Annotated in this window: 103 protein-coding genes (2 of these 103 cut by a window edge); 61 read left to right on the top strand and 42 right to left on the bottom strand. The window is 61.4% G+C overall.

The genetic code is table 11. From position 1 onward, the window contains the following. On the bottom strand, positions 1-813 hold the 5' portion of the coding sequence (locus AB4N53_RS23210) for a LysR family transcriptional regulator (RefSeq protein ID WP_039764074.1). The gene continues 117 nt to the left of window position 1, outside the view; the window shows 813 of its 930 coding nt (coding positions 1-813); the start codon lies at positions 811-813; its stop codon lies off the left edge, out of view. Positions 814-932: 119 nt separating this feature from the next. Here AB4N53_RS23210 and AB4N53_RS23205 point away from each other — a divergent pair, with 119 nt between their 5' ends. The 3 genes from AB4N53_RS23205 (at position 933) to AB4N53_RS23195 (ending at position 2,597) form a co-directional block, all read left to right on the top strand. Continuing rightward, a complete protein-coding gene (locus AB4N53_RS23205; protein WP_460123715.1) occupies positions 933-1,226 on the top strand; it encodes a putative quinol monooxygenase in 294 nt (97 codons plus the stop codon). 32 nt (positions 1,227-1,258) lie between these two features. Next, entirely contained in the window at positions 1,259-2,272 is a 1,014-nt protein-coding gene (locus AB4N53_RS23200; RefSeq protein ID WP_460123712.1) for a zinc-binding alcohol dehydrogenase family protein, read from the top strand. Positions 2,273-2,423: 151 nt separating this feature from the next. After that, the gene (locus AB4N53_RS23195) at positions 2,424-2,597 is read left to right on the top strand and encodes a hypothetical protein (RefSeq protein WP_460123709.1); all 174 of its coding nucleotides are present in this window, start codon (positions 2,424-2,426) and stop codon (positions 2,595-2,597) included. 31 nt (positions 2,598-2,628) lie between these two features. On the opposite strand, the gene AB4N53_RS23190 is transcribed toward AB4N53_RS23195, so the two are convergent. Beyond that, positions 2,629-3,825 carry a multidrug effflux MFS transporter gene (locus tag AB4N53_RS23190; protein WP_460123706.1) on the bottom strand — a complete coding sequence of 399 codons (1,197 nt, stop codon included), beginning with the start codon at positions 3,823-3,825 and terminating at the stop codon, positions 2,629-2,631. Between the two features lie 87 nt (positions 3,826-3,912). Next, positions 3,913-4,110, bottom strand: coding sequence for a cation transporter (locus AB4N53_RS23185; RefSeq protein WP_460123703.1), 198 nt, complete (start codon positions 4,108-4,110; stop codon positions 3,913-3,915). Positions 4,111-4,258: 148 nt separating this feature from the next. Between AB4N53_RS23185 and AB4N53_RS23180 the strand changes: the two genes are divergently transcribed. The 3 genes from AB4N53_RS23180 to cueR all read left to right on the top strand — a co-directional run bounded on the left by AB4N53_RS23180 (position 4,259) and on the right by cueR (position 7,643). Then, on the top strand, positions 4,259-4,642 hold the full coding sequence (locus AB4N53_RS23180; RefSeq protein WP_024011458.1) for a hypothetical protein: 384 nt from the start codon (positions 4,259-4,261) through the stop codon (positions 4,640-4,642). Between the two features lie 197 nt (positions 4,643-4,839). Then, on the top strand, positions 4,840-7,233 hold the full coding sequence (gene cueA, locus AB4N53_RS23175; RefSeq protein ID WP_460123700.1) for a copper resistance metal-translocating P1-type ATPase CueA: 2,394 nt from the start codon (positions 4,840-4,842) through the stop codon (positions 7,231-7,233). Beyond that, complete coding sequence (cueR, locus tag AB4N53_RS23170; RefSeq protein WP_016771827.1) at positions 7,230-7,643, top strand: Cu(I)-responsive transcriptional regulator; 414 nt, start codon at positions 7,230-7,232, stop codon at positions 7,641-7,643. Before cueA ends, cueR begins: the two co-directional genes overlap by 4 nt. Here the strand turns inward: cueR and AB4N53_RS23165 are convergent. The 3 genes from AB4N53_RS23165 to AB4N53_RS23155 all read right to left on the bottom strand — a co-directional run bounded on the left by AB4N53_RS23165 (position 7,597) and on the right by AB4N53_RS23155 (position 11,488). Beyond that, entirely contained in the window at positions 7,597-8,805 is a 1,209-nt protein-coding gene (locus AB4N53_RS23165) for an MFS transporter (protein WP_460123697.1), read from the bottom strand. The genes cueR and AB4N53_RS23165 overlap by 47 nt on opposite strands. A gap of 180 nt (positions 8,806-8,985) precedes the next feature. Next, positions 8,986-9,882 carry a PA4780 family RIO1-like protein kinase gene (locus AB4N53_RS23160; protein WP_016771829.1) on the bottom strand — a complete coding sequence of 299 codons (897 nt, stop codon included), beginning with the start codon at positions 9,880-9,882 and terminating at the stop codon, positions 8,986-8,988. A 328-nt stretch (positions 9,883-10,210) separates the two neighbouring features. Further along, entirely contained in the window at positions 10,211-11,488 is a 1,278-nt protein-coding gene (locus AB4N53_RS23155; RefSeq protein ID WP_460123694.1) for an acetyl-CoA C-acetyltransferase, read from the bottom strand. A 257-nt stretch (positions 11,489-11,745) separates the two neighbouring features. Between AB4N53_RS23155 and AB4N53_RS23150 the strand changes: the two genes are divergently transcribed. The 5 genes from AB4N53_RS23150 (at position 11,746) to AB4N53_RS23130 (ending at position 18,502) form a co-directional block, all read left to right on the top strand. Beyond that, positions 11,746-13,098 (top strand): 3-oxoacyl-ACP reductase, encoded by a 1,353-nt coding sequence (locus AB4N53_RS23150; protein ID WP_460123692.1) that lies wholly within the window; start codon positions 11,746-11,748, stop codon positions 13,096-13,098. Between the two features lie 2 nt (positions 13,099-13,100). Then, positions 13,101-13,955 carry a MaoC family dehydratase gene (locus tag AB4N53_RS23145; protein ID WP_460123689.1) on the top strand — a complete coding sequence of 285 codons (855 nt, stop codon included), beginning with the start codon at positions 13,101-13,103 and terminating at the stop codon, positions 13,953-13,955. A 302-nt stretch (positions 13,956-14,257) separates the two neighbouring features. Next, positions 14,258-15,814: a collagen-like triple helix repeat-containing protein gene (locus tag AB4N53_RS23140; RefSeq protein WP_460123686.1), complete on the top strand. Its 1,557-nt coding sequence runs from the start codon at positions 14,258-14,260 to the stop codon at positions 15,812-15,814. Positions 15,815-15,948: 134 nt separating this feature from the next. After that, on the top strand, positions 15,949-17,619 hold the full coding sequence (locus tag AB4N53_RS23135) for a ShlB/FhaC/HecB family hemolysin secretion/activation protein (RefSeq protein WP_460123683.1): 1,671 nt from the start codon (positions 15,949-15,951) through the stop codon (positions 17,617-17,619). Positions 17,620-18,139: 520 nt separating this feature from the next. Further along, positions 18,140-18,502, top strand: a complete 363-nt coding sequence (locus AB4N53_RS23130; RefSeq protein ID WP_460123680.1) for a DUF6124 family protein — start codon at positions 18,140-18,142, stop codon at positions 18,500-18,502. Positions 18,503-19,059: 557 nt separating this feature from the next. Here AB4N53_RS23130 and AB4N53_RS23125 read toward each other — a convergent pair. Next, a complete protein-coding gene (locus AB4N53_RS23125; RefSeq protein WP_460123677.1) occupies positions 19,060-19,467 on the bottom strand; it encodes a response regulator in 408 nt (135 codons plus the stop codon). A gap of 82 nt (positions 19,468-19,549) precedes the next feature. Continuing rightward, the gene (locus AB4N53_RS23120) at positions 19,550-19,756 is read right to left on the bottom strand and encodes a Flp family type IVb pilin (RefSeq protein ID WP_425644159.1); all 207 of its coding nucleotides are present in this window, start codon (positions 19,754-19,756) and stop codon (positions 19,550-19,552) included. Between the two features lie 338 nt (positions 19,757-20,094). Here AB4N53_RS23120 and cpaB point away from each other — a divergent pair, with 338 nt between their 5' ends. Genes cpaB through AB4N53_RS23080 form a run of 8 tightly spaced genes read left to right on the top strand, consistent with a single transcriptional unit; the run spans position 20,095 to position 27,542 of the window. Then, complete coding sequence (cpaB, locus tag AB4N53_RS23115; RefSeq protein WP_460139001.1) at positions 20,095-21,036, top strand: Flp pilus assembly protein CpaB; 942 nt, start codon at positions 20,095-20,097, stop codon at positions 21,034-21,036. A 20-nt stretch (positions 21,037-21,056) separates the two neighbouring features. Beyond that, positions 21,057-22,274 carry a type II and III secretion system protein family protein gene (locus AB4N53_RS23110; protein WP_073471824.1) on the top strand — a complete coding sequence of 406 codons (1,218 nt, stop codon included), beginning with the start codon at positions 21,057-21,059 and terminating at the stop codon, positions 22,272-22,274. Next, positions 22,271-23,461: an AAA family ATPase gene (locus tag AB4N53_RS23105; RefSeq protein ID WP_460123673.1), complete on the top strand. Its 1,191-nt coding sequence runs from the start codon at positions 22,271-22,273 to the stop codon at positions 23,459-23,461. The genes AB4N53_RS23110 and AB4N53_RS23105 overlap by 4 nt, the downstream gene beginning before the upstream one ends. After that, positions 23,458-24,726, top strand: a complete 1,269-nt coding sequence (locus AB4N53_RS23100) for a CpaF family protein (RefSeq protein WP_186567262.1) — start codon at positions 23,458-23,460, stop codon at positions 24,724-24,726. Before AB4N53_RS23105 ends, AB4N53_RS23100 begins: the two co-directional genes overlap by 4 nt. Before the next feature lie 17 nt (positions 24,727-24,743). Beyond that, entirely contained in the window at positions 24,744-25,628 is an 885-nt protein-coding gene (locus AB4N53_RS23095; RefSeq protein WP_460123668.1) for a type II secretion system F family protein, read from the top strand. Between the two features lies 1 nt (position 25,629). Further along, positions 25,630-26,514: a type II secretion system F family protein gene (locus AB4N53_RS23090; protein ID WP_460123665.1), complete on the top strand. Its 885-nt coding sequence runs from the start codon at positions 25,630-25,632 to the stop codon at positions 26,512-26,514. A 23-nt stretch (positions 26,515-26,537) separates the two neighbouring features. Further along, on the top strand, positions 26,538-27,260 hold the full coding sequence (locus AB4N53_RS23085; protein ID WP_071174298.1) for a tetratricopeptide repeat protein: 723 nt from the start codon (positions 26,538-26,540) through the stop codon (positions 27,258-27,260). A gap of 9 nt (positions 27,261-27,269) precedes the next feature. Beyond that, on the top strand, positions 27,270-27,542 hold the full coding sequence (locus AB4N53_RS23080) for a DUF3613 domain-containing protein (RefSeq protein WP_130927037.1): 273 nt from the start codon (positions 27,270-27,272) through the stop codon (positions 27,540-27,542). A gap of 144 nt (positions 27,543-27,686) precedes the next feature. Here the strand turns inward: AB4N53_RS23080 and AB4N53_RS23075 are convergent, their stop codons facing one another. The 3 genes from AB4N53_RS23075 to AB4N53_RS23065 all read right to left on the bottom strand — a co-directional run bounded on the left by AB4N53_RS23075 (position 27,687) and on the right by AB4N53_RS23065 (position 30,331). After that, positions 27,687-28,049, bottom strand: a complete 363-nt coding sequence (locus AB4N53_RS23075; RefSeq protein ID WP_460123660.1) for a DUF6124 family protein — start codon at positions 28,047-28,049, stop codon at positions 27,687-27,689. Between the two features lie 924 nt (positions 28,050-28,973). Then, positions 28,974-29,753: a response regulator gene (locus tag AB4N53_RS23070; RefSeq protein ID WP_460123657.1), complete on the bottom strand. Its 780-nt coding sequence runs from the start codon at positions 29,751-29,753 to the stop codon at positions 28,974-28,976. 107 nt (positions 29,754-29,860) lie between these two features. Next, positions 29,861-30,331, bottom strand: coding sequence for a prepilin peptidase (locus AB4N53_RS23065; protein ID WP_460123654.1), 471 nt, complete (start codon positions 30,329-30,331; stop codon positions 29,861-29,863). A gap of 75 nt (positions 30,332-30,406) precedes the next feature. On the opposite strand from AB4N53_RS23065, the gene AB4N53_RS23060 reads away from it, so the two are divergent. Both AB4N53_RS23060 and AB4N53_RS23055 read left to right on the top strand, forming a co-directional pair. Further along, the gene (locus AB4N53_RS23060; RefSeq protein ID WP_282384933.1) at positions 30,407-30,853 is read left to right on the top strand and encodes a TadE/TadG family type IV pilus assembly protein; all 447 of its coding nucleotides are present in this window, start codon (positions 30,407-30,409) and stop codon (positions 30,851-30,853) included. Beyond that, entirely contained in the window at positions 30,850-33,612 is a 2,763-nt protein-coding gene (locus tag AB4N53_RS23055; RefSeq protein ID WP_460123649.1) for a PAS domain-containing sensor histidine kinase, read from the top strand. Before AB4N53_RS23060 ends, AB4N53_RS23055 begins: the two co-directional genes overlap by 4 nt. Here AB4N53_RS23055 and AB4N53_RS23050 read toward each other — a convergent pair. The 5 genes from AB4N53_RS23050 to AB4N53_RS23030 all read right to left on the bottom strand — a co-directional run bounded on the left by AB4N53_RS23050 (position 33,597) and on the right by AB4N53_RS23030 (position 38,216). Continuing rightward, positions 33,597-35,594, bottom strand: coding sequence for a pilus assembly protein TadG-related protein (locus AB4N53_RS23050; RefSeq protein ID WP_460123646.1), 1,998 nt, complete (start codon positions 35,592-35,594; stop codon positions 33,597-33,599). The genes AB4N53_RS23055 and AB4N53_RS23050 overlap by 16 nt on opposite strands. A 347-nt stretch (positions 35,595-35,941) precedes the next feature. Then, entirely contained in the window at positions 35,942-36,499 is a 558-nt protein-coding gene (locus tag AB4N53_RS23045; RefSeq protein ID WP_460123643.1) for a DUF4136 domain-containing protein, read from the bottom strand. 41 nt (positions 36,500-36,540) lie between these two features. Continuing rightward, positions 36,541-37,152: a DUF4136 domain-containing protein gene (locus AB4N53_RS23040; protein WP_460123640.1), complete on the bottom strand. Its 612-nt coding sequence runs from the start codon at positions 37,150-37,152 to the stop codon at positions 36,541-36,543. 12 nt (positions 37,153-37,164) lie between these two features. Then, positions 37,165-37,914 carry a methyltransferase domain-containing protein gene (locus AB4N53_RS23035; RefSeq protein WP_460123637.1) on the bottom strand — a complete coding sequence of 250 codons (750 nt, stop codon included), beginning with the start codon at positions 37,912-37,914 and terminating at the stop codon, positions 37,165-37,167. Beyond that, positions 37,914-38,216, bottom strand: a complete 303-nt coding sequence (locus tag AB4N53_RS23030; protein WP_016771852.1) for a MazG-like family protein — start codon at positions 38,214-38,216, stop codon at positions 37,914-37,916. Before AB4N53_RS23030 ends, AB4N53_RS23035 begins: the two co-directional genes overlap by 1 nt. 244 nt (positions 38,217-38,460) lie before the next feature. Between AB4N53_RS23030 and AB4N53_RS23025 the strand changes: the two genes are divergently transcribed. Together AB4N53_RS23025 and AB4N53_RS23020 are read left to right on the top strand one after the other, a co-directional pair. Continuing rightward, a complete protein-coding gene (locus tag AB4N53_RS23025; protein WP_073471796.1) occupies positions 38,461-38,754 on the top strand; it encodes a hypothetical protein in 294 nt (97 codons plus the stop codon). Positions 38,755-38,890: 136 nt separating this feature from the next. Further along, entirely contained in the window at positions 38,891-40,240 is a 1,350-nt protein-coding gene (locus AB4N53_RS23020) for an MATE family efflux transporter (protein ID WP_460123633.1), read from the top strand. Between the two features lie 9 nt (positions 40,241-40,249). Here AB4N53_RS23020 and AB4N53_RS23015 read toward each other — a convergent pair whose 3' ends face one another. The 10 genes from AB4N53_RS23015 to AB4N53_RS22970 all read right to left on the bottom strand — a co-directional run bounded on the left by AB4N53_RS23015 (position 40,250) and on the right by AB4N53_RS22970 (position 50,032). Further along, the gene (locus AB4N53_RS23015) at positions 40,250-41,041 is read right to left on the bottom strand and encodes a DUF4123 domain-containing protein (protein WP_460123630.1); all 792 of its coding nucleotides are present in this window, start codon (positions 41,039-41,041) and stop codon (positions 40,250-40,252) included. After that, positions 41,038-42,378 carry a type VI secretion system Vgr family protein gene (locus AB4N53_RS23010; protein WP_460123627.1) on the bottom strand — a complete coding sequence of 447 codons (1,341 nt, stop codon included), beginning with the start codon at positions 42,376-42,378 and terminating at the stop codon, positions 41,038-41,040. Before AB4N53_RS23010 ends, AB4N53_RS23015 begins: the two co-directional genes overlap by 4 nt. 233 nt (positions 42,379-42,611) lie before the next feature. After that, on the bottom strand, positions 42,612-44,525 hold the full coding sequence (speA, locus tag AB4N53_RS23005) for an arginine decarboxylase (RefSeq protein ID WP_016771856.1): 1,914 nt from the start codon (positions 44,523-44,525) through the stop codon (positions 42,612-42,614). Positions 44,526-44,745: 220 nt separating this feature from the next. Further along, positions 44,746-45,117, bottom strand: coding sequence for a translation initiation factor Sui1 (locus AB4N53_RS23000; RefSeq protein ID WP_007914613.1), 372 nt, complete (start codon positions 45,115-45,117; stop codon positions 44,746-44,748). A 319-nt stretch (positions 45,118-45,436) separates the two neighbouring features. Then, on the bottom strand, positions 45,437-45,994 hold the full coding sequence (locus AB4N53_RS22995) for an NUDIX hydrolase (RefSeq protein ID WP_460123624.1): 558 nt from the start codon (positions 45,992-45,994) through the stop codon (positions 45,437-45,439). 3 nt (positions 45,995-45,997) lie between these two features. Further along, positions 45,998-47,065, bottom strand: coding sequence for a DUF2333 family protein (locus AB4N53_RS22990; protein WP_460123620.1), 1,068 nt, complete (start codon positions 47,063-47,065; stop codon positions 45,998-46,000). Positions 47,066-47,203: 138 nt separating this feature from the next. Then, positions 47,204-47,662 (bottom strand): hypothetical protein, encoded by a 459-nt coding sequence (locus AB4N53_RS22985; RefSeq protein ID WP_460123617.1) that lies wholly within the window; start codon positions 47,660-47,662, stop codon positions 47,204-47,206. A gap of 14 nt (positions 47,663-47,676) precedes the next feature. Further along, positions 47,677-48,183, bottom strand: coding sequence for an Hcp family type VI secretion system effector (locus tag AB4N53_RS22980; RefSeq protein WP_460123614.1), 507 nt, complete (start codon positions 48,181-48,183; stop codon positions 47,677-47,679). Beyond that, complete coding sequence (locus AB4N53_RS22975; RefSeq protein ID WP_460123611.1) at positions 48,162-48,884, bottom strand: hypothetical protein; 723 nt, start codon at positions 48,882-48,884, stop codon at positions 48,162-48,164. Before AB4N53_RS22975 ends, AB4N53_RS22980 begins: the two co-directional genes overlap by 22 nt. Next, on the bottom strand, positions 48,884-50,032 hold the full coding sequence (locus AB4N53_RS22970) for a DUF2515 family protein (protein WP_460123608.1): 1,149 nt from the start codon (positions 50,030-50,032) through the stop codon (positions 48,884-48,886). Before AB4N53_RS22970 ends, AB4N53_RS22975 begins: the two co-directional genes overlap by 1 nt. 323 nt (positions 50,033-50,355) lie before the next feature. Between AB4N53_RS22970 and gcbA the strand changes: the two genes are divergently transcribed. The 5 genes from gcbA (at position 50,356) to accC (ending at position 56,577) form a co-directional block, all read left to right on the top strand. Further along, positions 50,356-52,026, top strand: coding sequence for a diguanylate cyclase GcbA (gene gcbA, locus AB4N53_RS22965; RefSeq protein WP_016771860.1), 1,671 nt, complete (start codon positions 50,356-50,358; stop codon positions 52,024-52,026). A 51-nt stretch (positions 52,027-52,077) separates the two neighbouring features. Then, on the top strand, positions 52,078-54,024 hold the full coding sequence (locus tag AB4N53_RS22960) for a methyl-accepting chemotaxis protein (protein WP_460123605.1): 1,947 nt from the start codon (positions 52,078-52,080) through the stop codon (positions 54,022-54,024). A 241-nt stretch (positions 54,025-54,265) separates the two neighbouring features. Then, on the top strand, positions 54,266-54,721 hold the full coding sequence (aroQ, locus tag AB4N53_RS22955) for a type II 3-dehydroquinate dehydratase (RefSeq protein ID WP_125917543.1): 456 nt from the start codon (positions 54,266-54,268) through the stop codon (positions 54,719-54,721). Between the two features lie 24 nt (positions 54,722-54,745). Beyond that, positions 54,746-55,204 carry an acetyl-CoA carboxylase biotin carboxyl carrier protein gene (gene accB / locus AB4N53_RS22950; protein ID WP_016771862.1) on the top strand — a complete coding sequence of 153 codons (459 nt, stop codon included), beginning with the start codon at positions 54,746-54,748 and terminating at the stop codon, positions 55,202-55,204. 17 nt (positions 55,205-55,221) lie between these two features. Further along, positions 55,222-56,577: an acetyl-CoA carboxylase biotin carboxylase subunit gene (gene accC, locus AB4N53_RS22945; protein ID WP_024011424.1), complete on the top strand. Its 1,356-nt coding sequence runs from the start codon at positions 55,222-55,224 to the stop codon at positions 56,575-56,577. 137 nt (positions 56,578-56,714) lie between these two features. Here accC and AB4N53_RS22940 read toward each other — a convergent pair whose 3' ends face one another. Next, entirely contained in the window at positions 56,715-57,869 is a 1,155-nt protein-coding gene (locus tag AB4N53_RS22940) for a hypothetical protein (protein WP_460123602.1), read from the bottom strand. A gap of 194 nt (positions 57,870-58,063) precedes the next feature. Between AB4N53_RS22940 and prmA the strand changes: the two genes are divergently transcribed. The 8 genes from prmA to AB4N53_RS22900 all read left to right on the top strand — a co-directional run bounded on the left by prmA (position 58,064) and on the right by AB4N53_RS22900 (position 68,453). Beyond that, on the top strand, positions 58,064-58,942 hold the full coding sequence (gene prmA, locus AB4N53_RS22935) for a 50S ribosomal protein L11 methyltransferase (protein ID WP_460123599.1): 879 nt from the start codon (positions 58,064-58,066) through the stop codon (positions 58,940-58,942). Between the two features lie 30 nt (positions 58,943-58,972). Then, the gene (locus tag AB4N53_RS22930; protein ID WP_460123596.1) at positions 58,973-60,244 is read left to right on the top strand and encodes a DUF3426 domain-containing protein; all 1,272 of its coding nucleotides are present in this window, start codon (positions 58,973-58,975) and stop codon (positions 60,242-60,244) included. Between the two features lie 185 nt (positions 60,245-60,429). Further along, on the top strand, positions 60,430-61,440 hold the full coding sequence (gene dusB / locus AB4N53_RS22925; protein WP_041480672.1) for a tRNA dihydrouridine synthase DusB: 1,011 nt from the start codon (positions 60,430-60,432) through the stop codon (positions 61,438-61,440). After that, positions 61,437-61,757 carry a DNA-binding transcriptional regulator Fis gene (gene fis, locus AB4N53_RS22920; RefSeq protein ID WP_002555375.1) on the top strand — a complete coding sequence of 107 codons (321 nt, stop codon included), beginning with the start codon at positions 61,437-61,439 and terminating at the stop codon, positions 61,755-61,757. The genes dusB and fis overlap by 4 nt, the downstream gene beginning before the upstream one ends. A gap of 83 nt (positions 61,758-61,840) precedes the next feature. Then, positions 61,841-63,448 carry a bifunctional phosphoribosylaminoimidazolecarboxamide formyltransferase/IMP cyclohydrolase gene (gene purH, locus AB4N53_RS22915; protein ID WP_460123593.1) on the top strand — a complete coding sequence of 536 codons (1,608 nt, stop codon included), beginning with the start codon at positions 61,841-61,843 and terminating at the stop codon, positions 63,446-63,448. 172 nt (positions 63,449-63,620) lie between these two features. Next, positions 63,621-64,916, top strand: coding sequence for a phosphoribosylamine--glycine ligase (gene purD / locus AB4N53_RS22910; protein WP_024011419.1), 1,296 nt, complete (start codon positions 63,621-63,623; stop codon positions 64,914-64,916). 99 nt (positions 64,917-65,015) lie between these two features. After that, the gene (locus AB4N53_RS22905) at positions 65,016-67,793 is read left to right on the top strand and encodes a hybrid sensor histidine kinase/response regulator (RefSeq protein WP_460123588.1); all 2,778 of its coding nucleotides are present in this window, start codon (positions 65,016-65,018) and stop codon (positions 67,791-67,793) included. Between the two features lie 63 nt (positions 67,794-67,856). After that, a complete protein-coding gene (locus tag AB4N53_RS22900; RefSeq protein WP_016771870.1) occupies positions 67,857-68,453 on the top strand; it encodes a MarC family protein in 597 nt (198 codons plus the stop codon). 76 nt (positions 68,454-68,529) lie between these two features. On the opposite strand, the gene AB4N53_RS22895 is transcribed toward AB4N53_RS22900, so the two are convergent. The 8 genes from AB4N53_RS22895 to AB4N53_RS22860 form a co-directional block, all read right to left on the bottom strand. Continuing rightward, positions 68,530-75,639 (bottom strand): TcdA/TcdB pore-forming domain-containing protein, encoded by a 7,110-nt coding sequence (locus AB4N53_RS22895; protein WP_460123585.1) that lies wholly within the window; start codon positions 75,637-75,639, stop codon positions 68,530-68,532. 350 nt (positions 75,640-75,989) lie between these two features. Further along, the gene (gene cobJ / locus AB4N53_RS22890; protein ID WP_460123582.1) at positions 75,990-77,690 is read right to left on the bottom strand and encodes a precorrin-3B C(17)-methyltransferase; all 1,701 of its coding nucleotides are present in this window, start codon (positions 77,688-77,690) and stop codon (positions 75,990-75,992) included. Beyond that, a complete protein-coding gene (locus AB4N53_RS22885; protein ID WP_460125237.1) occupies positions 77,690-78,421 on the bottom strand; it encodes a precorrin-2 C(20)-methyltransferase in 732 nt (243 codons plus the stop codon). Before AB4N53_RS22885 ends, cobJ begins: the two co-directional genes overlap by 1 nt. Next, complete coding sequence (locus AB4N53_RS22880; protein ID WP_460123579.1) at positions 78,421-79,047, bottom strand: precorrin-8X methylmutase; 627 nt, start codon at positions 79,045-79,047, stop codon at positions 78,421-78,423. The genes AB4N53_RS22885 and AB4N53_RS22880 overlap by 1 nt, the downstream gene beginning before the upstream one ends. Then, positions 79,040-80,338, bottom strand: coding sequence for a precorrin-3B synthase (gene cobG / locus AB4N53_RS22875; RefSeq protein WP_460123576.1), 1,299 nt, complete (start codon positions 80,336-80,338; stop codon positions 79,040-79,042). The genes AB4N53_RS22880 and cobG overlap by 8 nt, the downstream gene beginning before the upstream one ends. 159 nt (positions 80,339-80,497) lie before the next feature. Beyond that, entirely contained in the window at positions 80,498-81,154 is a 657-nt protein-coding gene (locus AB4N53_RS22870) for a hypothetical protein (protein ID WP_460123573.1), read from the bottom strand. Between the two features lie 56 nt (positions 81,155-81,210). After that, positions 81,211-82,023 carry a hypothetical protein gene (locus tag AB4N53_RS22865; protein WP_460123570.1) on the bottom strand — a complete coding sequence of 271 codons (813 nt, stop codon included), beginning with the start codon at positions 82,021-82,023 and terminating at the stop codon, positions 81,211-81,213. 129 nt (positions 82,024-82,152) lie between these two features. Next, positions 82,153-82,812 carry a hypothetical protein gene (locus AB4N53_RS22860; protein ID WP_460123567.1) on the bottom strand — a complete coding sequence of 220 codons (660 nt, stop codon included), beginning with the start codon at positions 82,810-82,812 and terminating at the stop codon, positions 82,153-82,155. Between the two features lie 225 nt (positions 82,813-83,037). Between AB4N53_RS22860 and cbiE the strand changes: the two genes are divergently transcribed. The 21 genes from cbiE to ureC all read left to right on the top strand — a co-directional run bounded on the left by cbiE (position 83,038) and on the right by ureC (position 102,694). After that, positions 83,038-84,249, top strand: coding sequence for a precorrin-6y C5,15-methyltransferase (decarboxylating) subunit CbiE (gene cbiE / locus AB4N53_RS22855; protein WP_460123564.1), 1,212 nt, complete (start codon positions 83,038-83,040; stop codon positions 84,247-84,249). Beyond that, positions 84,242-85,339: a cobalt-precorrin-5B (C(1))-methyltransferase gene (locus AB4N53_RS22850; RefSeq protein WP_460123561.1), complete on the top strand. Its 1,098-nt coding sequence runs from the start codon at positions 84,242-84,244 to the stop codon at positions 85,337-85,339. The genes cbiE and AB4N53_RS22850 overlap by 8 nt, the downstream gene beginning before the upstream one ends. Beyond that, positions 85,336-86,052: a cobalt-precorrin-6A reductase gene (locus AB4N53_RS22845; protein ID WP_460123558.1), complete on the top strand. Its 717-nt coding sequence runs from the start codon at positions 85,336-85,338 to the stop codon at positions 86,050-86,052. The genes AB4N53_RS22850 and AB4N53_RS22845 overlap by 4 nt, the downstream gene beginning before the upstream one ends. 246 nt (positions 86,053-86,298) lie before the next feature. Then, a complete protein-coding gene (locus AB4N53_RS22840) occupies positions 86,299-86,610 on the top strand; it encodes a hypothetical protein (RefSeq protein WP_460123555.1) in 312 nt (103 codons plus the stop codon). A 48-nt stretch (positions 86,611-86,658) separates the two neighbouring features. After that, positions 86,659-87,057, top strand: a complete 399-nt coding sequence (locus AB4N53_RS22835) for a DUF2946 domain-containing protein (protein WP_460123552.1) — start codon at positions 86,659-86,661, stop codon at positions 87,055-87,057. 48 nt (positions 87,058-87,105) lie between these two features. After that, on the top strand, positions 87,106-87,585 hold the full coding sequence (locus AB4N53_RS22830; RefSeq protein ID WP_460123549.1) for a copper chaperone PCu(A)C: 480 nt from the start codon (positions 87,106-87,108) through the stop codon (positions 87,583-87,585). Positions 87,586-87,606: 21 nt separating this feature from the next. After that, positions 87,607-88,053 carry a DUF2946 domain-containing protein gene (locus tag AB4N53_RS22825; RefSeq protein ID WP_460123546.1) on the top strand — a complete coding sequence of 149 codons (447 nt, stop codon included), beginning with the start codon at positions 87,607-87,609 and terminating at the stop codon, positions 88,051-88,053. 84 nt (positions 88,054-88,137) lie between these two features. Continuing rightward, on the top strand, positions 88,138-90,258 hold the full coding sequence (locus AB4N53_RS22820) for a TonB-dependent copper receptor (protein ID WP_460123543.1): 2,121 nt from the start codon (positions 88,138-88,140) through the stop codon (positions 90,256-90,258). 145 nt (positions 90,259-90,403) lie between these two features. Further along, on the top strand, positions 90,404-91,783 hold the full coding sequence (locus AB4N53_RS22815; protein ID WP_460123540.1) for a PepSY-associated TM helix domain-containing protein: 1,380 nt from the start codon (positions 90,404-90,406) through the stop codon (positions 91,781-91,783). Between the two features lie 107 nt (positions 91,784-91,890). Beyond that, complete coding sequence (locus AB4N53_RS22810) at positions 91,891-92,190, top strand: hypothetical protein (protein ID WP_460123537.1); 300 nt, start codon at positions 91,891-91,893, stop codon at positions 92,188-92,190. Positions 92,191-92,413: 223 nt separating this feature from the next. Beyond that, positions 92,414-93,679 (top strand): urea ABC transporter substrate-binding protein, encoded by a 1,266-nt coding sequence (gene urtA / locus AB4N53_RS22805; RefSeq protein ID WP_056787644.1) that lies wholly within the window; start codon positions 92,414-92,416, stop codon positions 93,677-93,679. A gap of 162 nt (positions 93,680-93,841) precedes the next feature. Beyond that, a complete protein-coding gene (gene urtB / locus AB4N53_RS22800) occupies positions 93,842-95,344 on the top strand; it encodes an urea ABC transporter permease subunit UrtB (protein ID WP_460123534.1) in 1,503 nt (500 codons plus the stop codon). Next, a complete protein-coding gene (urtC, locus tag AB4N53_RS22795) occupies positions 95,344-96,423 on the top strand; it encodes an urea ABC transporter permease subunit UrtC (RefSeq protein WP_460123530.1) in 1,080 nt (359 codons plus the stop codon). Before urtB ends, urtC begins: the two co-directional genes overlap by 1 nt. Further along, positions 96,420-97,289 (top strand): urea ABC transporter ATP-binding protein UrtD, encoded by an 870-nt coding sequence (urtD, locus tag AB4N53_RS22790; RefSeq protein ID WP_460123528.1) that lies wholly within the window; start codon positions 96,420-96,422, stop codon positions 97,287-97,289. The genes urtC and urtD overlap by 4 nt, the downstream gene beginning before the upstream one ends. 116 nt (positions 97,290-97,405) lie before the next feature. After that, positions 97,406-98,104, top strand: coding sequence for an urea ABC transporter ATP-binding subunit UrtE (gene urtE, locus AB4N53_RS22785; RefSeq protein WP_460123525.1), 699 nt, complete (start codon positions 97,406-97,408; stop codon positions 98,102-98,104). Between the two features lie 43 nt (positions 98,105-98,147). Beyond that, a complete protein-coding gene (locus AB4N53_RS22780) occupies positions 98,148-98,987 on the top strand; it encodes an urease accessory protein UreD (RefSeq protein WP_460123522.1) in 840 nt (279 codons plus the stop codon). A 154-nt stretch (positions 98,988-99,141) separates the two neighbouring features. Continuing rightward, positions 99,142-99,444, top strand: coding sequence for an urease subunit gamma (ureA, locus tag AB4N53_RS22775; protein ID WP_003221215.1), 303 nt, complete (start codon positions 99,142-99,144; stop codon positions 99,442-99,444). A gap of 9 nt (positions 99,445-99,453) precedes the next feature. Next, entirely contained in the window at positions 99,454-99,987 is a 534-nt protein-coding gene (locus tag AB4N53_RS22770; RefSeq protein ID WP_460123519.1) for an N-acetyltransferase family protein, read from the top strand. 5 nt (positions 99,988-99,992) lie between these two features. After that, positions 99,993-100,529, top strand: coding sequence for a GNAT family N-acetyltransferase (locus AB4N53_RS22765; protein ID WP_460123516.1), 537 nt, complete (start codon positions 99,993-99,995; stop codon positions 100,527-100,529). Next, a complete protein-coding gene (locus AB4N53_RS22760; protein WP_016771893.1) occupies positions 100,526-100,834 on the top strand; it encodes an urease subunit beta in 309 nt (102 codons plus the stop codon). The genes AB4N53_RS22765 and AB4N53_RS22760 overlap by 4 nt, the downstream gene beginning before the upstream one ends. 159 nt (positions 100,835-100,993) lie before the next feature. Continuing rightward, on the top strand, positions 100,994-102,694 hold the full coding sequence (ureC, locus tag AB4N53_RS22755) for an urease subunit alpha (protein WP_460123513.1): 1,701 nt from the start codon (positions 100,994-100,996) through the stop codon (positions 102,692-102,694). A gap of 205 nt (positions 102,695-102,899) precedes the next feature. Here ureC and AB4N53_RS22750 read toward each other — a convergent pair whose 3' ends face one another. Together AB4N53_RS22750 and AB4N53_RS22745 are read right to left on the bottom strand one after the other, a co-directional pair. Further along, a complete protein-coding gene (locus AB4N53_RS22750; RefSeq protein WP_016771896.1) occupies positions 102,900-103,205 on the bottom strand; it encodes a chaperone modulator CbpM in 306 nt (101 codons plus the stop codon). Positions 103,206-103,228: 23 nt separating this feature from the next. Continuing rightward, complete coding sequence (locus AB4N53_RS22745) at positions 103,229-104,167, bottom strand: DnaJ C-terminal domain-containing protein (protein ID WP_460123510.1); 939 nt, start codon at positions 104,165-104,167, stop codon at positions 103,229-103,231. A 292-nt stretch (positions 104,168-104,459) separates the two neighbouring features. Between AB4N53_RS22745 and AB4N53_RS22740 the strand changes: the two genes are divergently transcribed. Continuing rightward, positions 104,460-105,728, top strand: coding sequence for an Hsp70 family protein (locus tag AB4N53_RS22740; protein WP_122699771.1), 1,269 nt, complete (start codon positions 104,460-104,462; stop codon positions 105,726-105,728). Between the two features lie 123 nt (positions 105,729-105,851). Here AB4N53_RS22740 and AB4N53_RS22735 read toward each other — a convergent pair whose 3' ends face one another. The 3 genes from AB4N53_RS22735 to AB4N53_RS22725 form a co-directional block, all read right to left on the bottom strand. Further along, the gene (locus tag AB4N53_RS22735) at positions 105,852-106,865 is read right to left on the bottom strand and encodes an AI-2E family transporter (RefSeq protein ID WP_101158351.1); all 1,014 of its coding nucleotides are present in this window, start codon (positions 106,863-106,865) and stop codon (positions 105,852-105,854) included. A 263-nt stretch (positions 106,866-107,128) separates the two neighbouring features. Beyond that, positions 107,129-107,434, bottom strand: a complete 306-nt coding sequence (locus AB4N53_RS22730) for a PsiF family protein (protein WP_460123505.1) — start codon at positions 107,432-107,434, stop codon at positions 107,129-107,131. A 63-nt stretch (positions 107,435-107,497) separates the two neighbouring features. After that, a complete protein-coding gene (locus AB4N53_RS22725) occupies positions 107,498-108,292 on the bottom strand; it encodes an AraC family transcriptional regulator (RefSeq protein ID WP_460123502.1) in 795 nt (264 codons plus the stop codon). A gap of 96 nt (positions 108,293-108,388) precedes the next feature. On the opposite strand from AB4N53_RS22725, the gene AB4N53_RS22720 reads away from it, so the two are divergent. Beyond that, entirely contained in the window at positions 108,389-109,276 is an 888-nt protein-coding gene (locus tag AB4N53_RS22720; protein ID WP_460123498.1) for a DMT family transporter, read from the top strand. A 95-nt stretch (positions 109,277-109,371) separates the two neighbouring features. Here AB4N53_RS22720 and AB4N53_RS22715 read toward each other — a convergent pair whose 3' ends face one another. Beyond that, positions 109,372-110,250, bottom strand: coding sequence for an alpha/beta fold hydrolase (locus AB4N53_RS22715; RefSeq protein WP_460123495.1), 879 nt, complete (start codon positions 110,248-110,250; stop codon positions 109,372-109,374). Positions 110,251-110,531: 281 nt separating this feature from the next. On the opposite strand from AB4N53_RS22715, the gene AB4N53_RS22710 reads away from it, so the two are divergent. Beyond that, a complete protein-coding gene (locus AB4N53_RS22710) occupies positions 110,532-111,062 on the top strand; it encodes a ferritin-like domain-containing protein (RefSeq protein WP_460123491.1) in 531 nt (176 codons plus the stop codon). Positions 111,063-111,181: 119 nt separating this feature from the next. On the opposite strand, the gene AB4N53_RS22705 is transcribed toward AB4N53_RS22710, so the two are convergent. Continuing rightward, on the bottom strand, positions 111,182-113,257 hold the full coding sequence (locus tag AB4N53_RS22705; protein WP_460123488.1) for an AsmA family protein: 2,076 nt from the start codon (positions 113,255-113,257) through the stop codon (positions 111,182-111,184). Between the two features lie 383 nt (positions 113,258-113,640). Here AB4N53_RS22705 and AB4N53_RS22700 point away from each other — a divergent pair, with 383 nt between their 5' ends. Continuing rightward, positions 113,641-113,713, top strand: the 5' end (the start) of a protein-coding gene (locus tag AB4N53_RS22700; RefSeq protein ID WP_460123485.1) for a hypothetical protein. It continues 476 nt past the right edge of the window; 73 of the gene's 549 nt are visible here — the first part of the coding sequence; its start codon is at positions 113,641-113,643; its stop codon lies off the right edge, out of view.

The raw sequence follows: 113,713 nt of genomic DNA, 5'->3' as shown, positions 1-113,713 counted from the left end.
CAGATTCAGCGGTGCGCGCTCACACAACAGTTCCGGCATCAGCACTTTGAGGCGCCCGGCGAGCACATCGGTACCAACGTCGAGCCATGACTTATAGGCGATCCCGGCACCGGCCAGCGCCCATAGCCGCACCACGTCGGCGTCATCACTGAAGCGATCGCCGCTGACGGTCAGGCCGACTTCGCGCTTGCCATCGTGAAAACTCCAGTGGTCGTGAACGCGGCTGCCAAGCATGTATAAAAGACAGTTGTGCTGGGCCAATTGCTCGAGCTGACGCGGCTCGCCATGCCGGGCCAGATAATCAGGAGAGGCGCACAACACGCGGCGATTGTGTGGGGCAATGGGCAGGGCGATCAGGCTCGAATCTTCCGGCTCGCCATAGCGCAGGGCGATGTCCACCGGTTGCCGGAAGAGGTCGGCGATGCGGTCGCCGAGCAACAGCCGCACCGTCAGTTTCGGGTGTTCACGCTGGAACGCGTCAAGCCACGGCAGCAGCAGATTGCGCCCGAAATCCGAAGGCGCCGACAGCTGCAGAATTCCGCTGACCTGATCCTGGCCGCTGGCGAGCAAGCGACGCCCTTCATCGAGATTGCTCAGGGCGGCGCGGGCATATTCGAGGAAGCCTTCGCCCTCGGCGGTGAGGCGCAGGCTGCGAGTCGAACGCGCCAGCAGGCGCGCGCCGAGCTGCTGCTCGATGCGCTTGAGTGCCGCGCTGGCCACGGCGGCGGACATGTCCATCACCCGCGCCGCCGCCGACAGGCTGCCCAGATCGGCAGCGCGGACAAACAACTGCAAATCATCAAAACGCAGCATGCGCAGCCTCCATTATCAAAAAAAATTGAAAGAGCCTGCTCTTTTAGCCGGTTTTATCGCGCAGAGAAATAGCCAATGATGGCTTCCATCGAATTCATCCGATTCTCTGGAGTCCGCGCATGTCCCAGTCCTTTACCGCTATCGCCACACTAACCGCCAAATCCGGCCAGCAGGACGTTCTCGAACAGGCGCTGCGTGCCCTCGTCGAACCAAGCCGCGCCGAGCCGGGTTGTGGCCAGTACGACCTGCACCGCGACCTTGCCGATCCACAGGTTTTTTATGTGATCGAGCAGTGGGCCAGTGATGAGGTGCTTGAGGCGCACAACGCCAGCGCGCATTTTCAGAATTTCCAGGCCAGCGCCGGCCACAGCATCGAACACTTCAAGCTCAAGCGCCTCGGCGCGATTGCCTGATTCCCTCTTCTAACAACCGTACGGAGCCACTTATGAAAGCCATCGCCTATTACGCGTGCCTGCCGATCAACGACGCCAAATCCCTGCAGGACATTGAACTGCCAGAGCCGGTCGCCGGCCCGCGCGACCTGTTGGTGGAAGTCAAAGCCATCTCGGTCAACCCGGTCGATACCAAAGTGCGGCAGAACGCGGCGCCGGAAAACGGCGCGGCAAAAGTGCTGGGCTGGGACGTTGCCGGTGTGGTCAAGGCTGTCGGCAGTGACGTCACCCTGTTCAAGGCTGGCGACAAAGTGTTCTACGCCGGATCGATCGCCCGGGCCGGTGGCAACAGCGAGCTGCACGTGGTTGATGAGCGCATTGTCGGGCACATGCCCAAGTCCCTCGGTTTTGCCGAAGCCGCTGCGCTGCCGCTGACCGCGATCACTGCGTGGGAATTGCTCTTCGAGCGTCTGCAAATCAGCGAAGGCAGCGCCGACCAGGGCCAGAGCCTGCTGATAGTCGGAGCGGCGGGCGGTGTGGGCTCGATCCTTACCCAACTGGCCAAGCAATTGACCGGCCTGAAAGTCATCGGTACCGCCTCCCGTGCGCAAACTCGTGACTGGGTCAGCGAACTCGGTGCCGACCTGGTCATCGATCACAGCCAGCCGCTGAGCGAAGAGTTGAAGCGCGCCGGCATCGCCAGCGTGACCCACGTCGCCAGCCTGACCCAGACCGATCAGCATCTGCCGCAACTGGTCGAAGCCCTCGCGCCGCAAGGCAAACTGGCACTGATCGACGATCCGAAGTCCCTCGACATCAGCCTGCTCAAGCGCAAGAGCCTGTCGCTGCACTGGGAGTTCATGTACACCCGCTCGCTGTTCGAAACGCCGGACATGATCGAACAGCACAAGTTGCTCAACCGCGTCGCCGAGCTGATCGACGCCGGCACCTTGAAGACCACCTTGGGCGGGCACTTCGGCGTGATCAACGCGGCCAATCTGCGCCGCGCCCATGAGCTGCTGGAAAGCGGCAAGGCCAAGGGGAAAATTGTTTTAGAAGGTTTCTAAAGTCAAAAGATCGCAGCCTTCGGCAGCTCCTACACGGGCTGCCGAGGTTTTTGCCGTCAGTCAGTTGCTTGACCCTTGTCACAATTGCGCGGGTATTGGGGTCTACAATCGAAGCCTCTGCGATACATCTTTTACGCAAAGGAGGTCAGCAATGAAGATCCTGATAAAAGAAGTGGCAAAGTCCCAATGGCAGGTGCGTCTGGACCAGCATGTCGTGACCTTTCGCAGTGAAGCCGAGGCCTTGGCCTTTACTCGCACCCTAGAAGCGCGACTCTGCGCCCCCCACGGGATCCCCGAACCCAGCCAGCAGCGCGCCGCAGGCTGAGCTTTAAATCTCAGCAGTCAAACCAGAACTTTCACACCTGGGCTTGCGCCAGTGTCCGGGCATTCTGCAGACGCCGGGTGAGCAGCGCGACGCTCACCACCAGCAGACCGCACAGGCTGATGACCATGGCCATCGGCACGGCGCTGCCATCGTGCAACACCCCCACCAATGCGGCGGCACCGGCGGCGATGCTGAATTGCAGGCAACCGAGCATCGCCGACGCACTGCCGGCGCGGGCGCCCTGGCCGTTCATTGCGCAAGCCGAGGCGTTAGGAATGATGCAGCCGAGGCTGGCGATGCAAATGAACAGCGGAATCAGCAACGGCCACAATGCCTCTGGGCGCATTGCGCTGACCGCCAGCAATGTCAGGCCGGCGAGGAAATACACCCACACCGCGCGCACCAGCAAAAACGCCGGGCCACGCTTGGCGAGCAGGCGTGCATTGACCTGCGCCACCAGAATGAAGCCCGCCGCGTTGGTGCCGAACAGCCAACCGAAATGCTCGGCGGGTACGCCGTAGAGCTTGATGAACACAAACGGTGAACCGGCGATGTAGGCAAACATCCCGGCGATGGCGATGCCGCCGGTCAGGGCGTGGCCAAGGTAGACCGAATCCTTGACCAGTCGCCCGTACTGGCGCAATGCACCGGACAACGGCTGGCGCGGCACATGGGCCGGCATGCTTTCCGGCAATCCTAATGCCACCGCCAGACCTGCCGCCGCACTGAACCCGGTGAGCACCAGAAAGATCGACTGCCAACCCGTGGTGTTGACCAGCAGACCACCGAGCATCGGCGCCAGAATCGGCGCCAGGCCCATCACCAGCATCAATTGGGAAAACACCTTCGCCGAGCCGACCGCGTCGCACTTGTCGGCAACCACCGCGCGGGAAATCACCATCCCCGCGCAACCGCCCAATGCCTGGACGAAACGCGCGCCGATCAGCCATTCCAGACTCGGCGCATAGGCGCAGGCCAATGACGCCAGGGTGAACAGAGCAACGCCGCTGAGCAGCGGAAGCCGCCGGCCAAAACGATCGGAAATCGGCCCATAAGCCAGTTGGCCCAGGGACAGACCAAGGAAATACGCCGCCAGCGTCAGCTGGACATGCTGCTCATCGGTGCCGAACGCCAGCGCCATGGCCGGGAAGGCAGGTAAATAGAAGTCGATCGCCAAGGGACCGAAAGCGCTCAAGGCGCCGAGTATCAAAATCGTGCGGAAGTTCATCAGGCATCCAGGTGGGCAAGTCGCAGCCCGACAGTCTAGCCGCGCCCGGACGCCTTGAACATTCCGATAGCTCGCTAACGATCAGTTTCAGACGAGCTTCACGTCATAACCCTCTTCGCGAATCGCCGCGACGACCTGATCTTCAGTCAGCGTGCTTTCGACGCCGACTTCCCTGGCAGCCAGATCGACGCGCACGCTGGCGGCCGGATCCAGCGCCTGCACCGCTTGGGTAATGGCTTTGACGCAATGTCCGCAGGACATGCCTTGAACGTTGAACACTTGCATGGGAAGACTCCTTTGAGTGGGGTTGCCGGCAGTCTCGAGCTTGCCACGATGGCAAGGTCAAGTTCTGCGAAAAACTGCCGGGCTGGCAATCGGCGCTGCGCTCGGCCAAGCTGCGTGTATCAATGACTGAAATTCAGGAGATTCAGCCATGCGCTGGTCAGCTTTGGGCCTGTTTGGCTTGCTCAGCCTTTTCGCCGCCGTCCCGCAGGTGCAAGCCGCCGGTGAGGATTACGCGGTACTGATCATTTCCCGCGAACGCCTCGAAGTCGCGACTTCGTGCGAGATCGGCGTGTACATCCAGGACCAGCTCTCGGCGCGCCTGTTCCAGGAGCAGAGCACTTCGTTCAACCTGCCGCCGGGCAAGGTTTCGCTGCGCTTGAAACTGCTGCCGGGCCAGGCACCGGGTTGCAATCCCGGCATGCTGGCGCCGGGTTCGCAGGAAGTCGTGCTGCACGCCGGGGATGTGCTGAAGTTCCGCCTGGCGATGAATGCCGAAGGCGTGTACCTCAAGCCGGCTGGTCTGGGTTATTGAGCAACCGCCTCGACCTGTGGGAGCGAGCCTGCCCGCGAAAGCGCCGGATCAGTCAACATGATTGCTGAATGCAGCACCGCATTCGCGAGCAGGCTCGCTCCCACAGTTTGTTTTGCAGCGCGTTGAATAATGGTGCTTGACCTTGCCCGCGTGGCAAGGTTGATCCTTGTAGGCATCCACTACAGGGAGCGCGACCGATGTCCGAATCCACCACTTTCGATCTGCCGATTGCCGGCATGACCTGCGCCAGTTGCGCCGGGCGTGTCGAGCGGGCGCTGCGCAAGGTCAGCGGCGCCAGTGCCGTCAGCGTCAACCTCGCCACCGAACAGGCCCGGGTGCAGGCGCCCGGCGACAGCCTGCCGGCGCTGATGCAAGCCGTGGAGCGCGCCGGTTACAGCGTGCCCCGGCAAACCGTCGAATTGAGCATCGACGGCATGACCTGCGCGTCCTGCGTCGGCCGCGTCGAACGTGCCCTGAACAAAGTCCCAAGCGTGAGCAGCGTCAGCGTCAATCTGGCCAACGAACGTGCGCACATCGAATTGCTCGGCCAGGTCGATGCACAAACCCTGCTCGACGCCGTGAGCAAGGCCGGTTACTCGGCCAGCGTCTGGCAAGCCGAACGGCCACAGTCCGATGACCAGCAAAAACGCCTGCACCGCGAGCGCTGGGCATTGATCTGTGCGATCGCCCTCGCCCTGCCGCTGGTGTTGCCGATGTTGCTGCAACCGTTCGGCATTCACTGGATGCTCCCGGCCTGGGCGCAATTCGCCCTCGCCACCCCCGTGCAATTCATCTTCGGCGCACGCTTTTATGTCGCGGCATGGAAAGCCGTTCGCGCCGGCGCCGGCAACATGGACCTGCTCGTCGCCCTCGGCACCAGCGCCGGTTATGGGCTGAGCGTCTATGAATGGGCCAGCGCCGGCGGACGCATGCCGCATCTGTATTTCGAGGCCTCGGCCGTGGTCATCGCCTTGGTGCTGCTCGGCAAATACCTCGAGAGCCGCGCCAAACGCCAGACCGCCAGCGCCATTCGCGCTCTCGAAGCATTGCGGCCGGAGCGGGCGATTCAGGTGGTCGACGGGCGTGAGCAGGACGTTGCGATCAGCGCCCTGCGCCTCGACGATCTGGTGCTGGTCAAACCCGGCGAACGCTTCCCGGTGGATGGCGAAGTCGTCGAAGGCCAGAGCCACGCGGACGAGGCGCTGATCAGCGGCGAAAGCCTGCCGGTGCCGAAACAACCGGGCGACAAGGTCACCGGCGGCGCGATCAATGGCGAAGGTCGTTTGCTGGTGCGCACCCAGGCGCTCGGCGCGGAAACCGTGCTGGCGCGGATCATTCGCCTGGTCGAGGACGCGCAAGCGGCGAAAGCGCCGATCCAGAAACTGGTGGACAAGGTCAGCCAGATCTTCGTGCCGACCGTGTTGCTGATCGCCCTGGCCACGCTGATCGGCTGGTGGCTGTATGGCGCGCCACTGGAAACCGCGTTGATCAATGCCGTCGCGGTGCTGGTGATCGCCTGCCCGTGCGCCCTCGGCCTCGCCACCCCGACGGCGATCATGGCTGGCACCGGCGTCGCCGCGCGTCATGGGATTCTGATCAAGGACGCCGAGGCGCTGGAGCGTGCCCACGAAGTCAGCAGTGTGGTGTTCGACAAGACCGGCACGCTGACCTCGGGGACGCCGCGTATCGCGCACTTCAGCGCGGTCGACGGCGACGAAAACAATCTGCTGACACTGGCCGGTGCCTTGCAGCGCGGCAGCGAGCATCCGTTGGCCAAAGCGGTGCTGGATGCAGCCGCCGAACGCGGCTTGAACGTGCCCGATGTCAGCGACAGCCAGGCGCTGACCGGGCGCGGCATCGCCGGCACGCTGGATGGCCGGCGCCTGGCGCTGGGCAATCGGCGGATGCTCGACGAAAGCGCTTTGAGTGCCGGCGATTTGCGCGCATCCGCCGAGGCCTGGGAACGCGAAGGCCGCACACTGTCGTGGTTGATTGAGCAAAATCCTCAGCCGAAGGTTCTGGGCCTGTTCGCCTTCGGTGACACGCTCAAACCCGGCGCCCTGCAGGCTGTGCAACAACTCGCCGCGCGGGATATCCACAGCCACCTGCTGACCGGCGACAACCGTGGCAGCGCACGGGTGGTGGCCGAGGCTCTGGGGATCCAAAATGTCCACGCCGAAGTACTGCCTGCCGACAAAGCCGCGACCGTCGCCGAGCTGAAGAAAACCGGCGTGGTCGCCATGGTCGGCGACGGCATCAACGATGCCCCGGCCCTCGCCGCTGCCGACATCGGCATCGCCATGGGCGGCGGCACCGACGTCGCCATGCACGCGGCCGGCATCACCTTGATGCGCGGCGATCCGCGACTGGTGCCGGCAGCGCTGGAGATCAGCCGCAAGACCTACGCAAAGATTCGCCAGAACCTGTTATGGGCCTTTGTCTACAACCTGATCGGCATTCCGCTGGCGGTGTTCGGCTTCCTCAATCCGGTGCTGGCCGGTGCGGCGATGGCGCTGTCGAGCGTCAGCGTGGTGAGCAATGCGCTACTGTTGAAAACCTGGAAACCCAAGGACCTGGAGGAACACCGATGAACATCGGCCAAGCGGCCCGACAAAGTGGCCTGAGTGCAAAAATGATCCGCTATTACGAGTCGATCGGCCTGCTCAAAGCGGCCAATCGCACCGACAGCGGTTACCGCGTGTACGGCAGCGATGACCTGCACACACTGGCATTCATCAAGCGCTCGCGGGATCTGGGCTTTTCCCTGGAGGAAGTCGGCAAGCTGCTGACCCTCTGGCAGGATCGCCAGCGCGCCAGCGCCGACGTGAAGGCCCTGGCGCGCCAGCACATCGACGAGCTGAATCAGAAGATCCGCGAGCTAGGCGAGTTGCGCGACACCCTGCAGGATCTGGTCGAGCATTGCAGCGGCGACCATCGCCCGGACTGCCCGATCCTCAAGGAACTGGCGTCGGGCTGCTGCGCGCAACCCGCCCGCGCCTGATCCGCAACAGCGTCACCACGCACAATGTACCCAGGGGAATGCCGTGGAACAGCATGACCACGGCCCCCGGCTTCCACCACGCATAGAACGGCGCGGCGACCAGCATGCCGATGCCGAAACCGCTCATCTGCAGCAAGGTCAGCACGCTGAAAATCGGCAGGCGCAATGCCGCAGGTTCCCGTTGCAGCCGAGACATCAGGCTGACTTCGGACACGCCATCGCCGAGCCCCGCCGGCAATGCAAACAGCAGCAGGCCCACGAGGCTGTGCTGCTGGAACATCAGAATGAAACCGCAGGACATCAGCGCCACGCCGCAGAAAAATCGTCTTTCGAGGTGACTGTTCTCCGAGCCCTTGAGGTGACTGGCAATGCGCGCGCCGAGCAATTTGCCGCTGGCCCATACCGCAAGCGCCAGGCCCAAGGTCGTACTCGCCGCCTCGGGCGTGAGCAGTTTCGAAATGATCGGGAAGCCGACGTTATGCGCGGCACTGCCCAAGGTGTCGGCCATGGTCACCGCGAGCATGGCCGCGACCACTGGCGCCGAACGAAGGCCTTGCCGCAGTGCAGACCATTCACCGCGCCCCGGCTGTTCGCTGATATCGGTTTTTTCGAAACGCAGCGGCACGATCAGCAGCGCCGCGAGTAAATAGGTCAGCGCGTTGAGGGCGAAGACCGTTTCGAAACCAAAAGCAGCCACCAGCACCCCCGACATCAGACTGCCGCCAACCATGGCTGCTGAAGAAGCTGAAGTGATCCAGGCGTTGGCCTTGATCAATTGCGCCGGCTCGATCAAGCGCGGCAACTGGCTGTTGAGGCCGATGGCGAACATCGAATTGCCCAAGCCGAGGCCGAAGGCAATCAACGGCAACAGCCACGCCTGCTGACTCGCCGGGGTGATCAACAGCAGCCCCAGTAGTGCAGCGCGCAACAGATCGAACGCAATCAGCGGCGCGCGGCCCTGCAAGCGCCGGTAGAAGCGTGTGCCAATCAGACTGGCGAAGATTCCGCCACCGACACGGCTGGCAAGGAAGATGCCGACGCTCATGGCGCTGTTGCTCAGCAGGTAGACGTAGGTGGCGAGCGCGACCATGTTGAGGAAGGCGCCGAAATCAGAGATCAGCCGGGCGGTTACGATCAGGTGGGTGTTGCGTGGAGTACTCACATACGGTCCTTGTAGGAGCTGCCGAAGGCTCGGGCCGCGTTCGGACGATCTTTTGATCTTGTCCTTGAAGCAAAGGCAAAAGATCGCAGCCTTCGGCAGCTCCTACAAGGGCACGCTCGCGTTTGCGGAAAGTGCGCAGGCACAAAAAACCCGGCCGAAGCCGGGCTTTTCATCACGAGATCACTGCATCCACGGCGGTGGAGGCGGTTCTTCGGGTTTGCCTTTCGGCGCGTCGTCCGCCGCGCGAATGGCCTGCTTGCGTTCCTCGTCGAGGCGCGCCGCTTCGATTTCGCGCAGCACCCCGCCGACATCCGCCAGGTCCTCCGGATCGTCGAACTCGCCGGTCAGCACACTGTTCGGGTGCAAGGTGCCCGCTTCGTACAACGCCCACATTTCCTTGGCGTACTTGGTCTTCTTCAATTCCGGCGCGAAACGGCCGAAGTACGAAGCCATGTTGCCAACGTCACGCTCGAGCATGCTGAACGCATGGTTGTTGCCCGCAGCGTCGACTGCCTGGGGCAGGTCGATGATGACCGGGCCGGTAGGTGTCAGCAGCACGTTGAACTCGGAGAGGTCACCGTGCACCAGACCGGTACACAACATCAAGACGATCTGCGAAATCAGGAACGCGTGATATTCGCGCGCCTGATCCGGCTCCAGCACCACGTCGTTCAGACGCGGCGCGGCGTCGCCGAATTCGTCGGCCACCAGTTCCATCAACAGCACGCCGTCGAGGAAGTCATAGGGTTTGGGCACTCGCACACCGGCGCCGGCCAGACGGAACAGCGCCGCCACTTCGGCGTTCTGCCAGGCGTCTTCGGTCTCTTTGCGACCGAACTTGGACCCCTTCGCCATGGCCCGCGCCTGACGGCTGTTACGAACCTTGCGGCCTTCCTGATACTCGGCCGCCTGGCGGAAACTGCGTTTATTCGCCTCCTTGTAGACCTTGGCGCAACGTAACTGATTGCCGCAGCGCACTACATAAACAGCTGCCTCTTTGCCACTCATCAGTGGGCGCAGCACTTCGTCGACCAGACCGTCCTCGATCAGGGGTTCAATGCGTTTTGGAGTCTTCATCAGCTTTTATTGTGGGTCCTTTATTACCAAACACGCGAATGTCACTCGTTATACGGCAATCCTCGCCCGACGGGGAGGGGTTGCCGACCTGTGAACCTTGAGGATGCACACACTGTGCCGGATCAATCGCAGCGACCCGGGCGAATCATAGCCGAGACCGTGGCATTGATTGGTATCGGCCGGCAAGGGCATTTGCGACAGAATCTGACATGCACATGCATCGGAAACCCTGTGGGAGCGAGCCTGCTCGCGAAAGCGGCCTGTCAGCAGAGAATGACGCTGACCCGGCTGCTTCGCGAGCAGGCTCGCTGCCACATTGGAATACTGCTTAACGTTCGATAATCGCGGTGACACCCTGTCCGCCCGCTGCACAGATCGAAATCAACCCTCGCCCCTTGCCCGCCGCATCCAGCAGTTTGGCCAGGTTCGCGACAATGCGCCCGCCCGTCGCGGCAAACGGATGCCCCGCCGCCAGTGAACTGCCTTTCACATTGAGCCGACTGCGATCAATCGACCCCAACGGTGCGTCGAGACCCAAGCGGGTTTTGCAATACTCGGGATCTTCCCAGGCCTTGAGCGTGCACAGGACTTGCGCAGCGAACGCTTCGTGAATCTCGTAGTAATCGAAATCCTGCAAGGTCAGGCCGTTGCGCGCCAGCAAGCGTGGTACGGCGTACACCGGCGCCATCAGCAGGCCCTCGGCACCATTGACGAAATCCACCGCCGCCGCTTCGCCGTCGCGCAGGTAAGCCAATATCGACAAGCCGCGCTCTTTGGCCCATTCCTCACTGCCGAGCAACACCACCGAAGCGCCATCGGTGAGCGGCGTAGAGTTACCCGCCGTCAGTGTGCCCTTGGCGCTTTTTTCGAACGCCGGTTTCAGCGTGGCGAGTTTTTCCAGGGTCAGGTCCGGGCGCAGATTGTTGTCGCGGGTCAGGCCGAGGAACGGCGTCATCAGATCGTTGTGCCAGCCTTCGCTGTAGGAGGCAGCGAGCTTGTGGTGGCTTTCGAGAGCCAGTTGATCCTGTTCTTCGCGGGGAATATTCCAGGTCTGCGCCATCAGCTCACAGTGCTCGCCCATCGACAGGCCGGTGCGCGGCTCGCCGTTGCGCGGGAATTCGGGGATCAAATGCCGGGGCCGCAACTGCAAAAGGGTTTTCAGTTTGTCGCCGGTGCTCTTGGCGCGGTTGGCCTGCAGAAGAATCCTGCGCAGGCCTTCGCTGACGCTGATCGGCGCGTCGGAGGTGGTGTCGACGCCGCCGGCAATGCCGCAGTCGATCTGGCCGAGGGCTATTTTGTTGGCCACCAGCAGCGCCGCTTCCAGACCGGTGCCGCAGGCTTGCTGGATGTCATAGGCCGGTGTCGTCGGAGACAAGCGCGAGCCGAGCACGCATTCGCGGGTCAGGTTCATATCCCGTGACAATTTAAGCACCGCGCCCGCCACCACTTCGCCGATGCGCTGGCCGTGCAGGTTGTAGCGTTCGATCAGGCCCTCCAGCGCGGCGGTGAGCATCGCCTGATTGCTGGCCGTGGCGTACGGCCCGTTGGAGCGGGCGAAAGGAATGCGGTTACCGCCGATGATCGCGACGCGGCGCAGTTGGGTCATGAAAAGCTCCTGTTCCAAATGGTCGAAATTTGCCCAATCCCTGTGGGAGCGAGCCTGCTCGCGAAGAGGCCGGCACATTCAGCCTCTTCAGCGCCTGATACAGCGCCTTCGCGAGCAGGCTCGCTCCCACATGAACCGCATTTATCTGCAAGACCTGCTAAACCTGAGTGTTCAAGCGTAGGCCTAATTGCGCCGATCGAACGATTGATTGCCGTAGGCAGTCCACACTTTGAACCCCAACTTCTGGAGAGCGTTCCATGTCTGACCGCTATATCGACTTCGCCAACTCATCCTTCGGCCATCGTCTGGTCGGGGCCTTGGGCCTGCCGTCGCCGGTGCGGCTGGAACGCTGGCAGGCGGGGCGTCTGCGGCCGATCGAGGGCGCCCTGTTGATCGGTGGCGGGCCGCTGGCCGAACGGATCAGCGGGTTCGCCAATCGCTTGACCGACGCGATCTACAGCTACGGCACCGAGCCCTCGCTGGCCACCGCGTGGATCCCCGGCCACGGGCCGAAAATCAAAGCAGTGGTGTTTGACGCCAGCGCTCTGCAACACACCGACCAACTCAAGCAACTGCGCGAATTTTTCCAGCCATTGATGAAGAACCTCGACCATAGCGCGCATCTGGTGATCCTCGGCCGCGCGCCGGAAAGTCTGGGTGATCCGTTCGCCTCCAGCGCGCAGCGGGCACTTGAAGGCTTTTCGCGTTCGCTGGCCAAGGAACTGCGCGGCGGTGGCACCTTGCAGTTGATCTACGTCGGCGAAGGTGCCGAAGATCAACTGGAAGGCCCGCTGCGATTCTTCCTCTCGCCGAAAAGCGCTTTCGTGTCCGGTCAGGTAATTCGCCTGACCGCGTGCGCCACGCCGGTCACCGACTGGACCCGCCCGCTGGCCGGGCGCAAGGCGTTGGTCACCGGTGCTGCACGCGGCATCGGCGCGTCGATTGCCGAAACCCTGGCGCGTGATGGCGCCGAGGTGATTCTGCTCGATGTACCGCCAGCCAAGACCGACCTCGAGGCCCTTGCTGCGCGCCTCGGCGGCCGGGCGATCACCCTTGATATCTGCGCCGATGACGCCGCCCCACAGTTGATCGAACACCTGCCCGACGGCCTCGACATTCTTGTGCACAACGCCGGCATCACCCGCGACAAGACCCTGGCCAACATGACCCCGGAATTCTGGGACGCGGTGCTGGCCGTCAACCTCAATGCTCCGCAAGTGCTGACCAAGGCCCTGCTCGACAGCGGCACCCTGCGTGATAACGCACGAGTGGTCCTGCTCGCCTCGATCAGCGGCATCGCCGGCAATCGCGGGCAAACCAACTACGCGGCGAGCAAGGCTGGCCTGATCGGTCTGGCCCAGGCATGGGCGCCGACGCTGTTGGAACGTGGCATCAGCATCAACGCCGTGGCCCCCGGTTTCATCGAGACGCAAATGACTGCGCACATTCCGTTCGGCCTGCGCGAAGCCGGGCGGCGCATGAGTTCGCTGGGCCAGGGCGGCTTGCCGCAAGACGTCGCCGAAGCCGTGGCGTGGCTGGCGCAACCGGGCACGGGCGCGTTCACCGGGCAGGCGTTGCGGGTCTGTGGGCAAAGCGTTTTGGGGGCTTGAGCATGAGCATCGAATGGCACACGCTGGATCGCGAACCGAGCCTGCCCGCGCTGTACTCGCGGGCAGCGACGCGACGCAAAATCACCGGCACGCAACTGCCCGACAGCGGGCTGCGCTGCTGGGTCGATATCGACGACAAACGACTGGCGGCCTATCGCAAAGTCTGCGGCTTCGTCGATGACGGCCTGCTGCCGCCGACCTATCCACACATCCTCGCCTTCGCCTTGCAGATGCAATTGCTCACCGCCAGGGACTTTCCGTTCCCGCTGCTGGGGCTGATTCACCTGAGCAACCGCATTCGCGTGTTACGGCCGATGGGCGCGATCAGTCGCGCGCAAGTCAGCGTGCGCGTGCACAACCTGCAACCGCACGCCAAAGGCGCAACCTTCGATCTGCTCACCACCCTGGACGATCAACTCGGGCCACTGTGGGAAGCCGAAAGCCGCATGCTCTGTCGCGGGGTAAAACTCGAAGGCGAGGCGCTGGCGCAGGACTGGCAGCCGTCACAGGATCTGCTCGAAGTGACGCGCTGGACTGCACCGGCCGATATCGGTCGCCAGTATGCGAAAGTCTCCGGCGACTACAACCCGATTCACCTGAGTGCGGCGAGCGCCAAGCTGTTCGGGTTTCCCACGGCGATCGCGCATGGACTATGGAACAAGGCGCGCACACTGGCGGCCCTCTCCGATCATCTGCCCAAAGCCAACCTGGAAATCGCCGTGCACTTTCGCAAACCGGTGCGCCTGCCCAGTGAAGTGACATTGCTGGCCAGTGCCGCAGGCTCCAGCGGTGAGTTGCGCCTGATCGGTGCCGGCGATCTGGAACATATGGTCGGTCAATGGCAACCGATCGCCTGATCTGGCGGGGCGCAAAAGCCTGTTAATTGTGTATATATCACTTAAGTTTTTCCGCGCCCTGCCCGCCGCTTCGCAAAAAACCGAGCCTTGAATATCAAGGCTTTTTTTGCCCGTTTATTACCTGGGTATTAGTCCTTCGGCATTGCGCCAGGCCCTCTATATAAAGGGGTTAATACCAACTTGAGAATGGTGAAAAACCTGCCCTCGACTGAGATTACAGCCACGGACGAGGCATCGCCGACGACAGATCGGCGAGCCATCGAAGGCAACGTAACGTTGTGACAGGTGCAGGAATCTCAATCATGAAAACTCAAGTGATGTGGTCCAAATCGGCAATCGCGCTGGCACTGATTCTTTCGGTTGGCCTCGTCGGCTGCAGCAGCGGCGGTGGCGGTCATCGCAGCAGCTCGGGCAGCTCGACGGCGGACGGCACGGCGGGCACCGATGGCAGCGGTGGCGCGGGTAGCGGAACCGGCGGTGAGACTGCCGGCACTGGCGGCGCTGGAGGCGGTACCGGTGGCACTGGCGGAACCGGCGGCGGCACCGATCCGACCAATCCAACCAACCCTACAGATCCGACCGATCCCACCACCCCGACCAACCCGGTCACACCTTCGCTGGTGACCACAACGCTGGTGCAGGATGTAGGCAAAACCGTCAGCGGTGCCGGCGATGGCGTCGGCCAGATCGGCGATTCGCTGAGCACGGTTCCAGTCGCTGGCGGTATCGTCCAGAGCCTGGCCAACACCACCGGCAACGTTGTCAGCACCCTGGGCGATGGCGTCACTGATGGCATCGGCAAACTGGCCACTGACCCCAACGGACTGACCACCACCGTGGCCTCGGTTGGCGGTGTGGTTTCCGATGTTGGCAACGGCGTGTCGGACCTCAGCGTCAAACTGAACACAGCGACCCGAAGCGTTCCCGTCGTTGGCGGTGTAGTCACCCGCGTGGCGCCGCTGGTCGATGGCATCGGCGAAAAAGTCACCATGCTTGGCGACACCCTCAACACCTCACTGACCAGCGGCCCGACCAGCCAATTGACCAACAAGGTCGGCAGCGGCCTGGTGCCGGTGATCGCCATGGTCGAAAGCACCACCGACAAACTCGGCGATGCCACCGGCCTGGGTGATCCGCTCAAAGGGGTGATTTCGAAGGTGGGCGGCACGGTGAACAGCGTCGGCGGCAAAGTCACCGACGCAGGCAGCGGCAATGCCCTGACCAACACCCTTGGCGGCGCGCTGAGCAACACCGGCACGGCGGTCGGCAAAGCGGGTGGCCTGGTGTCGAATGGCACTGGCTCGGGTACTGGCGGCATCGGTGGTGGTCTTGGTGGCACCGGCCTGTTGCAAACTGTCGGTGGTGCGGTGGTCAACGTCGGCAGCGGCCTGAATGCCGGCAGCACCAGCGGCGTGGTCAGTGCCGGCGGCGTCACCGCTGGCGGGCTGGGCAACACGATTGCTTCGCTCAACACCGTACTCGGCGGCTCGGGCACACCGATCACTGCCACCACTTCACCGCTGGCCAGCGTCGGCGCCGCAGTCGGTACAGGCCTCAATCCGGTCACCAGCGCGGTCACCACTGTCACTCAACAGGTCGGCGCCGCTACCGGTCTCGGCACTCCGGTTGCCGGTATCACCGGACAGGTCGGTGCTGCGGTGGGCAGCCTTGGCGGCGCGATTGCCGCCACCAACAATCCGGTCACCACTGCAGTCGGCGGTCTGGTCACCAACGTCGGCGGCACCGTGGCAGCGGTCGGTGGTCTCGTCAACGGCGGCACTGCAACTGGCGGCACAACTGGTGGTCTGGGCGGGGTACTCGGCGGCCTGACCGGCGCGCTGGGCGGCAACAAACGCTAAATTGCACCTGGCCGATTCGACGGCCTTACCTACAGCGCCTACGCTTGGTTGAGGGCGGAAGATTCCCACGAGTCTTCCGCCTTTTTTCTAAGGAAAAACCTGCCCTGTGCTGTGTTCTGACCATGGAGTGTCCTATGCGCGTACTGGCATCCCTGCTGTGCCTGAGCCTCAGTTCCGCTGCCCTCGCCGACACCTTGCCCAGCTTTCTCAACAGCAACGAAACCATCCGCAACCTGCCCGTACCCAACCTGCCCGCCGACGCCTATCGGCCGAGTGCGGCGCCGCTGCAGGTGCCCGATCCGGGCGCGACCGCCGCACAGCCACTGCTGATGGAAACCAAGGTCAACCTCAAGACCGTGCAGATCGAAGGCGGCACGATCTATCCGCTCAACGAACTCGCGGAAATCTACAAGCCCCTGATCGGCCGCCAGGCCAGCCTTGCCGAACTGATCGAAGCCACACGCAACATCACCCGCCGCTATCAGCAGGATGGCTATCTGTTGTCCTACGCGTTCCTGCCGCAACAAAACTTCGATGATGGCGTGGCCCGCGTGGTGCTGGTCGAGGGCTACGTGCGCGATATCCAGATGCAGGGCGACATCGGCCGGGTCAAAAGCCTGCTCGACAAACTCGCCGCGAAAATCCAGGCCGAACGCCCGCTGACGCGCAAGACCTTCGAGCGCTACACCACGCTGATGAGCCGCATTCCCGGGGTGACCCTGCAAGCGCAAGTGCCGCCACCGGGCACCACTGATGGCGCGACCACCCTGGTTGCCCAGGCCAGTCGCAAACCGTTCACCAGCACCCTGAGCACCACCGAAGACAACCGCAACGGCCCGCAGGCGTTGCTCGGTGTCAGCAGCAATTCGCAGACCTCGATGGGCGAACAGCTGAGCCTCAGCGGCCTGTTCCCACCGGGCGACGACAAAGAGCATTACTACCGTCTCGACTACAGCCAGTTCCTCGATACCGAGGGCACCCAACTCAACGTCTCGGCCTCGCGTTACCGCGCCGACCCGGACACCGAAGTGCTGGTCGGCGGTGGCGGACGCCTGAGTACCCACCGCGAGAACGATCGCTACTCGATCGGCTTCAGCACGCCCCTGATCGCCTCCGCCAACGAACTGCTGACCGCCGGCTCGCGCCTGTATGCGGTCGACGACAAGACACGCTACGACGGCATCAACTTTCCCTTCAGCACCGAACTGCGCACCGATGTCCGCGCCCTGGCTTTCGAAGGAGACTGGCGCAAGGCCGACGCCCGCCAACTGCGCATCCTCAGCGCCGGCGTCTACCAGGGCTTCGACAGCCTCGGCGCGAGCACCAACTATGACGACATCGACCTGGATTTCTTCCGCGTGCGCCTGTCCGGCGTGCAGAGCGACAAGTTTCTCGACAACTGGCAAGGCGTGCTCTCGGCGGCGCTGTACTGGAGCGACGACACCTTGCCCGACAGCGAACGCGCCGTATTCGGCGGGCAGAACTTCGGCCGTGGCTACCCCGACGACCAGGCCTCGGGCGACAAGGGATGGGGCGTGGCTTACGAGGTCAACTACAGCTTCAACCGCGACGGCAACTGGGTGCGCATCCTGCAACCCTACGTCGTCGTCGACCGCTCGCGCAGCTGGTTCAACCAACTGCCGGTGCAGGCCAACAACCTGTCATCCACCGCGCTCGGACTGAGGTTCGGCGATGCCAAGTACTACAACGTCGCCCTGGAAGTGGCGAAGGCCATGTCGGATGAAGCGCTGGATACGCTGAATCGCAAGCCGCGTTACAGCATCAGTTTCAGTTATCAGTTGTGAGGGCCGAGCGGTGTGTCAGTCAGGATTTTTTTGACTGACGCACCGCCTTCGCGAGCAGGCTCGCTCCCACAGATTCGGCGGTGTTCACGGTTCCTGAGGACAACCGCCGTCCCTGTGGGAGCGAGCCTGCTCGCGAAAGCGTTCGGCGATTCAACCGATCTATCGCAGCGCTTAAACCAGCCGTTTAAACACACGCCCCGTTACCTCGCAACCGCCCACAAATCCTTGCGCCGTTGCCTACGGCTACGCCAGAATCCGCCGGCTTGTGCGCTTGGGGCGCGGGTTCTATCGTTTGCCTGCCACTGCTCATCAGTGGTCGGGTTTAGTCGCCCGCTTGTCCACGACGCACAGGTTCCTGTCAGCCAGGTATTGCATACCTGCACTTGATGGTGGCTGTGCGCAGGGCGCCTCCGGGCGCGCCGATTTCGTGGCTCATCGGTCGACTAACCTGCGTGCAGCTGCCTCCCTTTCGTTTAGTCGCGAACCGGTTGCGGCCCTACTCCATCAGGAGACTGAGCCCGTGAAAAAGATAACGCCCGATCCACCCCTTGCCGATCCGACCTTCGCCGACCCGCTCGTCGAAGCACAAAAACTCAAGGAAGCCGCCGACCGCGCCATTGATTACTACCTCAACCCCCGCCTCATCAAAGACCCTGCCGCACCGCGCAAACCCAGCACCCTGTTCTTCGTCGACCCGGCTGCGGACAACGAAACCCTGTTGGTCCATGCCTGCGAATCACTGGCCTCGGCAAGCATCATGGCCAGCGACCTCGCCGGATTTATCGATGGACCGCAGCGCAGCTCCCTGCTGGGGATACAACAGGTGATCATGCTGGGCGAACTGGCGGTCAACCGCGTACTGGACAGGCTTGTGCCGGAGTGAAAAGAGCAAGAGGTTGATTGCGCAGGTGGTGAGTCAGGCAGAGCGTTGTTGGCTGACTGGCCGCCTTCGCTGGCAAGCCAGCTCCCACAGGATTGATGTACATCAGGAAGAAACTGGTTGGCTGTCAGGCCGCCTTCGCGAGCAGGCTCGCTCCCACAGAAAAGCACAAGCAAAGTCAAAAGATCGCAGCCTTCGGCAGCTCCTACACCCGATGAGCGTTAGCTCGAGTAAAGCTTTTGATCTTGATCCACCGGCGACGTCGGAAGGCTGAGTGGAGGGATTGATCCGGGCGTGGGAGCGTAGCGACCGTCTGGCGCAGCCAGACACAGCGGAAGGAGGTGCAGCGAAGCAAACCGTAGCCGCTGCGCCCGGATCAGTCCCGGAGCGAAGGAACCCGAGCCTGCGAGGGCCGAACGTAGGAGCAAGCCTTTTGGGTTACCTTTTTGGCGTTTGAAAAAGGTGACTCGCCGTAAGGGCGAAACCGCCAGCCGCCACACCCGAAGCAACGGATATTCACCCACCCCCCCAAGAACACGGTCGGCCCAAAGGCCGCCGAGTCACCCGGCCTGCACCCGAGGCTTGGGAAACAGATTATCGAGAGTCTCCAGCAACCTCACGTGATAAATCGGCTTGCGAAACAAATCCAGCACCTGCAACCGCAACATATCGCTGACATCCTCCATATCCGCATGCCCCGACATCACAATCACCGGCAAATGCTCGCGCGACGTATGCTCACGCAGCCGCCTGATCAACGACATGCCCGACTCCTCCGGCATGCGCAGATCAGTAATCACCAAAGCAATATCCGGATGCCGGGTCAGCAAATGCAACGCCAGCTTCACCGACGTCGCGGTGTGACAGACAAACCCCTCCCCCTCCAGCAACTCCGCCAACTCCAGCAACGCGTCTTCTTCATCATCAACCAGAAGCAGTTGTTGGCGGGACGACGAAGACGCGTTCATAGGCAATACCTGAATACTGAAAGGTAAATCCAGTGTAGTGCGATATCAGCCAGGTGCAGAGTTCATAAAAATCGAAAGGTGCTTAAGGAGTCGGAGCCTGAGCCGGTGCCGCCGGAAGTGCATTCAAAATGCTGTTGAATATCGCCAGGATCCGATCTCCAATCGGCGTAATGAACGCCACAACCACCACCGCCACCATCGCCACCACAATCGCATATTCGATCGCCGAAGCCCCCTCTTCACTGCGGGCAAACGCGCGAGCCTTGGCGATCACATAATCGAAAGTCATACGAAACATAAGTTCACTCCTTCGCGCCTTTGGCGCCGACATCACCACCGCGGCATGGTTCCACCGTGCCACCTGAGCATTGTCAACAAACCCCCGCCCAACAACTGTAAGAACGCATTAATCACAAAGCATTAATCCCATCGTTTTTCCGCCGTTTCCGGCTGTTAACTGGCCAAAGTCATACTTTGGTACGGTTATTTCGCCTGTCACTAATGGCGCTTTTGCTTGGATCAGCTAGCTTGGAAATAGCGAAATAGTTGCATGTTCATAGCTGCCGAAGCAGTCCGCCTTTCGCAAGCAAATGCAATCGGTTGTGCAGCAGGAAAGGGAGAGCCGTCATGAACAGTCGCGTCACCATGGGCCTTGCCGCGTTGCTGTTGCTCGGCGCGGTTGTTGTCGGTTACTGGGGGCTGGTGCTCAGTCGTCAGCCGGCCCCGGTCGCCGAGGCGCCCGTCGCCCCAGCGGTCAGCATTGAACAGACTGTCGCGATTGCCGAAGACCAGATCCGCCAACCGGTGGTGGTGCTGCTCCACGATGTACCGCCGTTCACGCCGTTGACCGCCACCGATGTAACCGTGGAAAAACTGCGCAGCGCACCGGCCGGCAGCCTGACCAGCATCGAACAGGCAGTCGGCCGCACGCCTTGGCGCCACCTCAGCGCTGGCACCTGGCTCAATGACGAAAGCTTCCAGGCCGGCGGTGCGCTGGCGCGGATGATTCGCCGCGACGAACGCGCGCTGACCGTGGCCGTCGATGAAGTGATCGGTGGCGCCGGGCAATTGCTGCCGGGCGATTACGTTGATGTGCTGCTGTATCTGCGCGAGGACGCGAGCAACCTGCAGCAGTCGGCGCAGATCGCCGTTCCGGCTTTGCGTGTGCTTGGGGTCGGCGATCAGTACGGCCTGACCAACGACGGCCAACCGGCATCGCCGAGCCTCAGCGCCGAAGAAAAACTCAAACAGGACCAGCGCCGCATCGCCGCACGCACTGTGGTGCTGGCGGTGCCGGAACAACTGCTCAGCCGCCTGATGCTCGCCACTCAAGTCGGCACGTTGCGTCTCGCAGTGCGCAGCAGCGAAGAACAACGGCTGGCGAAGTACTGGGCCGGCGAAGCGCAATCGCCCGCGCACCTGGATCGCGCCAACAGCCAGCTTTTCCAGTTCACTCAACTCGCCCTGGGCAGCGCCCAAAAAACACCTGCCACCGCCAGTACCGGCGCGGCGCCCAGGCCTGCGGTGGAAATCATTCGCGGCAACCAGATCAGCCAACAAACCCCATGACTGCGCAAGGATTCACGTGCATGCAGAGTCGACTCAGACCGACATTGAAACCGGCGCTCCGGGCGTTGCTGTTGTTGGGATTGACGATGGATACCGCCCTCGCTGCGGTCGGCAATTGCTCGGCACTGCCGCGCCTGCCCTCGGTGATCGAAATCGGTGAAGGCTTCCAGCAGGACATGCAGTCACCGGTGGCAATCACTCGGCTGGCAGTGGGCGATCCGAAAATTGCCGACGTGCATGCCAATGGCGGTTCGTCCTTTTTGCTCACGGGCGTCGGCCCCGGCGCGACCAGCCTGATGGTCTGGACGGCCTGCTCGGCGCAGCCTCAGCAAGCCATGGTCTTCGTCCAGGGCGCGGCAACCACGGCGCTGACCAGCAGCGTGCCGTCGGACGATCCGACCCTGCCATCGCAGGTGCAGACCGACATCCGCTTCGTCGAAGTCAGCCGGACCAAACTCAAGGAAGCCACCGCGTCGCTGATCGGCACGCGCGGCAACTTCCTGTTCGGCTCGCCCGGCACACTGCCGCCGATTGACGGCGTGCCGCAGCCGCGCCTGCCGGTGGATAACTCGCTGTTCAACTTTTCCTGGGTCGGCGGCAAGACCATGGCAATCATCAACGCCCTGGAAACCAGCGGCTTCGCCTATACCCTGGCGCGGCCAAGTCTGGTGGCACTGAACGGGCAGAGTGCGAGCTTCCTGGCCGGCGGTGAAATCCCCATTCCGGTGCCCAGTTCCGGCAGCGACAGCGTGTCGATCGAGTACAAGGAGTTCGGCATCCGCCTGACCCTGACGCCAACCATCATCGGCCGCGATCGCATCGCGCTGAAGGTCGCCCCGGAGGTCAGCGAACTGGATTTTGCCAACGCGGTGAACATCGCCGGCACCACCGTTCCGGCGCTGACCATCCGCCGTACCGACACCAGCGTGTCGCTGGGTGATGGCGAAAGTTTCGTCATCAGCGGTTTGATCAGCACCACCAACAGTTCGCAGGTGAACAAGTTTCCAGGCCTTGGCGACATTCCCATCCTCGGGGCGTTTTTCAAGGGTTCGCAGATCAAACGCGAAGAGCGTGAACTGCTGATGATCGTCACCCCCCATCTGGTCCAGCCATTGGCGGCGGACGCGCGACTGCCGTCGTTGCCGGGGGAGAAACTGCGCAATTACGACCCGAATTTCTATCGCATGTTCTTCCTCGAGAACGGTAACTTCGACAAGCGCAGCGGGTTGTCGCAATGAACCAGAATCTCAGCCAGACCTTCCTCGCCATCACCCGCAACAGCACCGATCTGGAATGGCTGCAAAGCGCCCTCGCGCCACTGGGCCAAGTCATCAGCGCCGGCGCCGGCAGCCTCGACGAACTGCTCGCACTGGTCGATGTAACGTTCGCCAATCTGGTCTTCGTCGGTCTCGACCGCGAGCACGTGGTGGCGCAGAGCGCGTTGATCGAAGGTGCGCTGGAAGCCAAGCCGATGCTGGCGATCGTTGCCCTCGGCGACGGCATGGACAATCAACTGGTGCTCAATGCGATGCGCGCAGGGGCGCGGGATTTCGTCGCCTATGGCTCGCGTTCCAGCGAAGTCGCCGGACTGGTGCGGCGCCTGAGCAAACGCTTGCCGGCCGTTGCGCCCAACACCCAGCTCGGCGGGCTTACCGTCATGTACGGCGTGCAGGGCAGTTCCGACGGTGCCTTGCTCGCCAATCACATGGCCATGGTGGTGCAGAAGAGCGGCCAGCAAACCCTGCTGCTCGATCTCGGCCTGCCCCGTGGCGACAGCCTCGCGTTGTTGGGGCTGGAGAGTTCCTTTCACTTCGGCGATGCCCTGCGTCATTTGCGCCGCCTCGACGCGACGTTGATCGACAGCGCTTTCACCAGCGCCGACCACGGCCTGCGCATTCTTGCCTATGCCAACACTGACGAACCGCTGGAAACCACCAGCGCCGCCGAGCTGTACATGCTGCTCAGCGCCTTGCGCCAGCACTTCCAGCACATTGTCGTGAACCTCACCGGACAGGCCGACAGCGAGGCCTTGCGCACCTTCGTCAGCCATTGCGACAAACTGCTGTGGTACACCGACCAGAACGTCCTCAACTGCCGACGCAACCTCGCCGTGCTCAACCAGTGGCGCGAGAAAGGCATGAAACTCGAGCACGGGCGCTTGCTGATCGATCGCTACCTGAACAACGTCGCGCCGGATGCCGAGACCCTGGGCAAGACCTTCAATCTGGAAGTCATCGCCGTGCTGGCGTTCAGTCCCGATGTGCGCCTGAACGCAAAAAACCAGGGCGTGAGTCTGTTCGAACTGGCGCCCCGGGAGAAACTCACCCAGAGCCTGCGCGCCCTCGGTGAGCGTCTGGCCAAGCGCTCCGAAGGCCTGAGCAAACCGAAAGTCACCTGGTTTGATCGTCTGCGAGGTAACTCATGAGCGCAGAAAAACTCTTTGGCGCGACGCCACGCGGAGCGATCGGCAACAGCGATCACGAAGGCCTGAAACTGGTCCTGCACCGCTACATCATCGACGCCATCGAGGAGTCAGGGAAAAACCTGCTGGAAGGTTCACGCCAGCAACTGGCGCAGTTCGTCACCGACAAGGTCGCCGAATACATCGCGCGTTTGCACCTGGCGATTTCGCGCTACGAGATGGAGCGCCTCGGCGAAGAAATCGTCGATGAGCTCACCGGTTTCGGCCCGCTGGAAGTCCTGCTGCGTGACCCGTCGGTGACGGAAATTCTGGTCAACGGCCCGCACCGGGTGTTCATCGAGCGCGACGGCGTATTGCATCAGAGCGATCTGCGTTTTATCGATGCACATCACGTCGAGCGGGTCATGCAACGCATTCTTGCGCCGCTCGGGCGCCGCCTCGATGAGTCCTCGCCAATGGTCGATGCGCGCCTGCCCGATGGCAGCCGGGTCAACGCGATCATCCCGCCGATCGCCCTCGACGGCCCGTGTCTGTCGATCCGCAAGTTCCGCAAGGACATGCTCAAGAGCACCGACCTGATGGCGATGCAGACCATCGATCTGGCGATCTTCGAATTCCTGCAGAATGCCGTGGGCAAGCGGTGCAACATCCTGATCAGCGGCGGCACCGGCACCGGCAAGACCACGCTGTTGAACATCCTCAGCCAGTTGATCAACCCGCACGAACGACTGGTGACCATCGAAGACGTCGCCGAACTGCAACTCGGCCATCCGCATGTGGTGCGTCTGGAAACCCGCCCACCCAATGCCGAGGGGCATGGCGAGGTCAAGGCCAGCGACCTGATTCGCAACGCCCTGCGCATGCGTCCGGACCGGATCATTCTCGGCGAGATCCGTGGCGTCGAAGTGGTCGACGTACTCACCGCGATGAACACCGGCCACGATGGTTCGATGAGCACCGTGCACGCCAACAATGCCCAGGACGCGTTGCTGCGTCTGGAGACGCTGGTCGGGCTGACCGGGCGCTCGATTGCCGAACGCACCTTGCGCCAGATGATCTGCGCCGCCCTCGACGTGATCATTCAACTGACGCGCATGCCCGACGGCCGGCGCTGCGTCAGCGAAGTGGTGGAAGTGGTCGGCATTCGCGAGGACGTTTACGTCACCAACACCCTGTTCCGCCTCGACCGCCGCACAGGTTTCGGCTTCGTCCGCGAAGCGGTCAACCCGGCCGGCGACAAGCTGCGCCACGACGCTCACCTGGGCTGACGGCGAGGAGCACGCAGATGCTGGGACCGATCATTCTTATCGCCCTCTGCCTGATGCTGCTCGGGCTGTCGGTCTATCTGTTCCTGCAAGGCCTGCGCAAGACCGCGACGGAAAAAGTCCTCGATCGCCTCGCTGCGGGGCAACCGCAATTGACCGTGGAGCAGACGAAATGGGTGGGATTGGAGCGCATGTTTTTGCGTGCCGGCCTCGGTCGGCCGAGCGAGCGTTTCGGCCTGTGGCTGAGCCTGTGGGCGGCGGCGATGGGCCTGGGATTTCTGCTCGGGAGCTGGGTTGGTTGGCTGATCATGTTGATCGTCCCGCCGGTGGCGTTGCGGCTGTACATCGCCATTCGCTACCGACGGCGCATCCGCCGCATGATCGAGCAACTGCCGCAACTGCTCGACCATACCGTGCGCAGCCTCAAGTCCGGGCGCACGCTCAGCGATGCGGTGCTGGGCGGCATCGAAGCCAGCGAGGATCCCTTGAAAGCGGCCATGGGCCGGGTGCAGCGCAACGTGCAACTGGGGGTGAACTTGCCGGAAGCCATCAGCGATTTTGCCGAACTCTACGAGCAGGACGAACTGCGCATGTTCGCCCTCGGCCTGAAGGTCAATCACCGCTACGGCGGCAACGCCAGTGAACTGCTGGAGAACCTGATCAAACTGATCCGCGAGCGCGACCAGGGCGCGCGGCAGTTGCGCGCGCTGACCGGGGAAACGCGCATGACCGCTTGGGTGCTCGGTTTGCTACCGCTGATTCTGGTGAGCTATTTCATGCTGACCAACCCTGGCTACATGCTCGGCATGTGGCACGACGAAAGCGGCCAGACCATGCTGCTCAGCGCCGCCGTGTTGCAGGTGCTCGGCAGTCTGGCGCTGTGGCGCATGTTGCGGAGCGTTTGAGATGGTCTGGCTCGCGGCGTTGCTGTTGCTCCTCGGTTCGCTGTTATTGCTGGGCAATCACCTGCTCACCGAGCGCCGCCGCGTGCGACAGGTGCATCAGCGCTTGCACGGTCAATTGGTCCGGGAGAATCGTTTCGGCCACTGGCTGCGCGCGCTGGGTAACAGCCGTTTCGGCCGGGGCTCGGTGAGCATCGACAGCGAAACCCAGACCCTGCTCGGCCGCCTCGGCTGGCGCCGCGCCAATGAGCGCGCGTTGTTCGCCGCCTGTCAGATCGGCACGCCGCTGCTCGCTCTGGGTCTGGCGATCTTTTTGCAGGAAGTGTTTTTCCCGCAGACCAGCCATCGCTGGATGGCGCCGATGTTCGCTGCGGGCGGCGGCTATCTCTTGCCCAAACGCCTGCTCGCCTACGCCGCCGCCCGCCGGCAGAAAACCATCGCCGTGGAAATCTCTACGTTCATTCCGCTGCTGCGCATCCTCTTCGAATCCGGCATGGCCGTTGAACAAGCGTTGCGCGTGCTCAGCGTCGAAGCGCAGAAACTGCTGCCGGAGCTGACCAGCGAACTACGCCTGATCCTCAGCCGCGTCGACTCCGGTCTGGAGCTGGGGCAGGAGCTGAACAAGACCGCAGTGATGCTCGCGGTGGACGAATTTACCGACACCTGCGTGATCCTTCAGCAACTGATCCACCAGGGCGGCGGCGCGATGAAATCGCTGCTGGCGCTCAAGCAATTGCTGGATGAGCGACGCCTGACCCGGCTGCAGGAATACATCTCGAAAATGTCGGCGAAGATGTCGGTGGTGATGATGCTGTTTCTGTTTCCTGCCCTGCTGATCGTACTGGCCGGCCCGGGCTTCACCGCCATTGCCCGCGCCTTCGCAAACTGACCTTGGCTCATGGAGAGCGTTTGATGAAAGTACTGATAGTCATGGCAAGTCTGTTGCTGCTCAGCGGCTGCGCCACGGACGGCCAGGCGCCGTGGACCTCGCTGCTGTCGCCGTCCAGCTGCAGCAAACTGACCTCGGAGCAGGAACTGTCGCTGAACCTCGCCGATGATCTGGCCAGCGACGGCAAGCTCCACGCCAGCCTCGCCAACCTGCAAAGCCTGCCGGACAACCTCAGCGAAGTGCGCCTGCGCAAAGCCAAGGTCTATCGCCTGCTCGGTCGTAGCGAAGCCGAGCCGCTCTACCGCAGCCTGCTCGGCGGCTGCCTCACCGCCCAGGCCGAACACGGCCTCGGCCAGGTCTACGCCGCCCGTGGCGACAACGGCCAAGCCCAGGCCCACCTGCAACGCGCCGCGCGCCTGGCACCCACCGACGAGAAAATCCGCAATGACCTGGGCGTGGTCTACCTCAATCAACTACGCCTCAACGAAGCGAAATTCGAATTCCTCACCGCCATCGAACTGAGCCAGAACAATCAACTGGCGACGCTGAACATGGTCACCCTGCTGCTCTACCAGAACGACTGGCCACAAGCCGCGGAAATCGTCAGCCGCTCGAAACTGACCCCGGAACAATTCACCGAAGCGCAGCAACGCGCGGAAAAACTCAAAGCCCCAACCAACGCCAAAGCCACACCCGGCGACCGCGTCGCCGCATTCATCGACCCGCTACCGCCGACGCTCAAATAGGAGACAGCCATGACCATCCGCAAAGGCCTGTGCTACCTGACCCTGCTCACCCTGCCCCTCGGCGCCCACGCCATCGACACGGGCCCGGCCTCGGCGCAACAACAGGAAACCGAAGGCTGGCTGGTCCTGCAAAGCCGCAACAAAGCCGCCTCGCCGAAACCTCAGAGTGCAACAGCCACCGAACGCGAACTGGCGATGCAGCGCTGGCTGAAGAAATACCAATACGAGATCCCGGATTTTTATGATCCGGATGCGGGCGGGAAGATCGAGAGCAAGAATTAGTTTGTTGGTGCCCTTGAAGGCCCCTTCGCGAGCAGGCTCGCTCCCACATTCGACCGCGTTGGTGTTCTTGAGGCTCGCTCCCACAGTTTGCAATGCATTTCCCCTGTGGGAGCGAGCCTGCTCGCGAAGAACGATAACGCGGTTTCAGCGCTGCGGATCAACCCGATCCAGCGCCCGATTCACCGCCAATTCCGCCAACATGACAATTTGCTGAATCGCCAACGCCGTGCTGCGCTGAAACCCGCTCAACTCGCCAGCGAAATTACTCGCCATGGCACTCGCTGATGCCAGCGACTCACAGGCATGCGCCAACAGGCTTTCGGTATCGACATTGGGCGCCACCATGAACAGCGTGCTGGGCGGTTGCGGTTTTGCGGGTTCGGGGCAGAGATAGAAATCGAGCGCGCGTTTTATCGCTTCGCGGTTTTTCACCAGATCGTCGGCGCGCATGGCGTCTTCGAGCGGGGTGGTGGGGGATGGGGGTGGGTCTGGGATCAGTTTGTCCATGAGAACTCCTACTTGGCTGTGACGCCCTCTTCTGTCGTTTCCACACGACAAAAGGTGGCAGCTGTACGCAGGGTGGAAAACCGATAAGTAGGCAACCGGCCAGACCAAAGTCTGCCCACGCACAGCCGCCGCGACACAGTTTGCAGACGAACGAACCCGCCGACAACGATTACGGTAGCAATGCAAAGCATCTACTTGAATTTCAGGTTTCCACACCTGGCCGCTGAGTTGCCAGCGACAGCCAGAGACTAGTGACCCGACGTCCGACGGACAACCTGAAAACTTTGTGGGAAGGTTCTGGTTACCTTGAAACAGATTTAAACGACTTCGAGTTATCGGCCGACCGGCTGGCCTCATCGCGAGCAGGCTTACTCCCACAGAACAGCAAAAGCAAAGCAAAAGTAAAAGCAAAAGCAAAATCAAAATCAAAATCAAAAGATCGCAGCCTTCGGCAGCTCCTACAGTTAGATCGCGTAAGACTCAAAAACAGGTCGGCTGTCAGGCCGCCTTCGCGAGCAGGCTCGCTCCCACAGAAAGCAAAAGCAGCGCAGCTGCCCGCGGCGAAGCCGCACCACTCAACAATGAGCGCAAGCTCGAGTAGATTTTGATCTTGGAGCCCGTCGGCAGGCTGAGTGGAGGGATTGATCCGGGCGTGGGAGCGCAGCGACCGTACGACGCAGTCGTACACAGCGGAAGGAGGTGCAGCGAAGCAAACCGTAGCCGCTGCGCCAGGATCGATCCCGGAGCGAAGGAACCCCGAGCCCCAGCGAGCGGGCCGAACGTCAGGGCGAAGACCTTTTGGTTCCTTTTGGGGCGTTTGCCAAAAGGGACTCGCCGTAAGGGCGAAACCGCCAGCCGCAACACCCGAAGAAACGGATATTCACCCCACCCACCCAAAGCATGGTCGGCCCAAAGGCCGCCAAGTCAATGAGCCGTAACGCGCTGCCGCCCCGCCGAACTACCAGGAGAAAGGGCCAAAGCCAACTGCGTCCGATTATGCATATGCGTCAACCGCAACACCTGCGACACATACAGCTTCACCGTGTTCTCGGTAATCCCCAACTCACAGGCAATCTGATAATTGGTCTGCCCCTTGCCCACCAACCGCGCCACGTCCAACTGCCTGGGCGACAACTGACTGAACACCGCCGGCATCTCGGCAGAATCAGGCTCGCCCTCACTCACCACTGGCACGGGCGAGCGCCGCACCTTGTCCAGGTCCTGATAAAGGTCATCAATCGACTCGGACAAAAACTGCAACTTCTGATTCAAATGCCCAAGGTGCAAATTCTTCTGCCGTTCCTGCAAAGCCAGTTCCTGGCGCTGCACACCCTCAAGCAACTCAGCCAGATCAATCGGCTTCTGATAGTAATCGGCAATGCCCGCACGCAACGCCTTGATCACATCCTGCTTGTCAGCGCGCCCGGTGAGCATGATCGCCTCGAACACCCGCTGCTTGCCAGCCAGCATCTGCAACGTCTGGATCAACTTGATACCGTCCATGTCCGGCATGTGCAAATCGCTCAGCACCAGACCGATGTCCGGGTCCGCCCTGAACAGCTCGACGGCTTCAAGACTCGAGTCGCACGGCACGCAACGGTAGCCACTGCTCTCGAGAAACTCACAGAGTTCTTCGACGATCAGCGGCTGATCATCGACCACGAGGATTTTTACCGCATTAGGCTTGTTCACGAACCACTCCATTTGCTCGGGTCAACGCTGACGATTCCTGCACTTTGGTGGCGTATTCGCCTGAATTGAAAGTAGACCCACTTTCCGACTATGTACATAGCACTAGTGGCACCCCGCAATCAGGTGATCCAGTACAGCGAGAGCACCACACCTACCCACACGAACGGCGCAAATGGCAGCTTTTTTGACTTGTCCGGAGCGAGATGGCGTAAATGCTCTCTAAGCCCTTGACCGATATGGGGCCAGACTTTTGGCGCAAGCAGCAGCCATATCACGCTGGCGACTCCAGCACCGATAAACGCGCCAAGAACGAATATGCCGTTCGTCGCAAGAGCCAGGGCTGTCATTAATTTCACATCGCCGGCGCCCATGCGTCCCAAGGCGTAACCGGGCATCGTCAGCAGCAAAGCAATCAGGCAGGCCCATCCACCCTGCCCTGCCTCAGCGCCCAACCAAGTGGTGCCGGTCGCCAGCAACCAGAGCAGCGCCAACGCACCTGCGCCCAAGGTCAACAGGTTGGAAATTCGCCGCTGCCGGGCATCTTGGGCGGCGCAGATCGCCAGCCAGATCAGAACAAGAGAAATCTGCATCCGCTGAAAGCCGTCCGTTTTGCCTGAATGATTCTATGCTGATACTACGCAGTGACTGTCAGGGTAGACGCACGCATGAAAAACGGCTTTCGCAGGTCGCAAAAAGGTGCGGTGGCGATCGAGTTCGCCTTGGTGTTCATCATCTTTTTCGCAGTGTTTTACGGGTTGGTCAGCTATGGCCTGCCCTTCGTGATGATGCAATCTTTCAACCAGGCCACCGCTGAGGCGGTGCGCCGCAGCGTTGCGGTCGACCCGACCACGCCGAACTATTCGACGGTGCTGGTCAACACCGCCAATGCTGCGCTGACCCAACAACTGCAATGGCTGCCCTCGGCCTTGAATCTGGTGGTCGGCACCGACACCAGTGCGGCGTACGACGCGGGGACTGGCACCCTGACCGTCAGCGTCAATTACCCGGTGAGCAAGCTCAACCAGATCATGCCGTTTCTGGTGCTGCCGGGTATTGGCACGGTGCCCAATCTGCCCACGCACCTGACCGCCCGCTCGAGCCTGCAATTTTGACCGCCGGCGATAAGCTCTTCGGACGTTTGCTCAAGCGTGCCCCCAGCGCTGTTCTTGATCTGCCCGACCACCTCGGCGCGCCGCCCACCGGCCTGCATTTTTATCTGAATGGCGACGGCGAGGTGCTGCAGATCGCCGGCCCGCTGCGACATTTGCTCGCCCAGCACAAACCCCAGGGGCAGCCTCTGCCGCTCAGCGCCTATCTGCTGCCGCATAGCCTGTTGAGCGTGGAAGGTCCGCCGCGCGACTGGCAAGGACAATTGCTCGATCTCGACTTCCCCGGCCTGAATGCTCAGCCGCTGCACCTGCGTGGTTGGGTGCAGCCGCTGAGTGATGGCTGGCTGTTGCAGATGCTCGACATCGCCGACCTGCTGCTCGAACGTCAGCAATCGCGCGACCGCGACGCCTGCCAGACTCTCGCCGCGCAGGTCAGCGATCATCTGCGCACATGCAGCCTGACGCGCCTGCCGACGGTGCTCGGCGAACAATTGCAGGCGATCGCCCAGCGCTGGCATATCCCCTGCCTCGCCGTGGCCTTGCTCGATGAACAGGCCCAGGGCTGGCAGATTCATCAACAGTTTCGTGGCCACGATGCTCCGCTACTGTGGGAGGACGGCCAGCCGTTGGGCACGCCACTGGACAGTCTCAACGGCAGCGCGCCGCAACGCCTCGCCGGCCAGCAGGGGCGCTATGAACATTCACGATTGCAGGCCACGTTCGGCAACGCCAACGGTTTCGCCGTGCCTTACAGCAATGACCAGGGCGTGGTCGCGTGGCTGCTCTGTGGGTTTTATACGGTCGACAACGTGGCGCCATGGCTGACCGATCGCGACTGGCTGACCCTGGCCGGCGCGCTGGCCGGGCCGCTGCTCAGCCGCTTGCGCGAGCGACGCCATGGGCAATCGATGGAGCGTCTTGATTCCCTGCAAAACCTGCTTGGCGCCGGCTGGTGGGAAATCAGTACCGAAGAGCAGATTGCACTGGCGCCGACGCTGGCCTCGGCACTGAATCTCAGCGATCGCCTGCTGCCGGTAGAAGATTGGCTGTCGCTGTTTCATCCCGCCGACCGCGACGAGTTGCGCAGCCGGTTGCGCGCCCTACAGTTGCAGGGAGAAGCGCTGACCCTGAGCGTGCGTCTGCACCGCGCGGAGGTCGGCGCAGCAGCGACGTGGTATCGGATTCAGGGCCAGGTCAGCGGCACCGGTGAGCATCGGCGCCTGGTCGGGTTCATGCTCGATATCAGCGACATCCAGAATCAACAGCAGCGCGCCGCTGCCGCCCATGCGCGACTGGATAATCTGATCGCCAGTTCGCCGGCGGTGATTTACGTGCAGCGTTATGAGGAAGGCGCGCTGGTCCCGGCGTTTTTCAGCGCCAGCCTGCAACCCTTGCTGGGCTGGACGCTGGAGGATTGCGACGCGGCAACGCTGGTCGAGCACGTGCACCCCGACGACCGTGAACTGTATTTCCAGCGCAACCGCGAGCTGCTGCGTGAAGGTTCGGTACGTGCGCGTTATCGCTTGCGAGACAGTCGTGGCGACTATCACTGGCTGCTCGATGAGGCAAAACTACTGCGCAACGATCTCGGCCTGCCGGTCGAGGCGGTGGGCTTGTGGCTGGACGTCACCGACGCGACGCTGGCCGCCGAGCAGGTCTTGCAGAGCGAGGAGCGCTATCGGATTCTGGTCGAGGATTCGCCGGCGATGATCTGCCGCTATCGCCCGGACCTGACGTTAGTCTTTGGCAACCGACCGTTGGCGACTTATCTGGAATGCACCCCGGAACAACTGCCCGGGGTTGATCTCGGTGGCTGGATGTCCGTAGAACAGCGCGCCGCGTTTGTTCAGCGCCTCAGCCAACTGACGCCGGAACAGCCAGTGAGTACTGCGGAAATCAGCCTGCAATTGCCCGGACGCGAACACGCCTGGTGGGTCTGGTCGGATCGCGGCGTGTTTGACGACCAAGGTCAGTTGATTGAAGTGCAAGCCGTCGGCAGGGACAACACCGAGGTGCGCCGCTCGCAACAGCAACTCACGCAGAGCGCGAAAATGGCCACCCTCGGCGAAATGGCCACCGGCCTCGCCCACGAGATCAATCAGCCGTTGAACGTGATGCGCATGGCCATCGTCAACGTGCTCAAGCGCCTCGGCAACGGAGATGTGCAGGTTGATTACCTGACCGACAAACTCAATCGCATCGACGCCCAGGTGCAGCGTGCGGCGAAGGTGGTCGACCACATGCGTGTGTTCGGCCGTCGCTCGGAAATCGAACAGCAGTTGTTCAACCCGGCCCAGGCCATCGACGGCACCTTGTCGCTACTGGCCGAGGGCATGCGTGGCAAAGGTGTCGATCTGCGCATCAGCGAGACCGGCTTCGAGGCGCAGGTGCGTGGTTACGTCGATCAGTTGGAACAGGTGTTGATCAACCTGATGGTCAACGCCCGCGACGCCCTGCTTGGCAAACGCGACAACGACTCAGCGTTCAAGCCGTGGATTTCGATCTATGCCGAGCGTGACGAGGAAAGCGTGCGGTTGTGGGTCGAGGACAATGGCGGCGGCATTGATCCGCGTTTGCTCGAGCGGATCTTCGAGCCGTTCTTCACCACCAAACCGATCGGCGTCGGCACCGGTCTGGGCCTGTCGGTGAGCTACGGCATCATCGCCAACATGGGCGGGCAATTGAGCGTGCGCAACTCCACGGAGGGGGCGCGGTTCTGCATCGAATTGCCGATCGCCAGCGACGATCAGATCACCAGGTAAGCCTTGCCGGTCTGCCCGCAGGTCATGTTGGCGCCCACCTCGGTGTTCATCAGGTTGATGCCCAGGCCCTTGAGCAGATTATTCAGCAGCGGGTCGAGCAATGGGCTGATCAAACCGGTGACCACTGGCAACAAGCGGTTGCTGACGTCACCGATCAACGAAGCCACACCGGTGACGATAGCGCCCAGCGGATTGCTGCCCACGGGTTTGTAGACGATCAGGTTGATGCCGGACAGGGTGTTCGCCAGGCTGCCGACGATGTTGCTGGTCGGCGCGGCCGGTAGCACGCTCGGCGGCAGTTTCAGATTGGCCGGGGTGGCGAAGGGTGTGGTGCTGGAGAACAGCAAATTCTGCGTGGTCTGCGCGACGCTGGTGTCGAGTTTGAGGGCAATGCCGCCGGCGCCGTACTGCACGTGGGAGGAGGCATCGCAACTGCCGATGCCGAGAATCTTGTGGCAGGTGATGATGCCGAGATCAACCAGGGGCAGCGGTGCCACCATTGGTTCGGCGACTGAGGAAAACGCCGCGACGGGATCGATCCTGCCGAGCTTGAGATCAGCCAGAGAGGTTGTGGTGGTAGCGGTCAGGCTTTTGCTGCCGCTGTCGCCGGTCGGGCAGCGGTAATCGGTGACATAGCTTTTCGCCCCGCCGGCATCCAGCGCGATATCGATCTGCGGTGAGGGCAGCAGCTTGGGATCGAGCTGCTTGCAACCGGCGCCCAACAGGCAGAACACTGAATTGATTGTGTCCACCAGATTCAGGCTCAACAGCGCGTTGAGTGTCGGCGTCAGTGCACCGACCAGGCCCAGCACCGCATTGGTCAGCCCCGTCACCCCCGAGAGCACCGGCAAATTCACCGACAACAACGTGCGCACCTGCGCGGTGCGCACATAAATCCGGTCCGGTCCCAACGGATCGGCCTTGGCCCGCGCCGGGTCGCCAATCGCCGAGAACTGTGGCGGCTCGATCACTTTCACCCGCACCGTGACACCGGCCAGCCCCAGCACATTGACCGGCAAGGTCGCCGCCACCGCGCTTTTGCTGTTGGCCAGTTGCACCACGCCTTGCACCAGTTGCAGCAATTGCAGATTGGCATCCAGCCCCGCCGCCGTGGTGCCGGTTTGCAGTTGCAGGATCTCGCCGAGTCTGACCGGTGCTGCGTTGATAGCGGCGACCTGCAACTGGCCCAGCGCGGTGACCACTTGCGCAGTCGCGCCGTTGAGTTGCACCACCGTCGCTGCGGCCTGAATCAACTGCGTCACCGTTGCCTGGGTGTTGAGCAATTGCGTGTAGTTGCCGACGCCGACGTTGAGGTCGATGGCCAGTTGATCGAGGTATTTGAGCAGGTTGATATCGGTGTGCAGCAAACCGTCCCAGCCCACCGCCGTGAGGTTGACGTTGCCGCCGAGCAACCCGGAAAACAGCGGATTGAGAATGTTCGACTGCGCTGTGTCGATGCTGGCGAGGGTGCTGCGAATATTCAGTTGGGCGACGGTCGGCTGCGGTTTGGCCGCGACTGCCGAAGCATTTAGGGTGGTGTTGAGGCTGACCGGCGTGGCACTGAACAGCGCCTGCACACCGCCAGCAAAACTGGTGGTGACCGTACGACTGGCGGCGACTTTCACCGCCGCCGTTTGCGTGGCATCGACGGTGAAACTGCGCATGCCGCTGCCAGCGGTGGCCAGTGTGCCGCAGGTGGTAGTGAGCGTATTGGCGGCATCCACCACGTAACCGTTGCGCAGCGCACTCTGCCCGGCATAACTGGCGGCGCTCAGCCCGGGCAGGCAATTGCCACCGCGACTGACCGCTTCGAGGGCGGCCGTATCGACGACCCGCTGCAATTTGCGCTGTTCCATGTACAAGCGGCCGCTGTCGACCACCAGCAACATCATCACCAGCGCCAGACTCAAAGTGGCGGCCGCCATCAAACCGATCGCCCCCCGTTGCCGGGCCGGGCCGTTGCCTTGCGATCCTGGCGACATGGCGCACTCCTTTGCCGGCGCAGTGCCGAGCTACCTGCGTTGGTGAAAATGAGTGTAGACGCGGTCGGTCGAGACTGCTGGCGTCACGCCATTCCATTGTGGGAGCGGGCTTGCTCGCGAAAGCGTCAGGTCAGACAACCAAAATATTGAATGCACCGCCGCCTTCGTGGGCAAGCCCACTCCCACAGGAATCTGCGCCAGGCCCGAGATCACCGGTTCAACACCGAAACCTGTGGGAGCGGGCTTGCTCGCGAAAGCGTCAGGTCAGGCAACCAAAATGTTGAATGTAACGCCGCCTTCGTGAGCAAGCCCACTCCCACAGGAGCTGCCTCAGTTTCAAGAGCTGATCAACGCGGTGGATAGTTGGCCAGGATCCGCGCCACGGTCTCGCGAATGGCATTGCTGCGATCGGCCGGATTCGGGCGGCTGCTAAGCATTTGTTCATCGCTGCCGCGCCAGACCAGTTTGCCGTCCTTGCCGTCGAGCAAATCGATCTGAATGGTCGCGACCTTGTAGGTGATGTTGCGCGTTTCGTTGTACATCGGCGCGACCCAGTAGCCGTTCCACGGGCCGCCCCAACCGCCGCCGTAATTGGTCGTCACTTGCTGCTGCCGATCCTCGACGATCAGGTAGGTCTGCACGCTCAAATCTCCCTTGCCACCGCCAGCGGCCGGGCGCAAACCGCGCTGATCGAGTTGATCGGATACCGCTTGGCGGATGCGTTGTTCGGTCAGGTCACTTTTAATGCGCGGATCATCGGGACGGTATTGCAGGGCCGGGTCTTTCCAGCTCCAGCTGCGATAAGCGGCAAAGTCGCGGCTGGCGTCGAAATCGTGATTGACCTGATTGGCGGCGCAGGCACTGAGCAGCGCAGCAACAGCGAGTAGAGCGAGACGGCGGAACATGATGATTCTCCGGATGAAGACATGAACCTGCTGACACGAAGTCAGCTGGGAGGATACGCCGCCATGGCTTTTTCCACAGCCTCGCGAATCGCATCGGCGCGTTCGATCTGATTACCCTGGGTGCCGGTTTCGGCGCTGGCGCTCCACACCGGTTGGCCGTTGCTGGCATCGAACAGATCGACCCGCACCACTACGACCTGCTCTTGGTAGGTGCGCATGACCGGCACTGTGCTGTACATGCCGTAACCGCGACCGTAACGATCATAGCCGCCGTATCCACCGTAGTAGCCGTAGTCGTCGCGAACCTGGCGCAATCGGGTTTCCAGACGCAGGTCGGCGCTGACCAGCAGATCGGCCGGCCGATTGTCGCGCATCGGCCGCAAGCCGCGCTGGTCGAGGGCGTTGCTGACCGCCTCGGCCACCTGCGCCGAATCGGCCCACGCCGTGCCCGGCGGCAACTGCCCGTCGCGCCAGGCCCAATTGCGGTAGCGCCCGTAATCACGCGGCGGCGCCGGGTAGGCGCTGCGGTCGAAGGTGGTGGCGGCTTGCGGCGGTGCCGGCGGCAACGGCCGCGACTGCGCCACGTATGGATTACTGCCCTGACAGGCAGCAATCCCCAGACACATCAGCAATAACCCGCATCGAGCTTTCATGTTGCGCTCCGCTCAGATCGGCCGGCAGATCCAGTGCAAGTAACGCCCAAGCCCGGCAAAGCCTGGGTGACGACGGTGCGCAAGTTCCATTTCCAGCAAGTCCGCCAGTTCGGCGCGGGCCTGGAATTCCACCGGCATGTAATCGTGAAATACCCGTACGCCGCTCTGACTTTCGACCTGCCACATTCCAGCGAGTTGCGTTGCCAATTCCCGTGGGTCGAGAGGCTGCTGGGGAGTCAGGCTCTGCTTTTCGCCAGCCATGACGTTCTTGCGCATTTTCTTGAAATGGCCCTTGAGCAGATTGCGATAAATCAACGCATCACGGTTGTAGAACGCCAGCGACAGCCAGCCGCCGGGCTTGGTCAGTTGATGCAGCACCGGCAGGATCGCGTGGGGCTCGGCGAGCCATTCCAGCACGGCGTGGCAGATCACCAGATCGTAGGGCTCGGTGAGCTGACCGGGCAGTTCCTGCCACGGCGCCTGAATGAATGTCGCGGTGTGTCCGGCTTCGGAAAAACGCTGGCGCGCACCTTCGAGCATCGGTTCGGCCGGCTCGGTGAAGGTGACGTCATGGCCGCGCTCGGCCAGCCACAGCGACATGTGCCCCAGGCCCCCGCCGATATCGAGCACGCGCAGCGGCCGATCTGGCAAGGCCTCGGTCAGATCGGCCTGCAACACCGCGAGGCGAATCGCGCCTTTGGCGCCGCCGTAGATTTTTTCGGCGAAGCGCGTGGCCAACTGGTCGAAATGACGGTCGCTCATCAGCTGAACCGCCGTTCGCTGTCGGCGAGCTTGGCGCGCACCACTTCATTCATGTCCAGACCCAGTTCGCTGCACAGCAGCAACAGATACAGGACGATGTCGCCGACTTCCTGCCCGGCATGCGCGAGTTTGTCCGCCGGCAACTGGCGCGACTGGTCCTCTGTCAGCCACTGGAAGATTTCGACCAGCTCGGCCATTTCCACGCTGGCGGCCATGGCGAGGTTTTTCGGGCTGTGAAATTGCCGCCAGTCATTGCGGTCACGAATGGCGTGCAGGCGTTCGGTCAGTTCTACAAGGTTCATCGGGCTCTCCTGAAGACGCATAGCTTCGGGGGGAAGCGGGCTGAAGGCAAGCAGCGCAGATGATCCATTGTGGGAGCGAGCCTGCTCGCGAAGGCGGTGGATCATCCAGACCGGATTTGCTGACACGCCCCCTTCGCGAACAGGCTCGCTCCCACACATGATCCGGGCAAACCTTCTATCATGCAGGGAACTCGGCCGCCCTCGGCGTGGCCCAAGGCTCAGCTCTTTCATCAGGGATGCACACATGCGTGTAGAAAGCTTTTTCGAATGGCTCGGCCAGGCACTCGGTTCGATCATCCGCTTTATCGTCGATGGCCTCAGTGGTCTGTTCAATATGCTCAGCAATGCCGGCGGCAACTTTGTCGACGGCCTGGCGCAAACGCTGGGGATGGATACTTCGATCATCAGCATCATCGCCCTGATCGTTGGCCTGATGCTGCTGTGGTCGGCGATCCGGGCGTTCATGAACGCGTCGATCATTGCCGGGATCATCTGGTTGCTGCTGGGGTTGTGGTTGTTGAGCTGGATCATCCATTAACATCACCGCCACCCTGTGGGAGCGAGCCTGCTCGCGAATGGCCGGCACAGCCGAAGTCGGTCAGTCTTCGCGAGCAGGCTCGCTCCCACATTGAATGGCTGACTCGCTACAATCCCCGCTCCCCCAAGGAGCCTGCATGTCCTCTCTGATTACCGACTGGCGCGACCGCCCGACTCACCGCAAGGTCTGGGCGCTCGCCGCGCCAATGATCCTTTCCAATATTTCCGTGCCGCTGGTGGCGCTGGTCGACAGCACTGTCATCGGCCACCTGCCGCATGCCCATCAATTGGGTGCGGTGGCGGTCGGCGCCAGTCTGTACACCTTTCTCGCCTGGGCGATGGGTTTTCTGCGCATGGGCACCACCGGTTTTGCCGCGCAGGCTGCCGGGCGCAGCGATGGCGCGGCGTTGCGGCAGATTCTCTTGCAGGGCCTGCTGCTGGCGTTGGGCCTGGCAGTCGTGCTTGGCAGCCTCGGCGTGCCGCTCAGCGGCGTTGCCCTGCACTTCATGCAGCCATCGGCAGAGCTGGATCAATTGACCCGGGAGTTTTTCCACGCGCGCCTGTTCGGCCTGCCCGCCGCGCTGGCGACGTATGCGCTGGTCGGCTGGTTCCTCGGTACGCAGAATGCGCGGGCGCCGCTGGCGATTCTGCTGAGCACCAACCTGATCAACATTGTGCTCAATCTGTGGTTTGTCATCGGCCTGGACTGGGGCGTGGTCGGCTCGGCGCGCGCTTCGGTAATCGCCGAATGGAGCGGTGCCCTGCTCGGTCTATGGCTGACGCGCACGGCGTTGCGCGCCTATCCGGGGCAGATCATCTGGTCGACGTTGAAAGTCTGGCAGAGTTGGCGTCCGCTGCTGGCGGTCAACCGTGACATTTTCATCCGCAGCCTCGCCCTGCAATCGGTGTTCTTCCTGATCACCGTACAGGGCGCGCGGCTCGGCGATGCGACCGTAGCGGCCAATGCGTTGCTGCTCAACGGCCTGCTGCTGACTGCTCACGCACTCGATGGACTGGCCCACGCCGTTGAAGCCTTGTGCGGGCATGCCATCGGCGCCCGGGATCGCCTGGCCTTGCGTCGATCGCTGGTGGTGGCCGGCGGCTGGTCGCTGATCGCCAGCCTCGGATTCGCTGGGCTGTTTCTGCTCGCCGGGCACCTGTTCATCGAGATGCAGACCGACATTCAGAGCGTGCGCGACACGGCTTTCGTCTACCTGCCCTACCTCGCCGTGCTGCCGCTGATTGCAGTGTGGAGTTACCTGCTCGACGGTCTGTTCATCGGCGCCACCCGCGCGCGGGAAATGCGCAACGGCATGCTGCTGACGGTGTTGTTGCTCCTGCCGTTCGCCTGGTTCTTGCAAGCACTGGGCAATCACGGCCTGTGGATATCTTTCCTGCTGTTCATGGTCTTGCGCAGCTTGACCCTCGGCGCTCAAGCCCTGTGGCTGAAACGCAGCGATGGCTGGTTCAGCGGCAAGGCTCACTGACGGCATCAGTCAGTCCGCCGCACCCCACTGCCGACGCAGAAAGTCGAGCCGTTCCGGCTGGGTCAGTCCAGCCGGCGGCACGATCAGCACGGCGCGCGGATTGAGCAGGCGCAGCCACAGCCAGCCATCCAGCACAGCGCGATCACTGAAACCCAGCGCCAGACCTTGTTGCACATGCACGGAGATCGTCTGGTAATCGGCGCTCAGGGATTGGCACCAGCGCCAGATGTGTTGTTCCAGCAGACAGGTTTGCAGGCGCTCACGCTGGCGCCGGGTCAGGCTTTCTTCGATGCCCAGCGGCTCGACGAGCAGGCCGGGATTGCGCAGCTGTTGCCAGCCCTGACTACCGATGGCGCGGTCAGCCCAGGTACCACCAAACCAGCGCAACTGGCGGATCGGCCCGAGCCAGCGACTCAGTTGCGCGGCATCGCAGGCGTCGAAGAAATAGCTGGCGGTCTGCCGGTTGTAATAGCTGAGCAAGGCCCGGTGATTCAAGCCGAACGAGACGGTGAGCATGCGCTGCAAGTGGCTGATCAGCTGCCGCGCCGGTATTTCGCAGCTCAGCAGCAGCCCGCGCCAAGTGTCAGGGTCGCGCAGGCACAAGGCGGTCAAGGCCGGACTCTCGCGCAAGTCGACAAGAACCGGGCCGTGCTCGCTGACCGGTTGAAATTCGGTACCGTCGAACAACCGGTGACGCTGCACATCGGCAAAGCCCTGCCGCAAAGTCAGCAGAGCGCGTGACGCATCAGGGGTATCGAGCAACAGCCATTGCGCCATAGGCTCAAGCGCCGCGCCGCTCATCTTGCGCTGCTCTGATCAAGCGCGGTCAACAGCCGGCAACTGCACACGGACTCGGCGCAGTGGTTGAAGCTGCCGCCGCCCGGCAGCAGGCATAGCAGCAGCAACGGCTCGCCGGACTGCAACAATTGCTGCAGCCCATCGCTCACCAGCAACTGCGGCAACGGGACATCGTCCTCAACCGCATCCTCTGCCAGCGCCGCAGGCTGGAGAACGCCGCTGACCATCGGCTGATCGGGATCGCCTTCGAGGAAACTCACCACGACCTCCACGCCATCGGCCAGCGCCGCTGAAGGCAACTCGCTCAGGGCTGGTGCAAGCGGTAACCAGCAATGGCTAGGCGCTGCGCCTTCGCCCTGATACAGCCAGTCGAATTGCACCGCGACCGGCCGCGAGCGATCGGGTTGCGCTTCATCGACCGAAACCACCCAGGCACGCTGCAGGCTGTGCATGCGCTGCTTGGCTGGCGTTGCGGCGGGCGCACAGACGGGCAGCCGCGCGGCAGCGAACAGGCGATTGCTGTAGGCCGGTTCAAGTGAATGATCGGCACGGTGTTCGATGCGGGTCAGCAACCATGGGCGGTTGCATTCGATGAAGGGATGGCCGTCCAGCGGCAACCATTGACCGCTGCGCAGGGCGGACAAATCGCTGTGGCCTTCGGCATTCGGTCCCCGCTGGCTGGCCTGTGAATCTTCGTGCAGTTGCCACTGGCGTACGGCGCAAGCGACGCAATGCTGCTCATGCTCGCCCTGATAGTGAGCGACGTCTGCCTGCGGCATCCGCGTCGGGTCATCGCCGAATACCAGGCAATGCCTGTCGCGGTGATGCTCGAAGTAATAGTGAATGCGCGCCTCTGCGCAAAGGCGCTGGAGCAGTCGCAGATCGGATTCGCGGTACTGCGTACAGAAGGTGCGCGCGGGGTGGTCGCCGTGCAGGTCGAAACGTCGTTGCAGGCCGACAATACCGTGCTCGCGCAGGACCTGGTCGATGATCTGCGGCACGGAGCGGCCGCTGAAAATGCGCTGACTCAAACGCAGGTCAAGGCAGTCGAGCCTGGGCCCCAGACGCACGCGACTCAAGCGCAGGCCATGGCTGTGCTCATGCTGGACAAGGCTGTGCAATTGCCCGTGCACACCCTGGCCGGGCGGGCCGAAGCACAGGAACGCAGAACGGTGCAGCAGGCCGGCGAGATCCAGATGCGGATCGTCGATCACCACATCGATCTCGAAGGCAAAGGGTTCGCTAAGCGCTTCCCTTCCGGTAAAGGCGAGAACGTCGAAGGGGTCGGACAGGCCCGCTACATCGAGACGAAACGACGGCTCGTTGACTGGATCGAACATGGGCGGATCTCTACAGGGGGGGCGGCCGGGGATTCTCGCCGAGAGGCATGGCCGAGTAGAGAGGCGAAGTACAACTTAGGAAATGACCTACGCGAAAAGCAGACCGGAAGAGTTTGCTGACCGTGATCGCACAGGTTTTCGTGAAAAAATCAGGAGATGTCCCACCGGAATGTCCGAATTTTCCACAACTCGCGGAAAAAAATCGGACAACCCGGGCGGAACGCTATCGGGTCTCAGGAAGACAGATAGGAAGAGCGGGTCAGACCCAGACGCAGTGCATCGAGGAACTGCGTGCGCTCGCTGGCACTGATGCGGGCACTGGCGCATTTGTCGCGGTAGTGCGTCATCAGCTCTTCCGGCGACAGGTGCACGTAACGCAGCATGTCTTCGATGGTGTCGTGGGTTTCGATACCGGCGTGGTACACGCTGCCATCGGCGTTCTGGTAGATGTTCACCGAGTCGGTGTCACCGAACAGGTTATGCATGTCGCCGAGGATTTCCTGATAGGCGCCGACCAGAAACACGCCCAGCAGGTAATCTTCGCCTTCATTCAACGCGTGCACCGGCAGGCTGGTTTCGATGCTCTGCTCGTCAACGTACTGGTTGATCTTGCCGTCGGAGTCGCAGGTCAGATCCTGCAGCACCGCGCGGCGCAGCGGCTCTTCATCGAGGCGATGCAGCGGGATGATCGGCAACACCTGATCGATCGCCCAGGTGTCCGGCAGGCTCTGGAACACCGAGAAGTTGCAGATGTACTTGTCGGCCAGCTTGTCGTTGAGTTCGTCGAGCACCTGGCGGTGCGAACGCTGACGCGCCTTCAGCGAGTTGTGCAAGCGCCGGCACACGGCGAAGTAGCACTGCTCGGCGAGGGCTTTTTCGGCCAGGGTCAGCTTGCCATCGGCGTACTGCGCGGCGACGTCGCTCATATAGTGCGTGGCGCGCCAGTAAGTTTCGGTGACCATTTCGATGTCGGTCGGGCCGAGCAGATCGACCAGCCACTGCACGGTTTCCGGCAGGCTTTCCTTGTTCTCGATCAGCGGGATTTCGTCGTTGTGTTTCTCGACGTCGGTCACCTGCACCACCAGCATCGCGTGGTGCGCGGTCAGCGAGCGGCCGCTTTCGGAGAAGATGTGCGGATGCGGCAGGCTCTGCGCGTCGCAGAATTCCTTGAGCATGCCGACCACGACACCGGCGTAATCGTCCATGTCGTAGTTGATCGAACTGGCGTTGCGCGAGTGGGTGCCGTCGTAGTCGACACCGAGGCCACCGCCGACGTCGATGTGATCGACCGGCAGCCCGAGGTTGCGCAGCTCGCCGTAGTAACGGATCGCTTCCTTGAAGCCGTGCTGATAGTCAGCGAGGTTGGCAATCTGCGAACCCATGTGGAAGTGCAGCAGGCGGATGCCCTGATCCAGGCCGGCGCCACGGAAGCGCTCGACCACCGACAGCAGTTGTGCCGCCGACAGACCGAATTTGGATTTCTCGCCACCGGTGTCCGCCCATTTCGACGAGGCCAGCGACGACAGGCGCACTCGCAGACCCACCTGCGGCTTGACCTTCAGCGAGGCGGCTTCTTCGATCACCAGGCCGACTTCGGATTCTTTCTCGATGACGATGAACACGTTGTGGCCGAGTTTCTGGCCCATCAGCGCCAGGCGAATGAACTCGCGGTCCTTGTAACCGTTGCAGACGATGGTGCCGCCCTTCGGCGCCAGCGCCAGCACCGCCAGCAGCTCAGGCTTGGAGCCGGCTTCCAGACCGATGGAGACGTTCTGGGTGGCGATGATGTTCTCGATCACCGCTTCCTGCTGGTTGACCTTGATCGGGTACAGCGCGGTGTACTTGCTCTGGTATTCCAGGCGTTCGATGTTCGAATCGAAAGCGCCGGTCAACTGACGGACACGGTCTTGCAGGATGTCGGGGAAACGCACCAGCAACGGCAAGGACAAACCGCTCTTGCGCAGTTGGTCGACTTGCTCGAACAGATCGATAGGCGAGCTGCTCGGGCCGTTCGGACGTACTTCGACGCGACCGGCTTCATTGATCGCGAAATACCCGGCCCCCCAATGGCGGATCCCGTAAACGCTGCGGCTGTCCGCAACTGTCCATTGGCTGCCATCGTCTTTACGTGTGCGTCGTACGGACATCGAAGTCCCCTATAAAGAAGTCAGAGTGCGTCGCCTGACGTTCAGGCCGGCGCAGTCTAAAGAATGAAAATGACGGTTCGTCAGTGCGGCGGTAGACCGCACTGACTGCGTGGAGTTTAGAAACCGGTCATGAACAGGCTCTGTGAAAACCATGGCGACGACGCCGGATCCGAGAACACTCGAAGCCGGATCAAGCCGCCGGAGGGTTTCACAGAGGCTGCTAGCCGCCGGATTTCTTCGCTTTGAAACCGTGCTTGATCAGCTCTGCCAAGAGTAGCTCGACGTGATCGCCCTGGATTTCGATGATGCCGTCCTTCAACGCCCCGCCGGTGCCACAACGTTTCTTCAACGTCGTCGCCAGCTCCTTGAGCGCGTCTTCGGCCAGAGGCACGCCGGTGATGGTGGTCACCGTCTTGCCGCCACGCCCTTTGCTTTCGCGACGCACGCGGGCAATGCCGTCACCGGCCGGGATCACGGTTTGTTTGCAGATACAGGCGTCCACCGGTTTGCTGCATTCCGGGCAATGACGACCTGCGTCGGTGGAAAATACCAGGCCGCCCAGGGCGGCGAAGGATGCGGCTTTCTTGGCCACCGGCAATCCTCTCGGGAGGACAAAGACTGATCGCAACCTTGGGCAAGGTCAGCGACCGCGAAGCCCCACTCAGGCAGGGGCAGCGCTACTGCATCGGAAAACTTTGAACGCTGGACTGAATATCTGTAGGAGCTGACGAGTGCAACGAGGCTGCGATCTTTTGATCCTGATCTTTAAAAGCAAGACCAAAAGATCGCAGCCTTCGGCAGCTCCTACGGTAAATCTGCAGGCCAACCCTCAAGCTATCCGGTGCAGTTTGAAAAAGGTCGCGCAGTGTAACGGCAAAAATCGCGATTGCTAAGTGCCAATCGGCGCCAATTCATGTGTTCTTTGCGACGTCGCTTTGCTGCGCCTTGAGATAGCGCTTCAGCGCGGCCAGAGAGTCCGGGCAATAAGGCTTTTCGCTGATTTCGCGCATGACCTGTTCAACCGGGATGAATCGCGCTTCGAGGACTTCTTCCGGCTGCAGTTTCAGCGGCCCGTCCCACACGGCGGAAAACGCCGAACACCACAGACGATTGCCGGTGTCTTCGAAGTAGAAGTGATCGTGAGCGGTGAGTTCGACGCCGCTGACGCCCAACTCTTCCTCCAACTCGCGCGCCGCCGACTCGGCGTAGCTTTCGTCAGCCTGAACCATGCCGCCTGCGGCGACATCCCAGTAACCGGGGTAAATCGCCTTGCTCAACGTGCGCCGGTGCACGCACAGCTCACCGGCGGAATTGAACAGCATGATGTAGGTGCCACGGCCGATCAGCCCGCGCTCGCGCAAATCGGCGCGCACCAGCGCGCCGAGCAGGTTGTCCTGCTCGTCGACCCAAGCGATCTGTTCAGCGTCCGAGGCGGCGCGATGGGCCGCCTCTCTTGTGCTCTGGCTCACGTATCAGCCCTGATTGAGCAGTTGACGCAAATCGATCACCGCAGCGTTGGCCCGGGAAATGTAGTTGGCCATGACCAGCGAGTGGTTGGCCAACACGCCGAAACCGCTGCCATTGAGGATCATCGGGCTCCACACCGGCTCTTGCGAAGCCTCCAGTTCACGGATGATCTGGCGCACGCTGACGGTGGCGTTCTTCTTCGCCAGCACATCGGCGAAGTCGACTTCGATGGCGCGCAGCAGATGCGACAGCGCCCAGGCCTGACCGCGTGCTTCGTAGAACACGTTGTCGATTTGCATCCACGGGGTTTCCACGACTTCTTCGTCAACCTGCGGCACTTCGCCGACCGCCGGGACTTCGGTCTTCAGCGCAGTATTGAGCTTGACCCGACCGACACTGGCCGACAGGCGTTGCGACAGCGAACCGAGACGGGTACCGACATCGCCCAGCCAGTTGTTGAGGTTGTCGGCGCGCGCATAGAACAGCGCGTTTTTCTGATTCGGATCCGACAAGCGCGACTGATAACGGCTCAGGGAGTTGATCCCTTCCTGGTATTCCGACTCGCTGGACGGCAGCACCCAGCTCTTGTTGTCGAAGTTGAAGCGCGGTTCGGCCTTGGCCAGATCGGCGTCTTCGGCGGACTGCGATTGCGAACGGGCGAAGTCTTTGCGCAGGGCGCGGGTCAGGTCACGCACCTGCACCAGCACGCCGTATTCCCAGCTCGGCGTGTTGTCCATCCACAGGCCCGGCGGGAAACGATCGTTGGAAATGTAACCGCCCGGCTTGTTGAGCAAGGTGCCGGCAACGGTCTTCAGGGTTTCGACCGTGGTGTAGCCGACCACCATTTGCTTGCCTTCCTTCTCGGCAGCGACCTGGGCGTTCTGCGCCACCGGAAACAGCTCCGGTTCCTGGCTCCAGTACCAGCCCAGCGCGAAGGTGACCAGCAAGTACAGACCGACCACTGTGGCCAGCGCCCGGCTGAACAGCAGCCCGCCGACATAGCTGCGGGTGGCCGACTTGGGCTCGGCGGCACGTTCAGGCGCGCTGCCCGCGCGGTTTTTCCAGTCCAGCATGGCGATATCCTTTCAATCACTTGGGTTCAACGGTTCGACCACAACCATACAACAACGTGCCAAGGCCTAGCACCCGCTATCGCGGCACTGGCGCAAAACAAGCGAAGGACGTCGCGAAAGAAAGAATAAACGCAGGTTTCAGACGTTGAAGATGCGCAGCGAAAGCTGCCGCACTTGATCGTCGGTAAACAGATGAGCAATGCCTAAGACGTCAGTTCGACGCTGACTGGGTATTCCATCGATCGTGGCGATGTAGGCCTGCGCGGGTAAAGGCTCACCGGTAACACTGTCGACCAGACGAAAGATTCGCGCCGTGCGGGTGGGCTGCTCGGGAGGGTTGTTCATCAGCTCGAGCACGGCCTGTTGGAACACCGCTTCGGCGCCCTGCCAGTAGCCATAGTCGGCTTCGGCTCTGATCAGGCACCATTCACCCTGCTTGATCTGCGCCAGGACTTCGCTGTCCAGATTGATCATCAAGCCCGCGCGCAATTGGTCCAGCCCTTCGAGCGATTGGCGCATGCTCAACAGGCTGCTGACGTGGGCCAGCGCCTCCTCCACGCAACAGACATGCTGGCGCTCGTGGTCGGTCAGGCTCATTTCACGGACCAGCCTCAACGGAGTTCCTCGCCTTGCCACTCGTCCGAGCCCATCGTCCGGCTGATTTCGTGGCGCCAGTAGATGCGCCGGTAGCTGAAGTGGACTTTCTCCAGTTGGGTGAGATGCGACGTGGCCGTGTCGAGACAGTTCGGCATCAATAGTTCGCTGCCGACGACCAACGCGTCCTCCAGTTCCACCGTGTAGAAGTGCTCCTGCACGCCACTGGCCGACGTGCGATAGAACTCCACGCGACACTCGCTCAGCAACTCGCCGCTGGACAGCGCCATGTTCAGCAAGGGCGAAGCCTTGTCGAGGGTTTTGGTGATGATCAATGGCCTGTGCATCCGCCGCCCGGCGCCCTGATCCTTGGGGATGTACATGCCATGGCTGAGGGCCTGAACCATGATCTTGTCTTCGCGCCCGCTCTGGTAGGTATTGCCCACCGAAGCTTCAGTGAAAGCGCCGGCGGTGATCAGGCCCTGGCGGCTGCCGTGAATGGTCATGAAGGCTGGGATGGGCATGGAATGGCTCCTTTTTCGGGTAGGGGTGGGAGGAAATGATGGGATTCGAGGCGGCGATCTTCCATCTCGTCGAAAGGAATCCACGGTTCGGCAACGTCGAGAGTGATGAGGTAGCGCTCCTGATCGAGGTGCCTTGAATCTCTGAAGCGCGCAAGAATCAGCATTGCCTGGTATTTATCACCGGCCTGCCAATAGGACACCCCCGAAAGCACTCCCTGTCTGACGTATGCGCGCCATTCGGGGGTGTCCGCGATTGTCGGGTCACCCTGCGTACCCATCGGTTTCCAGCCTTTGGCGCACCATTGGTTCTGCAGATCGGTGACAACCTTCATGGCGTCGTCGATCAGCAGAGGTTCGATTTGCGGAGACATGCGGATGCTCACGGTCAGATTGTTGACGAACGTCACGGTGAAAAACCGAGCCAGCGGCGTCTCGAACCCGTACTGCGGATCAACGAAGCGCAGGCGCGCATCCGTCTTCGGAATGCCACCGGAAACAGACTTGCTACCCCGCCCCCACACACTGAACGGAGCGGTCGAATGCGCCTCCATGTACTCGTAGGTTTCGCCGATCCCCAAAATAATGACTGGTTCGTTCCACAGCGGTTGCATCAGTTGCCGTAAAGCGGCCAATGCAACAGCAGCACTTACCACCAACCACACCCAGCGACGCCGGCCTATTTGCCTAAGGCGCAAGCTCATCAGCCCTCCTCCCTCATCGCAATCTCGCGAATTGACTGCGCCAACAATCCTCTGTTGCTGTCGTTGAGCAAGAGATCAAAACGACTTGCCGCCCGCAGCACAAACTTCATCCGCTGGTCGATATCGGACAAATCTGCCAGCGGATTGCTATCAAAATCAATGGTCCGGCCGTCATCGACACGCTGGCATTGGCTGGTCAGCGTCAGCTCCATGGCCTGAGCGACACCGGAAGGAAAGTTGGTGACGAAAGAAAAATGATTGCCGCGCAAAAGCGCAACCAGGTGGCTGTTTTCGTAAATGGTCGGCTGGAGGATATTTTGCTGCTCGTGCCACGCCAAATGCTTAACGCTTTCGGCAACGCTGCCCGCGTCTATAGCTTCGAAGGCTTTCTCTATTTCAGAATAATCACGACCGAAACCAAGCGTTTCCTCACCTACCGGCCAAAGCACCGGCCACTTCGCATGCGCATAAATCTTCCGCCTTTCACGAAGACATTTCTTCAACTCCGCCAATCCCCGCACCGCATAGAACTGATGCAACGGATAAACATCCAGAAACAGCGTGGTATTGCCCATCGCCATCATCTCGTAGACATGCCGGAACTGTTGCTCGGCCACCGACAGCTCTTCGCCCGGCACCCGGACATCCATGACAGACAGCGGATTACGCGCCTGAGCCTGTTGATATTCACGCAGGTCTTCGGCCTGCCCCGGGATTTTTTCCGGCGTGAGCAATCCGGATTCGCGTCGGCTGTCTCGCAGCCGCTGCCGCGCTTCGTATTCCTCGCGGATGCGTTCAATACTCTGTGCCGCATGCAGCAAGCCACAGCCGACCTGCTTGGAGGCGAACGCCGCCAGGCCCGCCCATTGAAAATGTGAGTCGTGCAACCACAACCGCGCATAAGCCGCGTTGATCGCTCGGTTGCGCGCGACCGGATCGGCAATCAGCACGCCGTTCGGGGCGACGATTGCTTCGGCGGCGCGCTGATAGCGCCGCCAGAGGCATTGGCAGGTCAGCACTGGCACCTCTGTCACCTGCACCCGCTCGCCATACAACAACTCTTCGCCGCAAGCGCAGTCGTCGATGGGCGTGATGTTGTGATTGAGGCGCTGGGCATCACTGGCGAGTTCGGTGAAACATTGGCTCATGGCGGATGGACGGCAGCTAGGGGAATCCCTGAACCGTACCAGCCAACCGGGCCGGTGAAAGCGCTTAGAAAAAAATCAGAAAGCGCTGTCAGACGCCGCCCGTCAAGGCCGGTGAAATGTCGACAGCGCTGACAGGATTGCTCGTAAAACCCCAGCATGCGGGCACTTGGAAAAAATCAGAGGTAAAAACAAAACCACCCGGTCAGAAACTGAATCGTGTCGTCCAGCAGATTATTGACGTACGACACTCGTCTAAGGGAAAAGAGGTGCTAGCATAGAGCCACCAGTCGATCTCAGCATGCACCCTAACTAGTAGTCAGGATATGACCGAGCCAGAAGACCCCAGCCGTGAGCGTCTCAAGCACCACTTTGCCCAGCGGGTAATTCATCAGGCACGTCAGATTCTTGAGATATGGCAGCGCCTGCAACGCAGTGAGTGGTCCACCGTCGATCTCGCCGAACTGAGCGAGGCGAATCTGCGTCTGCTGCGTTTTGCCGAGCGCTTTGAACAGCCGGAACACACGCAACTGGCGCACCACATCAGCCAGTCGCTGCAAGCGGTGGATGCCAACCGTGGGCGCCTCAGCAGCGGCCTGATCACCGATCTCAATCGTTTGATGCAGCGCCTGTCGCGCACCGGCCTGCGCCATGGCGACCAGCTCGACCAGACGTTCCTGCCGCCGCTGCGCAAGCCGATCTACGTGATGTTGCAGGATCACGATCGGGCCGAACGCCTGGCCAAGCAGCTCGAATTCTTTGGCCTGAGCGCACAGGCGCTGGACAGCGTGGCGGCGTTTCGCTCGTCGATGGTCGAGCGCTTGCCCGCGGCGATTGTCATGGACGTGGATTTCAGTGGCCCCGGCATCGGCCTGAAACTCGCCGCCGAAGCTCAGGTCGGCCTCGAAGAACCACTGCCGCTGCTGTTTTTCAGCCTGCACGAAACCGACACCCCGACCCGCCTCGCCGCCGTGCGCGCTGGCGGTCAGGAATTTCTCACCGGCACCCTCGAAGCCTCGAGCCTGCTGGAAAAAATCGAAGTGCTGACCTGCGTCGCTCAATACGAGCCTTATAAAGTGCTGATCATCGACGACTCGCGCGCCCAGGCCTTGCACACCGAGCGCCTGCTCAACAGCGCCGGAATTGTCACCCGCACTTTGATCGAACCGATTCAGGCGATGGCCGAACTGGCGGATTTCCAGCCGGATCTGATCATCCTCGACATGTACATGCCGGCCTGCACCGGCACCGAGCTGGCCAAAGTCATCCGCCACAACGACCGCTACGTCAGCGTGCCGATCATTTACCTGTCGGCCGAGGATGATCTGGACAAGCAGCTCGACGCCATGAGCGAGGGCGGCGATGACTTCCTGACCAAGCCGATCAAACCGCGACACCTGATCACCACCGTGCGCAACCGCGCCGCGCGGGCGCGCAATCTGAAAGCGCGGATGGTTCGCGACAGCCTCACCGGCCTGTACAACCACACGCACATCCTGCAATTGCTCGAAGACTGCTCGTTCCGCGCCCGCCGCGAGAACAAGCCGCTGAGCTTTGCCATGCTCGACATCGATCACTTCAAGCGGGTCAACGACAGCCACGGCCACCCCATGGGCGACCGGGTGATCAAGAGCCTGGCGCTGTTTCTCAAGCAGCGTTTGCGCAAGACCGACTTCATCGGTCGTTACGGCGGCGAAGAGTTCGCCATCGTCATGCCCGACACCGATATCGACGCGGCGCATAAAGTCCTCGACGAAATTCGTCAGCGCTTCGCCGAGATTCATTACCCGGCGCAGCCGCAGGACCTGTGGTGCACCTTCAGCGCCGGCGTGGTGGAAATGTGCGATGACTCCGACAGCCTGATGATGGCCAGCCAGGCCGACGAGGCGCTGTATCGCGCCAAGGGTGCAGGACGCAATCGGGTGCAGACCGCGCGGCAGTCAAAGCAAAGTGCCACTTTTTCATCGGAATCCACTGATTCGGTCATAACCTTGTAATGGAACCGCAATAAATTCAGGCGCTTACCATTTCTGCCGTTGGTAGCCGTCATGCGCCTGAAGTTGCTCACCAATCTCAACACTCTGCTGCTGGTCGCCGTCTGCGTGGCCCTTGGCGCCACGCTGTGGTGGTCGCAAAAAGCCCTCGAACGTCCGTATCTGTTGATGGAGCGTTACCTCGGGCTGTCGCAACAATTTCAGAACGAGGTGGCGCGCAACGTTGAGGATTACCTCGCCAGCGGTGACGCGCTGCGCCTGAGCAGCGCCGCCCAGGCCATTGACAGCGTGCACAAGCAACTGGGTGAGCTGCCCCCGACGCTGGCCGACACCGTGCAGCCAAGCCTGTCGAGCCTCGATGAGTTCAGCAAAACCGACCTGCTCGCCGCCGGCAAACTGGCGGGCGATCCGCAAGCCTTGCTGTTGCAGGCCGAACGCGAACTCAGCGCCAGCCTTGATCAGCTCAACACCTACGCCAATGGCAACGCGGCCTATCTCGCACCGCTGCTCGCCGCGTCGCAGCACCTGGGCAAACTGTCGCTGGCGCGGGACAAACTGGTCAGCAGCGGGCGCAGTGAACTGGCCGCCGATGTCGAGCGCGAAGTAAGCAACATGCGCGCTCAGGCCGAGGCCATCGATGCCCTGCCCTTGCTCGGTGTGGTCGCCAGCAACGAATCGAGCAGTGACGATTTCGCCGCATTGATGGGCATCGAAAACACCGAAAAAGCCGCCACCGAAGATGCTGGTGTCGCCCTCAAACGCGAACTGAACAGCTTGCTTGGCCGCTATCCGGCGGAACTGGCGCGCACCCGCGAGCAGATCCAGAAACGCGCCGATCTCAGCGCCGCCACCCACGAAAAAATCGCCAGCGTGCAACACGCCATTGCCGGCCTCGAACCGGTGGTGCGTGCGCAACACGGGCAGATCCAGGGTGAAGTGCGCCTGATGCAAGGCGTGATGATCGGCCTGATTCTGCTGATCGCCCTGCTCATCGATACCTTGCAGCGGCGCCTGGCCCGCACCCTGACCAACCTCGCCCCGGCTTTGTCGACCTGGGCCGAGGGCGATTTCAGTCGTGACATCCAACTGGGCAAGACCAATCGTGAACTGCACGACATCGAAGCCTCGCTCAACCGCTTGCGCGCCTATCTGGTGGATCTGGTCGGCACCATTCGCGGCAACGCCGAGCAGGTCGCGGGCAGCAGCCGCACCCTCGCCGAACTGAGCAATGATCTGCACAGCGGCGCTGAGCATCAGGCCGGCGATACCGCGCTGATTCGCGACTCGCTGGGTGAACTCGAGGCAACCATTCAGCAAGTGGCTGGCGATGCCCGTCAGGCTGCGGACGCCAGCCGCCACGCCGGACTGGCCGTCGAACATGGCCAGACGGTGATCGGCCAGAGCCTGACCGGGCTGCATGCGCTGGTCGGTGAAGTTCAAGGCAATGCGCAGATGATCGAACATCTGGCTGAAGAATCGGCAACCATCGGCGGCGTGCTGACGGTGATTCGTTCGATTGCTGACCAGACCAATCTGCTCGCCCTGAACGCCGCGATCGAGGCCGCCCGCGCAGGGGAGATGGGCCGTGGTTTCGCCGTGGTCGCCGAAGAGGTACGCTCGCTGGCACAACGCACCGCCGGGGCCACCGCGGAAATCCAGACGCTGATCGCCGGCCTGCAGACCGCCGCGCGACAATCGGTCGAAGGCATGCGCGCGCAGGTCGAACACGCCGAGGCCACGGCCAGTCAGGCGCAAGCGGCGGACGGTGCATTGGACAAAATCGTCGGCGCGATCCAGACCATCGCCGACACGGCTGTGCGCATTGCCGATGTCACCGCGCAGCAAAGTGGCGCGGTCAGCGAAATCCGCGACCACAGCGAGCGCATTCATCAATTGGGTGGGGATAACCTGCTGCGCATCGGCCAGGGGCGCGAACAGGGCGAGAATTTGTTGGTTCTTGGCGGCCAACTGCACACAGCCGTTCAGGCCTTTCGCGTCTGACACACCGCCTTCGCGAGCAGGCTCGCTCCCCCACTGGAATGCATACCCCTGTGGGAGCGAGCCTGGTCGCAAAGAGGCCCTTGCCAACATCGCGAATGACCGGATCAGCTCACCCGGTCACAAATTTCGCGCAAACATCGGCCATCGTGCCGCCTATTGCATGGAACTGGACAGTCACAAAGGCTTTGCGGCATAGTCGCCGGGTTCTGACGACTGCTCATTGATAACAAGGACAATGCAGATGGCAACGCTACTGGTGCTGCACGGCCCCAACCTGAACCTGCTCGGCACCCGGGAACCGGGGACCTACGGGTCGACGACCCTGGCGCAGATCAATCAGGATCTGGAGCGGCGCGCCCGTGACGCCGGGCATCATCTGCTGCATCTGCAAAGCAACGCCGAGTACGAATTGATCGACCGCATCCACGCTGCACGCGGTGAAGGCGTGGACTTCATTCTGATCAATCCGGCGGCTTTTACGCACACAAGTGTCGCATTACGTGACGCGCTGCTGGGAGTGAGCATCCCATTCATCGAAGTGCATTTGTCCAACGTGCACAAGCGCGAACCTTTCCGCCATCACTCCTACTTCTCCGATGTAGCGGTAGGAGTGATCTGCGGCCTTGGCGCCAGCGGTTACCGACTGGCCCTGGAGGCCGCACTAGAGCAGCTTGAACACCAAGCTATACGCCCCTGACCGACCCTTGGGAGTTGATGATTCATGGATATCCGTAAAGTTAAGAAACTGATCGAATTGCTGGAAGAGTCCGGCATCGACGAGCTCGAGATCAAGGAAGGCGAAGAGTCCGTACGCATCAGCCGCCACAGCAAGACCCCGGCGCAGCAGTATTACGCGCCAGCCCCGATGCAGGCTCCGGCCGCTGCCCCTGCCGCCGCGCCAGTCGCTGCCGCAGCCCCGGCTGCCGCTGCTGCACCTGCGCTGAACGGCACCGTTGCCCGTTCGCCGATGGTCGGCACCTTCTACCGTAAATCTTCGCCAACCTCGCCAGCCTTCGTTGAAGTCGGCCAGACCGTGAAGAAAGGCGACACCCTGTGCATCGTCGAAGCCATGAAGATGATGAACCACATCGAAGCTGAAACCAGCGGTGTGATCGAATCCATCCTCGTCGAAGACGGCCAGCCGGTTGAGTACGACCAACCGCTGTTCACCATCGTTTGAACCGCGGAGAGCCTTTGATGACTGCGAAGTTGGAAAAAGTTCTGATCGCTAACCGCGGTGAGATCGCCCTGCGGATTCTGCGTGCCTGCAAAGAGATGGGCATCAAGACCGTCGCCGTTTACTCCAAGGCCGACAAAGAGCTGATGCACCTGGGTCTGGCAGACGAATCCGTCTGCATCGGCCCGGCGTCCGCCGCTCAGTCTTACCTGCACATTCCGGCCATCATCGCTGCCGCTGAAGTGACCGGCGCTACCGCCATTCACCCAGGCTACGGTTTCCTCGCGGAAAACGCCGATTTTGCCGAGCAGGTCGAGAACTCCGGCTTCGCCTTCATCGGCCCGAAAGCCGACACCATTCGCCTGATGGGTGACAAGGTATCGGCCAAGCACGCGATGATCGAAGCAGGCGTACCGACCGTTCCAGGTTCTGACGGCCCGCTGCCGGAAGACGAAGAAACGGCGCTGCGCATCGGTCGTGAAGTCGGCTACCCGGTGATCATCAAGGCCGCCGGTGGCGGTGGTGGTCGCGGCATGCGCGTGGTGCACAAGGAAGAAGACCTGATCGCCTCGGCGAAACTGACCCGCTCCGAAGCAGGTGCGGCGTTCGGCAACCCGATGGTCTATCTGGAAAAATTCCTCACCAACCCGCGCCACGTCGAAGTGCAGGTACTGTCCGACGGCCAGGGCCACGCCATCCACCTGGGTGACCGCGACTGCTCGCTGCAGCGTCGTCACCAGAAGGTTCTCGAAGAAGCGCCGGCACCGGGCATCGACGAGAAGGCGCGCCAGGAAGTACTGGCTCGCTGCGTCAAGGCGTGCATCGACATCGGCTACCGTGGCGCCGGTACTTTCGAGTTCCTCTACGAGAACGGTCGTTTCTACTTCATCGAAATGAACACCCGTGTTCAGGTGGAGCACCCGGTTTCGGAGATGGTCACCGGTATCGACATCGTCAAGGAGATGCTCAGCATCGCCGCTGGCAACAAGCTGTCGTTCACTCAGGATGACGTGGTCATTCGCGGTCACTCGCTGGAATGCCGGATCAACGCTGAAGATCCGAAGACCTTCATGCCGAGCCCGGGCACGGTCAAGCATTTCCACGCTCCAGGCGGCAACGGCGTTCGCGTCGATTCGCACCTGTACAGCGGGTATGCCGTGCCACCGAACTACGACTCGCTGATCGGCAAGCTGATCACTTACGGCGCAACCCGCGACGAAGCCATGGCCCGCATGCGCAATGCCCTGGACGAAATCGTGGTCGACGGGATCAAGACCAACATCCCGCTGCACCGTGATCTGGTTCGTGACGAAGGCTTCTGCAAGGGTGGTGTGAACATTCACTACCTCGAGCACAAGCTGGCCAAACAGTCGTAAGACTGAAGCGCTTGAAAAACCCGATCCCTGCGGATCGGGTTTTTTTATGCCTGGAGCGGCCCCTCAGCTCAGCGACACCAGCGAAAAAGCATGCCCTTGAATCAATTCAGGAGTCGCTTGACGCCCGCCCTGATCGATCACCGCGCCAGAGGCATCCTGTTACAGCGGCTTTTGACGAAACCGCTCCATGAATAACCTGGCGCGTTTCGATACCGGATCGGTGGCATATCCCGCTCGCTGCAAAGGTACCCGACCGGATAATCCTGGCCGGCCAGCATCTCGGCGACGAATGCCGGTTCCAGCGGCTGATTGCGTCGCGAAGGACCACTGGTCACTTCGAGAACAACGGCGAAATCCGTACCGATCGGCCCCGCTGCGAGCAACTCGCTCAGACTGCGGTTCTGCGTCGGCTCGCCAACCGCTGAACGCCATCTCAGGCGAACGTCAATGCGGTCCGGTTCGACCTCCATGTCAAGCTTGAGCTGAATGTAGTCAATCGCCTGTTGCCGGGCATAGGCGCGCAACGAGCCGTAGCCCTCCAGCAGATCATCGAGCGCTGCCTGGGCCTGCGCCGTCTGCTCTTGATAACCGCGCAACCTCGCACGTTCCGGCTCATTCAGCACCCGCAACCAATGTGGCAACTGCGCGTATGACTGCGCTTCGAGCCTCCTCTTTTCTGCGCCCGTTGCCAGCGCCGTCAACCGATAGCGCCGAGCGCCCCGTTCCTGAACCTTTTCGATCTGCCTGCGCAATCGATCCGGCGTCAGTCCCGCGAGACGGTCCGAGTGGAACAGCGCGTCGATATCGCTGATGTAGCGCCGCAACTTGCGCAGAACCAACTGATCGAAGGCAGCCTCCAGCCCTTTGGTTTCCCAATGTGTTCGCAGGTAGTTTTTGTATTGATCAAGGAAGTGCCCGGAAACACTATCCACGGTCTGGACGACCGCTTGACGATGGCCGACCGGCAATCCCCGATCAGCTGCACCCGGCCAGCGGTACGGCGCATCACGGATCGCCAGGTACGTCACCGGCTTGCCGTCGATGATTTTTTGCAGGATCGCATCAATCAAAGCCAGCACGAACCCCGGATCGATATTGCCGTGCGGGTAATGATTGCGCAGCTCGGTCAATGCGAAATCTTCCATGGCCTCCAATAAGGTCAGCTGACTGCTCAGACGCTTGTCGATCAGCACCTGCGAGCGCGTAATCCGCAGCAGAATTTCCTGGGTCGTTCCCGTGGGCGCAGCGGCTTGCGATCGTTTGTCTTCTCCAATCCCTTGTTCATCCGCCATATCGTCCAGCCCGTTTGTGCGTATAAATGAGCTTTCACTCTATTTATCGCCATCCGCACGCAGGCGATACCTATGTATATCGCCCCGGCGAATGTGTAACAGCAAAGCGGCGTGTCCACTTTGCCGGCGACCTGGCGTAAACTGCGCGCTTTTGCAGCTTCGGGCTGCCCCACAGATTTTCAAAGGTGCCCGCCATGCCTTGGCTGCAAGTCCGTCTCGCCATCACCCCGGAACAAGCCGAAACCTACGAGGACGCATTTCTCGAAGTCGGCGCCGTGTCGGTGACCTTCATGGACGCCGAAGACCAGCCGATCTTCGAACCGGAACTCAATACCACGCCGCTGTGGTCGCACACCCACTTGCTGGCGCTATTCGAAGGCGGCACCGAACCGGGGCCGGTGCTGGCTCATCTGGCGTTGCTGACCGGCAGCCCGCTGCCCGAGCACCACAGCGAAGTCATCGAAGACCAGGACTGGGAACGCAGCTGGATGGACGGTTTCGAGCCGATGCGTTTTGGCCAGCGCCTGTGGATCGTACCGAGCTGGCATGCGGCGCCTGAGCCTGACGCGGTCAATCTGCTGCTGGACCCGGGCCTGGCGTTCGGCACCGGCACCCACCCGACCACCGCGCTGTGCCTGGAATGGCTCGACGGCCAGGATCTGAAAGACTGTCACGTGCTGGATTTCGGCTGCGGCTCGGGGATTCTGGCGATTGCCGCCCTGCTGCTCGGCGCCAAGGAAGCCGTGGGCACCGACATCGACGTGCAGGCACTGGAAGCCTCGCGCGACAACGCCGGGCGCAACAACATTGCCGATGAACTGTTCCCGCTGTACCTGCCCGAGGATCTGCCGCAGGTTCAGGCCGACGTGCTGGTGGCCAATATTCTCGCCGGTCCGCTGGTGTCTTTGGCGCCGCAATTGTCCAGCCTCGTCAAGAGCGGTGGGCGTCTGGCGCTGTCGGGCATCCTCGCCGAGCAGGGCGAAGAAGTAGCGGCAGCCTATGCGCAGGACTTCGAACTCGACCCGATCGCCAATCGCGACGGCTGGGTGCGCATCACCGGGCGTCGGCGCTAAAATGACCGCTTGCCTGAACCGGATCGCCGCATGACCGACAGTTTCGTCACCCAGTGCCCGCATTGCCAGACCAGTTTCCGCGTCAACCATGCCCAGTTGAGCGTGGCGCGCGGGGTGGTTCGTTGCGGCTCCTGCCTGCAAGTGTTCAATGCTGCCAAGCAGTTGCTCGAGCAACATGCCGGCAAGGACACGGTGACGCCGGTCGCACCAGCGCTGCCTGAAGCGCCCGCGCCTGTCAGCGATGCTGCGGTCGTCGAACAGCCCCCCGCACCGCGCGCCATCAGCCAGAAGCAATGGAGCGCGTCGGAACTGGATCTGGACAGCCTCGATCTGGACGAAGAACTCGCCCGCCTCGAACAGCGCGAAATCCAGCCGGTCGCCGAATTCGGCCGGGCCCGCGAAGAATCCTTGAGCGCCCGGCGCGACAGCCCGGAACCGGACGAAGGCACATGGTCCGACAGCCTGTTCAGCGAGCCCGCCGCTGAGCGCAGCACCGCGTCGGATGCCGAGCCAGATATCGAGCCGTATATCGAGGGCGTAGAAATCCTCGAACCCGAGCGCACCGAACCCTCGTTGTCGCTGGAGCCGGTGGATCTGGATGACGAGCCGCCGATCCCGCAACTGCGCCTGCACGATCCGATCGACCCCAACGCTCGCCGCGAACGGTTCTCAGCCAGCGACGACAGCGATGACGACGATCTGCCATTGATCACTTCGCCGCGCAAAAAACGCGAACGGGCCGAGCCCGGCGTGCGCGCCGAGGTCCTGCAGGATCTGACCGACGACCCGCTGCAGCTGGACTGGCAGCAACGTCGCTCGCCCTGGGGCCGGCGCCTGCTGTGGCTGGTGCTGGTGGTGTTGGCGGCCGGCGGTCTTGCCGCTCAGTACGTTGCCTATCACTTCGAAGAACTGGCGCGACAGGATCAATACCGGCCGTGGTTCCAACAGATCTGCCCGCAGATCGGCTGCACCGTGCCGTCCAAAGTCGACATCGGCAAAATCAAGAGCAGCAACCTGGTGGTGCGCAGCCATCCGGAGTTCAGCGGGGCATTGGTGGTCGATGCGATCATTTACAACCGGGCGACGTTTTCCCAGCCGTTCCCCTTGCTCGAACTGCGCTTTGCCGACCTCAACGGTCACCTGATCGCCAGTCGTCGCTTCAAACCCGGCGAATACCTGAGCGGCGATCTTGAGGGCCTGGCGGAAATGCCGCCGCAGACGCCGATCCACATCGCCCTGGATATTCTCGATCCGGGGCCGAAAGCGGTGAATTACAGCCTCAACTTCCACTCACCGGAATGAACCGCTTCAGCGTTTCCTGATTGACGGCATTTTTCTGACTGGATCGCAGCCAACCAAACCGTTGGCGATAACAGAATAACTGTTCAGATTTTGTTCAATTCAGCCTTTAACCAGTCATCGAGAGCGGGTATCATGCCCACCCTTTTTCGAACTCTCATGATCCGGCCCCACTTCAGGGAAGTCCTATGTCGGCGGTACGCATCGGCCCATATACATTGCAGAACGGTTTGATTCTCGCCCCAATGGCGGGCGTCACCGACCAGCCCTTTCGTCAGCTGTGCAAGCGTCTGGGCGCAGGGCTTGTAGTCTCGGAAATGGTCACCAGCGACATGAGCCTGTGGAATACCCGCAAGTCGCGCATGCGCATGATCCACGAAGGCGATCCCGAGCCACGCTCGGTGCAGATCGCCGGTGGCGATGCGCAGATGCTGGCCGATGCGGCACGGGCCAACGTCGAGCTGGGCGCGCAGATTATCGATATCAACATGGGCTGCCCGGCCAAGAAGGTCTGCAACAAGGCCGCCGGCTCCGCGTTGCTGAAAGACGAAGCACTGGTGACCGAGATCCTGCAGGCCGTAGTGGCCGCGGTTGATGTGCCGGTCACCCTGAAGATCCGCACCGGTTGGGATCGCGAGAACAAGAATGGCCTGAACGTGGCGAAGATCGCCGAACAGGCCGGGATCACAGCGCTGGCCGTGCATGGCCGCACCCGCGCCGATCTGTACACAGGGGAAGCCGAGTACGACACGATTGCCGCGATCAAGCAGGCCGTGTCGATCCCGGTATTTGCCAACGGCGATATCGATTCGCCGGAAAAGGCCCGTTACGTGCTTGATGCGACCGGTGCCGATGGCCTGCTGATTGGCCGTGCCGCTCAAGGGCGGCCATGGATTTTTCGCGAGATCGAACACTTCCTGCGCACCGGCGAGAAATTGCCCGCGCCGGAACTGAGCGAAGTGGAACGCATCCTGCTGGAGCATCTGGCTGCCCTTCACGCTTTCTATGGCGACGTGATGGGCGTGCGCATTGCCCGCAAGCATGTGGGCTGGTATCTCGCAACCTTGCCGGGCGCCAGGGAGTTTCGCGCCCGTTTCAATCGTTTGGATGGTACGGAAACACAATGCGCCGACGTTCGGGAGTTCTTCGCCGAGCGTTACAAGAGCCTGACAGGGGACGAAGAAGGGGTGGCCGCATGACGATGATGACCGAGACTTTAGTGAGTGGAACAACACCCGTGAGCGACAACGTGAATTTGAAACAGCACCTCAACACGCCGAGCGAAGAAGGCCAGACCCTTCGCGGGAGTGTCGAGAAGGCGCTGCACAATTATTTCGCCCACCTTGAGGGCGCGTCCGTCACGGATGTGTACAACCTGGTGCTGTCCGAAGTCGAGGCGCCCCTGCTCGAAAGCGTGATGAACTACGTCAAGGGCAACCAGACCAAGGCCAGTGAGCTGCTGGGACTGAACCGCGGCACGCTGCGCAAGAAACTCAAGCAGTACGATCTGCTGTAAGCATTCAATCAAACCAGAAAGGCGCCCGCGTAAAAAACGGTCGCCTTTTTTGCTGACTTCCTTTGCTTTTGATGGAAATTGAGATGACCGACCAGACTACCCGCCTGCCGATCCGCCGCGCCTTGATCAGCGTTTCCGACAAGACCGGGATCCTCGAATTCGCCAAGGAGCTTGAAGCTCTGGGCGTCGAGATCCTCTCCACCGGCGGAACGTTCAAGCTGCTGCGCGACAACGGCGTTGCCGCAGTGGAAGTCGCGGATTACACCGGTTTCGCCGAGATGATGGACGGTCGGGTGAAAACCCTGCACCCGAAAATCCACGGCGGCATCCTCGGTCGTCGCGGTACTGACGATGCGATCATGAACGAGCACGGCATCAAGCCGATCGATCTGGTAGCGGTCAACCTTTACCCGTTCGAAGCGACCATCAACAAGCCAGGCTGCGACCTGCCGACCGCCATCGAGAACATCGATATCGGCGGGCCGACCATGGTCCGTTCGGCAGCGAAAAACCACAAAGACGTGGCCATCGTGGTGAATGCCAGCGATTACGCCAACGTTCTGGAAAACCTCAAGGCCGGCGGCCTGACCTACGCTCAGCGTTTCGACCTGATGCTCAAGGCCTTCGAACACACCGCCGCCTATGACGGCATGATCGCCAACTACATGGGCACCGTGAACCAGGCCGCTGAAACCCTTAGCACCGAAGCTCGCAGCGAATTCCCGCGCACCTTCAACAGCCAGTTCATCAAGGCCCAGGAAATGCGCTACGGCGAGAACCCGCACCAGAGCGCGGCGTTCTACGTGGAAGCCAAGCCTGCCGAAGTCGGCATCGCCACCGCGACCCAACTGCAAGGCAAAGAACTGTCGTACAACAATGTCGCCGATACTGACGCGGCACTGGAATGCGTGAAGAGCTTCGTCAAGCCGGCCTGCGTGATCGTCAAGCACGCCAACCCGTGCGGCGTGGCGGTCAGCCCGGACGCTGAAGGCGGCATCCGTCAGGCTTACGAACTGGCCTACGCCACCGACACCGAATCGGCGTTCGGCGGCATCATCGCCTTCAACCGTGAACTGGATGCCGAGACCGCCAAAGCGATCGTCGAGCGTCAGTTCGTTGAAGTGATCATCGCCCCATCGGTCAGCGAAGAAGCCCGTGCCATTGTTGCCGCGAAAGCCAACGTACGCCTGCTGGCCTGCGGCGAGTGGTCGGCTGACCGCGCCGCTGCCTGGGATTACAAGCGCGTCAACGGTGGCCTGCTGGTGCAGAGCCGCGATATCGGCATGATCAGCGCCGACGACCTGAAAGTGGTGACCAAACGCGCACCGACCGAACAGGAAATCCACGACCTGATCTTCGCCTGGAAAGTCGCCAAATACGTCAAATCCAACGCCATCGTCTACGCCAAGAACCGTCAGACCATCGGTGTCGGCGCCGGCCAGATGAGCCGCGTCAACTCGGCACGCATCGCCGCGATCAAGGCTGAGCACGCCGGCTTGCAGGTGGCCGGCTCGGTCATGGCGTCCGACGCGTTCTTCCCGTTCCGCGACGGTCTGGACAACGCGGCCAAGGTTGGCATCACTGCAGTGATCCAGCCGGGCGGTTCGATGCGTGACAACGAAGTGATTGCTGCTGCTGATGAAGCCGGCATCGCGATGGTCTTTACCGGCATGCGCCACTTCCGTCACTAATTCCGCTCCCTCTGGATGCAGGCTTTGTGTAGGAGCTGACGAGTGAAACGAGGTTGCGATCTTTTGATCCTGTATTCAAATAGCAAGATCAAAAGATCGCAGCCTTCGGCAGCTCCTACAGGGCCCGAGCTCAGAGGTTTGGCAGCGCCCCACAGAATTTGAGGTTTTTGAAATGAATGTTTTGATCATTGGCAGCGGTGGCCGTGAACACGCTCTGGCCTGGAAAGTGGCTCAGGATCCGCGCGTGCAGAAGGTTTTCGTTGCACCGGGCAACGCTGGCACCGCCATTGAAGCCAAGTGCGAAAACGTCGCCATCGACGTGCTGGCGCTCGAGCAACTGGCAGATTTCGCTGAAAAGAACGTGTCCCTGACCATCGTCGGCCCGGAAGTGCCGCTGGTGGCTGGCGTCGTCGATCTGTTCCGCTCCCGTGGCCTGGACTGCTTCGGTCCAACCGCCGGTGCTGCGCAACTGGAAGGTTCGAAGGCCTTCACCAAGGACTTCCTCGCGCGCCACAAGATTCCGACTGCCGATTACCAGAACTTCACCGAGATCGAGCCGGCCCTGGCTTATCTGCGTGAAAAAGGTGCGCCGATCGTGATCAAGGCCGATGGCCTCGCTGCCGGCAAAGGCGTGATCGTCGCCATGACCTTGGCCGAAGCCGAAGACGCGGTGCGCGACATGCTCGCCGGCAACTCGTTTGGCGACGCCGGTTCGCGCGTGGTGATCGAGGAGTTCCTCGACGGCGAAGAAGCCTCGTTCATCGTCATGGTCGATGGCAAGAACGTCCTGCCGATGGCTACCAGCCAGGACCACAAACGCGTCGGTGACGGCGACAGCGGCCCGAACACCGGCGGCATGGGCGCCTACTCCCCTGCTCCGGTGGTCACCGCCGACGTGCATCAACGGGTGATGGACCAGGTGATCTGGCCGACCGTGCGCGGCATGGCCGACGAAGGCAACGTCTACACTGGTTTCCTTTACGCCGGTCTGATGATCGACAAGGCCGGCAATCCGAAGGTCATCGAGTTCAACTGCCGCTTCGGCGATCCGGAAACCCAACCGGTGATGCTGCGTCTGCAATCGAGCCTGGTGCTGCTGGTTGAAGCCGCATTGGCGCAAGCGCTGGACAAAATTGAAGCGCAATGGGATCCGCGTCCGAGCGTCGGCATTGTGCTGGCCGCCGGTGGCTACCCGGGCGACTACGCTAAAGGCGCGGCGATCAATGGTCTGGATGCAGCGGCGGGCCTGGAAGGCAAAGTCTTCCACGCCGGCACCGCATTGAAGGACGGTCAGGTCGTTACCGCTGGCGGTCGCGTACTCTGTGCCACGGCCATGGGCGCCACCGTCGGTGAAGCGCAGCAGCAAGCCTACAAACTTGCTGCTGCCATCGACTGGGAAGGCTGCTTCTACCGCAAGGACATTGGCTACCGCGCCATTGCCCGTGAACGCGGCGAAACCCAGGAGTAAGCGACCTATCAGGCCCGGCGCGGGATGCCATTCCTCGCCGGGCTGTTCGGTCGTCGCGCATCGTTATATTCTGGCATCAACCTACGAAGGGATTTCGCCGTGCGCTGGCTCAGGATTGCCATAAGCTTCACCGTCACGCTGATGACCTTGCTCTGCATGCTCCCGGCCCAGGCCGCGCAAGGCAGTGGCTGGTCGGTATTGCTTGACGATCAGGGCATCCTGCAACTGAGCGACATCCGCTCCGCTCGCTACACCAATCAATTCAGCCCCATCGAGCTTGACCGCCTGACCGCGGCCGAACCCGAGGGCGCCCTGTGGCTGCGCTTCAAACTGGCGCCGGGCAAGCACGAACAAGTGCTGCGCATCTTTGCCCCCGACCTGTCACAGCTCAATCTCTACGTGCTCGACGGCGACCGGCTGATCGAGCAACGCAATACCGGCAACGAACGGCCCCAGGCCGAACATCCTTTGCCGAGCAGCGATTTCATGCTGCCGCTGCCCCAAGCCGACAAGCCGCTGGACGTCTACGTACGCATGGTTTCCGGCCATCAGCTGCGCCCGCACATCACCCTGCAAGCGGCAATCGAAGGCGCAGCCGATCAGAAGCAGACGCTGATTTTCGGCCTGCTGTTCGGCTGCCTCGCGATGCTCCTGCTGCACAACCTGGTGCGCTACGCCTACTCGCGCTCACGCAGCAGTCTGTGGCTGGCGATCTGTGAGGGCCTGCTGGGGCTGAGTCTGTTCCTGTTGCTCAACCTCGCCGGTCCGTGGCTGCCGAACTGGCAAGCCATTCAGACGCCGGGCGCTTATCTGGCATTGCTGCTGACGGCTCCAGCCGGGTTGATGTTTGCCCTGCGCTTCTTTGCGCCACTGGGCCAGCACCCGCTGAACAAACTGCTGTGGGGCGACATTCTGTTGATCGTTACGTGCAGCCTGTTGCTGCTGTTCGTCAACACCCTGCCGCTGAACATCATCACCTACGCACTGGTGGCGCTGGCCGGTCTGAGCATGTTGCTGGTGGGCTTCTATCACTGGCAGAAGGGCTATCGCCCGGCGCGCCTGTTCGTCGCCGCCATGGTCGTGTTCAACATCGGTACGCTGGTCATCCTCCCGGCCCTGCTCGGTCTGACGCTGGTCACGCCGCAGGGCCTGATCATGACGCTGATGGTGTTCATCTGCATCAGCGGCCTGTTGATGAGCATTGCCTTGGGTGAGCGACAGCGCAGCATCACCGAAAGCCGCTTCAGCATCAGCCGCGACCTGGCGGCAAGCAACGCCGAAATCAACGCCAAAGCCGAATTCCTCGCCAAGATCAGCCACGAAATCCGCACGCCGATGAACGGTGTACTGGGCATGACCGAGCTGCTGCTGGGCACGCCGCTGTCGGTCAAGCAGCGCGATTACGTGCAGACCATCCACAGCGCCGGCAACGAACTGCTGACACTGATCAACGAGATCCTCGACATCTCCAAGCTCGAATCCGGGCAGATCGAACTCGACGACGTGCAGTTCGACCTCAATGCGCTGATCGACGATTGCCTGAGCATCTACCGGGCCAAGGCCGAGCAACAGAACGTCGAGCTGATCAGTTTCATCCAGCCGCAAGTGCCACGGGTGATCAGCGGCGATCCGACGCGCCTGCGCCAGACCTTGCTGAGCCTGCTGGAAAACGCCCTGAAGAAAACCGAAGAGGGCGAAGTGCTGATCGTCGTCGCCCTCGACGAGCGCAGCAGCAAACCGCGCCTGCGCATCGCCGTGCAGGACAGCGGCGCGCCGATGGAGCCGGAAGAGCGCGAAGCGTTGCTGCACGCCGAACTGCACAGCAAGCACTTCCTTTCGGCCAATCGCCTCGGTGGCAATCTCGGCCTGGTGATCGCGCGGCAGCTGATTCGTTTGATGCAGGGCGAGTTCGGCATCAAGAGCGGCGCCACTCAGGGCAGCACTTTGTGGCTGACCTTGCCGCTGGACCCGGATCGCCTCGAGCATCCGACGTCCGACCTGGACAGCCCGCTGCAAGGCGCGCGGGTGCTGGTGGTCGACGATAACGACACCTGCCGCAAAGTGCTGGTGCAGCAATGCAGCGCCTGGGGCCTGAATGTCAGCGCTGTGCCGTCGGGCAAGGAAGCGCTGGCGCTGCTGCGCACCAAGGCGCACCTGCGCGACTACTTCGACGTGGTCCTGCTCGACCAGAACATGCCCGGCATGACCGGCATGCAACTGGCAGCGAAGATCAAGGAAGACCCGAGCCTGAACCACGACATTCTGCTGATCATGCTCACCGGCATCAGCAATGCGCCGAGCAAGATCATTGCGCGCAATTCGGGGATCAAACGGATTCTGGCGAAACCGGTGGCCGGCTATACCCTCAAGACTACGTTGGCGGACGAACTCAATCAGCGCAACAAGGGCCAGGTGGTCTACCAGCCGCAAGTGCTCACGGCGGCTACGGCGGCCAAAGTGCCGAGCGACTTCCGCATCCTCGTCGCCGAAGACAACACCATCTCGACCAAAGTGATTCGCGGCATGCTCGGCAAGCTCAACCTGCAGCCGGACACCGCGAGCAATGGCGAAGAGGCGCTGCAAGCGATGAAGGCCCAGCGTTACGACCTGGTGCTGATGGACTGCGAAATGCCGATCCTCGATGGCTTTTCCGCCACCCAACAACTACGTGCCTGGGAAGTCAGCAATCAGCGCATCCGCACACCGATCGTGGCCCTCACCGCGCATATTCTCGCCGAACATAAAGAACGCGCCCGCCAGGCCGGCATGGACGGGCACATGTCCAAACCGGTCGAGCTGTCGCAGTTGCGCGAGCTGATCGAGCACTGGGTTGCGCAGCGCGATCAACAGAACCGGGCCACGACCCAGCCGTCGTAAACCGACAGAGCCGGCAGTGCCTGATAGACTCCCCCACGACTCCATCGCCAGTGAGCTTGCACCATGCTCCATGTGTTGTTCAGCGTTTACCTGAAGATGCTGGTGCTCTACAGCCCGTTCTTCGTGTTGTCCTGCTTTATCAGCCTGACCCGCGGCTATTCGCGCAAGGAGCAGCGGCGTCTGGCCTGGAAGGTCGCTCTTGCGACGCTGATTTCCAGTGTTTTGCTCTATTTGTTCGGGCGGGTGATTTTCGATGTCTTTGGTATCACTGTGGATGCGTTCCGCATCGGCGCCGGCAGTGTGCTGTTCATTTCCGCGCTGGGCATGGCCCAGGGCAAACCAGCGGTGCAGGCCGACAATGTGCAGCAGGACGTGACCATCGTGCCGCTGACCATTCCACTGACGGTCGGCCCGGGCACCATCGGTGCATTGCTGGTGATGGGCGTCAGCCAGCCGCACTGGGACGACAAGCTCACGGCGATCATGAGTATCGCGCTGGCCAGTTTCACGGTCGGCGTAGTGCTGTATCTGTCCAATCGTATCGAACGGATACTGGGTGATCAGGGCCTGCAGATCGTCAGCCGCTTGATGGGGTTGTTTGTTTGCGCGCTGGCAGCGCAAATCATATTTACCGGTGTGAAAGGTTACCTGGTGCCTTGAGCGGCGCCGCAGCGCAATGACCACAGCGAAACGCCGCGCACGGTCACCGTGTGCGGCGTTTTAGTGTGCAGCGACCTCAGCGCAGCGCCGCGATCACCGCTGTCAGGCTGGCCGTTGGCTCGGCACCGCGCGCACTGACAAAGGCTTCCAGCCCTTGAGCCAGCATGAGACTGTACGGCAGGCCGGCAATGGGCAGCACCAGCTTCAGCGGCTGGCGCGGATCGAAATTGCGCACGATCAGACTGCGCCCGGAGTCGGGATCGGTCAGCACCACATTGCCATCGACCCGCGACATCAACCAATGCCCACACTCGTCGAGGTTCAGAAACAACAGGCACGGTTCTGTCGTATCAGCGGCGCAAGGCTGCCGCACATCGACCACGATGCAATCCAGACGCTGCCAGGCCTCTTGCGATACCTGGTAGCCGCCAGTCTGCGGACCGAAGGCCAACAGCAGCTTGTCGACGCCATCGGGCAGCAACCTGGCGACCTCGGTAATGTCATGACCCACTTCGAGCGTCATGACCTCAGCATCGCGATGAGCATGACTCTCGGGTAGCCAGACGCCTTCTTTCGGGCCAGCGCTATAGATCAATTGGTCGACCGGGTCGAACAGCAACGGATGCCTGGCCCCACGTGTGCCGAGCCAGGCCGACCACTGTCCGTCGCTGCGACCGGCCAGGTCGAATAATCGATCGAGTTTCGGCAAGTAATACAGATAGCGTCCGGGCACGCTTGAGACTTGCACGACAGCCGGGTGGGAATGGTCGCTCAGCAACGCTTTGAGGCGCGCACGTAATTGCTCATCGGTCTGACTCGGCACGTAAGACCAGCGATTTTCCACGGCAACGATCATGGCTGGCTGATTATCCGACAATTGCAGATGCACCCCATCGAGCGTCTGCGCGACCAGCCCTTCACCCTGGCGCCGCACCTCGCTAAAGGCCCATGACGTCCATACCTTTTGAGCCCTGAGCAGCGACTGCGGCTTGAGCAAACGATGCTCAGCCGAAAAAGCTCCGCGCAGCGCTTTGATCGCCACCAGCGGCTGGCGATAAAGTTGTCCAGTGCCTGGCTCTGACAACCACACAGCTTTTTTATCCGGCGTCGGGCCGAGCAGCGATAACTCCTTGCCTTGACCGATATCGGCCAAAGCGATTTGCCCTTCTACGTACCATGCCGCCAGCAAAGCCTGACCCGCCGCATCGCGCAAACCAAGGATCGGAAAAGGCGTCAACGGTGCGGTTTTGACCAACCCGGGCAGTGCGCTCAACCAATCGGGGTTACGCTGCAGCCAGCGCTGGCCAATGCCGGCAAACCGCAGGATCGAGGGTTTATCTGCCTGATCTCGCCACGCTTCATCGCTTCTGAGGGGTGGCAGCCCGAACTTGAGCGCAATGGCTTCGTCGCTCACAGCCGCTGCGGGCACATCAATGATATCGACCTCAAACAGGCGGCCGTCTTCTCTGGTGGCGATGAAGCGCTGACGGGTCTGAGTGAGCTCGACCACATCGCGCTCGATCACCACATTCTCCCAACGCCCGACACGCGGTTCGATGCCGCGACTGATCGTTCCCTCCTGCTGGCTATAGAACAGCACCGCGTTGTTTTCACGGCTGGACGGCATCAGCATCAACAAGTCTTCGGGCCAGGACAGGTCTTGTCCGGCCTGAATGCATTTGCCGGTCGTCTTGTTCAACCAGGCCCGGTCGCTTAACCGCAGCCCCGCATAGCCCTCGACGACTATGAAGGGAGCGTAAGACCACTCGCTGGTGCTGACGGCCGTGCCTGGCGAGTCGTGCGCGAATGGCACGTCGATCTGGCGCAATGCTTCGCGCGGCTCAAACCGGTAGTCCTCGGCCGCGAAAACAACCTTGCAAGCCGTCAACTCCACGTGCTGCGTGGTAATGCGGTACTCGATAGTCGTGGTGCCGTGCGATGTTTCTGCCGTCAGCTTTTGCGAAACCCGCAGCGCGCCATCGGTCAGTTGCTCGCATCCGGTGATCGTCGAGCCTATGCGCGGGTTCTTCAAACGGTAGCGATGCTCAACGGTGCCGGTCAGCACATCGACGCGCCATACCGTGGGATGAGCTCGATGGTAGAACCACGCATGGTGAGCGCTGACACCCGCCAGAACCAGGCCTTCATTGACCTCTTGCGGGGCGTCACGTGCAAACAGCACTCGATCCCGCACAGTGTCGTACCAGGCGGTGGTGACAATTTGCCGACTCGGCGCACTGAACGGCACCCTGAAGTTATGCAAGGGCACATACGCAGTTGTCAGTTGTCCGGTTCTGACCTGAGCCTGCAAGAAGTTCAGCACTGGCGCCGCAATGCCTCTGGTTGCCGCGTTGGCGAGGCGCATTTGCTCGGCGACTTTGTCGCGGCCGGTGCCGTAGTTGAGGATGATGCCGACCAGATGCAGGCTGAGGCCTGTCCAGTCGACCCGGAACAGCCCTTCGGCCAGCTCGATGATGCCATCGAAACGATTCAATACGAGGCCATCGACCAGCATTTCAGGTGCGCTGTCGACACTGTCTCGTGGTTTCCGGCGGAAGCTGACCTGTTCCATCCGTGCCCAAGACGCTTGCACCGTCCAGGCCACTTGTTGCCACCCCTCCGCTTGCTCGAAGTTCACTGCCAGCAAGCCCGGCACCAGTCGAATCCGGTACTGCCCCTGCGGTGCAGTGATCTGGTAGGCGATTTTCCTGCGCCACTCCTGCGGCAGATCCGGGACAACCAGCTCACGCACCTCTTCACTCAAGCGGACCTTGATCGCCGTGACCATGAATACCGGATGCAGTTTGTAGAGGATGTGCGGCGCAAACGGCGTACTGAACAGATAAAACACACGGTTGCCCTGGGTGTCATATTCCAGCTGCTGCGCCAGGCGGTCGTGCAACCGCGGATAGCGGGTGGTGGCAAAAGGCACAGCCCCCGCGCTGCCGATCTGATATTCATAGCCGTAATAACAAATCGGCGAGCACGGCAGCACCACGGCTTGCGGCGAAGTCCCCCAAATGCTGCCCACAGCAGGTCGCTCAAAGGCACTGGGAATATTGATCGCGGCATGGCGCCTGGCCGGATCGTCGTCGTACTGCGGCAGCTCCAGCGCACTGCCCTTCCAGGGATAGAACTTCTGTCCTTCGAACACGACCCTTCTGCTTTGCAAGTCCAGATCGGTAATCACTGCCAGCGAAGGGAACTGCAAGACCTTGCGATAGCTTTCGTAGGACTCTTGATAAGCGTCGTAGATCTGCGACAGGTGCTCGCCGATGGCTGCAGCCTTGTCCATGATCTGCCCGAGATTACTGGCGATCGCGGTCACGCCGATGCCGATACCCAGCAACGGCACGGACAGCGACGCCGCTACACCGCCTACGATGCCCCCCGCCGCCAGGGCGACCACATCCAGTCCCAGTGCTGCGACGTTGAAGGCCAGCGATGTGGCAAACCGTGCCCCCTGCTCATGGTTTTGCGCCAGCGACAGGTTGTAGATGTCGAAGCCGATATTGGCCACGGAAAAGGCCACGCCGACTCCTGTAGCGGCACGCCCCGCCAGTCGCCCGGCCAACGACGCCTGCTGTAATGCCTGCTCGCCTGCGGCCACTTGCCTGACCAGGTTGGCGATCTGCACCGCGTCAGTGACGACGCCAAACCCCAACTGCGCATAACTGACGTACACCTGGATTTGCAGGGCGGTACTCAGAGTCGGCGGATGATCCGCCACTCGGTAATCGCGCTGGCGCATTTCGCTGATGAGGGTTTGCAGAGCGAAAGCAAAGCTCAGTCGGCTGCCACCGTCGGCGTCACCGGCCTGGCGTGGCTCGCCTGCCGCGACCTGCACGAGGCGATCGACATGCTGCCTGACCCTGCTGAAGCGCTCATCTCGGGTCGAGACTTCGAGGGTGCGTTGCGCATTCCCCGAGTCGACCAAGGTCAGACGGAAGCCACCGTCGTCGGCAGGTTTGACGGTATCGAGCAGCGGCAGGTACTCACGCCCCAGGTTTTGCTCATCGCGTAAACGCAGGGTGGCCGCCTCGAACTCGCCGGCCCAGTAACGCGCATCCAGTTGCGCCAGACTGGCGCCCATTTGTGCGTTTTCACTCAATGAGCGCGCACGGGCCAAGGCTTGCTTGTGCCACACCGAAACAGACCGATGATCCGCATCGGCCTGGTTGTGCAGGAAACTGTCTACGCGCAAATCGGAGGCCAACACCAGTTCGGCGGGGGTCCCGGTCTTCAACTCGATCACGTTGAACTGCGCCGAGGCCATTTCACCCAGGCCATAAAGACGGGCGAGCATGCTGTCATCAGCGCTCAGATAACCGGCGACGCTGCGTTTGAGTTGCGCACCATTGGCAAACGCGTAGATGGCGAAATTGGGGTCATAAAAGCGGTAGACCATTCGCTCCCCCACCCGCACCTTGGCGAGCAGCAAAGCGTGATCGCCGGTGTCGAGCAACAGGACACTGGACGCACTGTTCGCGTCCAGCGTTTGCAACGCGCCATCAAGGCTTTGCCGGCCGCGACCCTGACCAATCTCAGCGGTAGGCAACGCTCGCAGCTCGTCCAGCGCATTGAGCAAAGCGCGCGAACCGATTTCATCAGGGCTGAGGGTGGCGGTGGCGACGTGCCCCACCAGCGCCCGCTCCGCAGATTCCCCTGCCGCCACGGCCGCGCCCATCAGCAAAGCCAGCGGATAACAACGCCGACCGGGCTCGCTCGCTGTGCTGAGCAGCAGGTCCTGAGACACTTGCCGCGCCGAAAAAGCCCCGGCTCCGACGAAGATCTCGCGCACCTGTGCGCTGCGCTGGAGGATCTGCGTACGGAACTCGTTCTGCGCCGTACGCTTGATTTGCCCGATGCGCTCGCCCCACTGACGCAGCGTCAGGGGTTGCGACATCGCCAGCACCTTGAGTGCTCGCGCGCTTTGCGTTGCCGCACGCGGGCTGCTGGCGAGGCCGGCTTCGAATGCCGGCGAACGGTTCTGGCGCAACTGTTTTTCCAGGGCGTCGTAGCGCGCAAAGGTACCTTCGGCTGCGGTTTCGCCAGCCAGTTCGCGCACCGTTTGCCATGTCTGCGCAAAACCGGAATCGTCGAGGCGCGAAGCGCCAAATACGCCACCGAGCAGAACGCGCGCCATCGGGCTCAGTTGTTCCAGCGGCAGCGAGCCATGGGCAATCTTTGTCAGCAATTCGTTGAGGTGGCTGATGACGTCGGCGCCGTGGGAGAGCGGCAATTCGCTCACGGGTTGCGCGAGAATCTGCTGGCGCGTGTCAAAGCTGATGGCGACGGTTTTATCGAAGGCAATCTCGCCGCTCAACTTTTCGCGCATTGCATCGATGAACGGTTCGCCGAGGTCGTCCATCAATTGCTGCAAAACCGACGTCAGCAGCACCGGCTTGCCTTCGATCACCGGCCAGCCGCGCCTGAAGGTCAGCGTCTGCTCCCTGAGGAGTTCCGGCATCTGCCCGGCATACCGGGATTTGAGCTTTCCCTGCTGCCATTTGCCGCGCTCGTTTTCCAGCCATTGCTCGTCCGTGCCTTTGACGATCCAGCCGGACACCGTTTCCTCTTCAGTCTGAAAGTTATATCCCTCGCGCAACTTCAAATGCGCAAGCACCGGATTCAATGCGTCCGGGTCAAGATGCGCGTCGATATATTCCCTCAACCCGGCAAGTGCCGCACCCGGCCCAGTCAAAACGATAGTGCCGCCTGCCTCGTTGCGAATGCCGTCCTGGAAATAGCCGAAAATCGCCTTGAACAAGCCAGCCAGATAAACGTCGTCCCAAGCGGTCAGGTTGGCCTGAGTCCTGATCTCATTGGTGACGTTTTCAATCACCGTCAACAACTGCTCGGCCTGCGACCAGGCAAAACCGGAAGCCGCCATGGTCGCTTCGACTTTACGCAGAATGTCGTAATTGAAGCGGATCGTTTCCATGATCGACAAGGTCATGCCGCTGGCAGGCTGAGCCAGGAAATGCGCGTTCATCTCCGCGCCCAGCTGTTGCCCCATGCGAAAACCGTTCTCGGCCACGTCTACCACTTTCGGCGCCACGAACAACTCGCGCACGCCGGGCTTGCGCTGGGCAAATGTCACCAGCGCATCTTTATGCTGTTCGGGAATGCGCTCAGTGCTATCGGGATAGCGCTGGCGCTCGCGGCCCGGCATCAACGCCGGATCATGATTGAGCAGAAGCTGCAAGACACCGAGGCGCTGCCCGTCATTGAAGGCCGAGATATCCACACCGCCGAGGCGATCCGCCAGCGGTGGCAGATAATCCATGTCGGTATAGCGCCCACCCTCAAGGTGCTCGGCCTGCAGACGCACGACATCACTGGCGGCAGCAAAATTGCCGCGCAGCGCCACTTCCCGTTGATAGACATCCGCCAGAAAGTGCTCCGCGAACTCCTCGCGGACATCGCGCAAGCGCAGTTGCGGCCCCACCATCGCCAGATGGCTGTCCAGGCACTGTTGACGGAAAGCTTCCAGAGTTGCGCGGTCCTTGCCATACCCGCGCACCAGCAGATCGATGCGCGCCAGGTCTGCGCGACCGGCCCACTGCGGCTGCTGCAGATGCTCGAACATCTGCTGTTTGAGAACCCGGGCGCGCTCTTCAATCATACTGGCCAACTGACCGGGACGACTGACCTGATCGCCTCCTGACTCCATGGCGTCGAGCCGGGCACTGTCGAGAATGACGCGGTTCATTTCGAAGGACAGCAAGGCATCGCTGTCGTACCACAGGTTGAAACGGTAATCCTCCGGCGCGAGGACTTGTTGCCAGATGTTCATGTAGTCGCGTTGAATCGCTCCCACTTCGCTGCCGCCTACCCAGACGAAATGCACAATGTTTGGCGCGGGCCTGGCTGTGCCTGACAACATCGCAAGCGTCTCGGAAAGCCGGAAAATGTAACGCTGCAATTTGCTTGAAAGTTCATCGACAGCAGCCGGGACAGGCGTTGCCTTGCGCTTGAGCAGATTAGCCAGTTGTTCAGTGAACAAACTTGCCAACTCAAGTTTCTGCGCAGTGTCGGCTGCCGCTTTGAAACTTTCATATGTGTATTCAAGCGCTTGGTAAACGCTGTCACCGGCAAATTCACCGAGTGTCTTTTTTATCAATTCATACTCTGGCAGCGAGACAAACTCACGGCCACTGAAGTCACGATTTCTGAGCGCCATTGCGTCATCCTTGATTTATTCATAAATGGCGCAGGCGAACGCATCATTGCGCCGCCAGTGGCCACAGGTGCGGGCTGAAACGACGGCAAAGCGCGCCTCAGGGCAGCAACTTATGGCGCACCACTGGAACATTCAAACATCAACAAATTCAGGAGATTTCGATAACGGCTGGCAACGTCATGCCAGCAATAAATCCGAAACACTTACAGCGCAAAAAAAGCCTGGCCAACGTTGCCGTCGACAAGCACAAAGGCCGTAAATCGGGGATTTACGGCCTTGGCGACAGTTTTCAAGTTGAGTGGCGACCGCTGGAGTTTTACTTACAACTTTTCTGGCAAGTAATTACCCACTCAAGTGACCGGCTTGTTGCCATACCAACGCGGTGTGTAAACCCAGTTACCGCCGTTGGCACGGGCAAAAGTGCATGTCGTGGAGGAACCGATCAACACCATGGTGCGCATGTCGACTTGATCCACGGTCAATGCGCCCAGTGTCGTGGTACGCAGACTCTGCCCCGGACGGCCAATATCGCGCCCGAGCACAACCGGTGTTTCAGCCGCGCGATGCTGCGCGACGATTTCCAGCGCCCGGCCCAACTGCCATGGGCGTGCGCGGGAAATCGGGTTGTAGAAGGCCAGGGCCAGATCCGCCTCGGCGGCCAGATCCAGACGTTTCTCGATGATCGCCCAGGGCTTGAGGTTGTCCGACAGCGACATCACGCAGAAGTCGTGGCCCAGCGGCGCACCGGCCTGAGCCGCAGTGGCCAGCGAGGCGGAGACGCCCGGGAGGATTTCCAGATCCACGCTGTGCCACGCCGGATCATCCGACTCGTGCAAGGCTTCGAGCACCGCAGCGGCCATGGCGAACACGCCCGGGTCGCCAGAAGACACCACGATCACCGAACGTCCTTCGGCGGCAAGCCTGAAAGCGTGGCGGGCACGCTGCATTTCTTCACGATTGTCGGTGCAGTGTTGCACCTGATCGTCACGGAAAGGGCCAGCCATGCGCACGTAGGTTTCGTAACCGAGCACATCAGTGGCGCGAGCCAGTTCGGCTTTCACCGCCGGCACCATCAGTTCGGCGGCGCCAGGGCCAAGGCCGATCACCGCGAGTCGACCCCGTGGACGACCGATCTGCGCGACGTCGAGCGGTTGCTCGGCAATCGCGATCGCCAGATTTTCACCGCCACTGACGTTCGCCGCTGGCACTGCAACGCGGGCCAATGCCTGCAGATCGCTCTGCGCTGCCACGAAGCGCAGCGGCACGCCCAATTCGAGCGCAGCCTCGCGCAGATTCGTCGCGGCCATATCAGTGTCGGCGGCCACCAGGCAGGCCAGTGCCGGAACGGCGACGTTGGCCGCAAGTAACGCATGGCGAACGACGTTTGGCAGGTCCGACACTTCAGCACTCACCGCCACCGCCACACTGCGCGGGTAAATCAGCAGTTCATCGGCACTGGCCACACGCTGCGCACTGCTCACATGAATCGACCGCTGCGCCTGCGGATCCTGCGGCAACTGCGCCTGATCCAGCCACGGCGCCGCGCCTTCGATGCGCACGCTATGCCCGGCAAGAAGATCGGAGACGAAACGTTTGCCCGACTCCAGATCCGCCAGTGCGTAGCCGCTCGGCGGGTTGAGCAGGCAGGTGCCAAAGCGCAATTCGCCGCTGGTGGTGATCGCTGGCGCCACTTGCAGCGCCGCCGCGATTTCCCGGGCCATGACGTTGACTCCGCCAAGTCCACCGAGCAATGGCACCACCGCGCTGCCGTCTTCGGCCACCGCCAGCACCGCCGGTTCGGCGCCTTTCTCCAACAGCAGCGGCGCCAACGTGCGAATGACAATCCCGGCCGCACACAGGGCGATGATCGGCGTGTCCTGTTGATAGAACGAGCGCAGGGTCGCGCCGAATTCCTGATAAACGCTGTCGGCGCCATCGACCCGTCCGGCAAGGCCATGGACCTGCGCCGCCGGATAGACCTGCTGAATGCGCCGTGCCGTCGCGAGGCTGCCCTGGCCGAGGATGACGATGGCGGGAGTCGATTGGCTCATCAACCTTGCCACCGTTCGCCCGGGACGATGATCAGCGAGAAGTATGGCGAGGACATCGGCTCGACCTGATCCATCGGCACGATCTTCTGATTGGCCATGGTTGCCCGTTCGACGTACAGCGCGCGGGCGGCGAGACCGAGTTCTTCCAGCACCTGACGCACTTTGGGAAAGTTGCGCCCCAGCTTCATGATCACTGCCGCGTCGGCATCGGCCAGACGCCGTTTCAGCTCTTCATGGGGCAGCACGCCGGAGAGCACCGACAGGCTCTGATTGCGATACACCAGCGGCGCGCCGAGCACCGAAGCGCCGCCGAGCATCGAGCACACGCCGGGCACGACTTCGGCCTCGTAACGGCTGGCGAGACGATCATGCAAATACATGTAGGAGCCGTAGAAGAACGGGTCGCCCTCGCAGATCACCGCCACGTCGCGGCCGGCGTCCAGATGCTCGGCGACCGCCACAGCGGCTTCGTCGTAGAAATCGCTGATGACTTGCTCATACGACAGCGGCGCCGGCAAGGCCTCGGTGGTCACCGGGTAGACCAGCGGCAGCAGATTCTGCGCCTCGACCAGATGCGCCTCGATGATGCCGAACGCATTGCCCTTCTTGCCCCTGGCCACGAAGTACGCGACCACCGGCGATTCGCGCAGCAGGCGCAAGGCTTTGACGGTAATCAGTTCCGGATCACCGGGACCGACACCGAGGCCGATCAGACGTCCTTTGGCCTGCATCATTCGATCTCCGTGGCGAGGGCATTGACGGCGGCGGCGGCCATGGCGCTGCCGCCCAGACGACCCTGCATGATCACGAACGGCACGCCGCGACTGTCGGCGGCCAGCGCCGCTTTCGATTCGGCAGCGCCGACGAAGCCGACCGGGAAGCCGAGAATCAGTGCTGGTTTCGGCGCGCCGGCGTCGAGCATTTCCAGCAAGTAGAACAGCGCGGTCGGCGCGTTGCCGATCACCACCACACTGCCTTCGAGGTGCGGGCGCCACAACTCCAGCGCGGCGGCCGAGCGGGTATTACCCAAATCGCGAGCGAGCTCCGGCACGCTGTCGTCGCGCAAGGTGCAGATCACTTGGTTGTTGGCCGGCAGGCGCGTGCGGGTCACGCCTTCGGAGACCATGCGCGCGTCGCAGAGAATCGGCGCACCGGCCGCCAGTGCATCGCGCCCGGCCTGGCCGGCGCCCTCGGAGAACTGCAGACCGTCGACGGCCTCGACCATGCCGCAGGCGTGGATCACTCGCACCGCGAGTTTTTCCAGATCGGCGGGAATGCGCGCCAGATTGGCCTCGCGGCGAATGATTGCGAAGGAGTTGCGATAGATCTCCTGACCGTCGCGGATGTAATCAAGCATCAAGGGGGCTCCGGGAGCGGTCGTCGAGCAGGGTCGCGGCCGCTTCAATAGTAAGGTTGCAGGCGTGCAGCGAGCCGAAACCGGGCTGTGCCGCATCGCGAAAGTAGAGATCGTAATGACCAGGGCTGACGGCCAGCAGCGTCACTGGCGCGCAGTGGGCGGCGGCACAGGAGCGCGAGCAGCCCGACAGGTGCACGCTGAGCCCTGTGGGCAGCAAAGGTGCCAACTGCCGGGCATCCTGTTTGGTGTCGGCCAGGCCTTTGCCGCACCCATCGGAGCCGGTGCAGGCGATCAGGCGAGTCAGGGGTTCGGCTGCGGTCGTCAACAGGCCCAACGCCCGCAACTGCTCAAGGACTTGGTCGGTATCAGTGGTTTTCACGTTCGGCAACAGCAGGCTCTGCCACGGCGTGAAGCGCAGGCTGCCATCGCCCAATTGTCGGGCCAGTTGCGCCGCGCCACGCAGCATCGCCGGATCAAGTCGACCCAGTGGCGGCACCGCGCCGACGTAGCAGAGACCTTGCGCGTTCTGCTGATGAGCGCCGATGTGCAGCGCGTCTGCCGACGTCGGGCGCTGCCAGTTGCTGATCGCTTTGAGCGATACGCGCTCGCGCAACGAGTCAAGCAACGCGAGCCTTGGCAACTCCTCGAGCAGATGGCGCATTCGTGTTTGTTCTGGCCGGGCCAGATCGAGGAACAACTCCAGCACAGCGACCACCAGTGCGTGAGCATTGTCCAGGCTCACAGCGCCGAGCGGGCGATCGGTGGGACAACCGGCCAGACCGAATGCCCAGAGAATTTCGCCGTCACGCTCGAACGCCGACAGCCACAGATCATGCCGATGTTCGAGCATCGCCAGCGCTTCACCGCCATCGAGTTGCACGGCGAACTTGGCGCTCAGCTCGTGGAAACGCGGATGGCTTTGCAAGGTGTCGAGGATCTGTTCGGCGAGCGGCCGTGTGTCGATCAGCATCTGCCGATCGATGCCGGCGCCGGGGCTGAGCATCAGATTGCGCACATCGTCGCCGGCGGCGTTCTTTGGCCCGAGGCCAGCGGCCAGCAAGTGCTCGATCAACTCTGCAGATTGCGCCCCGATACCGCGAACCTGCAGATTGCCACGATTGGTCGCCTCGATCGCGCCGCTGGCGAACTGCTCGGCGGCAGCGGCCACCGCATCGGCCTGATCAACGCTGATTGAACCGCCATCAAGCTTGATCCGACAGATTCCGCCGTCCAGTGCCTGGACGATACGCAGCAACCCCGGGCAGGCCGAGGGGCGTAAGGCAGTGGACATCGGGCGTTCGTTCAAGGGGCTGACCGGTTGTGTGGCAGAAGCGCTTCGCGGGCGAAGGCGCGGTATTATGCCTGCTTTGTCCGGTGGCATGAAAAGTCTGCCCGTCGGAACCCGTCCAACGGACGAACACTATTCATCTTCAGTAGCCAAGGCGATGATTCACGTCAGGGCGAGAACCTGCTCCTGACGCCGTTCGCCGAGCAAGGAGATCACCGTTGCCCGGGAGAAATCATAGTCTTCCCTATCCAACAGAGCCTTGCTGGCAGACACGCAAACGTCACCCACTACGTCGTCCGCAGTGAAGCGATGTTGAAGAATATCCGCCCCTATCACCCCGCAGTATTCAAAAGAGATGACAACCTTGGGAATGGTGATTCCTGGCGAAACAACAGCGAACATGAATCTGATCCACTTGTCGTCCCGAACGACATGCTGGCGAAGTAAACCAAGGGTCGCCGGTGTTGCCTCCAACTTTAAATCGGACAACCGCTGTCCACCAGGCAGATTTATTGCCGGCATCCAACAGTCCATTGTCTGTTGCGCCACCTCCAACAATGTAACCCCTCCTGATACCGGCAATGGAAAGTTCATTTCCTGATCGTCGGTCAGCGATGCCCCAGCCACTCTCATTGCTCTGTCCGTTATTTGCGCCCATGTCTGCGCCGCGGAAAACTGCGATGCTTTACGGGACGCAGCTGTTTGCGAATAGAGCAGCGCATCCAATGCATCCTGACGCTCCTGACCCGATAAATCGTCTGTCACAAGAACCAGTGCACAGGCACAAACGAAAGCCGTACAACTTTGATCTTTACTCATTTGCACCTCCCTAAAAAGCCAGAGACTTACGTCTCTGGCTTTAATCAAGCTCAGACTTATGCACCAAACTCCAGGGTGAGCGCTTTTTCGCGCTGCGCGGTCAATGCTTTGACGATCAGGGGCTCTACATCCAGATAGTCTTCTTCTTCAATCTCCATCGTCGCAGCAGCGTTGTAAATCTCCACGTCGCTGGGCATCCATTCGACGAACAGGACTTTGGTCTGCTGAGCTTTGGCAAAATACTGCACAGCGGCAACTGCCATGGTGATCGCCCCCTCTGCATCCTGCATGGAGCTTGTCATGCAGAAGTTGCCACCTTCAGCTTTTTTAGAGTTCTTCTCGAAAAGCGTCAGCGCCTGCGGCTCGTTCTTCAGTGCTTCCATAGTCGAGTCCGCCACACTCGAGAGCACTTTCAATGCTGCCTGGCCTTGGCCAACGGCAGCGCCCACGGCACCATGAATAATCGACAGGGCGATATTATCCATTGTCACTTTGCGGGACTCGGCTTTATAACGGTTATAGGGACTGCTGAAAACAAACCACCCTGCAAGTTTCATCAGGCGCAGGAACTCATTGTAACGTTGCTCTTTTTGGCTGGGCGCCGGGTATTTCAGCAGGGCCGCGATATCTGCGTACATATATGAGTTTTTGACAATCCGCTTACTCCGCTTGGACATGCTCGGATCAAAGCCAGCAATACCCGAGCCCATAATGGCCGCGTTCAACTCATCCTTGTCGACAGGCAGATCAACTCCCGCACGCGCTGCTCGCGACCTTAGAATCGGTTGCACGGAAACAAAAGCATTACACTCTTCAATTGCTGCAACACGCTCGGCAGCCGACATTACTTTATCAATTACATCGCTCATCACTTTAACCCTTCAATTATTAATACGCCCTCATGGCGCAAAAACAAACTATCCATCGCCGACAAAACATTCAAATCAGATGTCATTCAATTAATTTCAAAGTTTCATGAGTCGACGCTTATCAACCGATCAAGCCAACTCAATTTCTCCAAGACGCATCTCGACCACGGCCAGACTTAACTGCTCTCGATACTTTTCAATCTGATCAGGCGTTATAACAAAACGCCTTGACTGAATATCAAGTTGCGAACCTTCATGCTTCACCGTCCAGAACAGATAGGTGGAGAACCATTCGGAACTCAATAAGCGGACATTACTGATGACGATTTCAAGCTCTTTATGAAGATTGTAACTGGCAGGAGAGAATCGAAAATCTCCCCATTTTCGCGTGCTGTTGGTGAAGATTTCGACTCCATTGGAGTCGAGCTCAAGCATTTGAAAAGTTTCTTTCATACGCCTGACCTTTTCCCGACTGAGTTGCGCCGACAAAGACTTGGCCCACGCGTCCAGAACGTCTCCAAAAAAATCCTTGTCTGACACTATCACTGGCGCGTGGTCCAGGCGCCAGCCGACAGACCACATGACGCCCGAGTAATACTCGAACCAGGCAGCAGGTTCTCGTTTGCGGTCCAAGCGAAGATCCGCCTTGTATTCAGCCCAACGCATGCTGTTTTTTATGAATCGCTTGTCTTCCCTGGTCACGTCGACAAAGAACGACAACAGATTACTTCCCATTACAGCGGAGCAGCCCTCATCCGGCAGCAGCCCCGAACTATTTTTGTCAGTCACTATGAATACCTTACTGAGTTATTGTCTCAAGGTTAAATCGAGGATGTCGAAAACGCCTCGCGATTGTTTGAAAGTCCAACGACAACAAACTAACAACCCGCCAACGACGTTAAAAAAAACAATCAAGACATTTGATTTCGTTCATTCAGTGAAAGTTATTGCGGTCAGTTGATCCACGTCGCGTTATCATTGTTGACCGGTAAAAGCACGCGCGTGAGGAACGGCATGAGCACTTGGCTGACAGTTGTAGGCGTAACTGAAGATGGCTTTAAGGGTCTTGGCAAAAACGCCCGGCGAGCCCTGATGGGCGCCTCGCGGATCGTCGGCGGCCAGCGTCAGCTGGATTTGCTGCCGGCGTGTATACGTGGTGAACGACAACTGTGGCCGCGGCCCTTTTCCCTTGCGCCGGTGCTGGCGCAGCGTGGCGAAGCCGTCTGCGTGCTGGCCAGTGGTGACCCGATGTTCTACGGCGTCGGTGCCAGCCTCGCCCGGCAGGTACCCAGCGAAGAGATGCTGATCCTGCCTGCGCCGTCATCCTGTTCGCTGGCGGCGGCGCGCCTCGGCTGGCCGTTGCAGGAAGTGGTCACGCTGTCGTTGGTGGCCCGACCGTTGGCGGCCCTCAATGCGCAGTTGTTCGGTGGCGTGCGCCTGTTATGCCTGAGTAACGACGGCCAGAGCCCGGCGGCGGTTGCACAATTGCTTCGTGACCGCGGCTTCGGCCCAAGTCGCCTGAGTGTGTTTGAACACCTTGGCGGCGACACCGAGCGGCGCATCGACAGTACCGCCAACGCTTGGACCGGAGCGCCGATAGCCGACCTCAATATCATTGCCATCGAGTGTCTGGCCGATGCCACGGCGCCGCGCCTGTCGCGCCTCGCCGGTTTGCCCGATTCGGCATTCCGCCACGATGGCCAACTGACCAAGCGCGACGTGCGCGCTATCACCCTCGCACGCTTGGCGCCGACGCCCGGTGAACTGCTTTGGGATGTCGGCGCCGGCAGCGGCTCGATCGGTATCGAGTGGATGCGCGCCCATCCGAGTTGCCGCGCCATCGCGGTGGAGGCCGACGAGGGTCGTCAGCAATTGATCGAACACAATCGCGATGCGCTGGGCGTGCCCGGCCTGCAACTGATCCGTGGCAAGGCGCCGCAAGCGCTGGATAGCCTCGAACGGCCGGACGCTGTGTTTATCGGCGGCGGCGTCACCCGCGAGGGTGTTTTCGAAGCCTGCTGGGAACAGCTCAAGCCCGGCGGCCGTCTGGTGGCCAACGCCGTGACGCTGCAAAGCGAAGTCACCCTGATGCATTGGCGCGAACAATACGGCGGCGAACTGACACGCGTTCATGTCGCGCAGGCTCAGCCGCTCGGCGAGTTCGACACTTGGCGTCAGGCCTTGCCGATCACCTTGCTCGATCTGGTCAAACCCCACGATGCGTGACGAAACCGCCGAACAACCCGCGCCCCTGCGCAGCGGCCTCACCACCGGCAGCTGCGCCACCGCCACCAGCCTCGCCGCCGCGCGCCTGTTGCTCACCGGCGTCAGCGCCGACGCGGTGCAGATCACGTTGCCCAAGGGCAAACAGGTGCAGATGCGCCTGGAGTTCTGTCGCCTGAGCGAGGCCGGCGCCGAGGCCGGCACGATCAAGGATGCCGGCGATGACCCCGACGTCACCCATGGCGCCCTGCTTTATTCACAGGTGCGACTGTGCGCCGAACCGGGAATGCGCTTCAACGCCGGCGTCGGCGTCGGCACGGTGACCCGACCCGGTCTGGTATTGGCCGTTGGCGAGCCGGCAATCAATCCGGTGCCGCGTAAAATGATCAGTGATCATCTGGCCTTGCTCGCCGCCGAAACCGGTTACGGCGGCGGCTTTGACGTCACAGTCAATGTCGAGGGCGGCGCAGAACTGGCGCTGAAAACCATGAATCCACGGTTGGGCATTCTTGGCGGCCTGTCGATCCTCGGCACCAGCGGCATCGTCCGGCCGTTTTCCTGCGCCGCCTATATCGCCTCGATTCATCAGGGCATCGATGTAGCGAAAACCAACGGTTATCTGCACATCGCCGCGTGCACCGGCAACGCCAGCGAGGACACCATGCGTCGTGTCTACGATATGCCGGAAATCGCCCTGATCGAAATGGGCGACTTCGTCGGTGCGGTGCTCAAGCACCTGCGCAAAGTACCCGTGGATAAACTCAGTCTGTGCGGCGGTTTCGGCAAGATCAGCAAGCTCGCCGCGGGACATATGGATCTGCACTCACGACATTCGAGCATCGACTTGCCGCAATTGGCGCAGTGGGCGGCGGCGCTTGGCGCGGATGCGGTATTGCAACAGGGCATTCGTGAGGCCAACACCAGCCAACAAGCCTTGGCCATGGCCAGTGCGGCGGGGATTGCTTTGGGTGATGAGGTATGTCGCCATGCGCTGAATTTCGCCCGCAGTGTGGTGCCGGCGCAGGTGCAGGTCGAGGTGTTTGCCATTGATCGTCAGGGCGGGATTGTCGGGCATGCCGGAGGTTTTATATGAAGCGGATCCTGCTGCTCGGCGGTGTCACTGAAGCGCTGGCGATTGCCCGCACGCTCGGCCCGCAACATATCTACAGCCTCGCCGGCGTTGGCCGGGTGCCGAGCGATTTGCGCTGCCAGGTCAGGGTTGGCGGCTATGGAGGTGCTGAGGGTCTGGCGCAGTTCATCGCTGATGAAAGCGTCGATCTGCTGCTCGACGCTACGCACCCGTACGCCGCGCAAATCAGTGCCAACGCCGCCCGCGCGGCACAGCTCGCCGGCATCCCCTGCTGGGCCTTGCGCCGCCCGGCGTGGCAGCCGCAAGCGGGCGATGACTGGCGTGAGGTCAGTGACTGGGCAGAACTCATCGCCGCCCTCGAACCGTTCCACCGCCCGCTGTTCACCCTCGGCCGCGAACCGCTGCAACACCTCGAGGAAATCCCCGCCCACCAGTTCTGGACCCTGCGCGCCCTCGACGCCTGTCCCGGCAACGCGCGCTGCGAAGTGATCGGCGCACGCGGCCCGTTTTTGCTGGAAGACGAGCGAGCGCTATTCGAGCGCCGACAGATCGATGTATTGATCAGCAAGAACAGCGGCAGCACCGCCACCGAGCCGAAGCTCGAAGTGGCGCGCGAGTGCGGCGTGCCGGTGCTGGTGTTGAAGCGCCCGGGGTTGCCGGGGGTTGATCAGGAGTTTGAATCAGTCGCTGAAGTCCTCGCTGCTCTTTCCCACTGAATCGGCACGGCCCTATGTGGGAGCGAGCCTGCTCGCGAAGACGTCAGCACCAGTAGCCTTCCATTGTCTGACACAGCGCTTTCGCGAGCAGGCTCGCTCCCACATGACTCCGGCTCGGCGGAATTTATGTCTCGATTCCTACAACCCGGCCAGACACCACCCACATAAATTCAAAACAACACCGACTTTCAGCGTTCAGGCACACCACTTACCCTTCGGCCTTTGAACTCAAAGGCGTGATATTCAATGTCAGAGAAATTTCTTCCTTTTGACGTTCGGGACTACCTGAAAACCCCAGCGGATCTGTGCCAATACATCAAGGGCTGTGAACTGGAAGACTCGGGAGATGGGCAACTTAACCGAGCAGCAGATCGAGACGTTATGCAGACCACACGAGCACGAATAGAGACCGATGCGGATTTCGCCCAGGCATTGCGAGTCGAAGCCGCTACACTCATTCACAGCGGCGAAATCGAAACGGGGCGCAGACTGTTACAACTTTTGCAGCAAGCACTGCGACACCAAACCGCACGACGCTTTTTTACTTATCGGCCCTGATCAGGCTAAATGGGCCGCGCCTGATCGCCCACCCAACGGACCTGTCCCATGAACCGACGCCGGTTAGCATTTGCCTGGATCGCCTGCCTTGCAGTGCTGTTCAACATGCTCGCCATGCCGCTGAGCGGGGCGATGGCGCAGGCGGCCAGTTCACCGGCCGAGCAGATCCTGTGGAGCAGTTTCTGCACCGGCAGCGGCATGAAGATGGTGGCGATCGACATCGGTGCCACGGATCAGAAGACCCCGCAGAACGACAGCCATTCGAACATGCAGCACTGCTGGTGTTGCTCAGGTGGGGCGCCATTGCTGGCGCTGCCGGGGCATTCGCCGCAGCTGTATTTCGCGCAATTTGAAAGCAACCGCAGCGTTGCGCCCATCTCCCTGCAAGCCCCGACGCCGCGCCAGCAATGGCCGAGTCTCAATCCCCGTGCCTCCCCTCTGGTCTGATTTGTTCGCGCCACTGATCCGCGTTCCAAATCGTTCTGGAGAACTGCCATGTTGAAGAAACTCTTCGTCCTCGCTGCGCTGCTTTTGCCGGTGTGCTTCGCCCATGCCCATGAATATAAAGTCGGTGCGCTGGAGATCGCCCATCCGTGGTCGCAAGAACTGCCGCCGAATGCGCCGACCGTCGCCGCCTATTTCATCATTCACAACACCGGCAAAAGCGCCGATCGCCTGCTCAGCGTCGACTCGCCCATTGCTGCACAAGCGCAGTTGCACGAGCACCTGATGCAGGGCGATCTGATGAAGATGCAGCAAGTGCCAAGCGTGGAAATTCCTGCCGGTGGCACCGTGACCTTCGCGCCGATGGCTTACCACGTGATGCTGCTCAACCCGAGCGATCGCAGCCTGCTCAGCGACGGCAAGCGTTTCCCGATGACCCTGCATTTCGAAAAGGCAGGTGACGTCAGCGTTGAAGTTGCCGTGCAGAAGAAAGCGCCGGAATCCGCCCAGGGCCACGTGCACGCTCAGTAACCGTTTCGGCTGACTTCGCCCATGCGTCCGTTGCGCGCCAGGCCCGTCCCGCATCACCGTCAGACTCAAGCGCTGACGCGTGGCAGCTGGATCGCCCTGTTCGCCATGCTGATGATTTTCATCGGTCCACTGATTTCTCAGTCGATGCCGATGGATCAACACGCCTCGACATCGGTGCCAATGGGCATGGACATGTCGATGGACATGCCCGGCATGGATCACAGCGGTCATGCAGCCCAGCCTGCGGCCGAGCATTGCCCGCCGCAATCTTCGCATCACGTGCTGTGGGAAAAGTGCGGCTATTGCAGCCTGCTGTTCAATTGCCCGGCACTGACCGGCGGCGGCGATTTCGTCGCTTTCAACATCCCGCCACCGAACACCTTCACCCCACCCTCCCCGCGTCTGGGCCATGCCCGCCATCCATTCTTCCCCGGCGCCCGCACCCGCGCCCCGCCCATCGCCACGTAAACACGCACCTCTGATTGCACACGGTTGAGAAGACAGCTCCAGGCTGCCGGCCGTGGTGTTTACGACTGTTCGATGGAAATTGTCATGTCCAGGTTTACTGCTGTCCCCTGCGCGGAATCTGCCCGCGCGCACTTTGCCCTGAATGAATCGCGGATTCGTTGCAGGCAAGCTATTGCCGTCCTTTGCGGCCTGCTGCTGACACCGCTGGCGTTGGCTGATGATCACGCGAGCCACGAAAATGAACTGAGCCCGACGGTGATCACTGCCATTGCCCCGAGCTCACCACTGACGATCGTCACCAACCCCAAGGATCCGCGCCAACCGGTGCCGGCCAGTGACGGTGGCGATTACCTGAAGACCATTCCCGGCTTCGCTCTGGTGCGCAATGGCGGCACCAACGGCGATCCGGTGCTGCGCGGAATGTTCGGTTCGCGACTGAACATCCTCACCAACGGCAGCATGATGCTTGGCGCCTGCCCCGGCCGCATGGACGCGCCAACCTCATACATTTCGCCGGAAACCTACGACAAACTCACGGTGATCAAAGGCCCGCAGACGGTCCTGTGGGGGCCGGGTGCATCGGCCGGTACGGTGCTGTTCGACCGTGAGCCGGAGAGCTTCGGCGAACTCGGTACACGGGTGAATGCCAGCGTGCTGGCCGGTTCCCACGGTCGTTTCGACAAAGTCGTCGACGCGGCTGCCGGCGGCCCTCTGGGTTACGTGCGAGTCATCGGCAACACGGCGCATTCCGACGATTACCGCGACGGCAACAACGACATCGTCGCCTCGCGCTACGACAAGTGGAACGGCGATATTGCGCTGGGCTGGACGCCGGATGCCGACACCCTGATCGAACTCACCGCCGGCAAGGGCGACGGCGAAGCCCGATATGCCGGGCGAGGCATGGACGGCTCGCAGTTTTTGCGCGAAAGCCTCGGCCTGCGTTTCGAGAGATCCAATATCAGTGAGGCGCTGGAAAAACTCGAGGCGCAGGTCTATTACAACTACGCCGATCATGTGATGGACAACTACACCCTGCGCACACCGTCCGGCACCGGGATGATGGCCGGGCCCATGGCGTCCAACGTCGACCGGCGCACCCTCGGCGCGCGGCTCAAGGCGACCTGGCGTTGGGCGGATATTCAACTGATCACCGGGCTGGATGCGCAGACCAACGAGCACCGTCAGCGCAGTGCGATGGGTATCGATACCTACAAGCAACTGCCGTACAGCAAGGACGCCGATTTCCACAATTACGGCGTGTTCAGCGAAATGACCTGGTACGCCGCCGAGCGTGATCGCTTGATCACTGGCGCGCGGGTCGATCGCGCCTCGGCCAAGGATTATCCGCAAACCATAGGGTCGGGAATGATGGCTCGGCCCAACCCGACCGCCGACGACAGCCGCGCCGACACGTTGCCAAGCGGCTTCATCCGTTACGAGCATGACCTCGCCGACAGCCCGACCACGCTCTACGCCGGCCTCGGCCATGCGCAACGCTTCCCGGATTACTGGGAGTTGTTTTCGCCCAAGTCCGGCCCGGCAGGATCGGTCAATGCCTTCGACTCGATCAAACCGGAAAAGACCACGCAATTCGACTTTGGCGTGAACTACAAAAGCGCCGACCTCCAAGCCTGGGCCTCGGGCTATGTCGGCGTGGTGCGCAATTACATCCTGTTCGACTACACGCCCGGGGTGATGGGCATGAGCACCTCGCGCGCCGAGAACATCGACGCGCGGATCATGGGTGGCGAACTCGGTGCTGCCTACAACCTCACCGACAACTGGAAAGCCGATGCGACCCTGGCCTACGCCTGGGGCAAGAACAGCAGCGACGGCTCGGCCCTGCCACAGATGCCGCCGCTGGATGCGCGTTTCGGCGTGAGCTACAGCCAGGACAACTGGAGCGCCGGCGCATTGTGGCGAGTGGTCGCCGCGCAGCACCGCATCGACGCGAACAAGGGCAACGTGGTCGGCAAGGATTACGCCCAGAGCTCGGGCTTCGGCGTGTTTTCGCTCAACGGCGCGTACCGCATCAACCAGCACTGGAAGGTCAGCAGCGGCGTCGACAACCTGTTCGGCAAAACCTACGCCGAGCACCTGAATCTGGCCGGCAACGCCGGGTTCGGCTACCCGGCCAATGACCCACAGGCAATTAATGAACCGGGGCGCACGCTCTGGACCAAAGTCGATATGAGTTTCTGACAAACACCCATGTGGGGGCGAGCCTGCTCGCGAAGAGGCCGGCGCATTCAGCAGTGATGTCGTCTGGCATGACGCCTTCGCGAGCAGGCTCGCTCCCACAGGTAAACAGACAACGAAAAGAACCCAGCCAAGCGGAGCACACGTGATGCAAAAGCCTCAACCCAATTTCTACAGCCTGGCCTGGCGCTGGCATTTCTATGCCGGGCTGTTCGTCGCGCCGTTCATGGTGATGCTGGCCCTGACCGGGATCATTTATCTGTTCAAACCGCAGCTCGATTCGCTGATGTACAGCAGCCTGCTCGAAGTACCGGCGGGGCACCATACGGTGCCGGCCGATGACTTGCTGCAACGGGTGAAAGCTGCCTATCCGCAGGGCCAGGTCACCCAGTACCTGCCGCCGGTGAATGCCGAGCGCAGCGCGCAATTCGTGCTGAAAAACGCTGGCCACGAACTCAATGTATTCGTCGATCCGTATCACGGCGACATCCTCGGCGAGCAGGATGCCAAGCAGAATCTGCAAGCCATCGCCCGTGCGATCCACGGCGAATTGATGATCGGCACCGTCGGTGATCGGCTGATCGAAATGGCTGCTGGCTGGGGCGTGGTGCTGGTGGTCTCTGGGCTGTTTCTATGGTGGCCGCGCGGTCAGGCGGCGGGCATTCTGTGGCCGCGCCTGAGCAGTCGCGGGCGGGTATTGTGGCGCGATCTGCATGCGGTCACCGGGTTCTGGGGCGCGACATTGTTGCTGGTGATGTTACTCAGCGGCATGACCTGGACCGGTTTCTGGGGCAAGCAATACGCGCAGGTGTGGAACGTGTTCCCGGCGGCGATGTGGAACAACGTGCCAACCTCCGACATCGAGGCGCGCAGCCTCAACAGCGCCACTCGCCAGACCGTGCCATGGGCGATGGAAAACACGCCGATGCCGATGTCCGGCGACCACGCCGAACACATGAACCACGGCAACGCTCACGCCGGCCCTGCTGCCCCCGCCATCAGCCTGCAGGACGTGCAGAACATCGCCCGCGAACGCAAGGTCGAGCCCGGCTACAGCATCACGCTGCCGACCACTGCCACCGGCGTGTTCACCATTGCCGTGTTCGCCGATGATCCGCGTAACGACGCCACCCTGCACGTCGATCAGTACACCGGCAAGGTCCTCGCCGATGTGCGCTTCGAGCACTACGGCACCGTCGCGCGCGCCACGGAAATCGGCGTGATGCTCCATGAGGGCAAGATGTTCGGCACCTTCAACCAGATCGTCGTCCTGCTGATCTGCCTGATGATTCTGCTCAGCGCCGTCAGCGGCGTGGTGATCTGGTGGAAGCGGCGTCCCGAAGGCAAGTTCGGCGTGCCGCCGCTGCGCCATGATTTACCGACATGGAAAACCGGCGTGGCGATCATGCTGGTGCTGGCGGTGGTGTTTCCGCTGGTAGGGGCTTCGCTGGTGGTGGTGTGGTTACTGGATCGACTGCTGCTGTCGCGGCTGCGTAAGCAAACCGAATCCACCTCGGCTTCATCATGAATCAACTTCTGCAGGGCAGCCTGCGGCAGCTCCTGCAGAAGTTGATGTATCCCGTCCCGAGTGCTGATCTAGACTACGTGCCCTTTTCAAGTCTCGGGATGAGTGTCATGCGCAAAACGGTTGCCCTGTCGTTGTTGGTGTTGGCTTGTGGTTCAGTGCAAGCCGATACGACGGTCGATGTCTCGCGGATTTACGGCAAGATCAAGTTCGTCGACAGCTTTCCTGATTACAAAGTGAAAGTGGTGGATTCGTTTCCCGATCTGAAGGTGAAGAAAGTCGACTCATTCCCGGATTCCGCAGGCAAGTGGAAAACCGTCGACAGCTTCCCGGATTACAAAATCCAGGTCGTCGACTCCTTCCCCGATTTCACTATCAAGTATGTCGACTCCTTCCCCGGCGTGGACTGAGTCCTGCTTAAAGCCACTGCCGCGTTGCGGTAGCACCACAATGAAGCACTTGATCGCACCACCCCCCACTGCGCGTTCCTTCCTGGTGCGCCATCACTACGTATAACCGCTCTAACACGACATTTCCCTGCCTGATCGCGACCGGGCACAGCCTTTGCAAAACCCCCTTCAGTCGTCCGCATCTGCCAATCAAAAAAAATCGAATGTTCATGGAGATCGCACAATGAAGCGTCGCAGTTTGATCAAGGCTTTCACACTCACGGCATCCATTGCCGCGATGGGCATGACCTGGACTGTCCAGGCTGCCGAGACCATCAAGGTCGGGATTCTGCACTCGTTGTCCGGAACCATGGCGATCTCCGAAACGTCGCTCAAGGACATGGCGCTGATGACCATCGACGAGATCAACGCCAAGGGCGGCGTGAACGGCAAGATGCTCGAGCCGGTGGTGGTCGACCCCGCTTCCAACTGGCCGCTGTTCGCCGAGAAAGGTCGGCAGTTGCTGACCCAGGACAAGGTCGCGGTGGTGTTCGGCTGCTGGACCTCGGTGTCGCGCAAATCGGTACTGCCGGTGTTCGAAGAGCTCAACGGTCTGCTGTTCTACCCGGTGCAATACGAAGGTGAAGAGATGTCGCCGAACGTCTTCTACACCGGCGCCGCGCCGAACCAGCAAGCGATCCCCGCCGTTGAATACCTGATGAGCGAAGAAGGCGGCAGCGCCAAGCGCTATTTCCTGCTCGGCACCGACTACGTCTACCCGCGCACCACCAACAAGATCCTGCGCGCGTTCCTGCACTCCAAAGGCGTAGCCGACAAGGACATCGAAGAGGTTTACACGCCGTTCGGTCACAGCGATTACCAGACCATTGTCGCCAACATCAAAAAGTTCTCCGCCGGAGGCAAGACTGCCGTCATCTCGACCGTCAATGGCGACTCCAACGTGCCGTTCTACAAAGAGCTGGCCAACCAGGGCCTGAAGGCTACCGATGTACCGGTGGTGGCGTTCTCGGTCGGTGAGGAAGAGTTGCGCGGCATCGACACCAAACCGCTGGTGGGCAACCTCGCGGCGTGGAACTACTTCGAGTCGGTGGAGAATCCTGCGAACAAGAAATTCGTCGCGGACTGGAAAGCCTACGCGAAGAAACACAACCTGCCGGGCGCCGATAAAGCCGTGACCAACGACCCGATGGAAGCCACCTACGTCGGCATCCACATGTGGGCGCAGGCAGTCGAGAAAGCCAAATCCACCGACGTCGACAAGGTTCGCGAGGCGCTGGCCGGGCAGACCTTTGCTGCGCCGTCCGGTTACACGTTGACCATGGACAAGACCAACCACCACCTGCACAAGCCAGTGATGATCGGTGAGATCCAGAGCGACGGTCAGTTCAACGTCGTGTGGCAGACCGAAGGCCCGATCCGCGCACAACCGTGGAGCCCGTTCATTCAGGGCAACGACAAGAAGCCGGATTATGCGGTGAAGAGCAACTGAGTCACCGGATGTCAGTCTCGCGCCTGGCGTGAGACCGACACAATCCCCCTGTGGGAGCGGGCTTGCTCGCGAAGACGTCGGCGCATCCAATATCCATGTGACTGACAGACCGCCTTCGCGAGCAGGCTCGCTCCCACAATGTCCGCGTCAAGGCGACTGACTATGCCCACTGCCCTTTTCCGATTTATCTGTGCCATCGCACTGTTGCTGCCACTCCTGGCCCACGCCGGCGACGCCGAAGAATTCGTCGCGGCCAATCCGATGCAACAGGCCAAACTGCTGGAAGCCTGGGCCGCGCAGCCCGATCCGGCCCGTATCGAATTGCTCAACGCCCTGCAACAAGGCGAATTGAACATCGACGGCCAGCAAAAAACCCTGCGCCTGAACAATCGCCTGCGGGGTCTGATCGACACCGCCATGGCCAGCCATCAATTGCTCGCCGCCGACGCCAAACTCCGTCTGAGCGCCGCGCAGCAATTGCAGAAAAGCGCGAAACCAGCGCAGCTGAGATTTCTCGACCAGCAGCTCGCTGGGGAAAAAGATGAAAGCGTGCATGCCGCCCTGAGCCTGGCGCTGGCCAACCTGCAACTGGTCGACAGCGACCCGGCGGTGCGCCTTGCGGCGGTGCGATTGCTCGGTGAAACCGGCGACCCGCTGGCACGCACGCGCCTTGAAGGTCTGCTCGAACCGGGCGTGGAAAGCGATGCCGGGGTGCGCACCGCCGCCGAAACCAGCCTCGCTCAGGTCAAACGCAAACTGCTGATCGGCGAGGTGCTCGGCCAGGCGTTCAGCGGCATGTCGCTGGGCTCGATTCTGCTGCTCGCCGCCCTCGGTCTGGCGATCACCTTCGGCCTGCTCGGGGTGATCAACATGGCCCACGGCGAGATGCTGATGCTCGGTGCCTACTCGACCTACGTCGTGCAGTTGATGTTCCAGCGCTACGCGCCGCAGGCCATCGAGTTCTATCCGCTGATTGCGCTGCCAGTGGCGTTTTTCGTCACTGCCGCCATCGGCATGGCGCTGGAGCGTACGGTCATCCGCCACCTCTACGGTCGGCCGCTGGAAACCCTGCTCGCGACCTGGGGCATCAGCCTGATGCTGATCCAACTGGTGCGGCTGGTGTTCGGCGCGCAGAACGTTGAAGTGGCCAACCCGGCGTGGCTGTCCGGCGGCATCCAAGTGCTGCCCAATCTGGTGCTGCCGTACAACCGCATCGTCATCATCGCTTTCGCATTGTTCGTGGTGGTGCTGACCTGGCTGCTGCTGAACAAGACCCGCCTCGGTCTCAATGTCCGCGCCGTCACCCAGAACCGCAACATGGCCGCCTGCTGCGGCGTGCCGACCGGGCGCGTCGATATGCTCGCCTTCGGCCTCGGCTCGGGCATCGCCGGCTTGGGCGGCGTGGCGCTGAGCCAGATCGGCAACGTCGGTCCCGACCTTGGCCAGAGCTACATCATCGACTCGTTCCTGGTGGTGGTGCTCGGCGGCGTCGGCCAATTGGCCGGGAGCGTGCTCGCCGCATTTGGCCTGGGCATCGCCAACAAGATTCTCGAACCGCAGATCGGTGCGGTGCTCGGCAAAATCCTGATCCTCGCGCTGATCATTCTGTTCATTCAGAAACGTCCGCAAGGCCTCTTCGCACTGAAAGGACGGGTGATCGACTGATGAACCAGCCTCTGTTAGTCACGGCCACGCAAAAGGCCGGGCCGAAAGTCACGCTCGCGGTCGGTGGGGTGATCCTCGCACTGCTGATCGTTCTGCCGCTGCTGTCACTGCTCGCACCAGACAATGCCCTGCACGTCTCGGCCTACACGCTGACCCTGGTCGGCAAAATCCTCTGCTACGCCATCGTCGCCCTGGCGCTGGATCTGGTCTGGGGTTACGCCGGCCTGCTGTCGCTGGGCCACGGTCTGTTCTTCGCCCTCGGCGGTTATGCGATGGGCATGTACCTGATGCGTCAGGCCGCCGGCGATGGCTTGCCGGCGTTCATGACCTTCCTGTCGTGGAGCGAATTGCCGTGGTACTGGACCGGCACCAGCAGCTTCCTCTGGGCCATGTGTCTGGTGGTGATGGCGCCGGGTTTGCTGGCGCTGGTGTTCGGCTTTTTCGCCTTCCGTTCGCGGATCAAGGGCGTGTATTTCTCGATCATGACCCAGGCCCTGACCTTCGCCGGCATGCTCCTGTTTTTCCGCAACGAGACCGGGTTTGGCGGTAACAACGGCTTCACCAATTTCCGCACCATTCTCGGCTTCGGCATCACCGAACCGGGCACCCGCGCGGTGCTGTTTCTGGCCACGGTGTTGCTGCTGGTGGCGAGCCTGTTCATCGGCTGGCGCCTGGCGCAAAGCAAGTTTGGTCGGGTGCTGACGGCGTTGCGTGATGCGGAAAACCGTTTGATGTTCTGCGGCTACGATCCTCGCGGTTTCAAGCTGTTTGTCTGGGTGCTGAGCGCGGTGTTGTGCGGTCTGGCCGGCGCGTTGTATGTGCCGCAGGTCGGCATCATCAACCCCAGCGAAATGTCGCCGACCAACTCCATCGAAGCGGCGGTGTGGGTCGCCCTCGGCGGGCGCGGCACGCTGATCGGGCCGCTGCTCGGCGCCGGCGTGGTCAACGGCATGAAGAGCTGGTTCACCGTGGCCTTCCCGGAATACTGGCTGTTCTTCCTCGGCGCGCTGTTCATCGTCGTGACGTTGTACCTGCCCAAAGGCGTGATCGGTCTGCTGAAGAAACGAGGTGAACAATGAGAGTCACAGCGAGTGCCGAATTCATGCTCGAACCGGCGTTTTTCCCCGTGGAACCGAACAAGGACGAAGGCACCAGCCGCGACTCGATCGGCCTTGGCCAGCGTGTCGGCCCCGGCCTCGATACGCGTCACGGCACGATCCTGACCCTGGAAGACATCAGCGTCAGCTTTGACGGCTTCCGTGCGCTGAACAATCTCAACCTGTACATCGGCGTCGGCGAGCTGCGCTGCATCATCGGCCCCAACGGCGCGGGCAAGACCACGCTGATGGACGTGATCACCGGCAAGACCCGGCCCAGCCACGGCAAGGCCTGGTTCGGTGAAACCCTGGACCTGACGCAGATGAGCGAAGTGCAGATTGCCCAGTCCGGCATCGGCCGCAAATTCCAGAAGCCGACGGTGTTCGAAGCCTTGAGCGTGTTTGAAAACCTGGAGCTGGCGCAGAAGACCGACAAGTCGGTGTGGGCCAGTTTGCGTGCGCGCCTGAGCGGCGAGCAGAGAGACCGCATCAGTGAAGTGCTGGAGACGATTCGCCTGACCACTTCGGTCAATCGCCAGGCCGGCCTGTTGTCCCACGGCCAGAAGCAGTTCCTCGAGATTGGCATGCTGCTGATGCAGGACCCGCAATTGCTCCTGCTCGACGAACCGGTGGCGGGCATGACCGACGCCGAAACCGAGTTCACCGCCGAACTGTTCAAATCGCTGGCCGGCAAGCACTCACTGATGGTGGTCGAGCACGACATGGGTTTCGTCGGCTCGATTGCCGACCACGTCACGGTGCTGCATCAGGGCAGCGTGCTGGCCGAGGGCTCGCTGGAACAGGTGCAGGAAAACGAGCGGGTGATCGAGGTCTACCTGGGCCGATGAATCGGCCAGCTGCAAGCGACAAGCTTCAAGCAGCAAGTAAAAGCAAAGTCATAAACAGCACTGCTCTTGCTTGCAGCTTGCAGCTTGCGGCTTGAAGCCCAACTAACGGAGTTCCGATGCTACAGGTCCAACAACTTCATCAGTACTACGGCGGTAGCCACATCCTGCGCGGTCTCTCGTTTGACGTAAAAGTCGGCGAAGTCACCTGCCTGCTCGGGCGTAACGGCGTGGGCAAGACCACCCTGCTCAAATGCCTGATGGGCCTGTTGCCGGCCAAGGAAGGCGCGGTGAATTGGGAAGGCAAACCGATTACCGCGTTCAAACCGCATCAGCGCGTGCATGCCGGCATCGCCTACGTGCCGCAGGGTCGTGAGATCTTCGGGCGCCTGACCGTGGAAGAAAATCTGCTGATGGGCCTGTCGCGGTTTCCAGGCTCAGAAGCCAAAGAAGTTCCAGGTTTCATCTACGAACTGTTCCCGGTGCTGCTACAAATGAAGCAGCGCCGTGGCGGCGATCTGTCCGGCGGTCAGCAACAGCAACTGGCGATCGGCCGGGCACTGGCCAGCCGCCCGCGCCTGCTGATTCTCGATGAGCCGACCGAAGGCATTCAACCCTCGGTGATCAAGGAAATCGGCGCGGTGATCAAGCAGCTCGCGGCGCGCGGTGACATGGCAATTCTGCTGGTCGAGCAGTTCTACGACTTTGCTGCAGAACTGGCCGATCAATACCTGGTGATGTCGCGGGGCGAGATCGTCCAGCAGGGTCGCGGTGAAAATATGGAGGCCGAGGGTGTACGCGGGCTGGTCACGATCTAACGCGGCGGTCTAATCTGTAGCTTCCTAACGATAATCACAAACCATGAATTCGATTGTTGCACCTGCCCTGTTTACCCCGAGCTGGCACGCCGAGCTGGAACTGGCCTACGCGCGTTTCGGCGATTGCACGCGTCCGGTCATGCGCCGCCACCTCGGCCCGCTGCGCGTGCAAAAGCATCTGTACGCCGAAGGCCCCGAGGTCTGCCAGCACATCATCGTCCATCCGCCGGGCGGAATTGCCGGTGGTGATCGTCTGGATATCAGCGCTCGCGTCGAAGCCAACGCCTGGGCGCAAATCACCAGCCCCGGCGCGGCGAAGTGGTATCGCGCGGGTGGGCCGGCGTATCAGCAGCTCGACTTGAAAGTCGCTGCCGGTGCGACACTGGAATGGCTGCCGCAGGAAACCATCGTCTACAGCGCCGCGCAGGCCAAGTTGTGCACGACCATCGAGCTTGAAGGCGATGCGCGGCTGTTCTACTGGGACGTCGTGGCGCTCGGTCGTCCGGCCAGCGGCGAGCGTTTCGATCTTGGGCATTTCCAGGCGCACCTGGATATCCGCCGTGATGGCCGGTTGCTCTGGCACGAACGGCAGCGCATTGTCGGCAACGATGGTTTGCTCGACTCGCCCATCGGACTGGATGGCAATCCGGTGTTTGCGACGCTGCTGGTCACCGGTGAAATTGATGCCGCATTGCTGGAGCACTGCCGCTCGCTGGGGCATGAGGTGCGTGGGGATTTGACTCAATTGCCGGGGTTGCTGGTGGCGCGATGTCTGGCCGCTGAAGCGTTGCTCGCCCGCGCCTGGCTCATCGAGTTATGGCGTTTGCTCAGACCTGCGCTGCTCGGACGCGAGGCCATGCCCCCACGAATCTGGAACACCTGAAATGCATTGCCCTGTAGGAGCTGACGAGTGAAACGAGGCTGCGATCTTTTGATCTTGATCTTTAACAGCAAGATTAAAAGATCGCAGCCTTCGGCAGCTCCTACAGATCGCGATCGACCTGATCATTCTTAACTGCCGATATTGGATTCCAACAATGGACCTGACCCCACGCGAAAAAGACAAGCTGCTGATCTTCACCGCCGGCCTCGTCGCCGAGCGGCGGCTGGCCCGTGGCGTGAAACTCAACTACCCGGAAGCCATGGCCTACATCTCCGCCGCGCTGCTCGAAGGTGCACGTGACGGCCAGACTGTTGCCGAGCTGATGCACTACGGCACTACCCTGCTCAGCCGCGAGCAAGTGATGGAAGGCATCCCGGAAATGATCCCGGAGATCCAGGTCGAGGCGACGTTCCCCGACGGCACCAAACTGGTCACCGTTCACCAGCCGATCGTCTGAGGCCGCGCCATGACTTACACCATTCGCGATGCCAGCCGGGCCGATCTGCCGGCGATCCGCGACATCTACAACGACGCCGTGCTCAACACCACGGCGATCTGGAACGAACAAGCGGTCGACCTCGGCAATCGCCAGGCATGGTTCGACGCGCGTCAGTTGCAGGCGTACCCGATTCTGGTGATCGTCGACAGTCAAAATGCGGTGCTGGGTTACGCCTCGTTCGGCGACTGGCGGCCGTTCGACGGATTCCGCCACACCGTCGAGCACTCGGTGTATGTGCGCAGCGATCAACGCGGCAACGGCCTCGGCCCGCAACTGATGACCGCGCTGATCGAACGCGCTCGCACCTGCGGCAAACACGTCATGGTTGCCGCCATCGAAAGCGGCAACGCCGCTTCGATCCGCCTGCACGAGCGCGCCGGTTTCCGCATCACCGGGCAGATGCCGCAAGTCGGCACCAAGTTCGGCCGCTGGCTCGATCTGACCTTCATGCAGCTGACCCTCAATCCCGGCGCTCCGCCGCCGGATGCCCACAAGGAGTGATGTCGATGAACGCCGCCCAGTTGCGCCGCGTCAACGCTGAGAGCTTTGCCCACTATCGCCAGGGCCTGATCGATCTGCTGCTCGACGCCGTCGGTTACGGCGCCAGCGTCGGTTTCATGGCCGACCTCGATGCCGCCCAGGCGCGCGCGTATTTCGATGAGGTGCAGGACAACATCAACAAGGGCAGCACGCTGCTCTGGGTGGTGGTGAAGGACGAGCAGGTGCTGGCCAGCGTGCAACTGGGCCTGTGCCAGAAGGCCAATGGTCTGAACCGCGCCGAAGTGCAGAAACTGCTGGTGCGCGAACACGCGCGGCGCCGTGGCCTCGGCCAGCAACTGATGCAGGCGCTGGAACTCGAAGCGCCCAAGCACAAGCGCGGCATGCTCTATCTCGACACCGAGGCCGGCTCGCCGGCGGAAGATTTCTACAAGGCACTGGGCTATGTGCGCGCCGGCGAAATTCCCGATTACGCCTGCGACCCCAACGGCATCTATCGCCCGACCGCTCTCTATTACAAAGTCCTGCAAGGAGCCCAGCGATGATTCCTGGCCAATACCAGATCCAGCCCGGCGACATCGAACTCAACGTCGGCCGCCGCACCGTGAGCCTGAAAGTCGCCAACAGCGGCGACCGGCCGATCCAGGTCGGTTCGCACTTTCACTTTTTCGAAACCAACGACGCGCTGACCTTTGATCGCGCCGCCAGTCGCGGCATGCGCCTGAACATTCCGGCCGGCACCGCCGTGCGCTTCGAGCCGGGCCAGAGCCGCGAAGTCGAGCTGGTCGATTACGCCGGGCATCGCCGGGTGTTCGGCTTTGCCGGACGCATCATGGGTGATCTCGACTGATATCGGCGAGCCCCGAAAAGATCGCAGCCTTCGGCAGCTCCTGCCAATGTCACCTGGTCTCAAGCCGATCACTGACTGTAGGAGCTGTCGAGCGCAGCGAGGCTGCGATAGCGAGCTATGCGAGCGATCTCAAAAACAATTGAATCCCAAGGCAAGCACATGAAGATTTCTAGAAGCGCCTACGCCGACATGTTCGGCCCCACCGTCGGCGACAAGGTGCGCCTGGCCGATACCGAGCTGTGGATCGAGGTCGAAAAAGACTTCACCACCTACGGCGAAGAGGTGAAATTCGGGGGCGGCAAAGTCATCCGCGACGGCCAGGGCCAGAGCCAGTTGCTCGCCGCCGAAGTGGTCGACACGCTGATCACCAACGCGCTGATCATCGACCACTGGGGCATCGTCAAGGCCGACGTCGGCCTCAAGGACGGGCGCATCGCCGCGATCGGCAAGGCCGGCAACCCCGACGTGCAGCCCAACGTGACCATCGCCATCGGCGCCGGTACCGAAGTGATTGCCGGCGAAGGCATGATCCTCACCGCTGGCGGCATCGACACGCACATCCACTTCATCTGCCCGCAGCAGATCGAAGAAGCGCTGATGAGCGGCGTCACCACCATGATCGGCGGCGGCACGGGACCGGCCACCGGCACCAACGCCACCACCTGCACGTCCGGCCCGTGGCATCTGGCGCGCATGCTCCAGGCCGCCGATGCCTTCCCGATGAACATCGGCCTGACCGGCAAAGGCAATGCCAGCCTGCCGGAGCCGTTGATCGAACAGGTCAAGGCCGGCGCCATCGGCCTCAAACTGCACGAGGACTGGGGCACCACCCCGGCGAGCATCGACAACTGCCTCAACGTTGCCGATCAGTACGATGTGCAGGTGGCCATCCACACCGACACCCTCAACGAATCCGGTTTCGTCGAAACCACCCTCGGCGCATTCAAGGGCCGCACCATCCACACCTATCACACCGAAGGCGCCGGTGGCGGCCACGCGCCAGACATCATCAAGGCGTGTGGTTTCCCCAACGTGCTGCCGAGCTCGACCAACCCGACACGGCCGTTCACCCGCAATACCATCGACGAACACCTCGACATGCTGATGGTCTGCCATCACCTCGACCCGAGCATCGCAGAAGACGTCGCGTTTGCCGAAAGCCGTATCCGCCGCGAAACGATCGCCGCCGAAGACATCCTCCACGACCTCGGCGCGTTCTCGATGATCAGCTCCGACAGTCAGGCCATGGGCCGCGTCGGCGAAGTCATCACGCGCACCTGGCAGACCGCCGACAAGATGAAAAAACAGCGCGGCCCGCTGCCCCAGGACGGCGAAGGCAACGACAACTTCCGCGCCAAACGCTACATCGCCAAATACACGATCAACCCGGCAATCACCCATGGCATCAGCCATGAAGTCGGTTCGATCGAAGTTGGCAAATGGGCAGACCTGGTGCTGTGGCGCCCGGCGTTTTTCGGCGTCAAACCGACGCTGATCCTCAAGGGCGGTGCGATTGCCGCGAGCCTGATGGGAGATGCCAACGCCTCGATTCCGACGCCGCAACCGGTGCACTATCGCCCGATGTTCGCCAGCTATGGCGGCTCGCTGCACGCCACCAGCCTGACCTTCATCAGCCAGGCGGCGCACGAAGCGGGATTGCCGCAAGCGTTGGGGTTGAAGAAGAAAATCGGCGTGGTCAAAGGCTGCCGCGACGTGCAGAAAACCGACCTGATCCACAACGACTATCTGCCGAACATCGATGTCGATCCGCAGACTTATCAGGTCAAGGCTGATGGCGTGTTGCTGTGGTGCGAGCCGGCGGAAACACTGCCGATGGCGCAGCGGTATTTTCTGTTCTGACTACAAAAAAGGCCCTGCGGGGCCTTTTCAAGGTTGAGTCAGAAAGACCGCGTTATCGTTCTTCGCGAGCAGGCTCGCTCCCACAGGGACCCGCGTACACCGATCCCTGTAGGAGCTGCCGAAGGCTGCGATCTTTTGATCTTGACCCTCATTAAAGATCAAAAGATCGCAGCCTTCGGCAGCTCCTACACGGGGACGTCAGGCGCTATTCCACCACCAACCGCCCCAACCGCTGGCGCAACATGCGGTTCTCGGCGCGCAACTGCTTCACCTCATCCAGCAGATCCAGCGCCAGCGCCACGCCTTCCCATTCCAGCTCCAGATCCCGGCGCAGCTTCGCCGCGCGCTTGGCCAACGCCAGCTCGTAATCGGTGAAGCGCCATTCCCGGGGCTGCGCACCCTGAGGTTCGAGGATGCCGTGCTCGACGATTTCGATCACGTAAACGTCCGACAAATCGGCCGCCTCACAGAATTCTGCCAGGTCCAGTTGAACGATCAGGGGGCTGCTCATGATGGGCTACTCCGTCGTCGGGTTCAGAAGTTCTCTCGCGGGTTGAACGCGGCTTTCTTCGCCAGTTCCTGCCACAGCGCCTTGACCTCATCGTCGGACGCTTTCGGCATCACGGCCTTGAGCTGCACGAACAGATAACCGCGCTCGCCCGCCTTGTTCAGCAGGCCATGGCCTTTGGCGCGCATGCGCTGGCCATTCTGGCTGCCGGCCGGAACCTTGAGGTTGATCTTGCCGGTCAGGGTTGGCACGGCCACTTCGGTGCCCAGCGCCAACTCCCATGGAGCCAGCGGCAGGGTGATGATCAGGTTCTCGCCTTCAACATCGAATTTCGGGTGCGGCGCAAACCGGATGGTCAGATACAGATCGCCATTCGCCCCGCCACCGATACCCGGCGCGCCCTGGCCTTTCAGGCGAATCCGCTCGCCATCGGCAACGCCGGCCGGAATCTTCACGTTCAGGCTCTTGCTGGTGTTGCTGACGTGCTGGCCATGCGCGTTGTATTGCGGCACCTGAAAGGTGACTTTCTTCGATTCGTTCGACAGGGTTTCTTCGAGGAAGACCGGCAGTTCCATTTCCACGTCTTGCCCTCGGCGTCCGCGTGATTGGCGGCTCTCGGCGCCACCGAAACCGGGGCCGCGATTGCCGAAGATCGAACTGAAGAAGTCCGAGAAGTCGCCTGTGTCGCCACCGCCGAAGCCGCCACGGCTCTGCCAGCCCGGTGGGCCCTGGAACGGCTGACCGTGCTGGCCATAACGGCGCAGTTCGTCGTATTCGGCGCGCTTGTCGGCACTTTTCAGCGCTTCATAGGCTTCCGAGGCGTCCTTGAACTTGGCCTCGGCGTCTTTTTCCTTGCTGACATCGGGGTGGTATTTGCGCGCCAGCTTGCGATAGGCCGCCTTGATGGCCTTGTCGTCGGCTGTCGGCTCCACGCCGAGTATCTTGTAATAGTCTTTGAAGTCCATTGAAGGATCACCATCCGTTATCGATTTCGCGCCGAGACCAGCGTGCGCCCGATTGGCGCGTGCCGGGTTGACCGATCTCAAGGTTGTGACCGGGTGGCGCCGCAGAAGTTTATCGGCAGTGGACGGCGGTTCTTGCGACCGCCGGTGTGTCTGCCGGCCCATGCCAGCAAGTTTGGGGCAAAGCGGCGGTTTTCAACCTGCCATGTGGCGAAATAGCGGATGACCGGCCTTCGAATCTGCCGCGCACTGACATACACTGCGCGGCCGTTTTTTTGACCGGAATCCGAAAGACATGAAAGACGCCTCTCCAGCCCGTGCCTGCGGCATCGACTTCGGCACGTCCAACTCAACCGTCGGCTGGCTGCGCCCCGGCATGGACACCATGATTGCGCTGGAAGACGACAAGATCACCCTGCCGTCGGTGGTCTTCTTCAACATCGAGGAGCGTCGCCCGGTATACGGTCGCCTGGCCCTGCACGAGTATCTGGAAGGCTACGAGGGCCGGCTGATGCGCTCGCTGAAAAGCCTGCTCGGCTCCAAGCTGATCAAGCACGACACCAGCGTCCTCGGCACGGCGATGCCGTTCAAGGACCTGCTGGGGCTGTTCATCGGCCAGCTCAAGAGCCGCGCCGAAACCGCCGCCGGTCGGGAATTCGAGCAAGTGGTGCTGGGCCGTCCGGTGTTCTTCGTCGATGACGATCCGCTGGCCGACCAGGAAGCCGAAGACACGCTGGTCGAGGTGGCGCGCAAAATCGGCTTCAAGGACGTGTCGTTCCAGTACGAACCGATCGCGGCGGCGTTCGACTACGAGTCGACCATCGAGAAAGAAGAGTTGGTGCTGATCGTCGACATCGGCGGTGGTACCTCTGACTTCTCGCTGGTGCGCCTGTCGCCCGAACGGCGCGGTGTCGATAACCGTCACGACGATATTCTGGCCACCGGCGGCGTGCACATCGGCGGTACCGACTTCGATAAACAGCTGAGCCTGCAAGGCCTGATGCCGCTGTTCGGCTACGGCAGCCGGATGAAAAGCGGCGCGTACATGCCGACCAGCCACCACATGAACCTGGCGACCTGGCATACGATCAACTCGGTGTACTCGCAGAAATCCACGCTGGCGCTGGGCAGCATGCGCTACGACATCGAAGACACTGGCGGCATCGATCGCCTGTTCAAGCTGATCGAACAGCGCGCCGGGCACTGGCTGGCGATGGAAGTCGAAGAAACGAAGATCCAGCTGACGCACGCCGACAGCCGCCACGTGCCGCTGGACCGCATCGAAGCCGGGCTGAGCGTCGAGCTGAGCCGCGCGCTGTTCGAATCGGCGATCGAAGCCTTGCTCGAGCGCGTGCGCGGCAGCGTTACGCAATTGCTCAACGATGCCGGCGTGGCGGTCGACCAGGTCGACACGGTGTTCTTCACTGGTGGCTCCAGCGGCATCCCGGCCCTGCGCAACAGCGTGTCGGCAATGCTGCCGAACGCGCGGCATGTGGAAGGCAACATCTTTGGCAGCATTGGTAGCGGCCTGGCGATTGAAGCCCGCAAACGCTACGGCGTTTAGGGGCAGCTGCAAGTTTTAAGCTGCAAGCTGCAAGTAAGAGCAAAAGCAAAAGCCACTGCGGCTCTCGCTTCTGCTTTTTACTTGCAGCTTGAAGCTTGAAGCTTGAAGCTCGAAGCTGCTTTTCTAGACCATTCCTCCGAGCTTCAACTCACTCTTCAGGTACGCGTAATAAATCGGCCCCGCCACCACTCCCGGCAAACCGAACGCGGCTTCGAACACCAGCATTGCCAGAAGCAATTCCCACGACTTGGCACTGATCTGCCCGCCAACGATGCGCGCGTTGAGGAAGTATTCGAGCTTGTGGATAACGATCAGATAGCCCAGCGCGGCGATCGCTACCCAGATCGACAGCGACAGCCCGACGATGGTGATCAGCGTGTTCGACATCAGGTTGCCGATCACCGGCAGCAGGCCGAGCAGGAAGGTCAGCACGATCAGGGTTTTGGTCAGCGGCAGCTTGATGCCGAACATCGGCAGAATCACCGCGAGGAAGATCCCGGTGAATACGGTGTTGAGCAGGGAAATCTTGATCTGCGCGAAGACGATATTGCGAAACGCCTGCACCAGCAGATGCAAACGGTCGAACAAAGCGGCGGCCAGTGGCTTGCGCTTGGTCACGTCGGGGATGCGCTGCAGGGCGATGATCGCGCCGAGGACCATGCCGATCAGCAGGGTGACGAACATGTGCGCGGCGTCCTTGCCGACCAGTTGCAGGTCGGCCAGATGCTTGCTCGCCCACTCGCCGATCGCTACACGAAACTCCGCCGCGCTGGCCGGCAGATAGGCGTCGATGAACGGCGGCAATTGCCCGCGCGCGCGATCGACCACGCCCATGAATTTGTCGAGCGAGGCGCCGGGGTTTTCCGCTTCATGCAGGAGAAAACTGATAGCCCCGGCGAAAATCAGCGCCAACACACTCACCACCAGCGTGCCGAGCAGCGCCACCGCCAACCAGCGCGCACGCCGCCCTTCGATCAGCCGTTGCAGTTGCGGGGTGAGCATGTTGACCAGCTCGAACACCAGCAACCCGGCCAGCAGGCTCGGCAACAGGCGCAGCGGCAGCACCAGCAGGAGTCCGCCAAAAATGATGATGCAACTGACCCAGAACACAACATGACGCTGAGAAAACGTTGGCATACAGCCTCAAAACGAACGGCGTGAAAGGATGGGCAGTCTGCCAGCGATCCGGGGTTAGCACTAGGGATATGCGGGGCTTGGGATTGGCGCTGCACTCACCGGCGCTTTCACGAGCAGGCTCGCTCCCACAGGAGTACGCGTTTCAAATGTGGGAGCGAGCCTGCTCGCGAAGAGGCCGGCAAGCCGCAAAGATCGCAGCCTTCGGCAGCTCCCACAGGATCGCGTCTTGTGTAGGAGCTGCCGAAGGCTGCGATCTTTTGATCTTATTTCTTCTTCAGGCACTCACTCATGAACGCCTTGCGCGCATCACCGGTCAGCGCCTTGGTTTTTGCATAGGCATTGCAAGTGGTCATTTTCTGCTGCTGCGGCGTCAGCTCCTTGCCATCGTTGGCCGCAGGCGCCGCTTTCAGGCAGGTGCTCATGAACGCCTTGCGCTCATCGCCCTTCAAACTCTTGGCGGTCGCATCGGCATTGCAGGTGGTCATCTTGTTCTGTTGCGCCGTGGCGGCGAAACCCTGGGAACACACAAGCAGCCCGATCATCAACAACGGCACACGCAACATCTTCATGGAGTTTTCTCCTTGTTGCCGCAGCGATGGATGCGGCCTCTGTCGCAGTGTAGTCAAAGCTTGTTACACCTTCCTGCCCTCGAGATGGCTGCGACGATATTGTTCAGGCGTGCAACCGGCCTGGCGGGCGAACATGGCGATGAATGCCGAGCCGCTGCTGTAGCCGAGGTCGAAAGCGATTTCCTGCACCGAGCGCGAGGTCTCCAGCGCCTCGATCGCCGCCAGATAACGCAAGCGCTGGCGCCATTCGCCAAAGCTCATGCCCAGTTCACGAACGAACTGCCGCGCCAGAGTGCGCTCGCTGACATGCACTTGCGCCGCCCAGTGCGCCAGAGGCTGATTGTTGCCAGGCTCGGCCTGCAAGGCCTCGAGAATCATCAGCAAGCCCGGGCTGCTCGCATACGGCAGGAAACATTCCTGCACCGGTGCCTGTTGCAGTTGATCGACCAGCACCTGAGCCAGACGCTGATCGGCCTCATGCTCGGGAATCTTCACATCGCGGGCGGCGAAGTCCTTGAGAATCGCTTTGAGAATATCGCTGATCGCCAATGTGCAGGCGCGCGCCGGCAACCGTTTGCAAACACTCGGATCAAGACACACCGCGCGATAGTTGACCGGCTGATGGCTGTAGAAACTGTGCTCGACCTCGGGCGGCACCCACACCGCATACTGCGGCGGCGACATGAAGCGGCTGCCGTCGACATCCATGTGCAATACGCCATGGGCTGCATATTCCAGCGTGCCCCAAGGGTGCCGGTGTGGCGCGGCATATTCGTGGGCATTGAAATCGGCGTAGCGGAAATACACCGCTGACGGCAGTTCGCTGAAATCGAGCAGATCGATGTGTTTGCTGTTCATGCTGTCCGGATGCAGAGGCAGTTTGTCCGGTTCGCAGTATAGGCCTGCATCCAGACAGGGGATAATCGCGCTTCATCAACGTTCTGGTTTTGTCCCATGCAATACGCGTTTCCCCTGCTGGCGATTTTCATCTGGGCCGGCAACACCGTGATCAACAAACTGGCGGTCGGCGCGATCTTCCCGGCCGAGATCGGTTTTTACCGCTGGCTGCTCGCCGGCGTGCTGTTCACGCCATTCATGCTCACAAGAGTGATCGCGCACTGGCCGCAGATTCGGCCGAATCTGCGGCGGACTTTCGTCCTCGGCGTACTCGGCATGGCGGTGTATCAGAGCCTCGCCTATTTCGCCGCAACACTGACCACCGCGACCAACATGGGCATCATTCTCTCGCTGATGCCATTGATGTCGCTGGCCATGGCGATCATCAGCCTCGGCCAGCGCCTGACCGCTGGCGCCCTGGTCGGTGCAGTGCTGTCGTTTGCTGGCGTGCTGGTGGTGGTGTCGTCCGGCAGCCTCGGTGCGCTGCTGCAACACGGGGTCAACATGGGTGACGCGATGATGCTGGTCGCGACGCTGGCCTATGCGGTCTACAGCACGCTGCTGAAAAAGTGGCAACTGCGCCTGCCGCCGCTGGTGTTGCTGTACTTGCAGGTGCTGGTGGCGATTGTGGTGTTGTTTCCGCTGTTCGCGGTGTCGCCGAAGACCGGTTTGAATCTGCAGAACGTGCCGCTGGTGCTGTATGCGTGTCTGCTGGCCTCGATGGTCGCGCCTCTGGCGTGGATGCAGGCGGTGCAACGACTGGGGCCGAGCCGGACGACGCTGTTCTTCAATCTGCTGCCATTGATTACTGCGTTGATTGCGGCGCTGGTGTTGAAGGAACAGTTGGCGATGTATCACCTGGTGGGCGGATTGCTGACCCTGGGCGGGGTGGTTTTGTCGGAGCGCTGGACCACGGTGCTGGGCCGGCGGGTCGGTACCGCCTGATTGAAAAGATCGCAGCCTTCGGCAGCTCCTACCTTGAAATGCGGTTCCTGTAGGAGCTGCCGAAGGCTGCGATCTTTTGATCTTGATGTTTGCTGCTATAACCCTGCAGCCTCCAGCCGCGCCGCATGCTCGACAAACAGCCTTACCGGATCCGCGCCTTTGCCCACCAGCCCCAGCGACTGATTGACGATGTCGAAATGATCCAGCGGAAAGTCATCCCCGATCACCGTGCCCAGATGCGAGCTGTTACGCCCGACCATCCCATCGCACTGCCCGGGCTCGCGGACGAAGGTCTTGGCGAACAAGCGGCAACTGCGATTGGTCCCGTCGAAAAGATTGCCGCCACGATCGGTCTTGCCCGGTTGCAGCGTCCCTGACCAGGAGTAATAGCGCACACCATTGGTCTCTTCCGGCCCCTGCCCGCCCCACGTTTCCGGCAGCCCTTGTGGATAACGTTGATTGAATAGTGCAACGCCCGCCGTGGTCAGCGATTGGTGGGAAGCGTGGATATCCACCGGCAGTTTCGGCCCGTGATAACCGGTGTCAAGCAACGCCATGACCCAGCCGACCAGGCGCAACAGCGCTTCGAGCACGCGCCCTTTGGCGCTGCTTGCCGGATAGTGCTTTTCCAGATAATCGGCCAGCTCGGAGCCGTGATTCGGCCCGGCCACCGAAGTCACCGAGGCGACCAGATCCGGGCGCTTCGCCGCCGCATACCGCGCGGTCAATGCGCCTTGGCTGTGGCCGAACAGGTTGACCTTCTGCGCCCCGGTCTCGCGGAGGATTTCCTCGATCCGCGCCAGCAATTGCTCGCCGCGCACCTCAGTGGAGTTGAGTGGCGAAACCTGCACCGCGACCACCGTCGCACCACCACGGCGCAAGGCCTTGATGATGCCGAACCAATACGGGTAAAGCACCAGCCGGACGAAGCCGAGCATGCCCGGCACCAGCACCAGTGGATAACGTGTCGACATGGGTTACATCCTTGTGTGCGGTGAGTGGATGCCAGACGTGCAAGACGCCCGCCAAGCATCCACCTCGACGATGACAACTCAACGATAGGCCTATTCCAGTCCGCCAGCATCCGTTCCACCGAAACCGGTTTGCCCCGCCGACATCGCAGTCTTCAGCAGTTCCTGCACGGAGTACGGCATAAATCGTATAAAACTTTTCGCTTCGCTCAAGACTCACACCCTGAGTAGCGACCGCGTCTTCAGAACGTGGCGCCTATCGGATTAGCCTCCAGGAGAATGAAATGAGTGACCTGCATTTGTCTGATGTTCAAACCCTGCGCGAGCGCGCGCGGCAACACGTGGAAAACGGCGCGGTCACCGAGGGTTACAACGCCAACCGTGAAGAAATACTGCGTTTGCTCAACGAGTCGCTGGCCACCGAACTGGTGTGCACCTTGCGCTACAAGCGCCACTACTTCATGGCCAGCGGCCTGAAAGCCAACGTCGCCGCCGACGAATTCCTCGAGCACGCCAACCAGGAAGCCGAGCACGCCGATCGCCTCGCCGAGCGTATTGTGCAACTGGGCGGTGAGCCGGAGTTCAACCCCGACCTGCTGAGCAAGATGTCCCACGCGCAATACGTAGCGGGCAACACGCTCAAGGAAATGGTCTACGAAGATCTGGTAGCCGAGCGCATCGCCATCGACAGCTACCGCGAGATCATTCAGTACATCGGTGACAAGGACCCGACCACCCGCCGCATCTTCGAAGACATCCTCGCCCAGGAAGAAGAACACGCCGACGACATGGCGGACATCCTCAACGATCTGTAATCCCGTCACACCGCTTTCGCGAGCAGGCTCGCTCCCACACTGGAACGTATTTCAATTGAAGGAATGCGTTCGAATGTGGGAGCGAGCCTGCTCGCGAAGGCGCCCTCAGAGACGCCGCATTACTTGCTGGGTTTGACGGTCACCGGTGCCTTGCCCTGCTTCATCTGCTCGAGCAACGGCGCGCACTGATTCGGCTCGCCACCGCTCGGCGCCACCAGCGCCAGCAACCCCGCCGCCGGTGCGGCAATCACGCCCAATGCAACCATCCCCGCCCCACGCAGCATCAACGGTACGGCTTTGACGCCGGCATCTGGTTTGATGAATTTGCCGCGCACATACAGCGGCGAGCGCAGGGAAATCAGACGCCAGCCTTTGGACTCAGGGGTCACGGTCAGATCGAGTTGCTCGGTGGCCATGTTCGCTGTGCCATCGATGTAGATGATCGCGTTCTCGGTATCGAAGACAAACAGCCGCGTGGTCGCCAGGCCGGTCTTGATGTCGAAATCCGCCGCCGCGCAGTTGATCTTCACTTCCTTGTCGCCAAAGATCTTGCCGACCACGTAGTTACCGACGTTGAGCCCGGCCAATTCCATCAGCTCGCGGCTGATCGCGCCGTCATTGATCAACATCTTCAGATTGCCATTGGCGCCGCCAAGCAGCTTGGCCACGGAGTTGCCACGGCCACTGATGTCGGCATCGCCATTGAGCTCACCGAAACTGGTCTTCATCGGCTCGAAGGTCGGGAACAGTTCTTTGAGTTTGAATTTGCGTGCGGTCAACCGCGCCCGGCCTTCCAGCGGCTCGGTGCGGCCATTGAGACGAATCAGCGCATCCAGCGTGCCGCCGGCGACACCAAAGCGCAGCGGCTCCAGGCTGAGCTCGCCATCGTTGAGTTTCAGATGGGTATAGAGGTCGTTGAACGGCAGCTTCTCGCTGTGGACGATGCGCTTGCCGGTGAACTCGACATCGGCATCCATGGCGCGCCAGCGGTCGGTCTTGAATTCTTCCACCGGCAGGACTTTGTCTGCTGGCTGCTTGCTCGCGCCGCCACGGGCCTTTTGCTCGGTGTTGGAATCAGCGCCGATCAACGGTGCAAGGTCGGCGAACAGCAATTGATTGGAGAGCAGCGCACCCGTGAGCTTCGGCCGTGGCTGGCTGGCCACGTAGGTCAGGTCGCCGTGGATATCACTGTCGCCGATCTTGCCGTTGAATTTTTCATATGTGAATTTCGCCCCGGCCTCGTCATGCAGCTTGGCAATCAGGTGGCCGTCGGTGGAATACGGTGGGGTGTCCGGCAGGGTCACGCCGGTCAGCGGATAGAGATTGCCGAGGCTGTCGCCAGCCAGCTTCAAGCGCAGGTCGAGGGCGCCGAGATTCAGCGGGTCAGTCAGGGTGCCGGCCAGTTCGATACGGGTGTCGCCGATCTTCGCCTGGGCCTGCAACGGGAACGGCTTGCTCGCGTCCTGCAAGGCCAGCAGCCCGCCGATCTTGCCCTGCCCGGTGAGGTTCTGCCCGTGATACTGGCCTTTGACCTTGAGTGCAAAGGCATAGTCCTGCGGTGCGCCACCCTTGTCCTGAGCAGTTTTCGCCGCTTTATCGCCGACGATTTCGCTGAATGGAATCGGTTTGCCGAGCGGGTCGATCAGTACATCGAGATCGGTCTTCAGGGTCTGGTCGTCGAGGGTCACGTGGCCCTTGTCGAAACCGATCGCGCCGATATCGACCACCCAGTTGGATGGCTCGGCATTCGGGTCCTTGGGGTCGAACTTGAACGTCCAGTTGGCGCGGCCATCGGCCAGACGTTGCAGTTCGGCATTCGGCTCGGTCAGGTCGATGCGCGGAATCACCACGCGCTGAGCCAGCAAGGCCAGCGGCGAAATGCGCAGTTCGACGCGTTTGAGGGTGACCATCTGCGGCTGCTTCGACCAGTCCGGGTTGCCCAGGCTCAAGTCCTCGGCGACCACGTGCGGCCACGGCACCCAGGCGCGCCAGCCGCCCTCTTGCGGCTCGCGCTGCCAGATCACCGCGAGGTTGCCATTGATGGCAAACGCCCGGTGCAGTTCTTCCGAGACTTTGGCGTTGATCGTGGGCTTGATCCGGTTCCAGTCGAAAAACACGATGATCAGGATCAAGGCTGCCAGCAGCAGCGCGAGGATGGCGAAGGTCCAGCTGAAGATTTTTCCAGTGCGCGTCATGCACAAAGCTCCTGATCACGACCGCACGCCGACTACCCGACGCACAGCTGAAACGGCAGACCGAAGCGGCCCCTATGCAGTCTGTGACTGGCGAAAGGCCCGCAGGTTTAATTGAAAGGCAGTTTAAGCCATAAAAAGCCCGGCAAATCTGACCGATCGGTCGAGCAGTGTTACCGCGACCCGCACTTTTGCGAGGCACGAGTGAGTCGAAAATACCCACGACGGTGCAAAACCGTCGCCCGCAAAGGCCCGATCTAGAGCCTTCGCGCCGAACAATCAATTCTGTTGATTATTACCATTGCGTTTATGAACTTTTATATCGACTTATCGAGAGTAGCATTGCCCTCGTACCCACTTTATCGCCCTCCCAAGGAGCCACTATCATGAAACGCCAATTACTGCTCAGCCTTACCCTGTCGATGCTAGCCAGCACTGCTTTCGCCCTGCCCGCAGCCG

The organism is Pseudomonas sp. H3_E04 (assembly GCF_054668915.1).
This window is presented reverse-complemented; position numbering and strand designations above follow the sequence as displayed.

Excerpts from the sequence above, each read along its gene's own strand:
- AB4N53_RS23205 (WP_460123715.1), top strand. The coding sequence starts at position 933 with ATGTCCCAGTCCTTTACCGCTATCGCCACACTAACCGCCAAATCCGGC.
- AB4N53_RS23200 (WP_460123712.1), top strand. The coding sequence starts at position 1,259 with ATGAAAGCCATCGCCTATTACGCGTGCCTGCCGATCAACGACGCCAAA.
- AB4N53_RS23195 (WP_460123709.1), top strand. The coding sequence starts at position 2,424 with ATGAAGATCCTGATAAAAGAAGTGGCAAAGTCCCAATGGCAGGTGCGT.
- AB4N53_RS23190 (WP_460123706.1), bottom strand. The coding sequence starts at position 3,825 with ATGAACTTCCGCACGATTTTGATACTCGGCGCCTTGAGCGCTTTCGGT.
- AB4N53_RS23185 (WP_460123703.1), bottom strand. The coding sequence starts at position 4,110 with ATGCAAGTGTTCAACGTTCAAGGCATGTCCTGCGGACATTGCGTCAAA.
- AB4N53_RS23180 (WP_024011458.1), top strand. The coding sequence starts at position 4,259 with ATGCGCTGGTCAGCTTTGGGCCTGTTTGGCTTGCTCAGCCTTTTCGCC.
- cueA (WP_460123700.1), top strand. The coding sequence starts at position 4,840 with ATGTCCGAATCCACCACTTTCGATCTGCCGATTGCCGGCATGACCTGC.
- cueR (WP_016771827.1), top strand. The coding sequence starts at position 7,230 with ATGAACATCGGCCAAGCGGCCCGACAAAGTGGCCTGAGTGCAAAAATG.
- AB4N53_RS23160 (WP_016771829.1), bottom strand. The coding sequence starts at position 9,882 with ATGAAGACTCCAAAACGCATTGAACCCCTGATCGAGGACGGTCTGGTC.
- AB4N53_RS23155 (WP_460123694.1), bottom strand. The coding sequence starts at position 11,488 with ATGACCCAACTGCGCCGCGTCGCGATCATCGGCGGTAACCGCATTCCT.
- AB4N53_RS23150 (WP_460123692.1), top strand. The coding sequence starts at position 11,746 with ATGTCTGACCGCTATATCGACTTCGCCAACTCATCCTTCGGCCATCGT.
- AB4N53_RS23145 (WP_460123689.1), top strand. The coding sequence starts at position 13,101 with ATGAGCATCGAATGGCACACGCTGGATCGCGAACCGAGCCTGCCCGCG.
- AB4N53_RS23140 (WP_460123686.1), top strand. The coding sequence starts at position 14,258 with ATGAAAACTCAAGTGATGTGGTCCAAATCGGCAATCGCGCTGGCACTG.
- AB4N53_RS23135 (WP_460123683.1), top strand. The coding sequence starts at position 15,949 with ATGCGCGTACTGGCATCCCTGCTGTGCCTGAGCCTCAGTTCCGCTGCC.
- AB4N53_RS23125 (WP_460123677.1), bottom strand. The coding sequence starts at position 19,467 with ATGAACGCGTCTTCGTCGTCCCGCCAACAACTGCTTCTGGTTGATGAT.
- AB4N53_RS23120 (WP_425644159.1), bottom strand. The coding sequence starts at position 19,756 with ATGACTTTCGATTATGTGATCGCCAAGGCTCGCGCGTTTGCCCGCAGT.
- cpaB (WP_460139001.1), top strand. The coding sequence starts at position 20,095 with ATGAACAGTCGCGTCACCATGGGCCTTGCCGCGTTGCTGTTGCTCGGC.
- AB4N53_RS23110 (WP_073471824.1), top strand. The coding sequence starts at position 21,057 with ATGCAGAGTCGACTCAGACCGACATTGAAACCGGCGCTCCGGGCGTTG.
- AB4N53_RS23105 (WP_460123673.1), top strand. The coding sequence starts at position 22,271 with ATGAACCAGAATCTCAGCCAGACCTTCCTCGCCATCACCCGCAACAGC.
- AB4N53_RS23100 (WP_186567262.1), top strand. The coding sequence starts at position 23,458 with ATGAGCGCAGAAAAACTCTTTGGCGCGACGCCACGCGGAGCGATCGGC.
- AB4N53_RS23095 (WP_460123668.1), top strand. The coding sequence starts at position 24,744 with ATGCTGGGACCGATCATTCTTATCGCCCTCTGCCTGATGCTGCTCGGG.
- AB4N53_RS23090 (WP_460123665.1), top strand. The coding sequence starts at position 25,630 with ATGGTCTGGCTCGCGGCGTTGCTGTTGCTCCTCGGTTCGCTGTTATTG.
- AB4N53_RS23085 (WP_071174298.1), top strand. The coding sequence starts at position 26,538 with ATGAAAGTACTGATAGTCATGGCAAGTCTGTTGCTGCTCAGCGGCTGC.
- AB4N53_RS23080 (WP_130927037.1), top strand. The coding sequence starts at position 27,270 with ATGACCATCCGCAAAGGCCTGTGCTACCTGACCCTGCTCACCCTGCCC.
- AB4N53_RS23075 (WP_460123660.1), bottom strand. The coding sequence starts at position 28,049 with ATGGACAAACTGATCCCAGACCCACCCCCATCCCCCACCACCCCGCTC.
- AB4N53_RS23070 (WP_460123657.1), bottom strand. The coding sequence starts at position 29,753 with ATGGAGTGGTTCGTGAACAAGCCTAATGCGGTAAAAATCCTCGTGGTC.
- AB4N53_RS23065 (WP_460123654.1), bottom strand. The coding sequence starts at position 30,331 with ATGCAGATTTCTCTTGTTCTGATCTGGCTGGCGATCTGCGCCGCCCAA.
- AB4N53_RS23060 (WP_282384933.1), top strand. The coding sequence starts at position 30,407 with ATGAAAAACGGCTTTCGCAGGTCGCAAAAAGGTGCGGTGGCGATCGAG.
- AB4N53_RS23050 (WP_460123646.1), bottom strand. The coding sequence starts at position 35,594 with ATGTCGCCAGGATCGCAAGGCAACGGCCCGGCCCGGCAACGGGGGGCG.
- AB4N53_RS23045 (WP_460123643.1), bottom strand. The coding sequence starts at position 36,499 with ATGTTCCGCCGTCTCGCTCTACTCGCTGTTGCTGCGCTGCTCAGTGCC.
- AB4N53_RS23040 (WP_460123640.1), bottom strand. The coding sequence starts at position 37,152 with ATGAAAGCTCGATGCGGGTTATTGCTGATGTGTCTGGGGATTGCTGCC.
- AB4N53_RS23035 (WP_460123637.1), bottom strand. The coding sequence starts at position 37,914 with ATGAGCGACCGTCATTTCGACCAGTTGGCCACGCGCTTCGCCGAAAAA.
- AB4N53_RS23030 (WP_016771852.1), bottom strand. The coding sequence starts at position 38,216 with ATGAACCTTGTAGAACTGACCGAACGCCTGCACGCCATTCGTGACCGC.
- AB4N53_RS23025 (WP_073471796.1), top strand. The coding sequence starts at position 38,461 with ATGCGTGTAGAAAGCTTTTTCGAATGGCTCGGCCAGGCACTCGGTTCG.
- AB4N53_RS23020 (WP_460123633.1), top strand. The coding sequence starts at position 38,891 with ATGTCCTCTCTGATTACCGACTGGCGCGACCGCCCGACTCACCGCAAG.
- AB4N53_RS23015 (WP_460123630.1), bottom strand. The coding sequence starts at position 41,041 with ATGAGCGGCGCGGCGCTTGAGCCTATGGCGCAATGGCTGTTGCTCGAT.
- AB4N53_RS23010 (WP_460123627.1), bottom strand. The coding sequence starts at position 42,378 with ATGTTCGATCCAGTCAACGAGCCGTCGTTTCGTCTCGATGTAGCGGGC.
- speA (WP_016771856.1), bottom strand. The coding sequence starts at position 44,525 with ATGTCCGTACGACGCACACGTAAAGACGATGGCAGCCAATGGACAGTT.
- AB4N53_RS22990 (WP_460123620.1), bottom strand. The coding sequence starts at position 47,065 with ATGCTGGACTGGAAAAACCGCGCGGGCAGCGCGCCTGAACGTGCCGCC.
- AB4N53_RS22985 (WP_460123617.1), bottom strand. The coding sequence starts at position 47,662 with ATGAGCCTGACCGACCACGAGCGCCAGCATGTCTGTTGCGTGGAGGAG.
- AB4N53_RS22980 (WP_460123614.1), bottom strand. The coding sequence starts at position 48,183 with ATGCCCATCCCAGCCTTCATGACCATTCACGGCAGCCGCCAGGGCCTG.
- AB4N53_RS22975 (WP_460123611.1), bottom strand. The coding sequence starts at position 48,884 with ATGAGCTTGCGCCTTAGGCAAATAGGCCGGCGTCGCTGGGTGTGGTTG.
- AB4N53_RS22970 (WP_460123608.1), bottom strand. The coding sequence starts at position 50,032 with ATGAGCCAATGTTTCACCGAACTCGCCAGTGATGCCCAGCGCCTCAAT.
- gcbA (WP_016771860.1), top strand. The coding sequence starts at position 50,356 with ATGACCGAGCCAGAAGACCCCAGCCGTGAGCGTCTCAAGCACCACTTT.
- AB4N53_RS22960 (WP_460123605.1), top strand. The coding sequence starts at position 52,078 with ATGCGCCTGAAGTTGCTCACCAATCTCAACACTCTGCTGCTGGTCGCC.
- aroQ (WP_125917543.1), top strand. The coding sequence starts at position 54,266 with ATGGCAACGCTACTGGTGCTGCACGGCCCCAACCTGAACCTGCTCGGC.
- accB (WP_016771862.1), top strand. The coding sequence starts at position 54,746 with ATGGATATCCGTAAAGTTAAGAAACTGATCGAATTGCTGGAAGAGTCC.
- accC (WP_024011424.1), top strand. The coding sequence starts at position 55,222 with ATGACTGCGAAGTTGGAAAAAGTTCTGATCGCTAACCGCGGTGAGATC.
- AB4N53_RS22940 (WP_460123602.1), bottom strand. The coding sequence starts at position 57,869 with ATGGCGGATGAACAAGGGATTGGAGAAGACAAACGATCGCAAGCCGCT.
- prmA (WP_460123599.1), top strand. The coding sequence starts at position 58,064 with ATGCCTTGGCTGCAAGTCCGTCTCGCCATCACCCCGGAACAAGCCGAA.
- AB4N53_RS22930 (WP_460123596.1), top strand. The coding sequence starts at position 58,973 with ATGACCGACAGTTTCGTCACCCAGTGCCCGCATTGCCAGACCAGTTTC.
- dusB (WP_041480672.1), top strand. The coding sequence starts at position 60,430 with ATGTCGGCGGTACGCATCGGCCCATATACATTGCAGAACGGTTTGATT.
- fis (WP_002555375.1), top strand. The coding sequence starts at position 61,437 with ATGACGATGATGACCGAGACTTTAGTGAGTGGAACAACACCCGTGAGC.
- purH (WP_460123593.1), top strand. The coding sequence starts at position 61,841 with ATGACCGACCAGACTACCCGCCTGCCGATCCGCCGCGCCTTGATCAGC.
- purD (WP_024011419.1), top strand. The coding sequence starts at position 63,621 with ATGAATGTTTTGATCATTGGCAGCGGTGGCCGTGAACACGCTCTGGCC.
- AB4N53_RS22900 (WP_016771870.1), top strand. The coding sequence starts at position 67,857 with ATGCTCCATGTGTTGTTCAGCGTTTACCTGAAGATGCTGGTGCTCTAC.
- AB4N53_RS22895 (WP_460123585.1), bottom strand. The coding sequence starts at position 75,639 with ATGGCGCTCAGAAATCGTGACTTCAGTGGCCGTGAGTTTGTCTCGCTG.
- cobJ (WP_460123582.1), bottom strand. The coding sequence starts at position 77,690 with ATGAGCCAATCGACTCCCGCCATCGTCATCCTCGGCCAGGGCAGCCTC.
- AB4N53_RS22885 (WP_460125237.1), bottom strand. The coding sequence starts at position 78,421 with ATGCAGGCCAAAGGACGTCTGATCGGCCTCGGTGTCGGTCCCGGTGAT.
- AB4N53_RS22880 (WP_460123579.1), bottom strand. The coding sequence starts at position 79,047 with ATGCTTGATTACATCCGCGACGGTCAGGAGATCTATCGCAACTCCTTC.
- cobG (WP_460123576.1), bottom strand. The coding sequence starts at position 80,338 with ATGTCCACTGCCTTACGCCCCTCGGCCTGCCCGGGGTTGCTGCGTATC.
- AB4N53_RS22870 (WP_460123573.1), bottom strand. The coding sequence starts at position 81,154 with ATGAGTAAAGATCAAAGTTGTACGGCTTTCGTTTGTGCCTGTGCACTG.
- AB4N53_RS22865 (WP_460123570.1), bottom strand. The coding sequence starts at position 82,023 with ATGAGCGATGTAATTGATAAAGTAATGTCGGCTGCCGAGCGTGTTGCA.
- cbiE (WP_460123564.1), top strand. The coding sequence starts at position 83,038 with ATGAGCACTTGGCTGACAGTTGTAGGCGTAACTGAAGATGGCTTTAAG.
- AB4N53_RS22850 (WP_460123561.1), top strand. The coding sequence starts at position 84,242 with ATGCGTGACGAAACCGCCGAACAACCCGCGCCCCTGCGCAGCGGCCTC.
- AB4N53_RS22845 (WP_460123558.1), top strand. The coding sequence starts at position 85,336 with ATGAAGCGGATCCTGCTGCTCGGCGGTGTCACTGAAGCGCTGGCGATT.
- AB4N53_RS22840 (WP_460123555.1), top strand. The coding sequence starts at position 86,299 with ATGTCAGAGAAATTTCTTCCTTTTGACGTTCGGGACTACCTGAAAACC.
- AB4N53_RS22835 (WP_460123552.1), top strand. The coding sequence starts at position 86,659 with ATGAACCGACGCCGGTTAGCATTTGCCTGGATCGCCTGCCTTGCAGTG.
- AB4N53_RS22830 (WP_460123549.1), top strand. The coding sequence starts at position 87,106 with ATGTTGAAGAAACTCTTCGTCCTCGCTGCGCTGCTTTTGCCGGTGTGC.
- AB4N53_RS22825 (WP_460123546.1), top strand. The coding sequence starts at position 87,607 with ATGCGTCCGTTGCGCGCCAGGCCCGTCCCGCATCACCGTCAGACTCAA.
- AB4N53_RS22820 (WP_460123543.1), top strand. The coding sequence starts at position 88,138 with ATGTCCAGGTTTACTGCTGTCCCCTGCGCGGAATCTGCCCGCGCGCAC.
- AB4N53_RS22815 (WP_460123540.1), top strand. The coding sequence starts at position 90,404 with ATGCAAAAGCCTCAACCCAATTTCTACAGCCTGGCCTGGCGCTGGCAT.
- AB4N53_RS22810 (WP_460123537.1), top strand. The coding sequence starts at position 91,891 with ATGCGCAAAACGGTTGCCCTGTCGTTGTTGGTGTTGGCTTGTGGTTCA.
- urtA (WP_056787644.1), top strand. The coding sequence starts at position 92,414 with ATGAAGCGTCGCAGTTTGATCAAGGCTTTCACACTCACGGCATCCATT.
- urtB (WP_460123534.1), top strand. The coding sequence starts at position 93,842 with ATGCCCACTGCCCTTTTCCGATTTATCTGTGCCATCGCACTGTTGCTG.
- urtC (WP_460123530.1), top strand. The coding sequence starts at position 95,344 with ATGAACCAGCCTCTGTTAGTCACGGCCACGCAAAAGGCCGGGCCGAAA.
- urtD (WP_460123528.1), top strand. The coding sequence starts at position 96,420 with ATGAGAGTCACAGCGAGTGCCGAATTCATGCTCGAACCGGCGTTTTTC.
- urtE (WP_460123525.1), top strand. The coding sequence starts at position 97,406 with ATGCTACAGGTCCAACAACTTCATCAGTACTACGGCGGTAGCCACATC.
- AB4N53_RS22780 (WP_460123522.1), top strand. The coding sequence starts at position 98,148 with ATGAATTCGATTGTTGCACCTGCCCTGTTTACCCCGAGCTGGCACGCC.
- ureA (WP_003221215.1), top strand. The coding sequence starts at position 99,142 with ATGGACCTGACCCCACGCGAAAAAGACAAGCTGCTGATCTTCACCGCC.
- AB4N53_RS22770 (WP_460123519.1), top strand. The coding sequence starts at position 99,454 with ATGACTTACACCATTCGCGATGCCAGCCGGGCCGATCTGCCGGCGATC.
- AB4N53_RS22765 (WP_460123516.1), top strand. The coding sequence starts at position 99,993 with ATGAACGCCGCCCAGTTGCGCCGCGTCAACGCTGAGAGCTTTGCCCAC.
- AB4N53_RS22760 (WP_016771893.1), top strand. The coding sequence starts at position 100,526 with ATGATTCCTGGCCAATACCAGATCCAGCCCGGCGACATCGAACTCAAC.
- ureC (WP_460123513.1), top strand. The coding sequence starts at position 100,994 with ATGAAGATTTCTAGAAGCGCCTACGCCGACATGTTCGGCCCCACCGTC.
- AB4N53_RS22750 (WP_016771896.1), bottom strand. The coding sequence starts at position 103,205 with ATGAGCAGCCCCCTGATCGTTCAACTGGACCTGGCAGAATTCTGTGAG.
- AB4N53_RS22745 (WP_460123510.1), bottom strand. The coding sequence starts at position 104,167 with ATGGACTTCAAAGACTATTACAAGATACTCGGCGTGGAGCCGACAGCC.
- AB4N53_RS22740 (WP_122699771.1), top strand. The coding sequence starts at position 104,460 with ATGAAAGACGCCTCTCCAGCCCGTGCCTGCGGCATCGACTTCGGCACG.
- AB4N53_RS22735 (WP_101158351.1), bottom strand. The coding sequence starts at position 106,865 with ATGCCAACGTTTTCTCAGCGTCATGTTGTGTTCTGGGTCAGTTGCATC.
- AB4N53_RS22730 (WP_460123505.1), bottom strand. The coding sequence starts at position 107,434 with ATGAAGATGTTGCGTGTGCCGTTGTTGATGATCGGGCTGCTTGTGTGT.
- AB4N53_RS22725 (WP_460123502.1), bottom strand. The coding sequence starts at position 108,292 with ATGAACAGCAAACACATCGATCTGCTCGATTTCAGCGAACTGCCGTCA.
- AB4N53_RS22720 (WP_460123498.1), top strand. The coding sequence starts at position 108,389 with ATGCAATACGCGTTTCCCCTGCTGGCGATTTTCATCTGGGCCGGCAAC.
- AB4N53_RS22715 (WP_460123495.1), bottom strand. The coding sequence starts at position 110,250 with ATGTCGACACGTTATCCACTGGTGCTGGTGCCGGGCATGCTCGGCTTC.
- AB4N53_RS22710 (WP_460123491.1), top strand. The coding sequence starts at position 110,532 with ATGAGTGACCTGCATTTGTCTGATGTTCAAACCCTGCGCGAGCGCGCG.
- AB4N53_RS22705 (WP_460123488.1), bottom strand. The coding sequence starts at position 113,257 with ATGACGCGCACTGGAAAAATCTTCAGCTGGACCTTCGCCATCCTCGCG.